The 108,338-nt window shown below is 65.0% G+C and carries 120 protein-coding genes, 3 tRNA genes and 1 pseudogene (1 of these 124 running past the window's edge); 74 read left to right on the top strand and 50 right to left on the bottom strand.

The features are described 5' to 3' along the window. Positions 1-330: enolase C-terminal domain-like protein (locus J2X67_RS11385; RefSeq protein WP_309953092.1), on the top strand; the 330-nt coding region annotated here is incomplete at its 5' end. An 84-nt stretch (positions 331-414) separates the two neighbouring features. Next, on the top strand, positions 415-1,851 hold the full coding sequence (locus J2X67_RS11390; RefSeq protein WP_309953094.1) for an aldehyde dehydrogenase family protein: 1,437 nt from the start codon (positions 415-417) through the stop codon (positions 1,849-1,851). A 21-nt stretch (positions 1,852-1,872) separates the two neighbouring features. Here the strand turns inward: J2X67_RS11390 and J2X67_RS11395 are convergent, their stop codons facing one another. Next, positions 1,873-3,123, bottom strand: coding sequence for an MFS transporter (locus tag J2X67_RS11395; protein WP_309953095.1), 1,251 nt, complete (start codon positions 3,121-3,123; stop codon positions 1,873-1,875). Between the two features lie 73 nt (positions 3,124-3,196). Here J2X67_RS11395 and J2X67_RS11400 point away from each other — a divergent pair. After that, positions 3,197-4,105, top strand: a pseudogene (locus J2X67_RS11400) (LysR family transcriptional regulator); the annotation flags it as partial. Here J2X67_RS11400 and J2X67_RS11405 read toward each other — a convergent pair. Continuing rightward, on the bottom strand, positions 4,086-5,639 hold the full coding sequence (locus J2X67_RS11405) for a glycine betaine ABC transporter substrate-binding protein (protein ID WP_309953098.1): 1,554 nt from the start codon (positions 5,637-5,639) through the stop codon (positions 4,086-4,088). The pseudogene J2X67_RS11400 and the gene J2X67_RS11405 sit on opposite strands and share 20 nt — an antisense overlap. Positions 5,640-5,753: 114 nt before the next feature. On the opposite strand from J2X67_RS11405, the gene J2X67_RS11410 reads away from it, so the two are divergent. Then, complete coding sequence (locus J2X67_RS11410) at positions 5,754-6,806, top strand: ROK family protein (protein WP_309953099.1); 1,053 nt, start codon at positions 5,754-5,756, stop codon at positions 6,804-6,806. Here J2X67_RS11410 and J2X67_RS11415 read toward each other — a convergent pair. Genes J2X67_RS11415 through J2X67_RS11435 form a run of 5 tightly spaced genes read right to left on the bottom strand, consistent with a single transcriptional unit; the run spans position 6,803 to position 13,493 of the window. Next, positions 6,803-8,344 (bottom strand): efflux transporter outer membrane subunit, encoded by a 1,542-nt coding sequence (locus J2X67_RS11415; protein WP_309953101.1) that lies wholly within the window; start codon positions 8,342-8,344, stop codon positions 6,803-6,805. The genes J2X67_RS11410 and J2X67_RS11415 overlap by 4 nt on opposite strands. A 16-nt stretch (positions 8,345-8,360) precedes the next feature. Then, a complete protein-coding gene (locus J2X67_RS11420) occupies positions 8,361-9,479 on the bottom strand; it encodes an ABC transporter permease (RefSeq protein ID WP_309953102.1) in 1,119 nt (372 codons plus the stop codon). 13 nt (positions 9,480-9,492) lie between these two features. Continuing rightward, positions 9,493-10,638, bottom strand: coding sequence for an ABC transporter permease (locus J2X67_RS11425; protein WP_309953104.1), 1,146 nt, complete (start codon positions 10,636-10,638; stop codon positions 9,493-9,495). Continuing rightward, positions 10,635-12,446, bottom strand: a complete 1,812-nt coding sequence (locus J2X67_RS11430; protein WP_309953105.1) for an ATP-binding cassette domain-containing protein — start codon at positions 12,444-12,446, stop codon at positions 10,635-10,637. The genes J2X67_RS11425 and J2X67_RS11430 overlap by 4 nt, the downstream gene beginning before the upstream one ends. Positions 12,447-12,482: 36 nt before the next feature. Further along, positions 12,483-13,493: an HlyD family efflux transporter periplasmic adaptor subunit gene (locus J2X67_RS11435; protein WP_309953106.1), complete on the bottom strand. Its 1,011-nt coding sequence runs from the start codon at positions 13,491-13,493 to the stop codon at positions 12,483-12,485. Positions 13,494-13,589: 96 nt separating this feature from the next. Here J2X67_RS11435 and J2X67_RS11440 point away from each other — a divergent pair, with 96 nt between their 5' ends. Then, complete coding sequence (locus J2X67_RS11440; protein WP_309953108.1) at positions 13,590-14,312, top strand: CerR family C-terminal domain-containing protein; 723 nt, start codon at positions 13,590-13,592, stop codon at positions 14,310-14,312. Here J2X67_RS11440 and J2X67_RS11445 read toward each other — a convergent pair. The 3 genes from J2X67_RS11445 to J2X67_RS11455 are packed head-to-tail and all read right to left on the bottom strand — an operon-like array spanning position 14,290 to position 17,545. Beyond that, positions 14,290-15,669 (bottom strand): phospholipase D-like domain-containing protein, encoded by a 1,380-nt coding sequence (locus J2X67_RS11445; protein ID WP_309953110.1) that lies wholly within the window; start codon positions 15,667-15,669, stop codon positions 14,290-14,292. The genes J2X67_RS11440 and J2X67_RS11445 overlap by 23 nt on opposite strands. Before the next feature lie 40 nt (positions 15,670-15,709). Further along, entirely contained in the window at positions 15,710-16,387 is a 678-nt protein-coding gene (locus J2X67_RS11450; RefSeq protein ID WP_309953663.1) for a glutathione S-transferase family protein, read from the bottom strand. A gap of 36 nt (positions 16,388-16,423) precedes the next feature. Continuing rightward, positions 16,424-17,545, bottom strand: coding sequence for a 5-methyltetrahydropteroyltriglutamate--homocysteine S-methyltransferase (locus J2X67_RS11455; protein ID WP_309953112.1), 1,122 nt, complete (start codon positions 17,543-17,545; stop codon positions 16,424-16,426). A gap of 145 nt (positions 17,546-17,690) precedes the next feature. Here J2X67_RS11455 and J2X67_RS11460 point away from each other — a divergent pair, with 145 nt between their 5' ends. From J2X67_RS11460 to J2X67_RS11500, 9 genes are all read left to right on the top strand, one after another. Continuing rightward, positions 17,691-18,797, top strand: coding sequence for an aromatic ring-hydroxylating dioxygenase subunit alpha (locus J2X67_RS11460; RefSeq protein WP_309953114.1), 1,107 nt, complete (start codon positions 17,691-17,693; stop codon positions 18,795-18,797). Then, positions 18,794-19,576 carry a GntR family transcriptional regulator gene (locus J2X67_RS11465; RefSeq protein ID WP_309953115.1) on the top strand — a complete coding sequence of 261 codons (783 nt, stop codon included), beginning with the start codon at positions 18,794-18,796 and terminating at the stop codon, positions 19,574-19,576. The genes J2X67_RS11460 and J2X67_RS11465 overlap by 4 nt, the downstream gene beginning before the upstream one ends. A gap of 45 nt (positions 19,577-19,621) precedes the next feature. Next, positions 19,622-20,608: a PDR/VanB family oxidoreductase gene (locus J2X67_RS11470; protein WP_309953117.1), complete on the top strand. Its 987-nt coding sequence runs from the start codon at positions 19,622-19,624 to the stop codon at positions 20,606-20,608. 152 nt (positions 20,609-20,760) lie between these two features. Next, positions 20,761-21,936 (top strand): ABC transporter substrate-binding protein, encoded by a 1,176-nt coding sequence (locus tag J2X67_RS11475; RefSeq protein ID WP_309953120.1) that lies wholly within the window; start codon positions 20,761-20,763, stop codon positions 21,934-21,936. Positions 21,937-22,105: 169 nt separating this feature from the next. Next, positions 22,106-22,978, top strand: coding sequence for a branched-chain amino acid ABC transporter permease (locus tag J2X67_RS11480; RefSeq protein ID WP_309953122.1), 873 nt, complete (start codon positions 22,106-22,108; stop codon positions 22,976-22,978). Then, on the top strand, positions 22,979-23,962 hold the full coding sequence (locus J2X67_RS11485) for a branched-chain amino acid ABC transporter permease (RefSeq protein WP_309953123.1): 984 nt from the start codon (positions 22,979-22,981) through the stop codon (positions 23,960-23,962). Further along, entirely contained in the window at positions 23,959-24,720 is a 762-nt protein-coding gene (locus J2X67_RS11490; RefSeq protein ID WP_309953125.1) for an ABC transporter ATP-binding protein, read from the top strand. Before J2X67_RS11485 ends, J2X67_RS11490 begins: the two co-directional genes overlap by 4 nt. Beyond that, positions 24,713-25,417: an ABC transporter ATP-binding protein gene (locus J2X67_RS11495; RefSeq protein WP_309953126.1), complete on the top strand. Its 705-nt coding sequence runs from the start codon at positions 24,713-24,715 to the stop codon at positions 25,415-25,417. Before J2X67_RS11490 ends, J2X67_RS11495 begins: the two co-directional genes overlap by 8 nt. A gap of 32 nt (positions 25,418-25,449) precedes the next feature. Beyond that, positions 25,450-27,150, top strand: a complete 1,701-nt coding sequence (locus J2X67_RS11500; protein ID WP_309953128.1) for a tannase/feruloyl esterase family alpha/beta hydrolase — start codon at positions 25,450-25,452, stop codon at positions 27,148-27,150. A 21-nt stretch (positions 27,151-27,171) separates the two neighbouring features. Here J2X67_RS11500 and J2X67_RS11505 read toward each other — a convergent pair whose 3' ends face one another. The 3 genes from J2X67_RS11505 to J2X67_RS11515 all read right to left on the bottom strand — a co-directional run bounded on the left by J2X67_RS11505 (position 27,172) and on the right by J2X67_RS11515 (position 29,827). Then, complete coding sequence (locus J2X67_RS11505; protein WP_309953130.1) at positions 27,172-27,903, bottom strand: DsbA family protein; 732 nt, start codon at positions 27,901-27,903, stop codon at positions 27,172-27,174. Continuing rightward, entirely contained in the window at positions 27,891-28,790 is a 900-nt protein-coding gene (locus tag J2X67_RS11510) for an MBL fold metallo-hydrolase (protein ID WP_309953132.1), read from the bottom strand. Before J2X67_RS11510 ends, J2X67_RS11505 begins: the two co-directional genes overlap by 13 nt. A gap of 134 nt (positions 28,791-28,924) precedes the next feature. After that, entirely contained in the window at positions 28,925-29,827 is a 903-nt protein-coding gene (locus tag J2X67_RS11515) for a LysR family transcriptional regulator (protein WP_309953665.1), read from the bottom strand. Between the two features lie 118 nt (positions 29,828-29,945). Here J2X67_RS11515 and J2X67_RS11520 point away from each other — a divergent pair, with 118 nt between their 5' ends. From J2X67_RS11520 to J2X67_RS11530, 3 genes are read left to right on the top strand one after another with little or no spacing between them, the layout of a single operon-like run. Continuing rightward, positions 29,946-30,917, top strand: a complete 972-nt coding sequence (locus J2X67_RS11520) for a hydroxymethylglutaryl-CoA lyase (protein ID WP_309953134.1) — start codon at positions 29,946-29,948, stop codon at positions 30,915-30,917. Next, the gene (locus tag J2X67_RS11525) at positions 30,914-32,128 is read left to right on the top strand and encodes a CoA transferase (protein ID WP_309953136.1); all 1,215 of its coding nucleotides are present in this window, start codon (positions 30,914-30,916) and stop codon (positions 32,126-32,128) included. The genes J2X67_RS11520 and J2X67_RS11525 overlap by 4 nt, the downstream gene beginning before the upstream one ends. Before the next feature lie 41 nt (positions 32,129-32,169). Then, complete coding sequence (locus J2X67_RS11530; protein WP_309953138.1) at positions 32,170-33,156, top strand: tripartite tricarboxylate transporter substrate binding protein; 987 nt, start codon at positions 32,170-32,172, stop codon at positions 33,154-33,156. A 44-nt stretch (positions 33,157-33,200) separates the two neighbouring features. Here J2X67_RS11530 and sugE read toward each other — a convergent pair whose 3' ends face one another. From sugE to rpoD, 4 genes are all read right to left on the bottom strand, one after another. Continuing rightward, entirely contained in the window at positions 33,201-33,521 is a 321-nt protein-coding gene (gene sugE, locus J2X67_RS11535; protein WP_309953140.1) for a quaternary ammonium compound efflux SMR transporter SugE, read from the bottom strand. A 19-nt stretch (positions 33,522-33,540) separates the two neighbouring features. Continuing rightward, positions 33,541-34,674, bottom strand: a complete 1,134-nt coding sequence (locus J2X67_RS11540) for an HPP family protein (RefSeq protein ID WP_309953142.1) — start codon at positions 34,672-34,674, stop codon at positions 33,541-33,543. Between the two features lie 4 nt (positions 34,675-34,678). Next, entirely contained in the window at positions 34,679-35,914 is a 1,236-nt protein-coding gene (locus J2X67_RS11545; protein ID WP_281149988.1) for a multidrug effflux MFS transporter, read from the bottom strand. Between the two features lie 89 nt (positions 35,915-36,003). Next, entirely contained in the window at positions 36,004-38,271 is a 2,268-nt protein-coding gene (gene rpoD / locus J2X67_RS11550) for an RNA polymerase sigma factor RpoD (RefSeq protein ID WP_309953144.1), read from the bottom strand. Here rpoD and J2X67_RS11555 point away from each other — a divergent pair. Continuing rightward, the gene (locus J2X67_RS11555; protein WP_309953688.1) at positions 38,186-38,440 is read left to right on the top strand and encodes a hypothetical protein; all 255 of its coding nucleotides are present in this window, start codon (positions 38,186-38,188) and stop codon (positions 38,438-38,440) included. The two genes, rpoD and J2X67_RS11555, sit on opposite strands and share 86 nt — an antisense overlap. 254 nt (positions 38,441-38,694) lie before the next feature. On the opposite strand, the gene dnaG is transcribed toward J2X67_RS11555, so the two are convergent. After that, positions 38,695-40,674 (bottom strand): DNA primase, encoded by a 1,980-nt coding sequence (dnaG, locus tag J2X67_RS11560; RefSeq protein ID WP_309953146.1) that lies wholly within the window; start codon positions 40,672-40,674, stop codon positions 38,695-38,697. Positions 40,675-40,769: 95 nt separating this feature from the next. On the opposite strand from dnaG, the gene J2X67_RS11565 reads away from it, so the two are divergent. After that, entirely contained in the window at positions 40,770-41,711 is a 942-nt protein-coding gene (locus J2X67_RS11565; protein WP_281149991.1) for a YihY/virulence factor BrkB family protein, read from the top strand. Here J2X67_RS11565 and J2X67_RS11570 read toward each other — a convergent pair. Beyond that, complete coding sequence (locus J2X67_RS11570) at positions 41,659-42,417, bottom strand: 3-hydroxyacyl-CoA dehydrogenase (RefSeq protein ID WP_309953148.1); 759 nt, start codon at positions 42,415-42,417, stop codon at positions 41,659-41,661. The genes J2X67_RS11565 and J2X67_RS11570 overlap by 53 nt on opposite strands. A 228-nt stretch (positions 42,418-42,645) precedes the next feature. Next, entirely contained in the window at positions 42,646-43,197 is a 552-nt protein-coding gene (locus J2X67_RS11575; RefSeq protein ID WP_126747372.1) for a phasin family protein, read from the bottom strand. Positions 43,198-43,378: 181 nt separating this feature from the next. Here J2X67_RS11575 and J2X67_RS11580 point away from each other — a divergent pair, with 181 nt between their 5' ends. Next, complete coding sequence (locus J2X67_RS11580) at positions 43,379-44,305, top strand: histone deacetylase (protein ID WP_309953150.1); 927 nt, start codon at positions 43,379-43,381, stop codon at positions 44,303-44,305. After that, complete coding sequence (locus J2X67_RS11585) at positions 44,302-44,745, top strand: thioesterase family protein (protein ID WP_309953152.1); 444 nt, start codon at positions 44,302-44,304, stop codon at positions 44,743-44,745. The genes J2X67_RS11580 and J2X67_RS11585 overlap by 4 nt, the downstream gene beginning before the upstream one ends. A 71-nt stretch (positions 44,746-44,816) precedes the next feature. Here J2X67_RS11585 and J2X67_RS11590 read toward each other — a convergent pair whose 3' ends face one another. Together J2X67_RS11590 and J2X67_RS11595 are read right to left on the bottom strand one after the other, a co-directional pair. Then, positions 44,817-45,224: a hypothetical protein gene (locus J2X67_RS11590; protein ID WP_281149994.1), complete on the bottom strand. Its 408-nt coding sequence runs from the start codon at positions 45,222-45,224 to the stop codon at positions 44,817-44,819. Positions 45,225-45,308: 84 nt separating this feature from the next. Continuing rightward, the gene (locus J2X67_RS11595) at positions 45,309-45,542 is read right to left on the bottom strand and encodes a CsbD family protein (protein WP_157613120.1); all 234 of its coding nucleotides are present in this window, start codon (positions 45,540-45,542) and stop codon (positions 45,309-45,311) included. Between the two features lie 175 nt (positions 45,543-45,717). On the opposite strand from J2X67_RS11595, the gene pncB reads away from it, so the two are divergent. Genes pncB through J2X67_RS11620 form a run of 5 tightly spaced genes read left to right on the top strand, consistent with a single transcriptional unit; the run spans position 45,718 to position 51,951 of the window. Further along, a complete protein-coding gene (gene pncB, locus J2X67_RS11600) occupies positions 45,718-46,938 on the top strand; it encodes a nicotinate phosphoribosyltransferase (RefSeq protein ID WP_309953155.1) in 1,221 nt (406 codons plus the stop codon). Positions 46,939-46,963: 25 nt separating this feature from the next. Continuing rightward, positions 46,964-48,376 carry a sodium:proton antiporter gene (locus J2X67_RS11605; RefSeq protein ID WP_309953156.1) on the top strand — a complete coding sequence of 471 codons (1,413 nt, stop codon included), beginning with the start codon at positions 46,964-46,966 and terminating at the stop codon, positions 48,374-48,376. A gap of 14 nt (positions 48,377-48,390) precedes the next feature. After that, a complete protein-coding gene (locus tag J2X67_RS11610; protein WP_309953157.1) occupies positions 48,391-49,377 on the top strand; it encodes a D-glycerate dehydrogenase in 987 nt (328 codons plus the stop codon). Positions 49,378-49,435: 58 nt separating this feature from the next. Continuing rightward, positions 49,436-50,791 (top strand): DNA recombination protein RmuC, encoded by a 1,356-nt coding sequence (locus tag J2X67_RS11615; protein WP_309953158.1) that lies wholly within the window; start codon positions 49,436-49,438, stop codon positions 50,789-50,791. Further along, positions 50,788-51,951 carry an MFS transporter gene (locus tag J2X67_RS11620; RefSeq protein WP_309953159.1) on the top strand — a complete coding sequence of 388 codons (1,164 nt, stop codon included), beginning with the start codon at positions 50,788-50,790 and terminating at the stop codon, positions 51,949-51,951. Before J2X67_RS11615 ends, J2X67_RS11620 begins: the two co-directional genes overlap by 4 nt. Positions 51,952-51,975: 24 nt before the next feature. Here J2X67_RS11620 and J2X67_RS11625 read toward each other — a convergent pair whose 3' ends face one another. From J2X67_RS11625 to earP, 4 genes are all read right to left on the bottom strand, one after another. After that, on the bottom strand, positions 51,976-52,839 hold the full coding sequence (locus J2X67_RS11625) for a TIGR00730 family Rossman fold protein (RefSeq protein ID WP_309953160.1): 864 nt from the start codon (positions 52,837-52,839) through the stop codon (positions 51,976-51,978). Positions 52,840-52,900: 61 nt separating this feature from the next. Then, a complete protein-coding gene (locus tag J2X67_RS11630) occupies positions 52,901-53,680 on the bottom strand; it encodes a crotonase/enoyl-CoA hydratase family protein (protein WP_309953161.1) in 780 nt (259 codons plus the stop codon). An 84-nt stretch (positions 53,681-53,764) separates the two neighbouring features. Next, complete coding sequence (efp, locus tag J2X67_RS11635; protein WP_012746921.1) at positions 53,765-54,319, bottom strand: elongation factor P; 555 nt, start codon at positions 54,317-54,319, stop codon at positions 53,765-53,767. A gap of 177 nt (positions 54,320-54,496) precedes the next feature. Continuing rightward, on the bottom strand, positions 54,497-55,594 hold the full coding sequence (gene earP, locus J2X67_RS11640; protein ID WP_309953163.1) for an elongation factor P maturation arginine rhamnosyltransferase EarP: 1,098 nt from the start codon (positions 55,592-55,594) through the stop codon (positions 54,497-54,499). Between the two features lie 89 nt (positions 55,595-55,683). Here earP and J2X67_RS11645 point away from each other — a divergent pair, with 89 nt between their 5' ends. The 4 genes from J2X67_RS11645 (at position 55,684) to J2X67_RS11660 (ending at position 60,677) form a co-directional block, all read left to right on the top strand. Then, positions 55,684-57,129, top strand: a complete 1,446-nt coding sequence (locus J2X67_RS11645) for a M20/M25/M40 family metallo-hydrolase (protein WP_309953164.1) — start codon at positions 55,684-55,686, stop codon at positions 57,127-57,129. Between the two features lie 76 nt (positions 57,130-57,205). Further along, the gene (gene uvrC / locus J2X67_RS11650) at positions 57,206-59,167 is read left to right on the top strand and encodes an excinuclease ABC subunit UvrC (RefSeq protein WP_309953166.1); all 1,962 of its coding nucleotides are present in this window, start codon (positions 57,206-57,208) and stop codon (positions 59,165-59,167) included. A gap of 56 nt (positions 59,168-59,223) precedes the next feature. Next, complete coding sequence (pgsA, locus tag J2X67_RS11655; protein WP_309953167.1) at positions 59,224-59,790, top strand: CDP-diacylglycerol--glycerol-3-phosphate 3-phosphatidyltransferase; 567 nt, start codon at positions 59,224-59,226, stop codon at positions 59,788-59,790. Further along, complete coding sequence (locus tag J2X67_RS11660; protein ID WP_309953168.1) at positions 59,787-60,677, top strand: DMT family transporter; 891 nt, start codon at positions 59,787-59,789, stop codon at positions 60,675-60,677. The genes pgsA and J2X67_RS11660 overlap by 4 nt, the downstream gene beginning before the upstream one ends. A 21-nt stretch (positions 60,678-60,698) precedes the next feature. On the opposite strand, the gene J2X67_RS11665 is transcribed toward J2X67_RS11660, so the two are convergent. Further along, the gene (locus J2X67_RS11665) at positions 60,699-61,661 is read right to left on the bottom strand and encodes a LysR family transcriptional regulator (protein ID WP_309953170.1); all 963 of its coding nucleotides are present in this window, start codon (positions 61,659-61,661) and stop codon (positions 60,699-60,701) included. A 70-nt stretch (positions 61,662-61,731) separates the two neighbouring features. On the opposite strand from J2X67_RS11665, the gene J2X67_RS11670 reads away from it, so the two are divergent. The 6 genes from J2X67_RS11670 (at position 61,732) to J2X67_RS11695 (ending at position 67,084) form a co-directional block, all read left to right on the top strand. Continuing rightward, positions 61,732-62,646 carry an alpha/beta hydrolase gene (locus J2X67_RS11670; RefSeq protein WP_309953171.1) on the top strand — a complete coding sequence of 305 codons (915 nt, stop codon included), beginning with the start codon at positions 61,732-61,734 and terminating at the stop codon, positions 62,644-62,646. Next, the gene (locus tag J2X67_RS11675) at positions 62,643-63,728 is read left to right on the top strand and encodes a tartrate dehydrogenase (protein WP_309953173.1); all 1,086 of its coding nucleotides are present in this window, start codon (positions 62,643-62,645) and stop codon (positions 63,726-63,728) included. The genes J2X67_RS11670 and J2X67_RS11675 overlap by 4 nt, the downstream gene beginning before the upstream one ends. Before the next feature lie 213 nt (positions 63,729-63,941). Beyond that, a complete protein-coding gene (locus tag J2X67_RS11680) occupies positions 63,942-64,214 on the top strand; it encodes an HU family DNA-binding protein (protein WP_007830705.1) in 273 nt (90 codons plus the stop codon). A gap of 27 nt (positions 64,215-64,241) precedes the next feature. Beyond that, positions 64,242-64,317, top strand: a tRNA-Val gene (locus J2X67_RS11685). Positions 64,318-64,392: 75 nt separating this feature from the next. Continuing rightward, positions 64,393-66,303 carry a SurA N-terminal domain-containing protein gene (locus J2X67_RS11690; protein ID WP_309953175.1) on the top strand — a complete coding sequence of 637 codons (1,911 nt, stop codon included), beginning with the start codon at positions 64,393-64,395 and terminating at the stop codon, positions 66,301-66,303. Between the two features lie 106 nt (positions 66,304-66,409). Then, positions 66,410-67,084 (top strand): histidine phosphatase family protein, encoded by a 675-nt coding sequence (locus J2X67_RS11695; RefSeq protein ID WP_309953176.1) that lies wholly within the window; start codon positions 66,410-66,412, stop codon positions 67,082-67,084. A gap of 25 nt (positions 67,085-67,109) precedes the next feature. On the opposite strand, the gene J2X67_RS11700 is transcribed toward J2X67_RS11695, so the two are convergent. Further along, positions 67,110-67,442 carry a hypothetical protein gene (locus J2X67_RS11700; protein ID WP_309953178.1) on the bottom strand — a complete coding sequence of 111 codons (333 nt, stop codon included), beginning with the start codon at positions 67,440-67,442 and terminating at the stop codon, positions 67,110-67,112. 19 nt (positions 67,443-67,461) lie between these two features. After that, entirely contained in the window at positions 67,462-67,710 is a 249-nt protein-coding gene (locus J2X67_RS11705; protein WP_281150088.1) for a GlsB/YeaQ/YmgE family stress response membrane protein, read from the bottom strand. 211 nt (positions 67,711-67,921) lie between these two features. Between J2X67_RS11705 and J2X67_RS11710 the strand changes: the two genes are divergently transcribed. Both J2X67_RS11710 and J2X67_RS11715 read left to right on the top strand, forming a co-directional pair. Beyond that, positions 67,922-68,554 (top strand): YbhB/YbcL family Raf kinase inhibitor-like protein, encoded by a 633-nt coding sequence (locus tag J2X67_RS11710; protein ID WP_309953180.1) that lies wholly within the window; start codon positions 67,922-67,924, stop codon positions 68,552-68,554. Positions 68,555-68,627: 73 nt separating this feature from the next. Further along, a tRNA-His gene (locus J2X67_RS11715) sits at positions 68,628-68,703 on the top strand. Between the two features lie 53 nt (positions 68,704-68,756). Here the strand turns inward: J2X67_RS11715 and J2X67_RS11720 are convergent. The 9 genes from J2X67_RS11720 to J2X67_RS11760 are packed head-to-tail and all read right to left on the bottom strand — an operon-like array spanning position 68,757 to position 73,819. Then, on the bottom strand, positions 68,757-69,266 hold the full coding sequence (locus J2X67_RS11720; RefSeq protein ID WP_309953182.1) for an HNH endonuclease: 510 nt from the start codon (positions 69,264-69,266) through the stop codon (positions 68,757-68,759). Further along, positions 69,263-70,324: a tyrosine-type recombinase/integrase gene (gene xerC / locus J2X67_RS11725; protein ID WP_309953183.1), complete on the bottom strand. Its 1,062-nt coding sequence runs from the start codon at positions 70,322-70,324 to the stop codon at positions 69,263-69,265. The genes J2X67_RS11720 and xerC overlap by 4 nt, the downstream gene beginning before the upstream one ends. Beyond that, on the bottom strand, positions 70,324-70,545 hold the full coding sequence (locus J2X67_RS11730) for a DUF4224 domain-containing protein (protein WP_309953185.1): 222 nt from the start codon (positions 70,543-70,545) through the stop codon (positions 70,324-70,326). Before J2X67_RS11730 ends, xerC begins: the two co-directional genes overlap by 1 nt. A gap of 51 nt (positions 70,546-70,596) precedes the next feature. Then, on the bottom strand, positions 70,597-70,800 hold the full coding sequence (locus J2X67_RS11735) for a hypothetical protein (protein ID WP_309953187.1): 204 nt from the start codon (positions 70,798-70,800) through the stop codon (positions 70,597-70,599). Then, on the bottom strand, positions 70,797-71,096 hold the full coding sequence (locus J2X67_RS11740; RefSeq protein WP_309953189.1) for a hypothetical protein: 300 nt from the start codon (positions 71,094-71,096) through the stop codon (positions 70,797-70,799). The genes J2X67_RS11735 and J2X67_RS11740 overlap by 4 nt, the downstream gene beginning before the upstream one ends. After that, complete coding sequence (locus J2X67_RS11745; RefSeq protein WP_309953191.1) at positions 71,093-71,386, bottom strand: hypothetical protein; 294 nt, start codon at positions 71,384-71,386, stop codon at positions 71,093-71,095. The genes J2X67_RS11740 and J2X67_RS11745 overlap by 4 nt, the downstream gene beginning before the upstream one ends. Next, positions 71,383-72,456 (bottom strand): hypothetical protein, encoded by a 1,074-nt coding sequence (locus tag J2X67_RS11750; protein ID WP_309953193.1) that lies wholly within the window; start codon positions 72,454-72,456, stop codon positions 71,383-71,385. Before J2X67_RS11750 ends, J2X67_RS11745 begins: the two co-directional genes overlap by 4 nt. Then, positions 72,453-73,139: a zinc-finger-containing protein gene (locus J2X67_RS11755; protein ID WP_309953195.1), complete on the bottom strand. Its 687-nt coding sequence runs from the start codon at positions 73,137-73,139 to the stop codon at positions 72,453-72,455. Before J2X67_RS11755 ends, J2X67_RS11750 begins: the two co-directional genes overlap by 4 nt. Continuing rightward, on the bottom strand, positions 73,136-73,819 hold the full coding sequence (locus J2X67_RS11760; protein ID WP_409050492.1) for a hypothetical protein: 684 nt from the start codon (positions 73,817-73,819) through the stop codon (positions 73,136-73,138). The genes J2X67_RS11755 and J2X67_RS11760 overlap by 4 nt, the downstream gene beginning before the upstream one ends. A gap of 86 nt (positions 73,820-73,905) precedes the next feature. Here J2X67_RS11760 and J2X67_RS11765 point away from each other — a divergent pair, with 86 nt between their 5' ends. From J2X67_RS11765 to J2X67_RS11775, 3 genes are read left to right on the top strand one after another with little or no spacing between them, the layout of a single operon-like run. Next, positions 73,906-74,553 carry a hypothetical protein gene (locus J2X67_RS11765; protein WP_309953199.1) on the top strand — a complete coding sequence of 216 codons (648 nt, stop codon included), beginning with the start codon at positions 73,906-73,908 and terminating at the stop codon, positions 74,551-74,553. Next, the gene (locus J2X67_RS11770; protein WP_309953201.1) at positions 74,554-74,793 is read left to right on the top strand and encodes a hypothetical protein; all 240 of its coding nucleotides are present in this window, start codon (positions 74,554-74,556) and stop codon (positions 74,791-74,793) included. Between the two features lie 51 nt (positions 74,794-74,844). Then, complete coding sequence (locus J2X67_RS11775) at positions 74,845-75,456, top strand: hypothetical protein (protein ID WP_309953203.1); 612 nt, start codon at positions 74,845-74,847, stop codon at positions 75,454-75,456. Positions 75,457-75,515: 59 nt separating this feature from the next. Here the strand turns inward: J2X67_RS11775 and J2X67_RS11780 are convergent, their stop codons facing one another. From J2X67_RS11780 to J2X67_RS11820, 9 genes are read right to left on the bottom strand one after another with little or no spacing between them, the layout of a single operon-like run. Continuing rightward, on the bottom strand, positions 75,516-75,707 hold the full coding sequence (locus J2X67_RS11780; RefSeq protein ID WP_309953205.1) for a hypothetical protein: 192 nt from the start codon (positions 75,705-75,707) through the stop codon (positions 75,516-75,518). Positions 75,708-75,709: 2 nt separating this feature from the next. After that, positions 75,710-75,997: a KTSC domain-containing protein gene (locus J2X67_RS11785; RefSeq protein ID WP_309953207.1), complete on the bottom strand. Its 288-nt coding sequence runs from the start codon at positions 75,995-75,997 to the stop codon at positions 75,710-75,712. A 22-nt stretch (positions 75,998-76,019) separates the two neighbouring features. Beyond that, a complete protein-coding gene (locus tag J2X67_RS11790) occupies positions 76,020-77,117 on the bottom strand; it encodes a hypothetical protein (RefSeq protein ID WP_309953208.1) in 1,098 nt (365 codons plus the stop codon). An 8-nt stretch (positions 77,118-77,125) separates the two neighbouring features. Beyond that, positions 77,126-78,049: a YqaJ viral recombinase family protein gene (locus J2X67_RS11795; protein ID WP_309953210.1), complete on the bottom strand. Its 924-nt coding sequence runs from the start codon at positions 78,047-78,049 to the stop codon at positions 77,126-77,128. Continuing rightward, positions 78,046-78,861: an ERF family protein gene (locus tag J2X67_RS11800; RefSeq protein ID WP_309953211.1), complete on the bottom strand. Its 816-nt coding sequence runs from the start codon at positions 78,859-78,861 to the stop codon at positions 78,046-78,048. Before J2X67_RS11800 ends, J2X67_RS11795 begins: the two co-directional genes overlap by 4 nt. Further along, positions 78,858-79,097 (bottom strand): hypothetical protein, encoded by a 240-nt coding sequence (locus J2X67_RS11805; protein ID WP_309953213.1) that lies wholly within the window; start codon positions 79,095-79,097, stop codon positions 78,858-78,860. Before J2X67_RS11805 ends, J2X67_RS11800 begins: the two co-directional genes overlap by 4 nt. After that, the gene (locus J2X67_RS11810) at positions 79,094-79,552 is read right to left on the bottom strand and encodes a hypothetical protein (protein WP_309953215.1); all 459 of its coding nucleotides are present in this window, start codon (positions 79,550-79,552) and stop codon (positions 79,094-79,096) included. The genes J2X67_RS11805 and J2X67_RS11810 overlap by 4 nt, the downstream gene beginning before the upstream one ends. Continuing rightward, complete coding sequence (locus J2X67_RS11815; protein ID WP_309953216.1) at positions 79,549-79,671, bottom strand: hypothetical protein; 123 nt, start codon at positions 79,669-79,671, stop codon at positions 79,549-79,551. Before J2X67_RS11815 ends, J2X67_RS11810 begins: the two co-directional genes overlap by 4 nt. Continuing rightward, complete coding sequence (locus J2X67_RS11820) at positions 79,668-79,868, bottom strand: hypothetical protein (protein WP_309953218.1); 201 nt, start codon at positions 79,866-79,868, stop codon at positions 79,668-79,670. The genes J2X67_RS11815 and J2X67_RS11820 overlap by 4 nt, the downstream gene beginning before the upstream one ends. A gap of 156 nt (positions 79,869-80,024) precedes the next feature. Here J2X67_RS11820 and J2X67_RS11825 point away from each other — a divergent pair, with 156 nt between their 5' ends. Then, positions 80,025-80,393, top strand: coding sequence for a hypothetical protein (locus J2X67_RS11825; protein WP_309953219.1), 369 nt, complete (start codon positions 80,025-80,027; stop codon positions 80,391-80,393). Between the two features lie 265 nt (positions 80,394-80,658). Here J2X67_RS11825 and J2X67_RS11830 read toward each other — a convergent pair whose 3' ends face one another. Next, entirely contained in the window at positions 80,659-81,396 is a 738-nt protein-coding gene (locus tag J2X67_RS11830) for a S24 family peptidase (RefSeq protein ID WP_309953222.1), read from the bottom strand. An 86-nt stretch (positions 81,397-81,482) separates the two neighbouring features. On the opposite strand from J2X67_RS11830, the gene J2X67_RS11835 reads away from it, so the two are divergent. From J2X67_RS11835 to J2X67_RS11910, 16 genes are all read left to right on the top strand, one after another. Beyond that, positions 81,483-81,770, top strand: a complete 288-nt coding sequence (locus tag J2X67_RS11835) for a YdaS family helix-turn-helix protein (RefSeq protein ID WP_309953223.1) — start codon at positions 81,483-81,485, stop codon at positions 81,768-81,770. Next, complete coding sequence (locus J2X67_RS11840; RefSeq protein ID WP_309953224.1) at positions 81,770-81,949, top strand: hypothetical protein; 180 nt, start codon at positions 81,770-81,772, stop codon at positions 81,947-81,949. Before J2X67_RS11835 ends, J2X67_RS11840 begins: the two co-directional genes overlap by 1 nt. A gap of 27 nt (positions 81,950-81,976) precedes the next feature. Beyond that, positions 81,977-82,291, top strand: a complete 315-nt coding sequence (locus J2X67_RS11845; RefSeq protein WP_205367246.1) for a hypothetical protein — start codon at positions 81,977-81,979, stop codon at positions 82,289-82,291. Then, positions 82,291-83,385 carry a site-specific DNA-methyltransferase gene (locus J2X67_RS11850; RefSeq protein WP_309953227.1) on the top strand — a complete coding sequence of 365 codons (1,095 nt, stop codon included), beginning with the start codon at positions 82,291-82,293 and terminating at the stop codon, positions 83,383-83,385. Before J2X67_RS11845 ends, J2X67_RS11850 begins: the two co-directional genes overlap by 1 nt. Continuing rightward, positions 83,382-83,699 (top strand): hypothetical protein, encoded by a 318-nt coding sequence (locus J2X67_RS11855; RefSeq protein ID WP_309953228.1) that lies wholly within the window; start codon positions 83,382-83,384, stop codon positions 83,697-83,699. Before J2X67_RS11850 ends, J2X67_RS11855 begins: the two co-directional genes overlap by 4 nt. Beyond that, positions 83,696-84,634, top strand: coding sequence for a Nin-like protein (locus J2X67_RS11860; protein ID WP_309953229.1), 939 nt, complete (start codon positions 83,696-83,698; stop codon positions 84,632-84,634). Before J2X67_RS11855 ends, J2X67_RS11860 begins: the two co-directional genes overlap by 4 nt. Positions 84,635-84,638: 4 nt before the next feature. Further along, positions 84,639-85,589, top strand: coding sequence for a hypothetical protein (locus J2X67_RS11865; protein ID WP_309953231.1), 951 nt, complete (start codon positions 84,639-84,641; stop codon positions 85,587-85,589). Further along, positions 85,586-85,828 (top strand): hypothetical protein, encoded by a 243-nt coding sequence (locus J2X67_RS11870; RefSeq protein ID WP_309953233.1) that lies wholly within the window; start codon positions 85,586-85,588, stop codon positions 85,826-85,828. Before J2X67_RS11865 ends, J2X67_RS11870 begins: the two co-directional genes overlap by 4 nt. Beyond that, positions 85,825-86,553, top strand: a complete 729-nt coding sequence (locus J2X67_RS11875; protein ID WP_309953235.1) for a hypothetical protein — start codon at positions 85,825-85,827, stop codon at positions 86,551-86,553. Before J2X67_RS11870 ends, J2X67_RS11875 begins: the two co-directional genes overlap by 4 nt. Continuing rightward, positions 86,550-86,813, top strand: coding sequence for a hypothetical protein (locus tag J2X67_RS11880; RefSeq protein WP_309953236.1), 264 nt, complete (start codon positions 86,550-86,552; stop codon positions 86,811-86,813). Before J2X67_RS11875 ends, J2X67_RS11880 begins: the two co-directional genes overlap by 4 nt. Then, positions 86,810-87,244 (top strand): hypothetical protein, encoded by a 435-nt coding sequence (locus J2X67_RS11885; protein WP_309953238.1) that lies wholly within the window; start codon positions 86,810-86,812, stop codon positions 87,242-87,244. The genes J2X67_RS11880 and J2X67_RS11885 overlap by 4 nt, the downstream gene beginning before the upstream one ends. After that, positions 87,241-87,741: a hypothetical protein gene (locus J2X67_RS11890; protein WP_309953240.1), complete on the top strand. Its 501-nt coding sequence runs from the start codon at positions 87,241-87,243 to the stop codon at positions 87,739-87,741. The genes J2X67_RS11885 and J2X67_RS11890 overlap by 4 nt, the downstream gene beginning before the upstream one ends. Next, positions 87,738-87,959, top strand: coding sequence for a hypothetical protein (locus J2X67_RS11895; protein WP_309953241.1), 222 nt, complete (start codon positions 87,738-87,740; stop codon positions 87,957-87,959). The genes J2X67_RS11890 and J2X67_RS11895 overlap by 4 nt, the downstream gene beginning before the upstream one ends. Further along, positions 87,956-88,510, top strand: a complete 555-nt coding sequence (locus J2X67_RS11900; protein WP_309953243.1) for a nuclease domain-containing protein — start codon at positions 87,956-87,958, stop codon at positions 88,508-88,510. Before J2X67_RS11895 ends, J2X67_RS11900 begins: the two co-directional genes overlap by 4 nt. Continuing rightward, a complete protein-coding gene (locus J2X67_RS11905; RefSeq protein WP_309953244.1) occupies positions 88,500-89,126 on the top strand; it encodes a hypothetical protein in 627 nt (208 codons plus the stop codon). The genes J2X67_RS11900 and J2X67_RS11905 overlap by 11 nt, the downstream gene beginning before the upstream one ends. Positions 89,127-89,683: 557 nt before the next feature. Further along, positions 89,684-89,757, top strand: a tRNA-Met gene (locus tag J2X67_RS11910). 239 nt (positions 89,758-89,996) lie between these two features. Here J2X67_RS11910 and J2X67_RS11915 read toward each other — a convergent pair. Beyond that, on the bottom strand, positions 89,997-90,323 hold the full coding sequence (locus tag J2X67_RS11915; RefSeq protein WP_309953246.1) for a hypothetical protein: 327 nt from the start codon (positions 90,321-90,323) through the stop codon (positions 89,997-89,999). A gap of 114 nt (positions 90,324-90,437) precedes the next feature. On the opposite strand from J2X67_RS11915, the gene J2X67_RS11920 reads away from it, so the two are divergent. Genes J2X67_RS11920 through J2X67_RS11930 form a run of 3 tightly spaced genes read left to right on the top strand, consistent with a single transcriptional unit; the run spans position 90,438 to position 95,493 of the window. After that, positions 90,438-91,403, top strand: coding sequence for a terminase small subunit (locus tag J2X67_RS11920; protein ID WP_309953248.1), 966 nt, complete (start codon positions 90,438-90,440; stop codon positions 91,401-91,403). Further along, entirely contained in the window at positions 91,387-93,138 is a 1,752-nt protein-coding gene (locus J2X67_RS11925; RefSeq protein WP_309953249.1) for a terminase, read from the top strand. Before J2X67_RS11920 ends, J2X67_RS11925 begins: the two co-directional genes overlap by 17 nt. Before the next feature lie 9 nt (positions 93,139-93,147). Then, positions 93,148-95,493 (top strand): hypothetical protein, encoded by a 2,346-nt coding sequence (locus J2X67_RS11930; RefSeq protein ID WP_309953250.1) that lies wholly within the window; start codon positions 93,148-93,150, stop codon positions 95,491-95,493. 6 nt (positions 95,494-95,499) lie between these two features. Here the strand turns inward: J2X67_RS11930 and J2X67_RS11935 are convergent, their stop codons facing one another. Next, positions 95,500-96,198 carry a hypothetical protein gene (locus J2X67_RS11935; protein ID WP_309953251.1) on the bottom strand — a complete coding sequence of 233 codons (699 nt, stop codon included), beginning with the start codon at positions 96,196-96,198 and terminating at the stop codon, positions 95,500-95,502. Positions 96,199-96,587: 389 nt separating this feature from the next. Between J2X67_RS11935 and J2X67_RS11940 the strand changes: the two genes are divergently transcribed. The 13 genes from J2X67_RS11940 to J2X67_RS12000 form a co-directional block, all read left to right on the top strand. After that, a complete protein-coding gene (locus J2X67_RS11940) occupies positions 96,588-97,640 on the top strand; it encodes a DUF262 domain-containing protein (protein ID WP_309953252.1) in 1,053 nt (350 codons plus the stop codon). A 5-nt stretch (positions 97,641-97,645) separates the two neighbouring features. Beyond that, entirely contained in the window at positions 97,646-98,311 is a 666-nt protein-coding gene (locus tag J2X67_RS11945; RefSeq protein WP_309953254.1) for a hypothetical protein, read from the top strand. Positions 98,312-98,436: 125 nt separating this feature from the next. Beyond that, entirely contained in the window at positions 98,437-99,126 is a 690-nt protein-coding gene (locus J2X67_RS11950; RefSeq protein WP_309953256.1) for a hypothetical protein, read from the top strand. Between the two features lie 258 nt (positions 99,127-99,384). Next, complete coding sequence (locus J2X67_RS11955; protein ID WP_309953258.1) at positions 99,385-100,467, top strand: hypothetical protein; 1,083 nt, start codon at positions 99,385-99,387, stop codon at positions 100,465-100,467. 40 nt (positions 100,468-100,507) lie between these two features. Next, complete coding sequence (locus J2X67_RS11960; RefSeq protein ID WP_309953260.1) at positions 100,508-101,797, top strand: DUF4043 family protein; 1,290 nt, start codon at positions 100,508-100,510, stop codon at positions 101,795-101,797. Between the two features lie 57 nt (positions 101,798-101,854). Next, positions 101,855-102,334 (top strand): hypothetical protein, encoded by a 480-nt coding sequence (locus tag J2X67_RS11965; protein WP_309953262.1) that lies wholly within the window; start codon positions 101,855-101,857, stop codon positions 102,332-102,334. A 56-nt stretch (positions 102,335-102,390) separates the two neighbouring features. Beyond that, the gene (locus J2X67_RS11970; protein ID WP_309953264.1) at positions 102,391-102,957 is read left to right on the top strand and encodes a hypothetical protein; all 567 of its coding nucleotides are present in this window, start codon (positions 102,391-102,393) and stop codon (positions 102,955-102,957) included. A 3-nt stretch (positions 102,958-102,960) separates the two neighbouring features. Beyond that, positions 102,961-103,635, top strand: coding sequence for a DUF6682 family protein (locus J2X67_RS11975; protein ID WP_309953266.1), 675 nt, complete (start codon positions 102,961-102,963; stop codon positions 103,633-103,635). Continuing rightward, the gene (locus tag J2X67_RS11980; RefSeq protein ID WP_309953268.1) at positions 103,635-103,856 is read left to right on the top strand and encodes a hypothetical protein; all 222 of its coding nucleotides are present in this window, start codon (positions 103,635-103,637) and stop codon (positions 103,854-103,856) included. Before J2X67_RS11975 ends, J2X67_RS11980 begins: the two co-directional genes overlap by 1 nt. Continuing rightward, positions 103,837-104,244 (top strand): hypothetical protein, encoded by a 408-nt coding sequence (locus J2X67_RS11985; protein WP_309953270.1) that lies wholly within the window; start codon positions 103,837-103,839, stop codon positions 104,242-104,244. Before J2X67_RS11980 ends, J2X67_RS11985 begins: the two co-directional genes overlap by 20 nt. Before the next feature lie 5 nt (positions 104,245-104,249). Further along, positions 104,250-104,603, top strand: coding sequence for a hypothetical protein (locus J2X67_RS11990; protein WP_309953272.1), 354 nt, complete (start codon positions 104,250-104,252; stop codon positions 104,601-104,603). A gap of 44 nt (positions 104,604-104,647) precedes the next feature. After that, a complete protein-coding gene (locus J2X67_RS11995) occupies positions 104,648-105,907 on the top strand; it encodes a hypothetical protein (RefSeq protein WP_309953274.1) in 1,260 nt (419 codons plus the stop codon). A 2-nt stretch (positions 105,908-105,909) separates the two neighbouring features. Further along, on the top strand, positions 105,910-108,338 hold the 5' portion of the coding sequence (locus J2X67_RS12000) for a hypothetical protein (protein WP_309953275.1). The gene runs 901 nt beyond the window's last position; 2,429 of the gene's 3,330 nt are visible here — the first part of the coding sequence; its start codon is at positions 105,910-105,912; its stop codon lies off the right edge, out of view.

Raw genomic sequence — 108,338 nt, forward strand, 5'->3', positions numbered from 1 at the left:
GGCTCGCATTCGAACAACCACTTCGACGTGTCGCTCGCCATGTTCACGCATGTGGCGGCGGCAGCACCGGGCAAGGTCACGGCCATCGACACGCATTGGATCTGGCAGGACGGCCAGCACCTGACCAAGGCGCCGCTGCAGATCGAAGGCGGCTTCGTGAAGGTGCCGACCCGCGGCGGGCTGGGCATCGAGCTCGACATGGACGAAGTCGAGAAGGCGCACCAGCTCTACCTGAAGCACGGGCTGGGTGCTCGCAACGATGCGCAGGCCATGCAATACCTGATCCCGGGATGGACTTTCGACAATAAAAAACCATGCCTGGTTCGTTGAACGTTTAGTCTCGCGTTTCCATTTCCGCAGCCGGACACCCAGTGATCCGGCTTCTTTCTTTCCATCGAGCAGCAAGGAACACTCATGCAAAACTTCGACAACCTGATTGGCGGCGAATGGCGTGCCGGCGCAAGCTACAGCCCCAACCTCAACCCGAGCAACCTGGCCGACGTGCTGGGCCAGTACACGCAGGGTGATGCCTCGCACGTCGACGATGCCGTGGCTGCTGCCACCGCTGCCTTCCCCGCCTGGGCGACCGGCGGCATCCAGGCACGCTCCGATGCGCTCGACAAGATCGGCACCGAAATCCTTGCCCGCAAGGAAGAACTCGGCACCCTGCTTGCGCGCGAAGAAGGCAAGACCCGCGCCGAAGGCATCGGCGAAGCCACCCGCGCCGGCCATATCTTCAAGTTCTTCGCCGGCGAATGCCTGCGCCTCTCGGGCGAGATCGTGCCCTCGGTGCGCCCCAACATCGGTGTCGAAATCACGCGCGAGCCGGTCGGCGTGGTCGGCCTCATCACGCCCTGGAACTTCCCCATTGCCATTCCGGCCTGGAAGATCGCACCCGCGCTGGCCTTTGGCAACTGCGTGGTCCTGAAGCCCGCCGACCTGGTGCCCGGCTGCGCCTGGGCGCTGGCCGAAATCATCAGCCGCTCGGGCATTCCGGCCGGGGTGTTCAACCTGGTGATGGGCCGCGGCAGCGTGATCGGGAATGCGCTGGTCAACCACCCCGGCATCCATGCCATCAGCTTCACCGGCTCGGTGGGCGTGGGCCGCAACATCGCCGTCCAGTGCGTGACCAACCACAAGAAGGTGCAGTTGGAGATGGGCGGCAAGAACCCGCAGGTCATCCTGGATGACGCCGACCTTGCCCAGGCCGTGGAACTGAGCGTGCAAAGCGCGTTCTATTCCACCGGCCAGCGCTGCACGGCCTCCAGCCGCCTGATCGTCACCGAAGGCATCTACCCCAAGTTCATCGATGCGATGAAGGCCCGCATGGCCAAGATCAAGGTGGGCGATGCGCTGGCGCAGGGCACCGACATCGGCCCCGTCTCGTCCAAGTCGCAACTCGACCAGGACATGGAATACGTGGCCATCGGCAAGGGCGAAGGCGCAACGCTGGCTGCGGGCGGCGAGCTGCTCAAGCTGGAGACCGACGGCTACTACATGTCGCCGGCGCTCTTCAGCGAAACGGCTGCCGCCATGCGCATCAACAAGGAAGAAATCTTTGGCCCGGTGGCGAGCGTGATTCGTGTGAAGAACTACGAAGAAGCGCTGGCCACGGCCAACGACACGGAGTTTGGCCTCTCTGCAGGCATTGCAACCACGAGCCTGAAGTACGCCACGCACTTCAAGCGCCACAGCCAGGCCGGCATGGTGATGGTGAACCTGCCGACGGCAGGGGTTGATTACCACGTGCCGTTCGGCGGCCGCAAGGGCTCGAGCTACGGCCCGCGCGAGCAGGGCAAGTACGCGCAAGAGTTCTTCACCACCGTGAAGACGGCCTACACGCTGGCTTGATGTTCTCCAGGCCACCCGCCTTCAAAGCGGGTGGCCGCGGCGTGCCATCGAGCGCCGCAGGCCCAGTGCAAGCAGCACCCCCATTGCTCCCGCCACGGCAACGATAACGGCTGCCGCAGGCCAGCCCAGCAAATCCACCGCACCGCCCACGATCAACGGGCCGATCATCTGGCCGAGATTGCTGCCCAGCATGAGAAGGCCCATCGATATCGGCACCAGCCGCGCGCTGGGTGCCACGATGGGCGAGGTGCCGATCAGCGTTGCCGGAAGCAGGCCGCCAGCGCCTGAAAAAACCAGGCACAGCAAGAAGGCCGGCACAGCGCCGAGCACCGGCAGGAATATGCCGATGGCCGATAGGCCCATCGATGCACTGGCAACAGCCGCCAGCAGCCAGCGCGCAACGCCGCGCTTCAACAGCACGCCAGCCACAAGATTGCCCGCCACGTTGACGCAGCAGGCCACCGCGCTCAGCGACCCGGCTGCGGCCATGTCCACGCCCATGCGCTCGATCAACAGCACCGGCAGAAAGCTGAAGAGCGCGAAGAACTGCAGGCTGTAGATGACGAACGAGGCCGCGATCAACGCAGGAGCACCCGCCTTTGCGGTGTCGGCTGCATCACGCGCCATGCTGTGCCATGACACCGGCGCGGCACTGCCGCCGACGCTACGCGGAACGCCAAGCAGCAGCAACAACGCGAGCAGGGCTGCAAGCGCGGCATTGCCCAGCCAGAAGCCGCGCCATCCATCGAGAAGCGACCCGCTGAACAGCGCTATTGCAATGCCCGTCGGCATGAAGCAACTCCAGATTGCAAAGGCCAGGTCTTTGCCGCCGGGCGAAACCATGCGTTGCAGCACCGACGGACCGGCAATGGTGATCAGCACAAAACCCAGGCCCTCGACGATGCGACCGGCCAGCAGCACTGCAACGCCGCCTGCCAGCGCACCCGCCGTGCTCCCCGCGGCAATGGCCAGCAGCCCCGCAACCACCAGGCGCCGGTCGCCGGCACGTGCGACCCACGCGCCAACCGGCACCGCGCCGGCCACGCCCAGCAGCGAGAACATTGCCATCAGCCAACCGACCATCGAGAGGTCGAGCCCGAAATCGGCGCGCAGCTCCGGCACCGCAATGGCGACCTTGCCGACCTGAAGGGAAGCCACCACGCCGGCGGCCACCACCAGCGCCACGCCGCGCCAGTGCGTTGAAGACGAAGTCGGAGAAGGGTGGAGAGGGGCGGCGGGTGGTGCGCCGGCCATTTCGAATTGCTTCTGCATGCCGCTACTTTGCGGCGATTGCATGATCAATGAAAGCGAATAATATCGGCCAAGTCAATCGATTGAGAAGATCATGCTGGACATCCTCACGCTCAGCCAGATGCAGATGTTCGTCGCCGTGGCGGACGCCGGAAGTTTTCGTGCGGGCGCCGCTCGGCTGCACCGTGTGCAGTCTGCGGTGAGCCATGCCATTGCCAATCTCGAAGAGCAGTTGCAGGTGCGGCTCTTCGACCGCTCCGGCCACAAGCCGGTGCTCACGCCCACGGGCAAGGCGCTGCTGGGCGACGTGAGGGTCATCCTGTCGAAGGTCGAGGCTCTGCGCTCGCGTGCGCAGGGGCTCGAGCAAGGCGTAGAGCTCGGGCTGGCCGTGGCAGTCGACACGCTTTTTCCGCCCGACCTTCTGGCAAGTGCCCTGCGCGGCATGCACGCGGTCTACCCGAGCATTGCGGTCCGCGTGGAGTACAGCTCCATGGGCGGCACGATCGACGCACTGAGTTCGGATCGGTGCGACCTGGCCATTGCAGCCTTCGGCCATGCCGACGAAAAAATCAGCCGCGAATTCTTGATGCCGCTGCATACGCTGGCCGTTGCAGCGCCCTCGCACGCGCTGGCAGTCCACGCGGCGCGCCGCGGCGCCAAAGACCTGGACGCCGCCGCGGCGGAGCACGTGCAAATCGTGGTGGAAGACCCGAGCACACTCACTCAGGGCTACGACATCGACGTGCTCTCGCCTTCGACCTGGCGCGTGACCGACATGTACATCAAGCTCGCGCTGCTGCGCGCCGGCCTGGGATGGGGAAAGATGCCTTCATGGCTGGTGGCGGGCGACCTGGCCGCGGGAACCCTGGTGCAACTGCCGGTGAGCCGCATCGGCCCTGAAGGCGCGACAAGCCAGCAGTGCCACTTTTGCCACCGTGCCGACAAAACACTCGGTGCAGGTGCCGAACTGCTGCGCGAATGCCTCAAGGCAGAGGCGAAAGCGGCGGAGCCCGGCGCCGCCGGCGCATCATCATTTCCACGAGTTCGAAGATCCCCTCGCTCAGCAGCGCCAGCGCCGCAGCCGGCAGCGCGCCCGCCAAAAGCAGTTCGCGGTCGTTGAGCGCAAGGCCGGTCACGATGCGTTCGCCAAAACCGCCCGCGCCGATGAACGCCGCGATGGTTGCGGTGCCAATCGCAATGGCCGTTGCCGTTCGAATGCCCGCCAGCAGCGTGGGCAAGGCAAGCGGCAGCAGCACCAGCCGCAGGCTCTGCGGCGGTGTCATGCCAAGGGCGGTGCCTGCCATGCGCAGGCCGTTCGGCACTTCGGCAAGGCCCGTTACCGTGTTGCGCATGATCGGCAGCAGCGAATAGAGCGTGAGCGCAATCAATGCCGGCAGCGCACCAATGGCGCCCAGCAGCGAGATGAGCACGGCCAGCAAGGCCAGGGATGGCACGGTCTGCAAAATGCTGGCAACACCGAGCACCGCTGCCCGCAGCCGTACATGCGAGAACACAAGGATCGCGAGCGGCACGCCAATCAGAATCGCAACACCCACCGACACCGCCACCAGCACCAGATGCTGCCGCGTGAGCTGCCACAGATCGGGGCCGAACAGCTTGGCGGTGAAACCACGCCTGACCTCTTTCGGCTGGGCCTTGCCGCTGTTGCCGGTGCCGGACAGAAAGTCGCGTGCAATCGCATCGAAGGGCACGCTTTGCAGCTCGGCGCGGGCGTTCATTGCAATCATCGCGCGCTCGTCGATGCGGCCTTCGAGCGCTTGCAGCGCAGCCCAGGCTTTCGGTAGCCGGGCTGGCAGGTCCAGCCGGTACAGCAGCACCGCGTCGTAGCGCGGAAAGTACTTCTTGTCGTCTTCGAGCACCCGCAGGCCGAGGTGGTCGATCTTGGCGTCGGTGGTGTAGATGTCGATCGCGTCGATCTGCTTCGCGGCCACCGCTTCGTAGGCCAGGCCATGGTCGAGGCCGGTCGGTGTCTGCGTAAAGCCGTAGCGCGCGGCAAGGCCCTTCCACCCGTCGGCGCGGCCGATGAACTCGTTCGACAGCCCAAGCTTGAGTTCGGGGTGGCCCGCCAGGTCGCTCAGCGTGCGCAGGCCCAGCCGCTCTGCGTCGTCTGCGCGCACCGCCAGCGCATAGCCGTCGTTGAACCCCAGCGGAACGGCCACGCCAAGGCCCAGCGGCGCCAGTGCCGCATTCATGGCCTCGCGCGTTTCGGTTGGCGAGCCCTTGAGTATTTCGAGCGCGATGGTGCCGGTGTACTCGGCATACACGTCGATGGCACCCGAGCGCAGTGCCTCGTAGACGATTGCGGTGTTGCCCAAGCCCTGCCGCACGACGGGCGGCGATGCGGTGTGCGGTGCCGCCGTCTGCGCCAGCAGCTCGGCCAGGATGTACGACTCGGTGAAGCGCTTGGAGCCGACGCGCAGCGTGCCTTCGCCGGGCTGCGCCGATGCGGCGGCGCAGAGCCAGGCAAGGGTGAGCAACAACAGGGCGGTGCGCAAGATGCGGTGGGGCAGGTGCATCGGGGGCCAGTGTATAGACATCGAAAAGGCGCCGGGTGCACCCGCCAATCTCCTACAAACCTTGGTGCGGGCTACCGATGCGTTGCCGAGGCGAACTCATCCATAGTGGTTTCCATGAACAAGAAAACCCATCTCTTGCCCGGCCCTGACGTTCACGGCCTGCGCGAACTCCCGGGGCTGCGGGTGGAGGGCTACAGCCTGCAACTGCGCGACAAGGACGGCTTTGTGGGCGACCAGGCCAGCCAGACAGCCTTCAGGGAACTGCTCGAGCGCTGGCGCAAGCGCCGCCGCAAGACCGGCATCGACCCGCTGGGCAAGGAACACTCCCGCGACCTCAGCAAGAAGCAGCTCGACCGCGTGCTGCAAAACACGTCGGCCGCCGGCGACCTGATGCACGGCGCCATCGAGGAGTTTGCCGAAGAGCTGGCCTTCGTGATCCAGCGGTTCACACGGCAGCCCTCATGGAAGAAGGTGGAGCGCATCGTGGTGGGCGGCGGCTTCATTGAAAGCGACGTGGGCGAGCGCGCCATTCTGCAAACTGCTGCAATCATCCAGGACATGGGCCTGCACGTTCAACTCGGCCGTCTGTCGCACGACGTCGACGACGGCGGCCTGATCGGCTGGGTGCACCTGACGCCGCCGGCCATGCTGAAGAAGCATGACGCCATTCTGGCGGTGGACATTGGCGGCACCAATGTGCGCTGCGGCATTGTGAAAACGCGCCGGAGCAAGGCGCGCGACCTGTCGATGGCCAGGGTGGTGCGAAGGGAGAAGTGGCGGCACGCGGACGACGGCCCCAACCGTACCGACATGGTGGAGCGCATTGCGCTCATGCTCGAGGACATGGTTCGCTACTGCGAGCGCAAGGACATCAGCCTGGCGCCTTTCATCGGCATTGCCTGCCCGGGCCTGATCCGCAAGGACGGATCGATCGAACGCGGAACGCAGAACCTGCCAGGCGACTGGGAAAGCCGCGCGTTTCACCTGCCCAGCGCGCTGTGGCGCCGCATGCCGATGATCGGCTCAGGGCCCACGCTCATCCTGATGCACAACGACGCGGTGGTGCAGGGGCTGAGCGAACTGCCTTTCATGCGCGATGTTTGCCACTGGGGCGTGCTGACCATCGGCACCGGCCTGGGCAACGCGAGCTTCACCAATACCTTCTAGCCCGGCGCGCTCATCGGCGTTGGCGCACTGCCGCCAAGTGCCTTGTAGACCGCCACGAGGCTGACCGCCAGGCGGCTCATGCTTTGCGCCTGGTCTCGCCGCGCCTGCAGCAGCGTGCGCCGGGCGTCCAGCTCGACACCGAAATCCGTCAGCCCGTTGGCATAGCGCGCGTGCGCCAGCGTGAGCGCATCGCGGCTGTGGCGCTCGCGCTCTGCAAGCTCGGCTTGGCGCTGGCGTTCCGCGGCATAGGCGCTCAGCGCGGAATCGATTTCGTGCCACGCCTTGAGCACGGTCTGCTGGAAGGCCACGGCTGCTTCCTGCTGCTGCAGTTCGCGCAAGGTGACCGCGCTCCGGCGCCGGCCGTTGTCGAAGATAGGCAGGCTGATCGAAGGGCCCACATGCCACTGGCGGCTGCCCCAGTCGCCAAAACGTTCGCTACCTACCGATTCGAAGCCGAAGCCCGCGCCCAGCGTCACGCGCGGATAGAGATCTGCCACGGCAACCCCGATGCGCGCGGTGGCGGCATGCAATTGCGCCTCCGCTGCGGCAATGTCGGGCCGGCGCCTGGCCAGCTCGGAGGGCAGGCCCAGCGCAAGTTCGGGGAGCTGAGGCGCCTGCAGTGCCTCTAGCTCCTTTGTTTCCCCGGTTGTGCGGCCGGCCTCAGGCACTGCGAGTTCGGCATTCAGGCTACCGGGCGGCGCACCCGTCAAGAGGGTGATCTGGTTCATGGCTTGTGCCTCTTGCTGCAGCAGCATCGGAAGGCGGGCCTTCAGTTCGGCCAGCTGCGTGCGTTGCCGCGTCGGGTCGAGGTCGGTGACCAGGCCGCCATTGGCGCGCGCCTGCACCAGTTCGAGCGATTCGGCCGCGGCTGCAATGTCGGCGCGCGCCAGGCGCAGTTCGCGCTGCACACCGCGCAACTCGAAGTAGTTGCGCGCCACCTCGGCTTGCACGCTGAGCTGTACCTGGCGCAGCAGCGCCGCCGATGCGCCAGTGTCTGCATCCGCGGCCTCGATGCTGCGCCGCACGCGGCCCCACAGGTCGATCTCCCAGGACGCGTCGAAGCCCGCCTGGTAAAGGTTGTAGGGCTCGCTCAAGGTGCGGATCAGATGGTCGCGGTTGGCCATCGACGAGCCCAGCGCATCGATCATTCGCGTGGCTGCGCCGCTTTCGCTTTGCCGCTGCCGGCTGACACCGCCACTGGCGTTGACCTGCGGGCCTTGTTGCGCCGCTGCAGCGGTGCGCTGGACACGGCTTTGCGCAAAGCGCAGGGAAGAGGTCTGCAGGTCGTGGTTGGCCGCGAGCGCACGTGCCTGCAACCGGTCGAGCAACGCGTCGTTGAAGGCGTTCCAGTCGGTGGAGGCCACGGCGGTTGTTGCGGCGTTCCGCTCGGCGCCGAGGAGTGCCGGAGAACCGCCGTGCCATGCGGACCAATCGCCGGGCACCTGCGGCTCGGCAGGCCGGTGGTCGGGCCCCACGGCGCAACCAGCAAGAACAAGTGCGAGCGAGAAACAAGGCAAGAGGGTGCGTGATGCAGGCATGCGAAGCTCCCGGGGTTCAGGCCAGGCGATGGCGAAAAAGCCAGGCCGCCAATGGCAGCGTGACAAGGGCGATGACCGAAAGCGGAATCAGGTTGTGCCACACCGTGGCGAGGCCCACGCCTTCGAGGTACACACGCTGCACCAGGTCGATTGCAAAGCGCAGCGGGTTGGCCATGGTGATGATCTGCAGCGCGTGCGGCATGTTGCGCACCGGCGTGGTCAGGCCGGACAGCAGCATCATCGGCATCAGCAGCACGAAGGTGTAGAGCATGGCCTGCTGCATGTTGGCCGACACGGCCGAGATCGAAAGGCCGATGCCCACGCTGGCCACGGTGAAGAAGACCAGACCGATGTAGAGCGTGGCCAGCGAGCCCGCCATCGGAATGCCGAACCAGAACCGCGCCACCAGCAAGATCAGCGTCGACTGCGCGAGGCCGACCAGCACCGGCGGCATCGCCTTGCCAATCATGATTTCGATCGGCGACATCGGCGTGACCAGCAACTGGTCGAAGGTGCCTTGCTCGCGCTCGCGTGCCACCGAAAGCGCGGTGAGCAGCAGCGTCTGCAGCATGCTGAGCGCGGCAATCAGGCCGGGCAGCAGGTTCCATCGCGTCTCGAGGTTCGGGTTGAACCATGCGCGCGACTCGATGGTGAGCGCCGCCCCGGGTGCGCCGGCCCGTGCGCGCAGCTCGGCGTTGTAGCGTTCGACCACCGAGCTCACATAGCCGGCCGCCGAGCCCGCCGTGTTGGAGTTGCGCGCATCCAGAATCAGCTGAATGGCCGCGGGCCGGCCGGCGCTGAGCTGCTGCTCGAAGTTGGGCGCAATCTGGATCACCAGCAGCGCTTTCTCGGTGTCGATCACCTCGCGGATGTCGGTCTGCGTACGCAGCGTGGCCACGCGATGAAAAACGCCGGTGCTGTCGAGGTGCGCGATCAGCTCGGCCGACGCACCCGTGCGGCTCTGGTCGAGCAGGGCATAGGGCACGTTCGAAAGATCGTACGTGGCGCCGTACCCGAAGATGAGGCTTTGCATGATTGCCGGAACGAACAGGATCACGCGGCTTGCCGGGTCCTTGAGGATGGCGAGAAGCTCTTTTCGGCAGAGATTGGCAATGCGCATCAGAAAGTCGGTCATGGTGGGCCGTTCTTCAGTCGAGGCTCTTGCGCGTCACGGCGCGGGCAAGCAGCAGCAACCCCACCGCGTAGGCGGCAAGGATTGCGCAGTTGCGCCAGATCAGCGGCCAGACGTCGCCCGCGAGGAAGAGCGTCTTGATGAGGTCCATGAAGTAGGTTGCCGGCAGTACATGGCCGATGGCGCGCACTGCGGCGGGCACGTTGCGCAGGTCGAACAGAAAGCCCGACAGCATCATCGAGGGCATGAAGGTCGCGATCAGCGCCACCTGGCTCGCGAGAAACTGGTTGCGCGTAACGGACGAGATCACCAGGCCCAGGCTTACCGCCACGATCAGGTAGAGCATGGAACTGAGCACCACCACGAAGAGCGAGCCGACCATCGGCACCGCGAACAGGAAGCGCGCGGCCAGCAGGCACAGCGCCAGGCCGAGCATGCCGACCGCAAAGTACGGAATGATCTTGGCCAGCAGTATTTCGATCGGCCGCACCGGCGTGACGAACAGCGCCTCGAGCGTGCCGCGCTCCCATTCGCGTGCCATGACCAGGGCGGTGAGAAACGCGCCGACGAGCGTCATGATGAGCACGATGAGCCCGGGTACCAGGTACCACGTGCTGGTGTTTGCGGTGTTGAACCACATGCGCTGCTCGACCGTGACGCGGCCTGCGGCGGCTGGAGCAGCACCCGCCGTGCCGCCGCCGCGGTCGCGCTGGCGCACGGCCGACTGGCCGAGTGCGCCGTTCACGTACGCGAGGATGATGCTCGCGCGCCCCGCGTCGGCACCGTGCACGATGACTTGTACTCGCGCATTGCCCGCAGCCAGCGAGCGCGAAAAATCGGCTGGCACGCGCACGATGCCGTCGATCTTGCGCTCGCGCATCAACGCCTCGGCGTCGTGCATGGAGCCGAGCAGAACGGGCGCGATGGTGGGTGAAAGCTGCAGCCCGGCAATGGCTTCATGCGCCGTGGGCGAGGCGTCCTCGAGCACCACGCCCACAGGTGCGTTCTTCACATCGAGCGACATGCCGTAGCCGAAGATCAGGATGAGCACCATCGGCAGCAGGATGCCGATGGCCAGGTTGCTGCGGTCGCGCAGCAACTGGCGAAACTCCTTGCGCGTGAGCGAGATCAGGCGCGTGCGAAAGCCGCTGAAACCGCTCATGCCGCCACCTTTTCGCTGTTCTTCTGCTTCCGGCCCTGGTGCTCTTCCCGCCGGGCCTGCTCGACGATGCCGATAAAGGCCTGTTCCATATCGATGCGCTTGCCGCGTTCGCCACTGCCCAGCGCCTGCGCCCGAACTTCGAGCGGCGTGCCAATGGCGAGCACCTTGCCCGCGTCCTGGATCACGATGCGGTCGCAATACTCCGCCTCTTCCATGAAATGGGTGGTGATGACGATGGTGGTGCCACCCTCGGCCAGCGCGGTAATGCGGCGCCAGAACTCGCGGCGCGCCAACGGGTCGGCGCCACTGGTGGGTTCATCGAGAAAAAGTATCTCGGGCTCATGAAGCAGGCCGGTCGCCATGGCCAGGCGCTGCTTGTAGCCGCCAGGCAGCTGCCCGCTGGGCGCATCGATTTCGCCTTCGAGGTTGAACTGCCGCAGCACGGTGGTCATGCGCTCCTGCAGTTTCTGCCCGCGCAGGCCGTAGGCACCGCCAAAGAATGAAAGGTTTTCGCGCACCGTGAGGTTGCCGTAGAGCGCAAATTTTTGCGACACATAGCCGATGCGCTGCCGGGCCTGTGCGCGCGCATGGCGCAGGTCGACGCCGGCCACGCGCAGCTGGCCGCCGCTTGCGGGCAGCAGGCCGCACAGCATGCGAAAGGTGGTGGTCTTGCCCGCGCCGTTGGGGCCAAGTAGGCCGAAGATTTCGCCGCGCCGCACAGAGAAGCTGGTGCTTGCCACGGCCACGAAGTCACCGAAGCGGCGCACCAGGTCTTTCACTTCGATGACCACTTCGCCGGGCTCGCCCGCGGGCGGTGCAAGGACGCCGGTTGCCGCCGATTGCCCGATGTCGGGGGCAGGAGCCTGCTGCGTGCGCAGCAGCATCATGAAGCCGTCTTCGAGCCGGGCCGGCACGGGCTCGGCGTGGGCGCCTGCCAGGAGCGCCACAAGCGCCGCGTCGCCGGTGCCGGGCCGGTGGATGAAGCGCACCTCGCCGCCATGCGGAACGGCATCGACGATGTCTTGCTGCGCATCGAGCAGGCGGGCCTGCATCAGGCGCGGCGCCTCGCCCTGCGGAGGTTCGGCAACAAAGCACAGGCCCTCTGCGCGGCTGCGGATCTCGGCCGGCGTACCCTGTGCAATCAGCTTGCCTTCGCGCAGCACGAACACATGGCTGCAGCGCTCGGCCTCGTCGAGGTAGGCGGTGCTCACGATCACCGAGAGTCGCTCTTCATCGACCAGCTGCTGCACGATCTGCCAGAGCTCGCGCCGCGAGAGCGGGTCGACGCCCACGGTGGGCTCGTCGAGCAGCAGCAGGTCGGGCGAGCGCACCAGCGTGCAGGCCAGGCCGAGCTTCTGCTTCATGCCGCCCGAGAGCTTGCCCGCGGGCCGGTCGGTAAAGCGGCCGAGGTCGGTCATTTCCATCAGCCGCGCGTAGCGTTCGCGCCGCTTGGCCGCCGGCACGCCGTGCAGGTCGGCGTAAAGGTCGAGGTTCTCCTGCACGCTCAGGTCTTCGTAAAGGCCGAAGCGCTGCGGCATGTAGCTGATGCGGTCCTGCACCGCTTGCGGGTTGGCGGATACATCGATGCCCAGCACGCGCAATTCGCCTTCGTCGGCACGCATCAGGCCCGCCATGAGCCGCAGCAGCGTTGTCTTGCCCGCGCCGTCGGGCCCGACGAGGGCGGTGAGCGTGCCGGCGGGAATTTCGAGCGACACGTCGTTGAGTGCGTGCACGGCTGTCTTCGACGCCTTGACCACAAAGCGCTTGTGCAGCGAGCGTCCGCTGACGGCCGGCTCAGCGCGCAGCATTCAACGTCCCTCCGAGCATGCGGTCTTGCTCCGTCATCACGGCCTGGCGTCCGAGGTCAGCTGCAGCCGCACCGTGGCCGGCATGCCGAGGCGCAGCCGGTCTTCCTTGTCGTCGACCATCACGCGAATCTCATACACAAGGCTGCTGCGCAGTTCTTCGGTCTGCACCGTCTTGGGCGTGAATTCGGCCACCGAGGAGATGTAGCCCACTTTGCCTGCAACCGGCTCGTCGGGATGGCTGTCGGTGGTCACGCTCGCCTGCTGCCCGGCGCGCACGCGGCCGAGGTCGGGCTCGGCCACATAGGCGCGCACCCACTTGGGATCGGTAATTGCCAGCGTGAAGGCCGGGCGTTGTGGCGAGGCCATGTCGCCGGGCTCCAGCAGGCGGGCGCGCACTACCGCGTCGATGGGCGATTTGAGCTCGGCCTCGGCCAGCTGGTGGTTCATGAGCGCGAGGTCGGCGCGCGCCGATTCGAGCTGCGCCTGCGCCTGCGCGATGTCTTCCTTGCGCGGGCCCGCCACCGCCAGCTGCTGCGCCTTGCGCGCGTTGTCCAGCTGCGCCAGCGCCACCTTGCGGCGGGCCTGTGCGCTGTCGAGGTCTTGCTGGCTCACGGCGCGGCCGGCCGTGGTCTGGCCGATGGCCTGCAGGCGCGCGAGCTGCTGCAGGGCAAGGTCGGCATCGGCCTGCGCGGCCGCTACCTGCGCGCCGGCCTGTGCCAGTTCTTCGGGGCGGCTTCCCGTCTTCAGGCGAAGCAGCGCCTGCTCCTGCACGCCGATGCGCGCTTGCGATTGCGCCACGCGCAGCACGAGCGAGCGGGTGTCCAGCCTGCCGAGCACCTGGCCGGCGCGCACATGGTCGCCTTCGCGCACGGCGAGTTCCGCCACGCGCTCATTCGCGTTGAAGGCCAGCGAGACCTGGCGCACATCGACATTGCCGTACAGCACGAGCGTGTCCGATGGCGCTGTCGAGCGATGGGCGTACCACCAGCCACCCGCCGCGGCAGCAAGCGCCACGAGACCAAGGGCAATGAGAGGTTTCTTGTTCATGAGCGGTCCCGGCAGTTTTCAAAACTGGACTCGCTGCATATTATCAAATTGAAATTTGAATTTGAAGTAATTTTTCAATTCGATTAACCTAGGGCCATGGCTTCCCGCTCTTCCAGCACCCGTTCTCCCGCTCCGCGCCAGATTGCGGCGCGCACTTCGCGCACCGACGGCAACACCACGCGCCTGCACATCCTCGAGACAGCCGGCCAGTTGTTTGCGGAGCGCGGCTTTGCCGAAAGCACCAGCAAAGAGATCTGCACGCGCGCCGGCACCAACATGGCAGCCGTCAATTACCACTTCGGCAGCAGGGACGGGCTGTACGAAGCCGTGCTCATCGAAGCCCACCGCCAGCTCGTGAGCATGGACGAGCTGGTCAGCCTGGCGAGCGTGCCGACAGACCCGCGTCTCAAGCTGCGCACTTTTCTCACGCACCTGGTCGAGATGGGCAGCCAGCCCAAGGCGCCCTGGGGTTTCCGGGTGGTGCTGCGCGAGGCGCTGTCGCCTTCACCGGCCTTGCCAGTCATGGTGCGACAGGCGGTGCTTCCCAAGGCCAAGCTGCTTCGCGGCTTGATCGGCGGCATCATGGGCCTGCCCGACGATCACCCCTCGGTGCAGCGGGCGATGCTTTTCGTGGTGCTGCCCTGCATAGTGATGACGGTCGCCCCGAAGGACTTGCGCAACGAAGTGCTGCCGGCGCTGAAGAACGCCGAAGGCCTGGCGGACGACCTGATGCGCTATGTTTTCGCCGGCCTCGATGCCGTCGCGAAAGAAGCGAAGGCCGCAACGCCCGCCGCCGCTACAACTGGAAAGCGACGGTAAGCAGCAGCCCCTCGGCCACGTCGCGCAAGAGGCCCGGGCGCCGCGCGCGGTAAGGCTCGCCGGCCGAGGCCGTGGTTTCAATCCACTCTGCCAGCCAGTCGATTTCATCCGGGCCGTAGAACACCACGGCTGCCTCGTGGTTGAGCAGCAGGCTGCGCAGGTCGAGGTTGATCGATCCGCACATGGCCAGTTCGTTGTCGACCACCACGGCCTTGGCATGCGCCATGAAGGGCAGCATGCGAAAGCTCACGCCCGCACGGGCCAGGTCCCGCATGGCGCGTGCGCGCACGAAATCCGCCAAGCGGTGATTCGACTGCGCCGGCATTGCGATGGTGACTTGCACGCCGCGCCGCGCGGCCAGCCGCAGCGCATCGCGCAGCCCGTCGCCGGGCACGAAGTAGGGCGTGATGGCAAGCACGCGGTGCTCGGCCCGAAAGCACGCATCGATCAGCAGCGCGTGGGCGGTGTCTTCGGTCTGGTCGGGGCCGCTCGGCAGGAACTGCGCCATGGCGCAGCCCGGGCCTTCTTCCACGTCTTCAGCCGTGATGGCGCGTGCCTTGCGGCCGCGCACCGAGCTCCAGTCGTGGTCGAACTGCCGCGCCGCCGCCGCGGCCACGCTGCCGCGCAGGTCGAACGAAAGATCGTGCCAGGCCTGGGGGTGCCTCTCGTTGCCGGTGAAGTATTCGCCGGCCAGGTTGCGCCCGCCCGACCACAGCCAGCCGTCGTCGGCAATGGTGAACTTGCGGTGGTTGCGCAGGTTGCGCGGGCCGATGCGGCGCAGGCTGAAGAAGGGGCGGAACACCGCAACCTCGCCGCCTGCCGAGCGCAGCACTTCGAAGTGGCGGCGGGGCAGGGTCAGCGCGCCAAAGCCGTCGAGCAGCACGCGCACCTTGATGCCTTCGCGTGCGCGCTGTGCCAGCCGCTCGATCACGGCGCGGCCCAGCGCGTCGTCGCCGATGATGAAGGTGCACACGTCGATGCGCTCGCGCGCGCCGTCGATCACCTGCCACAGCGCCTCGCGCGCGGCTTCGCCGTCGGCATGCAGGCGGATTGCGCAGCGGCCGGGCGGGGCGAGGCCGAAACTCTCGATCAGGTCCGCCGCCCAGTGCCCCGGCGGCACAGAGCGCGGTGGCCGCGGCGAACCCGCCGGCCGCAGCTTGCGCTGGCCGAACAGCAGGTAGATCGGCAGGATGGCGTAGGGCATGAGCACCAGCCCCATGACCCAGGCAATGGCGGTGGTGGGCGCGCGCTGTTCGCGGCGCGCGCGGGTGGTCAGTATGTAGACCAGCAGCGCGAAGGTGACGACAAGAAAATGCTGCGACGGTGAAGGCAGCCAGTCGAAGCTCGTGTTCGGCATGCGGCAATGATGCCTGAGGACCGGGTGCTGCCGCCGGCAATCAGCGTGGCATCAGGAACGAGGCCACGTCGCGCCCCTCGGATGCGAGAAAGCGCATCATCGGCTCGACCACTGTTCGCACCGCGGGCCGCTCGCCAATGCGGCTGCGCCAGGCCAGGAGCCGCGGCGTTGCGCCGGTCATGCGGGCCCCCTTGCGATCGGCAAAGATGCAGGCCATGTAGAAGGCGATGTCGGCAAAGGAATAGGGCCCGGCAAGGTGCTCGCGCGTGGCCAGCAGCCCTTCCATCTCGTCGTAGTAGCGCGCGCAGGCGGCGCAGGCTGCGACGGCCGGCGCGCTTTGCATGTCGTGCTGCAGGCCGAAGAGCCGGATCACGTGGGGAAAGAACACCTCGTCCGACTTCTGCTCGAGCTGCCGCGCGCGGGCCCGGTCGGCAATGCCCTGGGGCCACAGCGCGAGGTGCGCCGGGCCCGGATAGCGGTCTTCGAGGTATTCGAAGATTTGCGTCGAGTCGAACAGCCCGACCTGGTCGTCGACGAGCACCGGCACCTGCTGCTTGACGGGGTTGACGCACAGCACCTCGGGGTGCTTGGGCTCGTAGGCATCGTCCTTGGTGAACGGCACCATCACCAGTTCGAAGTCGATGCCTTTTTCGAGCGCGGCGATCTGCACCTTCGCGCCGAACATGCTGAGGGGGCCTGAGTAGATTTTTGTGGCGATCTTTGTCATGCCCCCGACTTCACCAGAAATGCCGGTTCAGGTCGAGCCCCACACCTCTTGTGCCGTTTCGACCACCAGGCGCAGCTTGCTGCGCTGCGCTTCCACCGCAATGTTGTTGCCGTGCACGGTGCTCGAGAAGCCGCACTGCGGCGACAGCGCGAGCTGCTCCAGCGGCGCGTACTTGGCGGCGTCCTCGATGCGGCGCTTGAGTTCGTCCTTGTCTTCCATCTCGCCGAACTTGGTGGTTACGAGGCCCAGCACCACGGTCTTGCCCTTGGGCAGGTAGCGCAGCGGCTTGAAGTCGCCCGAGCGGGCGTCGTCGTATTCCATGAAGTAGGCGTCCAGGTCCATCTCCTTCAGGAGTGCCTCGGCCACGGGCTCGTAGTTGCCGGCCGCGGCATGCGTGCTCTTGAAGTTGCCGCGGCACAGGTGCATGGCCAGCAGCATGCCCGGCGGCTTTTGTGCCACCACCTTGTTGATGAAGGCGGCGTAGCGGTGCGGCAGTTCGTTCGGATCGTCGCCGCGCTTGCGGGCCGCTTCGCGCATGTGCTCGTCGCACAGGTACGCCAGGTTGGTGTCGTCCATCTGCACGTAGGTGCAGCCGGCCGCGGCCAGCGAGCGCAGCTCGTCGCCATAGGCCTTGGCCACGTCGTCGTAGAACACCGGGTCCAGCTCTGGATACGCGTCCTTGCTGATGCCCGCGCGCCCACCCCGGAAGTGCAGCATGGTCGGCGAGGGAATCGTCACCTTCGGCGTGCGGCCAGCGGACACCTGGCTCTTCAGGTACTGGAAGTCGGCCAGCTGGATGTCCTTGACGTGGCGTACCTTGTCGATCACCCGCATGGCGGGCGGCGCGAGTTCTTCGGTGCCGTCGGGCTTGCGGATGGTGACCGGAATGTCGGTCTTCACGCCGCCGAGCTGGTCGAGAAAGTCGATATGGAAATACGTGCGGCGGAACTCGCCGTCGGTGATGCTCTTCAGGCCGATGTCTTCCTGGAACTTGACGATCTCGGTGATGGCCTTGTCTTCGACCTTGCGCAATTGCTCGGGCGTGATCTCGCCCTTGGCGTTTTGCTCGCGTGCTTCGAGCAGGTATTTGGGACGCAGAAAACTGCCGACGTGGTCGTAGCGGGCAGGCAGGGCGGCGTGCTGGGACATTGAATATCTCCGTCGTGGCTGTAAACGAATCAAGCATCGTATCGCCTTGGAAACTTATGCGTCTGTATACATCGAACTTGGTGTTTACCCTGAATTTAGTCACATTCAGTGGAAATTTTCTGATTTCTGTATACATTGGGTATTCATGAAAACGCCCACGACCACTTTCCCACTGAACGCCTGGTATGCCGCCGCATACGACGTCGAAGTGCGCCATGCGCTGCTGCCGCGCACCATCTGCAATGAAAAGCTGGTGCTGTTCCGCCGCACCGACGGGCAGGTTGCCGCGCTCGAAGACGCCTGCTGGCACCGGCTGATGCCGCTGTCGCTTGGCAAGCTCGAAGGCGACGAGGTGGTGTGCGGTTACCACGGCCTGGTCTACAACAGCCAGGGCCGCTGCACCCACATGCCAAGCCAGGAAACGCTGAATCCCTCGGCCTGCGTGCGCAGCTTTCCGGTGGTGGAGAAGCACCGCTTCGTCTGGATCTGGCCCGGCGATCCGGCCAAGGCCGACCCGGCGCTCGTGCCCGACATGCACTGGAACGACGACCGTGCCTGGGCCGGTGACGGCAAGATGATTCGCGTGGCCTGCGACTACCGCCTCGTGGTCGACAACCTGATGGACCTGACGCACGAGACCTTCGTGCACGGCTCTTCCATCGGCAACCGCGAAGTGGCCGAGGCCCCCTTCGTTGCCACGCATGGCGACCGCTCGGCCACCGTGACGCGCTGGATGGAAAACATCGACCCGCCGCCGTTCTGGGGCAGCCAGATTCGCCACGCGCGCGGCTACATCGGCAAGGTCGACCGCTGGCAGATCATTCGCTTCGAAGGGCCTTGCACCGTGAACATCGACGTGGGTGTGGCTGAGGCGGGCAGCGGCGCGGTGCCCACGGAGGGCAACCCAGGCGACCGCAGCAGGGGCGTGAACGGCTATGTGCTGAACACCATCACACCCGAGACGGACAAGACCTGTCTCTACTTCTGGGCCTTTGCGCGCAACTACTGCCTGGGCGAACAGCGCCTGACGCACGAACTGCGCGAGGGCGTTGCCAGCATCTTCCGCGAGGACGAAATCGTGCTGGAGGCGCAGCAAAAAGCCATGGACGAGCGGCCGGATCACCAGTTCTACAACCTGAACATCGACGCCGGCTCGATGTGGGCGCGCCGCCTGATCGACCGGATGATCGAGAAGGAAAAGCCCGCGCGCGCCGCCATTCCGATCCGCCCCGTCGACAAGCAGGCCGCATGAAGCCGGCTGCCATCTCCCCCATTTCCTCCATCGAAGCTGGCGACGGCGGTAGCTCGCAGGCCGTGAAGGCGCAGCTGCGCCTGCGCGAAATGATCCTGGCCGGTGAACTGCCCGGCGGTGCGCGCATTGCAGAAGTGGCCATCTCCGAGCAGCTCGGCGTTTCGCGCACGCCGGTGCGCAGCGCGCTCATGCGGCTGGAGCAGGAGGGCCTGCTGGAAGCGCTACCCAACGGCGGCTATGCGGTGCGTACTTTTTCCGAGCGCGACGTGGCCGACGCCATCGAGCTGCGCGGCACGCTTGAAGGCCTGGTGGCACGGCTCGCAGCCGAGCGTGGCGCGGCGCCGGTGGTACTTGGAGAGGCGCGCGCATGCCTGGCACGCATCGACGAACTGCTGCGCGAACCCGCGCTCGACGACGCGGCTTTTTCGCGCTACGTCACGCACAACGAGAAGTTCCATGCACTGCTGTGCGAAATGGCGGCGAGCCCGGTCATTGCGCAGCAGCTCGACCGCGTGATCAACCTGCCGTTCGCATCGCCTTCGGGCTTTGTCGTGGTGCAGGCCAATTCGCCCGCCGCGCGCGACATGCTCGTCATTGCGCAAGACCAGCACGTGCAGGTGCTCGATGCCATCGAAGCCGGCGAGGGCTCGCGCGCCGAGGCGCTGATGCGCGAGCACAGCCGCATTGCGCGCCGCAACCTGCGCGAGGCGCTGCACGGCACGCCCGGCGCCGAGCGGCGCTCGCTGCCCGGCGTGCAGTTGATCCGCCGGCGTGGCTGAGCAGCCGTCTCTTTCTTCCTTCCTCATCTTGTTGTTGGTGTTCCGATGAAAAGCGATCTTCAATGGATGCAGGCGCAGGTTGTTGCGCTGCGCGACGTCACGCCCACCGTGCGCGAATTCGAACTTCGCCCGGAGCCAGGCTTTGCGGCCGCCTACGATCCCGGTTCGCACCTGCAGGTGCAGGTAATGACGGCGCAGGGCAAGCTGCAGACGCGCTCGTACTCGCTGGTCGGCGAAGGCGACGGCCAGTGCTGGCGCATTTCCGTCAAGCGGCTTGACGATGGCCGTGGCGGCTCGCTCGCAATGTGGCGCCTGGCCGTGGGCGACCGGCTGCAGGTGAGCGCTCCGCAAAATCACTTTCCCCTGGACACCCGCGCGCCGGGCTACCTGCTCGTGGCTGGCGGCATCGGCATTACGCCGCTGGTGCTGATGGCCGAGCGCCTGGGCGAGCACGCAAGGCGCAGCAACGTGCCCGTAAAGATGCTCTATGGCGCGCGCAACGCGGGCGAATTGGCCTATCTCGAGCGGCTGCGCGCGGCACTGGGCGACGACGTTGCTGCACACGAAGGTGCGGCTCCCATCGACTTTGCGGCAGCCATTGCCGCGTTGCCGCAGGGCGGCCAGCTCTACGCCTGCGGCCCGGTGCCCATGCTCGAAGCCGTCAAGCGCGCCTGGCAAGCTGCGGGCCGTGCCCCGGCGGACCTGCGCTTCGAAACCTTCGGCAGCAGCGGGCGGCTCGCAACGCAGGCCTTCAGGGTGCGCATTCCGCGGCACGACCTGGCGATTACCGTGCCGGCCGACTGCACCCTGCTCGAGGCGCTGGATGCCGCCGGCGTGGAAACGCTGTGGGACTGCAAGCGCGGCGAGTGCGGCCTGTGCGCCATGGACGTGCTTGCCGTCGACGGCGAGGTCGACCACCGCGACGTGTTCCTGAGCGAGCATGAGAAGCAGGCCGCCACTCGCATCTGCGCCTGCGTTTCGCGTGCCGTGGGCACGATCACACTCGATTCCGCGTACCGGCCCGAAGGCTGAAAAGCTCCTGCGCGATGATCGCGCAGTTCATTTGTTCATCGCGCAACAAAGCCCCGCGTCTTAGGCGGAGTAGGTGATTGCCTGCTCCGCCGCATGTTGCAAAGTGTTGAAAAATAGTCCGGTATCCGCATCCGTCCTTCAAGGAAAACTTCATGCAAAGACGCCAACTCATCCAGTCCGCAGGCCTCACGGCGCTTGCGCTTTCCATGTCGCTTGCCAGCGCACAAGACAACAACAAGTTCAAGATCGGCCTCATCCTGCCCATGACCGGGCAGCAGGCCTCCACAGGCCGGCAGATCGAAGCGGCCGCCCGGCTGTACATGGCGCAGAACGGCGACACCGTTGCGGGCAAGAAGATCGAGTTGATCGTCAAGGACGACGTCGCCACGCCGGACGTGACCAAGCGCCTGGCGCAGGAACTGATCGTCAACGACAAGGTGAACGTGATCGCGGGCTTCGGCGTCACGCCTGCCGCGCTGGCCGCAGCGCCGCTGGCCACCCAGTCGAAAACGCCGCAGGTCGTGATGGCCGCTGCCACCTCGAGCATTACCGAAGCGTCTCCCTACATCGTGCGCAGCAGCTTCACGCTGCCGCAGGTGTCGGTTGCCATGGGCGACTGGGCACCCAAGAACGGCGTGAAGTCGGTCGTTACGCTGGTGGCCGACTACGGCCCGGGCAACGACGCCGAGAAGTTCTTTACCGAGCGCTTCCAGCTCAACGGCGGCAAGGTGGTCGAGAAGCTGCGCGTGCCGCTGCGCAACCCCGACTTCGCGCCGTTCCTGCAGAAGGTGCGCGACCTCAAGCCCGACGCGCTGTTCGTGTTTGTGCCTTCGGGCGCCGGTGCGGCGGTAATGAAGCAATTTCTCGAGCGCGGCATGGACAAGGCCGGCATCCGCATGATTGCCACCGGCGACGTGACCGATGACGACCAACTCAACGACATGGGCGACGGCGCGCTGGGCGTGGTCACTTCGCACCACTACTCGGCGGCGCATCCTTCGCCTGCCAACAAGAAGTTTGTCGAGGCTTTCCAGAAGGCCAACCCGAAACTGCGCCCCAACTTCATGGCCGTGGGCGGCTATGACGGCATGCGCGTGATCTATGAAGCCCTGAAGGCCACCAAGGGGCAGGGCGGCGGCGACGCGCTGCTCGCCGCCATGAAGGGCCAGATCTTCGAGAGCCCGCGCGGCCCGGTGTACATCGATGCGCAGACGCGCGACATCGTGCAGGACGTGTACTTGCGCAAGGTCGAGAAGAAGGACGGGCAGCTCTATAACGTCGAGTTCGATGTGATCAAGGGTGTGAAGGATCCGGGCAAGGCGAAGTAATTGCCTTCGGGGCGCGCACCCGCCGACGGGGTGCCTTGCGCAGCGAAATAAAGGAGGAGGCCGAAGGCGGGGGACATTCGCGGAGGGGAGTACCCGGTGGCCTTTGCACACGCCCTGAACAACAGCGCCCAGAAAGCCAGCCGCGCGAAAACGTGGCGGAAAAAATGACATGTTGACCATTCTTTTCGACGGTATCGCCTACGGCATGCTGCTCTTCGTGCTCGCAGTAGGCTTGGCCGTGACGCTCGGGTTGATGAACTTCATCAACCTGGCCCACGGTGCCTTCGCCATGGCCGGCGGGTACCTCACCGTGTTTGCGATGCAGAAACTCGGCGTGCCGTTCCTGGCCTGCCTGCCGCTTGCGTTCATCGTGGTGGCCCTCGCCGGCGCGCTGCTCGAACGAACGCTCTATCGGCCCATGTACGGCAAGCCGCACCTCGACCAGGTGCTGTTTTCCATTGGCCTTGCCTTCATGGCCGTGGCGGCCATCGATTACTTCGTCGGCTCATCGCAGCAGAACATCCAGCTGCCCGAATGGCTGCGCGGCCGCACCGAAGTGGGCGACGGCGCGCTGCTGCTTGGCATGGGGCACTACCGGCTCTTCATCATTGGCGTGTGCGCCGTGCTCACCGTGGTGCTGCAGCTCATTCTTTCGAAGACCCGCTTCGGCAGCCGCCTGCGCGCCGCCGTGGATGACCCGCGCGTGGCTTCGGGGTTGGGCATCAATGTCAATGTCGTGTTCCTGCTGACCTTTGCGGTCGGCTCCGGCCTTGCCGGGCTCGGCGGTGCGTTGGGTGCGGAAATCCTCGGCCTCGATCCGACCTTTCCGCTCAAGTACATGATTTATTTTCTGATCGTGGTATCGGTCGGCGGCACCTCGTCGATTACCGGGCCGCTGGCGGCTGCGCTGCTGCTTGGCATTGCCGACGTTGCGGGCAAGTATTTCATTCCGAAGATGGGCGCGTTCACCGTCTACCTGCTCATGATTTTGATCTTGATGTGGCGGCCCCAGGGCTTGTTCACGCGCAAGGGAGGCCGCTGAATGAGCGCGCCTTCAACGTACCAGTCGGCCCTGCTGCACAAGGCGCGCTGGCGACCGCTCGAGTTTGTGGTGTGGGCTGCGGCGTTTGTGTTGCCGTTCGTCATGCCTTCGCATTCGCTGCTGGTCAACGAGATCGCCATCGTCGCGCTGTTCGCGATGTCGCTCGACCTTATCCTGGGCTACACCGGCATCGTGTCGCTCGGCCATGCCGCCTTCTTCGGCTTTGGTGCCTACGCCGCCGCGCTGTTTGCCAAGCTCGTGATGCCGGATCCGACCGTGGGACTGGTGGTGGCCACGGTGCTGTCGGCCATGCTCGGGCTCGTGGCCAGCGTCACCATCCTGCGCGGCAGCGATCTCACCAGGCTGATGGTCACGCTTGGCACCGCGCTGCTGCTGCTCGAGCTTGCCAACAAGCTCGACTGGCTCACCGGCGGTGCCGACGGGCTGCAGGGCGTGGTGATGGGCCCGGTGCTCGGCCTGTTCGAATTCGACCTGTACGGCCGCACGGCGGCCTGGTATTCGCTTGCCGTGATGCTGCTGCTTTTTCTTGTGATGCGCCGCATCGTGCACTCGCCCTTTGGCGCTACGCTGAAGGCCATTCGCGACAACAGGCTGCGGGCCATGGCCATCGGCATTCCGGTGGTGTCGCGGCTCGTGGTCATCTACACCGTCGCTGCCGGCATTGCCGGTGCCGCGGGCGCGCTGCTGGCGCAGACCACCGGCTTTGCATCGCTCGACGTGCTGGCCTTCGACCGTTCGGCCGACGTGCTGCTGATGCTGGTAATCGGCGGCGTGGGCTGGCTCTATGGCGGCGTGGCGGGCGCCATCGTCTTCAAGCTGCTGCAGAACTGGCTTTCGGCCGTAACGCCGCAGTACTGGATGTTCTGGATCGGGTTGCTGCTGGTGCTGCTTGTGCTGGTGGGGCGCGACCGCGTACTCAAGCCGTGGACATGGCTGGGCAAGCGAAAGGGGAGCGGCGCATGACCGACACCGTGCTTTCGGCCCAGGGGCTGGTGATGCGCTTCGGCGGCATCACGGCCACCAACAACGTCACCATGGAGCTCAAGCGCGGTGCGCGCCACGCGCTGATCGGCCCCAACGGTGCCGGCAAGACCACGCTCATCAACCTGCTGACCGGCGTGCTCGTGCCGACCGAAGGCCGCATCTCGCTGCTCGGCGAAGACATCACCACGCTTGCTCCACACAAGCGCGTCGCGCGCGGCCTGGTGCGCACTTTCCAGATCAACCAGCTGTTCGATTCGATGACGCCGCTCGAGACGCTGGCGCTGGTCGTGTCGCAGCACCAGGGTGTCGGTGCGCAATGGTGGCGCCCGCTGGGTGCAACCAGTGCGGTCGCGGAACGGGCCGCCCAACTGCTGGAGCAGTTTCATCTTGGCGACGTTGCGCAGCAGCAGACGAAGTTCATGGCCTACGGCAAGCGCCGCCTGCTCGAGATTGCGATTGCCCTGGCGTGCGAGCCGCGCGTGCTTCTGCTCGACGAGCCCGTGGCGGGCGTGCCTGCCGGCGAGCGCGAAGAGCTGCTTGAAACCGTTGCCGCATTGCCGGCCGATGTGTCGGTGCTGCTGATCGAGCACGACATGGACCTGGTGTTCAGCTTTGCCGACCGCATGACCGTGCTGGTCAACGGCGCGCTGCTGACCGAAGGCGATCCGGAGACCATCGCCAACGATCCGAAGGTGAAAGAGGTCTACCTCGGCCATGGAGAGTCCGCCCATGTCTGAACTGCTCCGCATCGAGAACCTGAGTGCCGGCTACGGCGAAGCCGTGGTGCTGCACGACGTGGCTTTTTCGCTCGGCGAAGGCCAGACGCTTGCGCTACTCGGCCGTAACGGCACGGGCAAGACCACGCTCATCAACACGCTGGCCGGCGCCACGCGGCAGCATGGCGGCAGCATTTCGCTTGTTGGGCAGGCACTGCACAAGCTGGCGCCGCATCAGCGTGCGGCAGCTGGCATCGGCTGGGTGCCGCAAGAGCGCAACATCTTCAAGTCGCTCACCGTGCATGAAAACCTCACCGCGGTGGAGCGCCCCGGAAAGTGGAACCCGCAGCGCGTCTACGAGATGTTTCCGCGCCTGGCCGAGCGCAAGACGAACCTCGGCACGCAGCTTTCGGGCGGCGAGCAGCAGATGCTGGCGGTCGGCCGCGCACTGGTGCTCAACCCCAGGTTGCTGCTGCTCGACGAACCGCTCGAGGGCCTCGCGCCGATCATCGTGGAAGAGTTGCTGCGCGCCATCCGCCGCATCACGCAGGACGAGGGGCTGGCGGCCATCATCGTGGAACAGCACCCGCAGGCGATCCTAGCCATTTCCGACCACGCGGTGGTGCTGGACCACGGCACCATCGTGCACGCCGACAGCGCGGCGGCATTGCGCAGCCAGCCTCAGGTGCTCGAAAGATTGCTGGGCGTGGCCCGGTAACCGTCCCGGCAAACAAGAAGGAGACACACAGCATGGCGATCCCCAGGACAGTGTTTTACGGGGGCGCCGTGCTGGCGTCCGCCGTGTTGCTGGCTGCTTGCAGCACCACCACCGCGCTGCAAAACCTCACGCTTGGCGCCAATCCTGCGGCGTCTTGTGCGGCGCTGGTTGCGCCGGTCGCGCCCGCGGCCATCGGCCTGCCGAGCGGTGCGGCAACAATCGACTCGGCCACACTGGTTCCCGCTTCGCCGCTTGCGGTGGCCGAGCGCGCGGGTACGCCCGCTTCGCGCATCACCCCACCGACGCCTTCGCACTGCAAGGTACTCGGCCGCATTGCGCCGCTCGATGCAGCGGCGCCGCCCATCATGTTCCAGGTCAACTTGCCGCTGGCGTGGAACGGGCGCAGCGTGCAGTACGGCGGCGGAGGTTTCAACGGCGTGCTGATCACCGGCCTTGCGCTGGTGCCGGGCGCGCGCTTCGACCAGCCCACGCCACTGGCGCAGGGCTATGTGACCTACGGCACGGACTCGGGCCACCAGAATGTGCAGGGCCAACCGCCGCAGGCCTTTGCGCTCAACGACGAGGCACTGGTCAATTTTGCGCACGCCTCGTACAAGAAGGTGCGCGACGTGGCAGTCGCGCTGATGCAGCGCGCCTACGGGCAGGCGCCGCAGAAGCTGTACTTCGTGGGCAGCTCCGAAGGTGGGCGCGAAGGGCTCACCATGGCGCAGCGCTACCCGCAAGATTTCGATGGCATCTTCAGCCGCGTGCCGGTCATCAACTGGACGGGACTGCAACACGCCGGCACGCGCAATGGCATTGCCACCATGGGCGAAGGATGGCTGCGGCCCGCGCAGGTGCAACTGGTGCACAGCGCCGTGCTCGCCTCGTGCGACGCCACCGACGGTGCTGCGGACGGCATTGTGTCGAACCCTGTGGCGTGCCTGCAGCGCTTCGATCCCGCCAGCCTTCGCTGCGCCGCTGGCACCAGCGGCGACAACTGCCTGAACGATGCACAGGTGCAGGCGGTGCGCACGCTGCGTTCGCCGTGGCGTTCACCCGTGCCGCTTGCGCATGGTGTAACGGAGTACCCCGGCTGGGGCATTGGCGGCGAAGGCACGCCGGCCTTTGCGGCCACGGGCGGCTGGAACGCATGGTGGACGGGTACCGCCGCGCCCACGGTGCCGCCGCAACAGAGCAATGGCATTGCATGGTTCTACGGCAGCGGGGCGCTGCAGTATTTTTATGCGCGCAATCCGTCGCTCGATGTGCGCAACTACCGCGCGGAAGATTTCGCCGCGCGCATTGCCAGCGTGTCGCAGCTGATGGATTCGACCAATCCCGATCTCGGTGCCTTCCAGGCGCGCGGCGGCAAGTTGCTGATGCTCGAACACATGGCCGACTACGCGCAGAGCCCGTTCGCCGGCATTCGCTACTACGAGTCGGTGGTGGCGCGCATGGGGCGCGACAACGTGGACCGCTTCATGCGCCTGTACACCGCGCCGGGCGTAGACCACGTAGGCGCCGGTGCGCCGGCCAACGTCGACATGCTCGGTGCGCTGGCCGACTGGGTCGAGCGCGGCCGCGCGCCGGCCGGCCTGCAATTGGCCGAGCAGGACGTGCAGCCGCCGTTCAGGGTCGTTCGTTCGCGACCGCTGTGCGAATGGCCGCTGTGGCCGCGTTACGCGAGCGGAGACGCATCGCAGGCGGGCAGCTTTCAGTGCAGCAGATAGCGGCGCGTACGCTGTGACGGCCTAGATTGCGCAGCCGTCCGGGCCGCATGACGCCTGGCCCGCTCCAACGTCTGCCGCAACGCCCGACGGCGCCGCAAGCGTGGCCAGCTGCGCCTTCCATTCGTCGGCGCGGCCGAGCCACGGACCGATGTCGATGCGGCTCGCAGTGCCATCTGCATGCGCCAGCACAAAGGTCGGAAAGCCCTGGCCACCTGCGCGTTGCAGCAGCTGCCGGCTGGCGGCAATGTGCTGCGCAGTCGCCTCGCCGGACAGGCGGGCGAAGGCCGATGCAAAGGCCTCGGCGTCAAAGCCAAGTTCTGCGGCGACGGCGGTGAGCACGTCCATGTCGGCGATGCGCCGGCCTTCGACATAGTGCGCGCGCTGCAGCCGATGGATCATGTCGAGGCCGCCACCCGTTCGCAGCGCCTCGGCCGCGAGCACCGCGGTGGTCGGCGGCTCGGAATCCATCACCGCGCCGGTGTCGCGCAGCAACCCTTCGAAGTAGCCTTGGCCGAAGGGCTGGCCCGTGAGCTCGGCAATGCGGCGGTCGTGCGGCATCACGTAGTCGCGCCACTGCGCGGTGATGGGGCGCCGGTTGGCACCGGTCATCATGCCGCCGCCGTGGAACTCGACACTGAGCCCCGGCACGCTGCGCGCCGCATCGACCAGCGGTGCGGCCGCGTAGCACCAGCCGCACATCGGATCGAAGATGTAGTGCAGCGTCGTATTGTTGTTGTCGTTCACTGCGGCCATTTCATTTCTCCCTTGATCACCTTGGCGCTCAGTTCGAGCGAAGCGGCGTGCTGCAGCTTGGGGTAGCGCTTGTTCATTGCGGCGATGAGCGCGGCCGAATCCTTGGCCTTGGCGGCTTCGGTTTCGAAGGTTTGCAGGTAGCTGCGGGTGAACTTCACCGAGGCAACCGAATAGGGCATCGATCCATCGGCATTGGGTTCGAAGTGGCCGGGCACCACGGTCTTGGGACGCAGCGCTTCGATGCGGCCGAGCGTCTTGAGCCAGTCGCGGCGCGACTCGGGCGTTTGCGTGTCGGCCACCCACAGGTGGATGTTGGCCGACACCGGCACGCCGCCAACCACCGCCTTGATCGACGGAATCCACGCAAAGGTGCGCGCCGGGGTGGGGCCGTCGAGGCCAACCACCTGGATCTTGCGGCCTTCGAGCTCGATGCTGTCGCCCGCGAGCGGCTCGGGCACGACCAGCGCCTTGGGTGCGTTCTCTTTGAGGATGGGGCCCCAGTGCGCGAGCTTGCCGTCCTTCGATGCCTGGATGGCGGCCACGGTTTGCGGCGTGGCGACGATCTTCGCGTCCGGGAAGGCGGCCTGGATGACGTCGAGGCCAAAGTAGTAGTCGGGATCGCTGTGGCTGATGTAGACCGTGCTCAGCTTCTTGCCGCTGGCCTTGATTTTCTGCACCAGCGCCTCGGCGTCGTTGCGCTGGAACTGCGCATCGATCAGCACGGCCTCGGCCTGCCCGATGACCAGTTCGGAAGACACGGGAAACATCGACTTGGCGCCGGGGTTGTACACCTCGAGCTTCAGGGGTTCGGCGGCCACGGCTGCGAGCGAGCCGAGGGACAGGGCGGCGGAAATGGCTGCGGCGGAAAGAAGGGTTCTGCGGAACATTTCGGGTCTTTCGGTTGAATGGACTTGATGGGTGACAACGTGACAGGCCCGATGGTAGGTTTCTATAAAAGAAACAAAAATCCCGATTCGGCCAACGGATAGTTTCTGTTTTCGGTCGAATTGCGTCGGCGCATTCAGTCCGTCGCGCACTTTTCGAGATGCGCCACCAGCAATTGCGCCGCCAGCGAGAGCGTCTCTTCGCCGCGAAAGCAGATGGCGAAGCGGCGGCGCGCCCAGGCGTCGGTGAGCGGCATCAGCCGAAGGCCGTAGGCGTCGGCAAAGGGCTGCGCCACTTCCGCCGGAACCACGCTGATTGCAAGCCCCGCGCGCACCACGCGCAGCGCGGCGTCGAAGTTGGTGACCAGCACGCGGTACACCAATGGCCTGCCGGCCAGTGCGGCTTCGCGGGCGAGCATGAGCTGCACGGCGCTGAGTGCAGGCATGCCGACAAACTCATGCTCGAGCACATCTTCGAAGCGCACCTTGCCGCGGCGCGCCACCGGGTGCGAGGGGTGCGCGACCACGGCCAGGTGATCGGTGCGGTAGCTGCGCCGCTGCAGTCCTTCCAGGTCGGCCGCGTCCCAGCACAGGCCGATGGATGCGCTGCCCTCGCGAATGCCGCGCACGATCTCGGGGCTCACGCGCTCTTCCATGTCGACGCGGATGTCGCGGTGCGCGGGGTTCTGCAGAAAGTTGGCCACGTCTTCGGCCAGCGATTCGGCCATGACCGACGCCGAGGCAAGGATGCGCACATGCCCCCGTGCACCACCTGCATATGCCGCCATGTCGCGCTCGATGCGCTGCGCGCTGCCGAGCATTGCGCGGGCATGCTCCAGCAGTGTTTCGCCGGCCGGCGTTGGCACCACGCCGCGCCGCTTGCGCAGCAGCAGGGGCGTGCCGACGGCATCTTCGAGCTGCGCGAGGCGCTTGCTGATGGCCGAGCCAACGATGCTGGCCTGCTCTCCGGCGCGCGCAATGCTGCGGGTTTCGCATACGGAAACGAAGAGGCGGAGGGTGGTGAGGTCGAGGTCTCGCATGTGGTTGCCGGCGCGAAAGGTGAGGTATTCCATTTTGGAACGGATTGGCTTCCGAAATCTATTTTCTGATTCGAATCGGAACTTCTAACATCGGCCCCAGACCGCGAAGGAGACACCCTTGAACGACGCACCGGTAGCACCTGCCGCTCACGTCTTTTTGCCGCCCAGCGCGGTTGTCCGCGAAGTGGGGCTGCGCGATGGCCTGCAGAGCATCGCCAGAACGCTGCCCACCGCAGAGAAGCTCCAGTGGATTCGCGACGCGCATGCCGCGGGGCAGTGCGAGATCGAAGTCGGCTCCTTCGTGCCCGCCCGCCTGCTGCCGCAACTGGCGGACACGGCCGAACTGCTGGCCTACGCGAAGACGCTGCCGGGGCTCTTCACTTCGGTGCTGGTGCCCAACCTGCGGGGCGCGGAACTCGCCATTGCGGGCGAGGCCGACCTGATGATGGTGCCGCTGTCGGCCAGCCATGCGCATAGCCTGGCAAACCTGCGCAAGACGCCCGACGAGGTGGTGGCCGAGGTCGCCCGTATCCGCGCCGCACGCGATGCCGCAGGCTCCAGGACGATGATCGAGGGCGGCGTGGGCACCGCCTTCGGCTGCACCATCCAGGGCCACGTAGATACGGAAGAGGTGCTGCGCCTGATGCAGGCGCTGCTCGATGCGGGCGCCGACCGGGTAAGCCTGGCGGACACCGTCGGCTATGCCGATCCGGCCATGGTCCGCAGCCTGTTCGAGCGCGCGCGGCGCATTGCGGGCGACCGCTTGTGGTGCGGCCATTTCCACGACACGCGCGGCCTGGGGCTTGCCAACGTGTATGCCGCGCTGGAAGTCGGCATTTCACGCTTCGACGCTTGCCTGGCCGGCATCGGCGGTTGCCCGCATGCGCCCGGTGCCAGCGGCAACGTCGACACAGAAGACCTCGTCTTCATGCTCGAGAGCATGGGCGTGCGCACCGGCGTCGATCTGCCCAAGCTGCTCGAATTGCGCGAACGCGTGGCCGGCTGGCTCGACGGCGAAACGCTGCAGGGCACCGTGTGGCGCGCCGGCTTTCCGAAGACCTTTGCAGCAAGCGCCGGAGTCGCGGCATGAGCGACACAACGACGACGCCCGACGAAAAGCGCCTGCCGCTCACCGGCATTCGCGTGGTCGAGTTCACGCACATGGTCATGGGCCCGACCTGCGGCATGGTGCTGGCCGACCTGGGCGCGGAGGTCATCAAGGTCGAACCCATCGAGGGCGACCGCACGCGGCAGCTGCTGGGCGCGGGTGCGGGCTTTTTTCCGATGTTCAACCGCAACAAGAAGAGCATTGCGCTGGACCTTCGCCATCCGCAGGGTCTCGAGGCGGCGCTGCGCCTGTGCGCCACCGCCGATGTGGTGGCGCAGAACTTCAGGCCCGGCACCATGGACAAATACGGGCTCGGCTACGCCGCGCTGGGCAAGCTCAACCCGCGCCTGGTGTACGTGAACCACACCGGTTTCTTGCCTGGGCCCTACGAGCACCGCACCGCGCTCGACGAGGTGGTGCAGATGATGGGCGGCCTGGCCTACATGACCGGCCGGCCCGGCGACCCGCTGCGCGCGGGCACCAGCGTGAACGACATCATGGGCGGCATGTTCGGCGCCATCGGCGCCATGGCCGCGCTCATGCAGCGCATACAGACCGGCAAGGGCCAGGAGGTGCAGTCCGCGCTGTTCGAGAACAACGTGTTCCTGGTCGGCCAGCACATGCTGCAGTACGCCATCACGGGGCAGGCCGCCGCGCCGATGCCCGAACGTATCTCGGCCTGGGCGCTGTACGACGTGTTCACCGTGAAGGACGGCGAGCAGATTTTCCTGGCCGCGGTGAGCGACGCGCAATGGCGGGTGTTCTGCGATGCGCTCGGCTTCGACGACCTGAAGGCCGACCCTGCCTTGCGCACCAACAACGACCGGGTTCGCGTGCGACCGAAGCTGCTCGCGGACTTGCGCGGCCGGCTGGCCGACCGGTCGGCTGCCGAGCTGTCGGCGATCTTCGAGGCGCGTGGCTTGCCTTTCGCGCCCATCGTGCGGCCTGAAGACCTTTATGACGATCCGCACCTGAAGGCCACTGGCGGCCTCGCCGACATCCGCCTGCCCGACGGCGAACGCGCAGGAGAAACCGCGCAGACGACGTTGTTCCCGATCACGCTGGGCGGCGAGCGACTCGGCGTGCGGCTCGATCCGCCGACGCTCGGCGAACACACGCGCGAGCTGCTGGCCGAACTCGGCTATGCCGACGCGCAGGTGGCGGCCATGCAGGCCGAATCGGCCATCGCCTGAGCGCGATTTTTTCTTCGAAAAACATAAAGAGAGACAAGACCATGCACACGATCCTTCCCCCGATGACCCGCCGCGCCGTACTGGGTTTTGGCGCTTCCGCAGCCGCACTGGCTGCTTGCCCAGCGCTCGCGCAGGGCTCCGACAAGCCCATTCGCTTCATCCTGCCGATCAGTGCAGGGTCGGGTGTGGACGCCATCGCGCGCGCGGCATCGGTTGCGCTGGGCAAGGCCTTCGGCCAGCCGGTGGTAATAGAAAACCTGCCTGGCGCGGGCGGCATCACCGGCACATCGGTGGTGACCAAGGCTGCGCCCGACGGGCTCACGCTGGGCATGGTGTCGAACAACCACGTCATCAATCCGGCCGTGTACAAGAAGATGCCCTTCGACGCCATCGCCGATGTCACGCCCATCAGCGTGGTGGGCGCAACGCCGCTGGTCCTTGCGGTCAACCCCAAGCTGCCGGCCAAGAACGTGAAGGAACTGGTGGCGCTGCTGCGCGCCAAGCCCGACACCTACAACTACGCTTCGTCAGGCAACGGCACCATCATTCACCTGGCAGGTGAAATGTTCATGGACGAGGCCGGCGTGAAGGCGCGGCACATTCCCTACAAGGGCACCGGCCCCATGGTTACCGACATGATTGCGGGCCAGGTCGAGATGGGTGTGGTGGCGCTGCCTGCGGTGCAGCCCCACCTCAAGAGCGGTGCGCTGCGGGCCATCGGCGTGTGCAGCCCACAGCGCTCCCCGGCCGCGCCCGACATGCCGACCATTGCGGAGCAGGGGCTACCCAACTATGCGGTCGAAGGCTGGTTCGCGGTGATCGGGCCGCCCAAGATGCAGCCCGCCGACATTCAGCGCGTGCACGACGCAGTGGCCGCGGCCTTTACGAGCGCAGAGGTGCGAGAGGCCATGGACAAGCAGGGCAATGTCATCAAGCCCACCTCGCCCGAGCAGGCCGCGAGCTACTTTCGCAGCGAAGCCGCGCGCTATGCAGCGCTGGTCAAAAAGGCGAACGTGGTGCTCGAATAGCCCAGGGTCGCAATCAGCACCGCAACCGGCGCCGGCCCTTCCGTTCAGGCCGGGCTGGTTAACTTGAGCCCGAGAATGCCCGCGACGATCAGGCCCACGCAGACGAGCCGCGCCGCGTTGGCAGGCTCATGGAACAGCACGATGCCCAGGATGACCGTGCCCACCGCCCCGATGCCGGTCCATACCGCGTAGGCCGTGCCCACGGGCAGCGAGCGCATGGCCCAGCCCAGCAGCACCACGCTGAGCACCATCGAAAGGGCGGTGCCGATGGAGGGCCACAGCCTGGTAAATCCTTCGGTGTACTTGAGACCGATGGCCCAGCCCATTTCGAGCAGGCCCGCCACCAACAACACAACCCACGCCATGCACGCTCCTTGAGAAGGTTCAGTTCTCGGGCCGTACGGCGCTGTAGAGAGCGCGCACGAAGTCCGACTGCGTGATCATGCCGGTGAGTCGCCTTTCATGGTCGATGATGGGGATATGGTGGTGGCCGCCTTCGGAGAACAGCGGCACCAGGTCGACCACCGGGCGGTCGGCGCTGGCCACGCGCACCTGGCGCGTCATGATCTGGCCGACCACTTCAGGCTTGTTCGACACCACGGTGCGCGTGGCGCGGATCAGGTCGCGCAGCCGCCCCGCAATGCCTTCGTGATGTTCCAGGTCGAGCATGCGAAAGAAGTCGGCCTGCGTCACGATGCCCACCACGCGGCGCGTGCGGTCGATGACGGGCAGGGCCTTGATGCGGCGCTGGTTCATGAGCATCCACGCCTCTTGCAGCGGCGTGCCGAACTCCACCGACACCGGCTCGCGCGACATGATGTCGGCGCAGTGCAGGGTGCCGAGGCGCCGCTTGTAAGACTCGAGTTCGGTCTGCTGGATGAGCGATTCGAGGTCGTCCCGGCTGATGTCCAGCACCTGGTTGTAGCGGGCCAGCACCGCGTCGATGTCGGCCTGGCTGAAGCGCGCATCCGCCGCGGGCGGCCGCACCACCTGCACGTGCGGATAGCGCCTGCCGGTGAGCGTGTTGTAGGCCACACCGGCCAGCACCAGCAAGAGCGAGTTCACAAACGTGGGAAACAGGGCCGCAGAGAAGTCGGTGGTGTGCGTCAGCACGGCGAGCAGCGCGGCGGCGCCGCCGGGCGGGTGCAGGCTGCGCGTGGCAAACATCAGCCCGATGGCAGCGCCCACGGCCAGCGCAGCGGCCCAGGCCGCGTCGGGTATCCAGTGGACGCAGGCAATGCCCACCAGTGTCGACAGCGTGTTGCCGACCATGACCGACCAAGGCTGTGCGAGCGGGCTCGCGGGTACGGCAAAGACCAGCACCGCGCTAGCGCCCATCGGCGCAATGAGCCAGATGCTGATACCCGCTGCTTCGGCCATCCAGCGGCACAGCAGCGCGGTAATGACCAGGCCGATTGCCGCACCGGCCACGGCGCGCATGCGCTCGCGAATGTCGACGGTGTTGCGCCCCGGCAGCCAGGCGCGCGCATGTGTGAGCAAGGCGGAAAACTGCGGCATGGCGTCAGACCTCCGCCGCCACGCGGCGGCCGATTTCGGGCCACTGCCCGTGCAACCAGACCCAGGCGACGAGGCCGATTCCGAGCATCAGCATCGACGTGACCGCCAGTGCCAGTGTGGAATGCATGACCAGCGGCGCCACCACGCCGGCAACGATGCCGTTGGCGGTGGAGCCGATCACGGCCTGCAGCGACGACGCCATGCCGCGCCGCTCGGGATGAAGGTCGAGCACCAGCAGCGTGACCACCGGCACCATCAGCGCCCAGCCGAAGGCGAACACCGCGAGCGGCCACAGGGCCCACGCAGCGTGCGCCGTGAAAAGCCAATTGGCGGCAACGTTGACGAGCGAAGTCACCAGCATGATGAGGAAGCCGTCGCGGATCTGCCGCTTGGGCGCCACCTTGCCCGCCATGCGGCCGCTGGCCCATGCGCCCGACATGATGCCGCCGATGGTCAGCAGGAAGAACCAGAAGAACTGCGTCGGCGCCAGCGCGAGGTGGTCGCCGAGAAAGGCGGGCGCTGCCAGCACGTACAGGAACATGCCATTGAACGGAACACCGCTCGCGAAAGCGAGCAGCAGAAAGCGCGGGTCGGAGCACAGGTCCCAGTAGCCGCGCATCAGGTGGCGCACCTGGAAAGGCTGGCGCTGGCTCTGGTGCAGGGTTTCGGGCAGCAGCTTGTAGTTGGCCACGAACAGAATCACGCCGACCGCCACCAGGAACCAGAAGATCGCGTGCCAGCCGGCATGCACAAAGAGAAAGCCGCCCACGATAGGTGCAATGGCCGGAGCCACGCCGAAGTAGATGGTCACCTGGCTCATGACCCGCTGCGCATCGGCCGGCGGGAACATGTCGCGGATGACCGCGCGCGAAACCACGATGCCCGCACCGGTCGACAAACCCTGGAGCCCGCGGAACAGCACCAGTTGCGCAATGTTCTGCGACAGCGCGCAGCCCAGCGACGCAATGGTGAACACCGCAAGGCCCCACAGCACCACGGGCCGGCGGCCGAAGCTGTCCGACAGTGCGCCGTGGAACAGGTTCATGAACGCAAAGCCGAACAGGTAGGCCGAAAGCGTCTGCTGCATTTCGGCCGGGGTGGCGCCAATGGAGCGCGCAATGCCCGAGAAGGCCGGAATGTAGGTGTCGATGGAAAAGGGACCGAGCATGCCCAGCACGGCGAGCAGCACTGCAAGCGCCCAGCGCGGCGCCAGCCAGAGCTTTTCTGCATCGGGATTCATGAGGTTTGCTCCATTTTTCTTATCCGAAGGCCAAAAAAGAAAGCGCCCTTGCGGGCGCCTCCTCGTCAGGTAAATACCGGGAGACCGGCTTAGAGCGTATCAATAAAGCTGCGCAGCTTGTCCGAACGCGAAGGATGCTTGAGCTTGCGCAGGGCCTTGGCTTCGATCTGGCGGATGCGCTCGCGGGTCACGTCGAACTGCTTGCCGACTTCTTCCAGCGTGTGGTCCGTGCTCATTTCAATGCCGAAGCGCATGCGCAGCACCTTGGCTTCGCGCGGCGTGAGGCTGTCCAGGATGTCCTTGACCACGTCGCGCAGGCCCGCCTGCATTGCGGCCTCGATGGGGGCCGTGTTGCTGCTGTCTTCGATGAAGTCGCCCAGGTGCGAATCGTCGTCGTCGCCGATGGGGGTTTCCATCGAGATCGGCTCCTTCGCAATCTTCATGATCTTGCGAATCTTGTCTTCCGGGATCTCCATCTTCGCCGCCAGGATGCTGGCGTCCGGCTCGAAGCCGAACTCCTGCAGATGCTGGCGCGAAATGCGGTTCATCTTGTTGATCGTCTCGATCATGTGCACCGGAATGCGGATGGTGCGCGCCTGGTCCGCAATGGAGCGGGTAATGGCCTGGCGGATCCACCACGTGGCGTAGGTCGAGAACTTGTAGCCGCGGCGGTATTCGAACTTGTCGACCGCCTTCATCAGGCCGATGTTGCCTTCCTGGATCAGGTCGAGGAACTGCAGGCCGCGGTTGGTGTACTTCTTGGCGATGGAGATCACGAGGCGCAGGTTGGCCTCGATCATTTCCTTCTTGGCGTCGCGCGAGGACGATTCGCCCTCGTTCATGCGCTTGTTGATTTCCTTCAGCTGCGTGAGCGGCACCACCACGCGCGACTGGATGTCGGTGAGCTTTTGCTGCAGTTCTTGCACCGGCGGAATGTTGCGTGCGAGCACGGCGCTCCAGGGCTTGCCCGAGGCGGCCTGCTTTTCGACCCACTTCAGGTTGAGCAGGTTGGACGGCACGCGGTTGCCGTTCTTGTCGTAGCCGGAGAAGTCGCGAATGAACTCGTCCTGCGGAAAACCGCACTTGTCCACGATGATGCGGCGCAGCTCGCGTTCCTTCTTGCGCACGTCGTCGACCTGCGTGCGAACCAGGTCGCACAGCTTCTCGATGGTCTTGGCCGTGAAGCGGATGGTCATGAGCTCGTCCGACAGGGCCTGCTGCGCCTTCTGGTAGGCCGGCGTGCCATAGCCTTCCTTGTCGTAGATCTTGTGGACCTTCTCGAACATGACGGCAATGCGGTCGAAACGCTCGAGCGCGTCGCGCTTGAGTTCTTCGAGCTTCTTCGTGAGGGCCTTGGAGCCGCCCTTGCCGTCGTCGTCGTCTTCTTCGTCGAATTCGTCGAAGTCTTCCTCGGCCACGTAGTCGTCGGCCTCGTTGGGGTTCGAGAAGCCGTCCACCACGGTGGAGATGACGACCTTGCCTTCACGGATGTCGGCTGCCAGGCGCAGGATTTCTGCAATGGTGGCAGGGGAGGCCGAAATGGCTTCCATCATGGCCATCAGGCCGCCTTCGATGCGCTTGGCGATTTCGATTTCGCCTTCGCGCGTCAAGAGCTCGACCGTGCCCATTTCGCGCATGTACATGCGCACGGGGTCGGTCGTGCGGCCGAATTCGCTGTCCACCGTGGAGAGAGCGGCTTCGGCTTCTTCCTCGGCTTCTTCCACCGTGGTGGCGGTGGGCGCGGTGTTGTTCAGCAGCAGGGTTTCGGCGTCGGGCGTTTGCTCGTACACCGCCACGCCCATGTCGTTGAGCATGGTGACCACGACTTCCATGGTCTCGGCGTCGACCAGCTTGTCGGGCAGGTGGTCGGAGATTTCGCCGTGCGTGAGGTAGCCGCGGGTCTTGCCCAGCGTAATGAGGGTCTTCAGGCGCGAGCGGCGCTTGGCCAGGTCTTCCTCGGAGAGCACGGTCTCGTCGAGGCCGAACTCCTTCATCAAGGCGCGTTCCTTCGCCTTGCTGATCTTCATGCGCAGCGGCTTGACCTTTTCTTCGGTCGTCGTCGCGCTTGCCGGCTCGTCGCCGACCAGATCCTCTTCGATGTCCGACAGGTCGATGTCGCTCTCGGGCGCGTCATTGCCGGCCTTGGGCTTGCGGCCGCGCTTGGCGCCGGTGGCGGGCGCGGCGGCACCGGCGGCCTTGGGCGGGCGGCCGACTTTCTTGGCGGCGGGGGCTGCGGCAACCGTCTTGGCGGCGGTTTTTTTCGGATCGTCGATGGAGGTCGATTTCGTGGGCACGGTTTTCACTTTCGTTGCGGCTGCCGATTTGGACGCGGCGGCACCCGACTTAGTTGCCGGCATAACGCCAGCTTTCAACGGTTTTTCTGCGACAGACTTTGGGGCGACGCCTTTGGCGAGTGAAGGAGCAGGCTTCTTTGAACTGGGCATACGACCTCGTTACAGCAAGATGGACCAAGCGAAATCACTGGCGCACCGCCTCATGGGCAGCGCCGCCACAGCCCGTGCATAAGCACGGACGAGACACAAAGCCCGCGCACAGGCACGGACAAGACAAATGGGAAAGAGGAAGAAATTCCTCGTCAGGCAAGATGTCGGGCGAACATTTGGTGTGCAGTCCTTGCGGTTATTGACCCTTTCCGACGGATGTTTTCCGTTGGAGTGCGTTGCGCTAGGGGTCGGCCCGGAGGTGCTGCTGTCGCTCTTGCCTAATTTCGCCAGTTGCGAAGCCTTACATTATAGCCTATTGCGCAAATTTCAAGCACTTTATGCACCGGAGGGCTTCAGCCGGGTGCGCAATTCGAGCCTCCGCGCTTCCAGCGCCTTGTAGCGCTCCAGGGCCTTCGGGTCTTTGCCCACGGCGGCAATAGCCTCGCTTTGTTGAGCCTTCAGGCGGTCGTCGAGCATGAAATCGAGCACGCTCGAAAGCTCCTTCACGGCATCGGCCAGGTGCTGGTCTTCTTCGCCTTCGGGCACAGGCGCCGCTTCGGACACGCTCATGAGCCGTTCCGCCAGGGGCTCGAAGTCGAGCCCGCGCATGCCTTCCCGGAGCGCCGCCCAGGGCTGCACGCCGTGCTCATGCAGCTGGCTGTCGAGCCAGGTAAAAAGCGCGCCGTGCTGGCCAGGCAGGTCGCAGAGCATCACGTGGAGTTCATGCGACAGCGCTTCCCACTGCGCCATGTTCGATAGCAGCAGCCGCACGGCCACGTCCGGCCGGCTTGGCGGCTTGCCGCGGCCGCGCAGGGGCTCGATGGGAGCCTCGTATTTGCCGCCCCAGCGCTTGCCTTTGGTGAATTTGCCGCGGGGCTTGCTGCTATCGCTTTCGTAGCGGGGCGGCTCGTACTCGGCCGGGGGCGGCATGTCCGAATAGTCGAAGGGGTCGCCCGGCTCGCCGGAATGCCGCGGTGCGGGTGCCGCAGCCGCCTTGCGCGGGCCGGGGGTGGCGGCCCAAAGCTCCGACAGCGCGTTGGCGTCCAGCTGCACCAGCGTGGCAATCTCGCTCAGCATCTGCCGTTTGAGCGCGCCGTCGGGCATGGCGCTCCAGAGCGGCCGTGCGTTGCTGCTCATGTGGGCACGGCCCTCTGCGGTGGTGAGATCGCACCCCTCTCGCGCGGCCTCGACCATGAAGCGCGATAGCGGCGTGGCTTCCTGCACGAAGCGCGCGAATGCGTCCGCGCCGAATTCGCGGATGAAGCTGTCGGGGTCATGCTCGGCCGGCAAAAACAGGAACTTGATGCTGCGCACGTCTGTGGCGTAGGGCAGGGCCCCGTCGAGCGCCTTGCGCGCGGCGCGCCGGCCGGCTGCGTCGCCGTCGAAGCTGAACACCACCGATTCGGTGAACCGGAAGAGCTTTTGCACGTGCTCGGTGGTGCAGGCGGTGCCCAGCGTGGCCACCGCATTCGGAAAGCCGAGCTGCGCCAGGGCGACCACGTCCATGTAGCCCTCGGTCACCAGCGCATAGCCGCGCTCGCGGAAGGCGGCGCGCGCCTCGTACAGGCCGTAGAGCTCGCGGCCCTTGCTGAAGACAGGCGTTTCGGGAGAGTTGAGGTACTTGGGCTTTTCGTCGCCCAGCACCCGCCCGCCAAAGCCGATGCATTCGCCCTTGACGTTGCGGATGGGGAACATCACGCGGTCGCGAAAGCGATCGTAGCGCTTGGCGTCTTCGGCGCCGTCTTCGGTGTTGACGATAACCAGCCCGCTCTCTGCGAGCAGCGGATCGTCGTAGTCCGGGAACACGCTGGCCAGCGCGCGCCAGCCGGCCGGCGCGTAGCCGATGCCGAACTGCTTGGCCACTTCGCCCGAAACGCCGCGGCCCTTCAGGTATTCGATGGCGCCGGGCGCCTGCCGCAGCGCCTTTCGGTAGGCCTCGCCGGCTTTTTCGAGCACGTCGGTCAAGGTGGCCTGTTTCTGGCGCTGGTTCGCGGCGCGGGCGCGCTCGGCCGGCGAGGCGTCGTCCTCGGGCACTTGCAGGCCGTATTGGCCGGCCAGGTCGTGCACCGCCTCGACGAAGCCCATGCCCGCGTGCTCCATGAGAAACCCGATGGCGTTGCCGTGCACACCGCACCCGAAGCAGTGATAGAACTGCTTGGTGGGGCTGACCGAGAACGAGGGCGATTTTTCGCCGTGGAACGGGCACAGGCCCATGAAGTTGGCGCCTGCCTTCTTCAGCTGCACATAGCGCCCGACGATCTCCACCACGTCGGCGCGCGCGATGAGTTCCTGGATGAAAGAAGCGGGGATGGTCATGTAGGCGAAGAGCGGCAAATCATACGCAAGCGGCAGAACGCCCGCGCCCGGGCGGCATACTGCCCGCACCGGATGAACGCCCCGGATTTCCACGCATGAAGACGCCCAAGCCATTGCACCACGTCGCGCCGCTGCTGCGCCACCCCCTCCGATTCGTGTGGGACGCGCTCAAGGCGTTTCGCGCGAACCAGGGCCTGCTGCTCGCGGGTGCGGTGGCGTATTACGCGCTGCTTTCCATCGTGCCGCTGCTGATCGTCAGCGTGATCGCAATGTCGCATGTCATCGAGCAGGCCGAGTTGCTGCGCACCATCGGCCGGTACCTCGAGTGGCTGCTGCCCGGGCAGTCCAAGGCCATTGTCGGGGAGCTGTCGAACTTTCTGGACCACCGGGACGTGATGGGGCCGGTGCTGCTGGTCACGATGATTTTCTTCAGCTCGCTGGCCTTCAGCATCCTTGAAAGCGCCATGGCGGTGATCTTTCATCACCGCAAGGCGGACCACAAGCGCCACTTCCTGGTGTCGGCCGTCATGCCCTACATCTACATCCTTTGCCTGTGCGTGGGGCTGCTGCTGGTCACGCTGGTTTCGGGCGCGCTTCAGCTGGTGGGGCAGGAGAGCGTCGACCTGTTCGGGCGCAACTGGTCGCTTTCGGGCGTATCGGGGCTGCTGCTCTACCTGCTTGGGCTGGGCGGCGAAATCTTCATGCTGACCTCGCTCTACCTGGTGATGCCCGCCGGCCGCATGTCGCTGCGCCACGCGCTGCTGGGCGGCGTGACGGCCGCGCTGCTGTGGGAGGCCACGCGCCACGTGCTGATCTGGTACTTTTCGACGCTTTCGCAGGTGAACGTGGTCTACGGTTCGCTCACCACGGCCATCGTCGTGCTGCTTAGCCTGGAAATTGCCGCGACGCTCGTGCTGCTGGGCGCCCAGGTCATCGCCCAATACGAGCGCCTGGACCGCACCGGCAGCACGGCGGTGCCGCCGCTTACCGGGGCGGAAGTCGAATCGCTCCGTCGAGACGAATCACCTCGCCGTTGAGCATGTCGTTCTCGATGATGTGCTTGGCAAGCTTGGCGTAGTCTTCCGGCGTGCCCAGGCGGGAGGGGAAGGGCACGCTGGCGGCCAGAGCGTCCTGCACTTCTTGCGGCATGCCGAAGAGCATGGGCGTGCCGAAGATGCCGGGGGCAATGGTCATGTTGCGGATGCCGTTGCGGGCCAGGTCGCGCGCAATCGGCAGCGTCATGCCGACCACGCCGCCCTTCGAGGCGCTGTAGGCCGCCTGGCCCATCTGCCCGTCGTAGGCCGCAACCGATGCGGTCGAGATCAGCACGCCCCGCTCGCCAGTGGCTTCGGGCTCGTTCTTGCTCATGGCCTCGGCCGCGAGGCGGATCATGTTGAAGCTGCCGATCAGATTGACCGTAACGGTCTTGCTGAACACCGCCAGCGCGTGCGCGCCGTTTTTGCCCACCGTCTTTTCGGCCGGCGCTATGCCCGCGCAATTGACCAGCCCCACGAGCTTGCCGAGCTTTTGCGCCGCGGCAACCGCCGCCTGGCCGTCGGCCTCCTGGCTCACGTCGCATTTGACGAACGCCCCGCCGATCTCGCGCGCGACGGCTTCGCCCTTTTCAGCCTGCATGTCGGCGATGACCACCTTGCCGCCATTGGCGGCCAGCATGCGCGCCGTGCCTTCGCCAAGGCCAGAAGCGCCACCGGTCACGATAAAAACCTTGCCGTCGATCTGCATTGAGAGTCTCCTGAAATAAGACCTCCATTATCCAAGCCAGAAACACCGAGGAACCGGCTCTGCCGGGCCTCTGTGTTGCCCCCGGTAGGGGGAGGGAGAAGCGACACGAAGTGCGCGCAGCCTGGGGGCGAGCAAAAGTGCTCAAAAAAAAGGCCTCATCCGAAGATGAGGCCCTGAATTGGATCCGTGAGGACCCAAGGAGACAACTGGTGGCGGTCGGCCGGCGGCTTAGCGCTTGCGAGCGGTGGTCGCGGTCTTGGCGGCGGCGACGGCTTGCGACGACACGGCGTTGAAGTTGGCTTCGGCAACGTCCGACGCTTGCTTGACGGCCTTCTGGACCGATTCGAAAGCGTTGTTGGCGGCAGCCACGGCGCTCTTCAGCACGGCAACGGCAGTTTCCGAGCCGGCGGGTGCATTCTTGGAAGCGCTGTCGACCAGGCCGACGAAGGTTTGCTGGGCTTCAGCGGCCTTGGCTTCGAAAGCCTTGGTGAACTCGGCGCCGGTGCCTTGGGCGATGTCATACAGGTGACGGCTGTAGGCGGCGGTCTTTTCGGCCAGGGGCTGGAACAGGCTGGCTTGCAGCGTCAGCAGTTCTTGCGCGTCCTTGACGTTCAGGGCGGCTTGGGCGGTGCCGGCGGCTTCGGCCAGGGCAGCCTTCGAAGCGGTCACGTTCAGTTCGACGAGCTTTTCGACGCCTTCGAAAGCCTTGGTGGTCAGGCCGAACAGGGTTTCGAGGTTTGCTTTTTGGGCGGCGAGGATTTGGTCAGCGGTCAGGGCCATGAAGAATCTCCAGAAAGGATGGTGGTCGGTGTTCACGTTGCGCTGCCCCTCGTCGTCTATGTTGCGGTGCAGCATGGACTCAAGTATAGGCAGCACAGCTTTGCAATCAAGAGGGTTTTGCTGCTTTGCAGCAATTTAGAACACACTTTCTAAATTCGGCCCGCACCCCAGAATGCAGCCCATGCGCGCCTTCTATTCCGGCCAGTTCGTTCTGCCCCTGCCGCCCGGCCACCGCTTTCCGATGTCCCGCTACGCGCTACTGCGCGACCGGCTGCTGGAGCACTTGCCGGGGGTCGAAATGGACCAGGCGCCGCGTGCCACCGACGGCGAACTGGCGCTCGCCCACACCCCCCAGTGGATTGCGGCCATCAGCGACGGAACCGTGAGCCCGCAGGCCATGCGGGAAATCGGCTTTCCCTGGAGCGAGGCGATGGTCGAGCGCTCGCGCCGATCCACCGGGGCGACCATCGCGGCCTGCCGCGCGGCATTCGCGGGTGGGGTGGCCGCCAATATGGCGGGCGGCACGCACCACGCCTATGCCGACAAAGGCGGCGGATTCTGTGTCTTCAACGACGCCGCGGTGGCCGCGCGCCTCATGCAGGCGGAGCATGGCCGCAGCGGCCGGCAGCTGAAGGTTGCCGTTATCGATCTCGACGTGCACCAGGGCAACGGCACGGCAAGCATCTTTCGCAATGATCCAAGCGTTTTCACGCTCTCCATGCACGGGCAGAAGAACTTTCCCTTCCGCAAGGAGGCGAGCGACCTGGACGTTGAACTGCCCGACGGTTGCGGCGATGCCGATTACCTGACCGCACTGGAGCATGCACTGGACGAACTCGACCGGCGCTTTTCGCCCGGGCTGGTGATCTACCTGGCGGGCGCCGATCCCTTCGAGCGCGACCGGCTCGGCCGGCTCAAGCTGAGCTTCGACGGCCTGGAGGCGCGAGACCGGCGGGTGTTCGATTGGGTTTGGCAGCGCCGCATTCCGCTGGCTTTTGCAATGGCCGGCGGCTACGCGACCGACATTGCCGAGACGGTGCAGGTGCAACTCGGCACGTTCAGGGTAGCTTTCGACTACTGGCGCCGCTGGCAAAATGCCGCGCGATGAGCTCCGCCACCAAACCCACGCCGAATTCCCGTAGCGGCTACCGCGCGTTTCGCAGCATTCCCACGCGCTGGGCCGACAACGACATGTACGGCCATGTCAACAACGTCGTCTACTACAGCTGGTTCGACACGGCGGTGAACGCGCTGCTGATCGAGCGCGGCGCGCTCGACATTCACCAGGGCCAGACCGTCGGCTTCGTGGTGGAGACGCAATGCAACTATTTCGCGCCCATCGCCTTTCCGCAAACGGTGGAAGCCGGTATTCGAGTGGCCCAGGTGGGACGCTCGAGCGTCAGGTACGAAATCGCGCTTTTTGCGGAGGGCGCGGAAACCGCGGCCGCGCAGGGCCACTTCGTGCATGTGTATGTCGACCGCGCAACGCAGCGGCCGGTGGCGCTCCCCGATGCGCTGCAGCGCGTAGTCGATTCCTTGAAAGCCTGACGCCATGAAAAACGGCGCCCGAGGGCGCCGTTTTCTCAAAAGCCATGCGGCCCGTCAGGACCGCAATGGTCTTACATCGTCTTCTTCATGGCCTTGATATCGGCCTTGCCCTGAGCTTCGTCGGCCTTTGCCTGCTTCTCGCACGCAGACTTGGCATCGCCCGTCTGGTCGTCGCACTTTTCCTTGGCGACTTCGTACTTGGCCTTCACCTTTTCTTCAGCAACCTTGCGTGCATGCGCGTCGCTTGGCTTGTATTGCTGCTCGAGTTCGGCCTTGGCCACGTTTTCCGTGCCCTTGGCTTCCTTCTGGCAAACGTCCTTCGCGTTGTCCTTCATCGCGTCGCACTGGGCCTTGGCGGACTTGTAGTCGGCTTCGATCTTGTCCTTGGCGGCCTTGTATTCGTCCTTGGTCATTGCACTGGCGTGCGTGGCCATGAAACAGGTCGAGGCGAGTGCGAGCATGAGCAGATGTTTTTTCATTTTGGTGTTCTTTCTTGTTGAAGTTGAAAAGTGAATTGGAAAGGGATCAGGGCGCAGGGCGGCGTTCAGGCCACCCGGCAGGCGTCAGTACTTTTCGTACCAGAGGGTGTCCGGCGTGCGGCCGTCGCGCGACTCCCATTCCTTGACCTGTTTTTCGGCCTCATCGCGGCTGATGCCGTGGCGCTCCTGGATGCGGCCAAGCAACTGATCGCGCTTGCCGGCAATGACGTCGAAGTCGTCGTCGGTCAACTTGCCCCATTGCTCCTTGACCTTGCCCTTGAGCTGTTTCCAGTTGCCTTCGATGGTGTCCTTGTTCATGCGAATCTCCTTCTACAGTTGATTCGGCGGGCTCGTTAGCCGCCGTGAACACAATGTCGCGGGACCGATTCACCCTTGCGGTAGGACGTGCAGTGCAGGCCCCGTAGGCACAAGCCGACGACGCCCGTGATAATCGAACGCACGCCGAAAAGCTTGGGACAACGCGCGCCGCACCATGATCATTCACAGCCTGCTCGACACCGACCTCTACAAGTTCACCATGATGCAGGTCGTCCTGCATCACTTTCCCGGCGCTCAGGTCGAGTACCGGTTCAAGTGCCGCAACCCCGGTGTCGACCTGGCGCAGTTCGCCGGGCAAATCCGCGAAGAAGTGCGAAGCCTCTGCTCGCTGCAGTTCCGGGACGCCGAGCTGGCCTACCTGCGGTCGATGCGTTTCATCAAGAGCGACTTCGTCGACTTCCTGGGCCTGTTCCGGCTCAACGAGAAATACATCAGCATTACGCCGCAGCCTTCGGGCGAGCTCGAAATCCGCATCAAGGGACCGTGGCTGCACACCATCCTGTTCGAGATTCCGGTGCTGGCAATCGTGAACGAGGTCTACTTTCGCAACACGCAGAAGAAGCCCGACCTCGACGAAGGCCGAAGGCGCCTGGAAACCAAGATCGGGCAGCTGCAGGACGCCGGCCTTGCCGACCTCAAGATTGCCGACTACGGCACCCGCCGCCGCTTCTCGAAGGACTGGCATGAAGAGGTGCTGCGCACCCTCACTGCAAGGCTCGGCGCCGTGACCTCGCCGCCGGCGCAGGCCAGGCCCGCCGCCCGGCTGCCACAGCTTGCGGGTACCAGCAACGTGCTCTACGCCATGAAGCTCGGCCTGATTCCGCTCGGCACCATGGCCCACGAATACCTGCAGGCCTGCCAGGGGCTCGGCCCGCGCCTGCGCGACAGCCAGATCTTCGGCTTTGAAAACTGGGCGCGCGAGTACCGCGGCGACCTCGGCATTGCGCTGTCGGACGTCTACGGCATGAGCGCCTTCCTGCGCGACTTCGACCTGTACTTCTGCAAGCTCTTCGACGGCGCACGCCACGACAGCGGAGACCCCTTCCAGTGGGGGGAGCGCATGCTGGCGCACTATGCCGCCAACCGTGTCGACCCGCTCACCAAGACGCTGATCTTCAGCGACAGCCTCACCGTGCCGCGCACCATCGAGCTGTACCAGCAGTTCCGCGGCCGTTGCCAGCTGGCCTTCGGTATTGGAACCAACCTCACCAACGACCTCGGCTACGAGCCGCTGCAGATCGTCATCAAGATGATCAATTGCAACGGCCAGCCGGTGGCCAAGCTGTCGGATACGCCGTCCAAGAACATGTGCGAGGACGAAAAATACCTGGCCTACCTGCGCCAGGTGTTCGAGATCGAGCAGCCGCCGGCCTGACTCTCGTCTGGTACGGTACGGCCCCATGAAAAAAACAGTTCGCCTGGCGGCAGCCGCAGTGCTGCCGATGATGTTTCCCGCGCTTGCCATGGCTGCCGAGCTCGACGGCAGCAAGCTGTCTGCACTTTGGGGCGTTCCGTTTGCGGGCATTCTCCTGTCGATTGCGCTGATGCCGCTGCTCGCGCCCGGGTTCTGGCATCACCACTACGGCAAGGTATCCGCCGCCTGGGCGCTGGCCTTCCTGTTGCCCTTTGCAGCCGTTCATGGCGCACCGCTCGCCGGGGGGCAGCTGGTGCATGCCCTGGTGGAGGAATACATCCCATTCATCATCCTGCTCACTGCGTTGTTCACGGTGGCGGGCGGCATTCATATTCGCGGCAATCTGCATGGGGCGCCGGGGCTCAATACGGCCATTCTTGCCATTGGCGCGGTGCTTGCGAGCTTCATGGGAACCACGGGCGCCTCGATGCTGCTCATACGGCCCTTGATTCGCGCCAACGACAACCGCGTGAGCAAGGCGCACGTGGTGGTGTTCTTCATTTTCATCGTGTCGAATGCGGGCGGCTCGCTCACGCCGCTGGGCGATCCGCCGCTGTTCCTCGGCTTCCTGAAGGGCGTCGACTTTTTCTGGACGGCGAAAAACATCTTTCCCGAAACACTGTTTCTCGTCGGCACGTTGCTCGCGCTCTTCTACGTGATCGACCGCCATCACTACCGAAAGGAGGGCGTGCTTCCGGTCGACCCCACACCGGACACCCGGCGTATCGGTTTCGACGGTGCGGCCAATTTCTGGCTGCTGGGCGGCATCATCTTCTTCGTGCTGCTCTCGGGCGTCTGGAAATCGTCCGTGAGCTTCGATGTGTTCGGCACGCAGGTCGGCCTGCCGGGGCTCGTGCGCGACATCGGCCTCATCGCCATCACGCTGCTCTCGTTCAAGACGACCCCGGCCAAGGTGCACGCCGACAACCAGTTCGAATGGGGCCCGATGGCCGAGGTTGCCAAGCTGTTCGCGGGTATTTTCCTGACCATCATTCCGGTGATTGCCATGCTCAAGGCTGGCGCGCACGGCCCCTTTGCGGCGGTAATAGCGGCTGTGACAAGGCCCGACGGGCAGCCCGATCCGGCCATGTATTTCTGGGCATCGGGCATCCTGAGCTCTTTCCTCGATAACGCGCCGACCTACCTGGTGTTCTTCAACACCGCAGGCGGCGACCCGGCCGCGCTCATGACCACCTACGCCACCACGCTGGCCGCCATTTCGGCCGGCTCCGTGTTCATGGGCGCCAACAGCTACATCGGCAACGCGCCCAACCTCATGGTCAAGGCCATCGCCGAGAGCCGTGGTGTGCCCATGCCCAGCTTCTTCGGCTACATGGCATGGTCGGTGGCCGTGCTGATTCCGCTGTTCGTTCTCTCCACCTTCATCTTCTTCCGCTAGGCGCAGACATCATCATGAGCAAGCCCAAGATCCTGGTCGCACGCGCGATCTTTCCCGAAACCATCGAACGCCTTTCCCAGCACTTCGAAGTCGAGTCGAACCAGTCCGACGAGAGCTGGAGCAAAGAGCAGCTGATCGACAGGCTCAAGGGTAAAGAGGGCGCCTTCACCACCGGCAGCGAGCGCATCGACACCGCCGTGCTCGACGCCTGCCCCGACCTGAAAATTTGCGCCAACATGGCCGTGGGCTACAACAACTTCGACGTCGACGCGATGGCAGCGCACGGCGTGCTGGGCACCAACGCACCCGACGTGCTCACCGAAACCACCGCCGACTTCGGCTTTGCGCTCTTGATGGCCACGGCCCGCCGCATTACCGAAAGCGAGCACTTTCTGCGCGCGGGCAAGTGGCAGAAGTGGAGCTTCGACATGTTCGCCGGCTCCGACATCCATGGCTCCACGCTCGGCATCATCGGCATGGGCCGTATCGGGCAGGGCATTGCCAAGCGCGGTGCGCACGGCTTTGGCATGAAGGTGGTCTATCACAACCGCTCGCGGCTGGAGGCGTCCCTCGAGGCCGAGTGCAAGGCCAGCTATGTCAGCAAGGAAGAGCTTCTCAAGACGGCCGATCATGTGGTGCTGGTGGTGCCTTATTCGCCGGCTTCGCACCACACCATCGGCGCTGCCGAAATTGCGCTCATGAAGCCGACCGCCACGCTGGTGAACATTGCGCGGGGCGGCATCGTCGACGACGCGGCGCTGGCGGTGGCGCTGCGCGAAAAGCGCATTGCGGCAGCGGGGCTCGATGTGTTCGAAGGCGAGCCCAAGGTCCACCCCGATCTGCTGACGGTGCCTAACGTGGTGCTCACGCCGCACATTGCGAGCGCCACCGTGCCCACGCGCCGCGCCATGGCCGAGCTTGCAGCCGACAACCTCATCGCATGGTTCAGCGGCAAGGGGCCCCTGACGCCCGTCACGCCCGTTCCTGCCGCCCGCACGTAACCACTACGGCAAGCATTACAGCAAGGCAACGCAGCGTTCGATTTTGCAATCCACCGACTTGATTCTTCTTCTGTTGGCTGCATTCGCCCTGGTGCAGCTCGTGCTGGTGATCTGGCTGCTTGCACGCCGCCAGCCAAAGCCCGACCACAGCGAGATGCTCGCCGTGCTGGCCACCATGGGCGCGGCCAACGAGCGCACCGAGCGTGAGCTGCGCCACGAAATCGGCGAGAGCTCGCGCGGCGCGCGGCAGGAAACCGCGCAAGCCTTTGCCACCTTTCAGCAGGCACTGGTGCAGCAGGGCGCCGAGGCCACGCGCACGCAAAACGCGCAGCTCGATGCGTTTTCGCTGCAGCTGGCGTCCTTGCAGAAGAGCCTGGCCGACACGCTCAACACCCAGCTGCACGAGTTGAGCGAATCGAACGCGCGCCGCCTTGCAGAGGTGCGCGAAACCATGGAAGCGCAGCTGGCCCAGCTGCAGCAAACCAACACCGCCAAGCTCGACGAGATGCGCAAGACCGTCGACGAAAAGCTGCAGAGCACGCTCGAGGCGCGTTTGGGCGAGAGCTTCAAGCAGGTGGCCGACCGGCTGGAGCAGGTGCACAAGGGCCTTGGCGAAATGCAGACGCTGGCCGTCGGCGTGGGCAGCCTGCAGCGCGTGTTGACCAACGTGAAGACGCGCGGCGTTTTCGGTGAAGTGCAGCTCGAGGCGCTGCTCGAACAGGTGCTTACCGCAGACCAGTACGCCAAGCAGATCGAGACCAAGCCGCGCAGCGGCCAGCGGGTCGACTTTGCCATTCGCTTTCCGGGTCGGGGCGACGACGGTGCCGCGGTGTGGCTGCCGATCGACGCCAAGTTTCCGCGCGACGACTACGAGCGCCTCATCGATGCGCATGAGCGCGCCGACGCGGCCGGTGCCGAGCTTGCGGCCAAGGCGCTCGAGGCGCGCATCCGCAGCGAGGCGCGCTCGATTGCGGAGAACTACCTTGCCGCGCCGCACACCACCGATTTCGCCATCCTGTTCCTGCCGGTCGAAAGCCTTTACGCCGAGGTGCTTCGCCGTCCGGGCCTGATGGATGCCATCCAGCGGCAGCATCGCGTGACGCTGGCCGGCCCGACCACATTGCTGGCCATGCTCAACAGCTTGCATATGGGCTTTCGCACGCTGGCACTGGAGCAGCAGGCTTCTGAAGTGTGGAAGGTGCTGGGCGCGGTCAAGACCGAGTTCGAGCGCTATGGAGAGTGGGTGTCGCGCATCAAGGAGCAAGTGGCCAAGGCCTCCGACACGCTCGACAAGGCCGACACGCGCGCCAAGCAGATGCGCCTCGCACTGCGCAAGGTAGAGGCGCTGCCCGAGGCCCAGTCGCAGGTACTGCTGCCCCCCACGGCCGACACCGAGGGCGACGACATCCCGTGAAAGGTTCTGAACTGCTGCGCGTGATCGGGGCCCAGGTGTGCCTGCACGCCACCATGGCCGGCATGCGGCTCGCAACGCCGCTCCTGGCGCTCCAGCAGGGGTACAGCGCCGCAGCTGTCGGCGTGCTGATTGCGCTGTTCGCTCTTACGCAGGTCTTCCTAGCGCTGCCGGCGGGGCGCTTCGCCGACCGGCACGGCTTCAAGCGGCCGCTGTGGCTGTCGGTGCTGGCGGCGTCTGCCGGTGCGGGGCTCGCAGTGGTCTTTCCGACCTTCCCGGTGATGTGCCTCGCCGCCCTGTTGACGGGCGGCGCCACCGGTGCAACGGTCATCGCGCTGCAGCGCCATGTGGGCCGCTCGGCCACCAACGCTACACAACTCAAGCGCGTGTTCAGCTGGCTCGCAATTGCGCCCGCGGTCGCCAATTTTGTCGGTCCGTTCCTCGCCGGCCTGCTGATCGACCATGCCGGCCGGGCACCCGCGGACATGCTGGCGTTTCGGGTCTGCTTTGCCGCAATGGCTGTGCTGCCCATCATCTGCTGGCTGCTTGCACGCGGTGCGTATGAGCCGCCGCGCACTGCGCCTGCGGCAGGGGCAACGCCAACGCGAGCCTGGGATCTGCTGCGCGAGCCGATGTTCCGGCGCCTGCTGTTCGTGAACTGGCTGCAGTCGTCGAGCTGGGACGTGCATGCCTTCGTGCTGCCCGTGCTGGGGCACGACCGTGGCATCAGCGCATCGGTCATCGGCTCCATTCTTGGCGCCTTTGCCATTGCGGCCGCCGCCATCCGGGTCGTGCTGCCCCTCATCGCCTCGCGCGCTTCAGAACGCAGCGTGATCCTCAGTTCGACCCTCGTCACGGCGGCGGTGTTCGCGGTCTACCCGCTGCTCGACTCGGCATTGACCATGGGCTTGTGCTCCGTGGTGCTGGGGTTTGCGCTGGGGGCGGTGCAGCCAATGGTGATGAGCATGCTTCACCAGATCACGCCGCATGAGCGGCACGGTGAGGCGCTGGGCCTGCGGCTCATGACCATCAATGCCTCGAGCGTGGCCATGCCAATGCTGTTCGGATCGATAGGTGCGCTGATTGGCATTGCCGGCGTCTTCTGGGTGGTCGGCGGCGTTGTCGTGCTGGGCGCCCGCGCGACCTGGGGCTTGAAAGTCTGACAGTGCCCGGCGTGCCTGCAGCGACTAAAGCTTGTAGAAGCGCTTGATTGCGTCCCACGCGTCTTCGGGCGCGTCGACGTATTCGAAGAGCTTCACGTCCGTTGGCGAGATCACGCCTTCGTCGACCAGAAAGTCGAAGTCGATCAGCTTCTTCCAGTAGGCCGAGCCGAACAGCACGATCGGCACCGGCTTCGACTTCTTGGTCTGCACCAGCGTAATCACTTCGAACAGCTCGTCGAGCGTGCCAAAGCCGCCCGGAAAGGCCACCAGCGCCTTTGCACGCATCATGAAGTGCATCTTGCGGATGGCGAAGTAATGAAACTTGAAGCTCAGCGCCGGCGTGACGTACGGGTTGGCTTCTTCTTCCATTGGCAGCGCAATGGCAAGGCCGACGGAAATGCCGCCGCCTTCGTGCGCGCCGCGGTTGGCCGCCTGCATGATGCCGGGGCCGCCGCCGGTGCAGACGAACAGCTTGTCTTCGGGCTCCTTGCCCTCGCTGTATTGCGCAACCAGCTTGCCGAAGGCGCGGGCCTTCTCGTAGTAGTGCGAACTGCGCGCGAGGCGACGCCAGCGCTCGGCCGCGACGGCATCGCCACTGGCTTCGGCCTGCGCGACCAGCGCCGCGGCTTCTTCTTCGCTGCGAAAGCGGGCACTGCCAAAGACCACCACGGTGTTTTCGATGCCGTGGGCGCGCTGTTCCAGGTCGGGCTTCATCAGTTCGAGCTGCATGCGAATGCCGCGGGTTTCGCGGCGCAGCAGGAACTCGGGGTCGGCGAAAGCGATGCGCGAAGGGTCGGGATCGAGCGGAAGGCCTTTTTCCGAGTGCGTCTTGAGCGTGGCCCAGGCATCGGCAAGGCGTTTGTCGTGAAGGTCGTGCGTGTTGTTCATGAAGGAATCAGACAGGAAGACTTGTGGATTGTGCAGCCTTGCAACCGGCGTGCCCGCCGGTTCAGAAAGTGCCGTGCCGCCCCGCGCCCTGAACAAAGCGCTCGGCGCCGGCGGCGCCTTCGGCCGCGACGATCGGAACGCCCAGGCGCCCTTCCTGTTGCAGTGCCTCGGGCAGCGGCAGATTCCACTGTGCATAGGCGGAATGGCGGTCCGCCAGCATGCACTGCTGCGGAAAGGCGGCAATCTCGCGTGCGAGGGCTTGGGCGGTTTCGCGGGCCTTGCCGCTGGGCACCAGCCGGTTCACCAATCCCATTGCAAAGGCCTCCTGGGCGCTCACCGGCCGTCCGGTCAGGATGAGATCGAGCGCGCGGCCCATGCCGACGATGCGCGGCAGGCGCACGGTACCACCGTCGATCAGCGGCACGCCCCAGCGGCGGCAGAAAACGCCCAGCACCGCGTCTTCCTCGGCCACCCGAAGATCGGCCAGTAGCGCGAGCTCCAGGCCGCCGGCCACCGCATGGCCGCTGATGGCAGCGATGAGCGGCTTGCGCAGAGCCATGCGGGTCGGGCCCATGGGGGCGGCGGCGCCGCCGTCGGGGTCGAGCTCGTTGCGCCGGGCAGGGTCGTTGACAGCGCCAAGGTCGGCGCCCGCGCAGAAGGTGCCGTGCTCGCCCCACAGCACGGCCACGCGTTGGCTTTCGTCGGCTTCGAAGTGCTCGAAGGCGGCGTGCAGCGCGTCGGCCATGGGCCGGTCCACGGCGTTGCGCTGCTTCGGGCGGTTCATGACGATGGTGCTGACCGGTCCATCGATTTCGGTGCGGACGCTGGCGGACATGTTCATGAGGGCCAAGGGTACGCCCATCAACGAAAAAAGGCTCCTTTCGGAGCCTTTGTCGGGTTGGCGGTTCAGCCAGCCAGCAAGCGGTTAGACGCGCTTGCGGTATTCGCCGGTGCGGGTGTCGATTTCGATCTTGTCGCCTTGCGAAACGAAGAGCGGAACCGGCACTTCGAAGCCGGTTGCGATCTTGGCGGGCTTGAGCACCTTGCCCGAGGTGTCGCCCTTGACGGCCGGCTCGGTCCAGGTGATTTCGCGCTCGACGCTGGTCGGCAGTTCGACTGAAATGGCCTTGCCGTCGTAGAACACCACTTCGACCGGCATGCCGTCTTCGAGGTAGTTGAGGGCGTCGCCCATGTTCTCGGCTTCGACTTCGTACTGGTTGTACTCGGTGTCCATGCAGACGTACATCGGGTCGGCAAAGTAGGAGTAGGTGCACTCCTTCTTGTCGAGCACGATCTGGTCGATCTTGTCGTCGGCCTTGAAGACCACTTCGGTGTTGAAGTTGGCAATCAGGCTCTTGAGCTTCATGCGAACGGTGGCGGAGTTGCGGCCGCCGCGGCTGTATTCGGTCTTGAGGACGACCATCGGGTCCTTGCCGTGCATGATGACGTTGCCGGCGCGGATTTCTTGAGCGATTTTCATATCAGGTTCTCTGGATGTTGGCCGCTCGGTGCACGGGGCCATGGGCGACGTTTGCAATGTTGCGATGCAACGTCTTGCCGGCGTTCTTGGCCCCGCGGTACATGTCCCGCGGCAGGTTTGGCGGACAGCATCTCGGATCTGTGTAAATCCGGGCCGAAATCCGCAAAGCCCACTATTTTAGCTTTTTCCGGCGACCAGATGCCGCAGTTGCGTCACCAAGTCCTCTTGTGCGCATAGCTTTTGGCGGGCGCCCAGCACCGTTTCATGCCATGGGCCCAGGGTTTCGAGAGGGGGCAGGGGGCCGTCGCCAAAGCCGTTCCAGGCGTGGTGAAACTGCCGAAGCGAAGGCGGAGCGCCAAGCCAGTCCAGCCACGCGCCGAGCTTTACATGGTGTGCGTCGTCGTCCTGCGGGTAAATCTGCCAGACCAGCGGCGCGCCGGCCCAAAGGGCGCGCACCAGCGAATCTTCGCCGCGCACAAAGTTGAGGTCGCAGGCCCATAAAAGATGGTCGAAATCGGGCTGCGTAAGGTAAGGCAGATATGAAATTGATAGCGCTCCGCAGCCCGAAAGCCCGCGGTCGAGCCGTTGCCGGGCTGAAAAGAACGCCTTGACCGCATGTGCCGCCCGGCCCGCGGTGACCAGGAGCCGGGTGGGTTGCGAATCCGCCGCCAGTTGTTCGAGCAGGCTCGCCAGTGCCGGAGGCTCGTAGCAGAAGAGCGAAACGAGGCGCTCGCCCCCGGACCAGGGGATTTCCTTTGCTGCCAGCCATTGCGCACGATCGAAATGCGCCCGCCGTTCCAGCAGGCCGGGCTCCCGCAACAGCCCTCCGGTGGCGGGCGTGAAGCCTGGGTAGAAAAAGCGTTTGGTCAGCCCTGCGCCCGGCCCCTTGAATACCGGCGAAGGCAGCCCGTGCAGCCGTTCCACATAGGGCTCCGCCGACAGGTATTCGAGATTGATCCATGCTCCTCCCGGCCCGCCTGCCGTTTGCGGCTCGGCGAAGCGGGCGATCAATTCAGGTGCCGGTTCGCAGCCGAAGGCTTCGATCAGCACGTCGGGCGGCGGGGCTGCGGCCGCCTGCTGGATCGCGGCCGGATCGAGCCAGTCGACCACGCTCACACCCTCGCATCCGGTGGGGGCCATCCAATGCAGGGCAGTCGCATCGTCGATCCATAGCCGCACGCGCTCACCGAGCCCGGCCAATTGGCTGGCCAGCCGCCAGCACACGCCAAGGTCGCCGTGGTTGTCGATGACCTTGCAGAAGATGTCCCATTGCATGGCGCCAGTGTGCCTGTCTTCGGCGCGCCAGGGCGGCGGTGTCTGCTTGGTATGCTGGCCGGCACCACAACACCCTGGAGCGAGAAACCATGCGCATGAAGACCCGTTGTTCGCCGCTTTTTCCTGGTGCCTTTCGTGCAGCGAGAAGCGTGCTTGCGCTTTCGCTGGCCCTGGGCGGGCTGGCCGGCGCTTCGGCGCAAACGAGCCCGTCGCTCGCGCCGCAGCAGCAACGCTTTCATGACATCTACAAGGAGTTGATCGAGATCAACACCAGCCATTCGGTGGGCGACAACACGCTGGCGGCGCGCGCGATGGAAAAGCGGCTGGTCGAGTCCGGATTTGCGGCGGGCGATATCCAGATATTCGAGCCGTTCCCGAAGAAGGGCAACCTGGTGCTGCGTTTCAAGGGCAACGGCAGCAAGAAGCCGTTGCTGCTGCTGGCCCATATCGACGTGGTCGAGGCCAGGCGCGAGGACTGGAAGACCGACCCGTTCAAGCTGCAGGAAACGGGCGGCTACTTCACGGCACGAGGTTCCATCGACGACAAGGCCATGGCGTCTGCGCTGGTGTCGGTGCTGGGGCAGCTCAAGCAGGAAGGCTTCAAGCCGAGCCGGGACATCATCCTGGCGCTGACAGCCGACGAAGAACGCGGCGACGCGCTCAGCAACGGCGCCTTCTGGCTCATCAACAACAAGCCCGAACTGCTGCAGGCGGAATTCGGCATCAACGAAGGCGGTGGCGGTGAGCTGCGCGGCGGCAAGCCCAACCTGCACCGCATGCAGGTGGCCGAGAAGATGTACACCACCTACATGGTCGAGGCGCGCGACGTGGGCGGCCATAGTTCGGTGCCGACAAAGAGCAATCCGATCTACGCGCTTTCCGCAGGACTCGAGCGGCTCGGAAACTACGCGTTCCCGGTCAAGCTGGCCGACGTCACCAAAACCTACTTCGCACGCAGCGCACCGTTTGCCACAGGCCAGCTGGCCGACGACATGCGCGCCATTGGCGGCGGCAACCCCGATGCCGCTGTGATCGAGCGGCTTTCCGCCAACCCGGCCTACAACGCGCAGTTGCGCACCACCTGCGTGGCAACGATGGTGCAGGCGGGACATGCCGAAAACGCACTGCCGCAATCGGCCAAGGCCACGGTCAACTGCCGCATCCTGCCGCACGACGATCCCGAGGAAATCGAGCGGCTGCTGACCCAGGCCATCGGCAACGACAAGATCGTGGTGCGCAACCTCGGCAAGCCATTGCGCAGCCCCGCATCGCCGCTGAACGGCGACCTTGTGAAGACGGTTGAATCGGTGACGCAGGCCATGTGGCCCGGCGTTCCCGTGGTGCCTGCAATGAGCACGGGCGCCACCGACAGCCGCTTCATGCGCAATGCCGGCATTCCGATGTACGGCGTGACGGGCATGTTTCTCGACCCGGCCGACGCGCGCGCCCACGGCTTGGACGAGCGCATCGAGATCCAGCGGCTGTACGACGGCCGCGAGTTCCTGTACCGGCTGGTGAGCGAACTCGCGAAATAATCCGGAGTCCTGCAAGGGCGGTGGCCGTGCCGGCCGCCGGCCCTTTCGCTTTCTTCAGCGCGCCACAATAGCCGCCATGTCAGACGTGCATTCCGATCAATTGCTCAGCGAAGTTGCGGCGTTGCCGCAGCTGCCGGGCGTCTACCGCTATTTCGACGCAGCCGGCGCGGTGCTCTACGTGGGCAAGGCGCGCAACCTGAAGAAGCGGGTTGCCAACTACTTCCAGAAGAGCCATGGCGGCACGCGCATCGGCCACATGATCTCGAAGATCGCGCGCATGGAGACCACCGTGGTGCGCTCCGAGGCCGAGGCGCTGCTGCTCGAGAACAATCTCATCAAGACGCTCAAGCCGCGCTACAACATCCTGTTTCGCGACGACAAGAGCTATCCGTACCTGAAGATCGCTTCGCACGAGTTTCCGCGGCTGGCCTACTACCGCGGTGCGGTCGACAAGAAGCATCGCTACTTCGGGCCGTACCCGAGCGCCTGGGCGGTGAAGGAATCGATCCAGCTGCTGCAGAAGGTGTTCAAGCTGCGCACCTGCGAAGACACGGTGTACGCCAACCGCACACGGCCCTGCCTGCTGTACCAGATCAAGCGGTGCACCGGACCCTGCGTGGGCTACATCACGCCTGAAGCGTATGCGCAGGACGTGGCCAGCGCCGAAGCCTTTTTGATGGGCGACACCCAACTCGTGCTGTCCAAGCTCGAGGCGCGCATGACCGACCACGCCGAGAAGCTCGAGTTCGAGCAGGCCGCCGAGTTGCGCAACCAGATGTCGGCAATATCGCGCGTGCTGCACCAGCAGTCGATTGAAATTGCCTCCGACAAGGACGTGGACATCCTCGCCGTCAAGGTGCAGGGCGGCAAGGCCTGCGTCAATCTGGCGATGGTGCGCGGCGGCCGGCACCTGGGCGACCGCGCCTACTTTCCCGTGCATGTGGAAGACGCCGCGCAAATACACCATGGCGAGCTCGATGCGGAGGAGGGCGTGGTGCCAGCGCCGGCCGATTCGATCGAGGTGCAGGTGCTGGAAGCCTTTATTGCCCAGCACTACATCGACGTGCCGGTGCCCGCCACCCTGGTGCTGAGCCATCTGGTCGGCCGCGAGTTGATCGAGGCCATTTCGCAGCAGGCCGGCTCCCGCGTGACCGCCGTGTTCCAGCCGCGCGAGCAGCGCCGGCATTGGCTCGAAATGGCCGAGACGAACGCGGGCCTGCAGCTCGCACGTCTCCTGGCCGAAGAAGGATCGCAGCAGGCGCGCACCCGCGCGCTGGCCGACGCGCTCGAACTCGCGCCCGACGACCTCGACAACTTCCGCATCGAGTGCTTCGACATCTCGCACACGGCGGGCGAGGCCACGCAAGCATCCTGCGTGGTGTTCGAACACCACACCATGCAGAACCGCGAATACCGCCGCTACAACATCGAGGGCATCACCCCCGGCGACGACTACGCCGCGATGCGCCAGGTGCTGCACCGCCGCTACGGCAAGCTTGCCGAGGCCATGGCGGCAGAGACCGACGCGCCGCCCATGGGCGATGCCGCGGGCGCGGGCAGCGACGCGCCGGCAAGGACCAAGGCCGCGCGCATGCCCGACCTGGTGCTGGTCGATGGCGGCAAGGGCCAGGTGTCGATGGCGCGCGAAGTGTTCAGCGAACTGGGCCTGGCGCTCTCGCTCATCGTGGGGGTCGAGAAGGGCGAGGGCCGCAAGGTCGGGTTGGAGGAACTGGTGTTTGCCGACGGCCGCGAGAAGGTCTACCTGGGCAAGGACTCCGCCGCGCTGATGCTGATTGCGCAGATCCGCGACGAGGCGCACCGTTTCGCCATCACCGGCATGCGGGCCAAGCGCGCCAAGGTTCGCGTGGGCGGCAGCCAGCTCGAGGACATTCCCGGCATCGGCCCGAAGCGCCGGGCGCGCCTGCTGCAGCGTTTCGGCGGCATTCGCGGCGTGGCGGCCGCGAGCGTCGAAGACATCGCATCGGTCGAAGGCATTGCCACCGATCTTGCCGAGGAAATCTATCGCGCACTGCACTGACGCCGATTTGCCCCCTGGCTTTCGGCCCGTCACGCGTGCATGACACAATCGCCCGCATGTTCTGGACCCTCCCGACCATCATGACCTGGACGCGCATCGTCGCGATTCCATTGATTGTTGGCGTGTTCTACCTGCCGATGGCCGAGCCGACGCGCAACCTGATTGCCACGGTGATGTTCATCGTCTTTGCCGCCACCGACTGGCTCGACGGCTACCTGGCGCGCAAGCTCAACCAGACCTCGGCCTTTGGCGCCTTCCTCGATCCTGTGGCGGACAAGTTCCTGGTGTGCGCCGCGTTGCTGGTTCTGGTGCACCTGCAGCGTGCCGACGTGTTCGTGGCGCTGATCATCATCGGCCGTGAGATCGCCATCTCGGCGCTGCGCGAATGGATGGCGCGGATCGGCGCCGGCAAGAGCGTGGCGGTCCATATGATCGGCAAGGTGAAGACCACTGTGCAGATGGTCGCGATCCCTTTCCTGCTTTATGACGGGAGTCTGTTCAAGGTCATCGACACGGGCCTCTGGGGCCAGTGGCTGATCTGGATCTCGGCGGTGCTCACCGTGTGGTCGATGGTCTATTACCTGCAGAAGGCCATTCCCGAGATTCGGGCGCACAGCAAATGACGGCGGCGGCCGCCGGACCGGGTGGCTCGGGCTGGCTGCGTGCCATGCCTGCAGTCTTCGTGCTCATATGGAGCACGGGTTTCATCGTTGCGCGCTACGGCATGCCCTATGCGCCGCCGCTCAAGTTCCTGGCCGTGCGCTATGCGCTTTCTTTCGCGTGCTTCTGCATCTGGGTCGCGATGGCGCGGGTTGCTTGGCCCAAGGCGCGGGCGCAGTGGGGGCACCTTGCGGCCACCGGCGTGTTGATGCAGGCGGGGTATCTGGGCGGCGTGTGGGCGGCCGTGCATGCGGGCATGGGCGCGGGGCTTGTGGCGCTGATGGTCGGCGTTCAGCCGGTGCTGACAGCCATCTGGCTTTCATTCACCGGCGGTCGCATCTCGCAGCGCCAATGGGGCGGGCTCGTCCTGGGTTTTGCGGGCCTGGTGCTCGTGGTTTCGCGCAAGTTCGGGCAGGGCACCGAGGTCAGCGCGCTGACGATGGGGCTCGCGGTGATGGCGCTCCTTTCGATAACCGCCGGCACGCTGTATCAGAAGCGCTTCGTCGCGCCCTGCGACGTTCGAAGCGCAAGCGCCGTGCAGATGGCGGCGGCGTTGCTCGTGACGCTGCCCTTTGCCGCGATGGAATCGCAAGGCATCGAATGGAACGTGTACTCGACCGGCGCAATGGCCTGGTCGGTGCTGGCGCTCTCACTCGGCGGGAGTTCGCTGCTCTATATGCTGATTCAGCGCGGCACGGCCACCGCGGTCACGAGCCTGCTCTACCTGGTGCCCCCGTGCACGGCGGTGATGGCCTGGCTGCTGTTCCGGGAGCCGATTACGTTGGTGACCCTGCTCGGCATCGGGCTGACTGCGGCGGGCGTGAGCCTGGTGGTGCGCAGCGAACGCTGACCTCTTCCTGGCGCGCCTCTTTCAGCGCGCCGAGCCGGCCTTGCCCGGTTTCCAGGGCTCGCCGCGAAACTGTTCCGCCAAATGGTCGAGCAGCAGGCGCACGCGGCGCGGCGTCTTGGGCCGCCATGGGGCAATCCAATGGATGTCGGCGTCGGGCATGGCGTAGTGGGGCAATACGCGCACCAGCTCGCCAGAAGCCAGCTGCGGCGCAATGTCCCACAGGCTGCGCAGCATGATCCCGTGTCCGGCCAGGCACCAGTCGCGCACCATTTCGCCGGAATTGCTCGTCAAAGGCCCCTGGACGCGCACGCGTGCCGTGCTGCCGTCGCGCACGTGGCGCAGCGTCCATAGCGCGAACTGGTGCTGGTTGACCTCGCCGTTCTCTCGCGCCACCAGGCAGTCGTGCGTGCCCAGCGCGTCGACCGAGGCGGGCATGCCGTGCCGCTCTATATATGCGGGCGACGCAGCAAGCACGCGCTGGTTGCGAGCAATGCGGCGCGTCACCCAGTCGGCCGCTCGGCGTTGCTGCACAGCCCAGAGCCAGAGCGCGCCGTCATAGCCTTCGGCGCCAAGGTCGGGAAGCCGCTCGGTCAGGAGCAGTTCGATCTGCAGCCCGGAGTGCCGTGCCTGGAAGCTTGCCAGCGCGGGGCCGAGCCAGCGCCGGCCGAAGCCGAACGTGGCTGCCAGCCGTATCGTGCCGACGAGTTCGTTCTGCCGCTCGCCGAGTTCGCTTTCGAGCGCTGCAAAACCTTCAAGCAGCGTTTTTGCATGCAGGCAAATCGCCTCGCCCTCAGCCGTGACGCTGAGCCGGCGCGTGGTGCGTTCGAACAGCCGCTGGCCCAGGCGTGCTTCGAGCGCACCAAGCCGCTTGGTCACCACGGAGGGCACCACGTTAAGCGTGGCGGACGCGCCTGCGAGGCTGCCCTGGTCGCGGATGGCCATCACCAGCTCCAGGTCGCCCCGGTCCATCGACAATGGATTCATGCAGGATTGGAAAGTATGAATTGGCTTATTGTTGCTTGATGGCTGCGGCAGCGCAACGCACAATCGGCGCGTGACAGCTTCTTTCTTCGACTTTCCTGAATTCGACATCGAGCGCAACGGTGTTCGCGTCCATGGCCGCATCGGCGGTCGCGGCGCGCCCTTGTTGCTTTTGCACGGACATCCGCAGACTCACCTGATCTGGCATCGCGTGGCGCCGGCGCTGGCCGAGCGGTTCACGGTGGTGGCGGTAGACCTGCGCGGCTATGGCGAATCGGGGCGGCCCGCAGACGACGCCGAACATGCGGCCTATAGCAAGCGCGAGATGGCGCTCGATGCGCTTGCCGCCATGCGGCACCACGGCTTCGAGCGTTTCGGCGTGCTCGCACACGATCGCGGCGCGCGCGTGGCGCACCGCCTGGCGGCAGACCATGCCGCTGCGGTCGACCGCATGATGCTGCTGGACATCGCGCCCACGCTCTCGATGTACGAGAACACCACCGAGGCGTTTGCCCGCGCTTACTGGCACTGGTTCTTCCTGATTCAGCCGCCACCACTGCCCGAGGCGCTGATTGCCTCCGACCCAGTGCGCTACCTGCGCAGCGTGATGGGTGGGCGCCATGCGGGGCTCGCGCCTTTTGCGCCCGAGGTGCTGGCCGAGTACGAGCGCTGCGCCGCAATTGCGGGCACGGCCGAGTCCATTTGCGGCGACTACCGTGCTTCCGCCACCATCGACCTGGTGCACGACCGTGCCGACATCGCCGCCGGCCGCCGGCTCGAGCAACCCTTGCGCGTGCTCTGGGGGGAGCATGGCGCAGTGGGCAAGTGCTTCGACGTGCTGGCGCTCTGGGGCGAATGCGCCCGGCAGATTTCGGGCCGCGCATTGCCTTGCGGCCACTACGTTCCAGAGGAGGCCCCCGGCGAACTGCTTGCCGAGGCTCTCCAGTTTTTTTCTCCCCCTCTTCAGCAAGAAGGAACCAGATCATGACCACCCACAGAATCGCAGTCATCGCCGGTGACGGCATCGGCAAGGAAACCATGCCCGAAGGCCTGCGCGTGGTCGATGCCGCGGCGCGCAAGTTCGGTATCGACCTGAAGTTCGACCACTTCGATTTCTCCAGCTGGGACTACTGCGAGAAGCACGGCAAGATGCTGCCCGACAACTGGAAGGACCAGATCGGCGGCCACGATGCGATCTACTTCGGCGCAGTGGGCTGGCCCGAAAAGATTGCCGACCATGTGTCGCTCTGGGGTTCGCTGCTGTTGTTCCGCCGCGAGTTCGACCAGTACATCAACCTGCGGCCCGCGCGGCTGATGCCCGGCATCATCGCTCCTGTGGTGCGCCGTGACGGCACCCCGCGAGAGCCGGGCGAGATCGACATGTACATCGTGCGCGAGAACACCGAGGGCGAATACTCCAGCATCGGCGGTCGCATGTACGAAGGCACGCCCAGGGAGATCGTGGTGCAAGAAACGGTGATGTCGCGCGTGGGCGTCGACCGGGTGCTCAAGTTCGCTTTCGAGCTGGCGCAGTCGCGCCCCAAGAAGCACCTGACCAGCGCCACCAAGTCGAACGGCATCTCGATCACCATGCCTTACTGGGACGAGCGCGTGGCAGAAATGGCCAGGAACTACCCGGGTGTGAAGCTCGACAAGTTTCACATCGACATTCTCACGGCCCACTTCGTGCAGCGGCCCGACTTCTTCGATGTGGTGGTGGCCAGCAACCTGTTCGGAGACATCCTGTCCGACCTTGGCCCTGCGTGCACCGGCACCATCGGCATTGCGCCCAGCGCCAATCTGAACCCCGAGCGCACCACGCCTTCGCTGTTCGAGCCGGTGCACGGTTCGGCGCCAGACATCGCTGGCAAGGGCATCGCCAACCCCATCGGGCAGATCTGGTGCGGCGCAATGATGCTCGAGTTCCTTGGGCACAAGGAGGCTCACGACGCGATTCTTGCCACCATCGAAAAGGTGCTCGCGCCCCAAAGCGGAGCACCGCGCACGCCCGACATCGGCGGAAACGCGAGCACCAGCGACCTTGGCAAGGCAATTGCCGAAGCGCTTTAAATAGAGTTCACGAAACGCCCCTAAAATCGCGCGCTCCGCTGTTCTGCATGGCCTCGTGTCGTATTGACACCCTGCAGACCAGTGGTTGTAATCCTCGCTGGCAGCGCGCTGCCGAGGCGTCAGTCCTGCCAAATTTCTTGCGCCGCGTCATTTCGTGGCCGGGGTCGCACTGACGAAAGCCGACCAACTTTATTTCTTCGACAAGGGGCCCTTGTGAACAAGACCGAACTGATTGAGCACATCGCAAAAAACGCCGATATTTCCAAGGCAGCCGCCACGCGCGCGCTTGAATCCACCATCGGCGCCATTCGTACCACGCTCAAAAAAGGCGGCTCCGTGTCGCTGGTCGGTTTCGGCACTTTCGCTGTTGGCAAACGGGCCGCTCGCACCGGCCGCAATCCCCGGACCGGCGACGCGATTAAAATCAAGGCAGCCAAGATTCCGAAGTTCCGTCCGGGCAAGGCGCTGAAAGACGCGCTCAACTAAGACGTAGACTAGGAGAGTTTCCCGGTGGGGTGCTTAGCTCAGTTGGTAGAGCGGCGCCCTTACAAGGCGTAGGTCGGGGGTTCGAGCCCCTCAGCACCCACCACCACCGATCCAAAGGCGAACACAGGTTCGCCTTTTTTATTGCCGTTCGACATCCGTCGCTAGAGAGTGTTCAAGCATGTTTGATTTCTTCCGCAAGTACAACAAGATCGTCATGATTTTCTTGTTCTTGCTGATCATTCCCTCGTTCGTCCTCTTTGGCGTGGACCGCTACCAGGGCTCCGGCAACGAGGAAAAGGTTGCGCGTGTCGATGGCCACAACATCACCCGTTCCGAATGGGATATGCAGCACCGCAACGAGGTCGACCGCATTCGGCAGCAGTCGCCCAACGTCGATCCGACGCTGCTCGATTCCGACGTGATGCGTTATGCCACGCTGGAGCGGCTGGTGCGCGACCGCGTGCTCGCGGCGGCTGCAGCCAAGTCGAACATGACCATTTCCGAAGAGCGTCTGTCCCGCATCTTTGCGCAGGACTCCGGCCTTGCAGCATTCCGCACGCCCGACGGAAAGTTTGACCGAGAGACCTTTCAGCGCGTGACCGGCCGCACGCCGGAGCAGTACGAAGCCTCGATGCGTGCCGACCTTGCAACGCAGCAGGTGCTGCTGGGCATTTCGGGTACGGCATTCACGCCGCCTGCACTGGCAGCCGCCACCATCAACGCTTTTTACGACAGCCGCGAAATCCAGGTGGCGCGCTTCGCCCCGGAGAGCTTTGCGTCGAAGGTAACGATCAGCGATGCCGACATCGAGACTTACTACAAGGACCACACGGCACAGTTCCAGGCGCCCGAGCAGGCCAGCATCGAATACCTTGTGCTCGACCTCGAGGCAGCCAAGAAGAACGTGTCGGTGAACGAGGCCGACCTCAAGTCTTACTATGAACAGAACAAGGCGCGCTTCGGCACCAAGGAAGAGCGCCGCGCCAGCCACATTCTCATTACCGCGCCGGCCAGCGCATCGGCGGCCGATCGCGAGAAGGCCAAGGCAAAGGCCGAGCAGCTGCTGGCTGAAGTGAAGAAGGCGCCGGCTACTTTTGCCGATGTTGCGCGCAAGAACTCTCAAGACCCGGGCTCTGCCGAAAAAGGCGGAGATCTCGATTTCGTGACCCGCGGCGCCATGGTCAAGCCATTCGACGATGCGATGTTCGCGCTCAAGAAGGGCGACATCAGCGACCTGATCGAAACCGAGTTCGGCTACCACATCATTCGCCTGACCGACATCAAGCCGGCTGTGGTGCCTCCGTTCGAGCAGGTGCGCGCCACCATCGAGAACGACGTTCGTGCACAGCAGGCAACGCAGGAGTTCGCAAAGGCTGCAGAAGCCTTCACCGATGCGGTGTACCAGCAGCCGGACAGCCTCAAGCCGGCGGCCGAGAAGCTGAAGCTCACCATCCAGACGGCCGCCAATGTGGCCCGCACGCCGGCACCGGGTGCCACCGGCCCGCTGGCGAGCCGTAATTTCCTGAGCGCGTTGTTTGCTCCCGATTCGCTGGAGCGCAAGCAAAACACCGAAGCCATCGAGGTCGGCTCGAACCAGCTGGCGTCCGGCCGTGTGACGCAGTATTCGCCCGCACATCCTGTTCCCCTGGCCGAAGTGAAAGACAAGATCCGTGCACAGCTCGTTACCGAGCGCGCAGCGGTGCTGGCCAAGGCCGAAGGCGAAGCCAAGCTCGCCGCCTGGACCACGAAAGCCGACGATGCGAGCTTCGGCACGCCGCTTACCGTTTCGCGCCGCGAATCGAAGAACCAGCCCCTCACGGTCATCGATGCCGCACTGCGCGCCGACGCATCGAAGCTGCCCGCGTTGGTGGGCGTCGATCTGGGTACCCAAGGCTATGCGGTGGTTCGCGTGACCAAGGTTGTTCCGCGCACGGCGTCGGCACCTGAGCAGGCGCAGCAAGAGAACGCGCAAATCGGCCAGTCGGTGGCAGCCGCGGAGGACGTTGCGTACTACAACCTGCTGAAGGAACGCTTCAAGGCCGAGATCCTCGTGCCGAAGCCGGCCGACACGCTGCCGGTAGCACGCTGACCCACAAGCGCGCCGTGTCGCGTCCGGGTCAGCGGCGCGACGCCGGCACGGCGTTTCGTCGCACGAGGGACAAGCGCGCAATGCGCTTGTCGCCAGAATCGTGTGCATGGGAACCCTCTACCTCGTGCGCCATGGGCAGGCCAGTTTTGGCGCTGCCGACTACGACAACCTGAGCGAACTTGGGCACAAGCAGTCGGTGCGCCTGGGTGAATACTGGCGCGAACGCGGCATGCATTTCGATGCCGTGATCACCGGCACCTTGAAGCGCCATCGGCAAACCTGGGAGGGCATTGCCAAGGGGCTCGGCCTGCAGCGCGACGACGTGCTCCCGTGGCCAGGGCTCAATGAGTACGACAGCGAAGCCGTCATTGCCACCATTCATGAAGGCAAGCTCGAGAAACCGGATTCGCCCGAGATGTACCGGCACCACTTTCGCCTTTTGCGCGACGGCCTCGGGGCCTGGATGCAAGGCAAGACCCAACCCGCCGGCATGCCGAGCTATGTCGATTTTCTGGCGGGCGTGACGACGGCGCTCGACCATGTGCGCGACCGTCATCATGGCGCCAAGGTGCTTGTGGTGTCGAGCGGCGGGCCGATCAGCACAGCGGTGGGCCACGTGCTTGGCACGAGCCCGGAAACCACCATCGAACTCAATCTTCGTATCCGCAATACCGCGGTGACGGAGTTTGCATTTACGCCCAAGCGCCACATGCTGGTGACGTACAACACGCTGCCGCATCTGGACGCTCCGGCTTACGAAGGCTGGGTCACCTACACTTGACCCCCCGAGGGCGCGGGGCGTCAGATCAGGCCTGCCAGACGCCATAGCCGTTCGCGCGCAGCCTGATGCCGAGCTCTACCTCCATCGAACGCGCGTCTTCGTAGCTCATGGGGTTGTAGCGTTCGTAGAGCGCCGGCAACAGCCGAAGGCCGAATTCCTGCACGAAGCTGTTCGCCTGTATGCCGGCTTTGTGCTTGTCGAAGCGAATGTCGGGATCGAGCCCGGTCATTCCGACATAGACGAAAGGCTTGCCGAGTTGATAGTCGGGATTGGCCCGCCGGAAGCGGCCATGGTTCCAAACGCGATCGTCAAGCTCGACCACGTAGACATGATGCTTGGCTCTTGTCTTGCGCGGCATCAGTGCGCACTGCGCAAAATCAGCTCTTGCGCTTGATGAGGCCGTAAAGAATGAGCAGCACGATCGCGCCGAGCACCGATGCGATGAAGCCGGCTCCCTGGCCTGCGGTGTACCAGCCCATGGCTTGGCCGACATAGGTCACGATCAATGAACCTGCAACGCCGATCAACGTGGTCACGATGAAGCCCGCGGAATCATCGCCCGGCTTGACTGCCCGCGCGACGAGACCCACGATGAACCCGATCAGAATAGTCCAGACGATGCTCATGAAGAAGTTCCTTTGGCGGTGAATTGAAGTCAAGCGGTAAAAGCGTGCCTGGTCGATTCAGGCGGAGACCATGATAGCGGAGCAAAACCGCCGCCAAGAGCAGGAAAGCACATCGAATCGGCGATCGAGAAATTTGACGCGGACTACAGCCATCTCTCGCTTGCAGCCGCGTCCTACAGGGTGAGCTGGCGCGCGGGGCTATACCGAAAGCATGCTCGAAAAGTTGCCTGAAGTCATCGGCCATGCATTGCACGGAATGCGTGCGGGTCTGGACAAGATTATTTTCAATACGCTCGGCATGCGGCAGGGGACGGCCTCGATTGCGCTGACCAGCGTGGCCTTTGCGGACCATGGACCGCTGCCTTCGCGTTACACGGCCGACGGCGAGGGCTTGTCGCCGCCGCTTCAATGGGCCGGCCTGCCGGCGGAAACAACCTCGTTGGTGCTGGTGGTCGAGGATGCCGATTCCCCGACGCCCAATCCGCTGGTGCATGCGATCGTCGTAGGGTTGCGGCCGAGCGATGGAAAGCTCGACGAGGCTGCCATTCCCGGTGGCGACAACGAAGGAGCCACCGGCCTGCATGTCGGGCGCAACTCCGGGCTGCAGGCTGCATGGCTCCCGCCCGATCCTCCGCCGGGGCACGGCGCGCACCGCTATGCTTTTCAATTGTTTGCGCTGGACAGCGCGCCGCCGTTCTCCTCGACGCCAGGGCGTGACGAGATAGTTGAGGCGCTGCGTGAGCACGCGCTCGCCAGCGGCCTGCTGATCGGCACCTGCGAAAGGCCGGATGGTTCCATCAAGATCGAGCAAGGCGCTCCGGCGGGCCCTTTGGCGGCGGGTTGAAAGGATTTCAGGGGTTCCCGATGGCTTGGTGGGCAAAACGGACTTTTTTGCCGCTACAATTGCGGGCTCTTCGGTGGCTGTAGCTCAGCTGGTAGAGTCCCAGATTGTGATTCTGGTCGTCGTGGGTTCGAGTCCCATCAGCCACCCCAAAATTTCGCGCATGTAGCCTCGCTACTCTGCTATCGCAAAGATAGCGGCGCCGCTACCGACCCGGCTCCTTATTCCCACCGTGGGAATTCGCCGCTGTCAGCCAGGCCCAGTTCCTGCCGGTCTTAATGTCACGGACGCTCCACTTGCTGACATTGAATCTCTTTCCAATTGCGGCGTAAGACCCAATTGAATTGAATATCTCCAATACTTCGGCTTCGGTCAAAACCGCGCGTCCGTTTTCCTCGCCTTTTGCTCCGCGATCTTTTGCAGCACGGTCCGCATTGTTGTCGCGCTGACGGGCCGCAATCACGTGGTCGGGGTGGCAGCATGGCGGGTTGTCGCACGAGTGCATGACCACCTCACCCGGTTTTAAGGACTCGCGGTTGAAGCGCTCCCAGGCCGTGCGGTGCACACGCTCTCGGCCCTCGTAACCGTAGCCGTCCGAATCCACCGGGCCCTTCCATGGCCAGCAGGCCTCGGGCCCGCCCGACATGTCGACCTGGGACCAGAAAGGCGATTCGGCGGCGCCGGCCATGATGCTTTCGACGGTGTGCGGGGTCATAGCGATGTGCGGCGTACCTCTCTGTTGCGGTCGTACACCTTAGCCGTGGTCGCGGGATTGGTGTGCAGGTCGGGCAGTTCACCGTGCACCTGCTTGTGAAGCGTCGCGTAATAGGCGCGCAGGTCGTGGAAAGTGAATCTGTCGCTTTCGGCCAACACCTTTTTCTCTATTGCGAGAACCACGCAGCGCTGCCAAAGCGTCTTGAATCCGCGGGCCGAGTAGGCGTTATTGTCGCGGGTAGGAAACACATACAGGCAGTCCACGCCGCGCTGCAGGTGCAGCTCATGTAGGCGGTCCAGGAGCGCGCCGAGCGCCGGCGTGATCGCGATGATTTCCACGATCCGCTCCCGCTTCTTGCCGCGCTGCTTCGCACGGAAAACGCGGATTTCGCCTGCCTTCCGGTCGACCTGGGGCCATGTGAGGGGCAGGAATTCGACTTTCCGATTCCCGGCCAGGCTGGCGTATTCCGCGGCCATGCCGATGATTTGGCGCTGCGGCGTCTGCTCGCCCAGCCACTTCAGGAATCGCGCAAGCACGGCGGGATCTGGCGCCTCGGTGCGTGCCTCGCTGCCGTGCGGCTCGACTCCGATGGTGCTGTTGATCGTGCACACGCCGAGCTTGATGGCGTGGCCGAAAAGCCGCGAAAGCAGGCTTTTTTCGATGTCGGCGCGCCGGGGCGACCCCGCGCGCTCGATGTGCACATAGTGCGCCACCACGGTGGTGGTGATTTCGGTCATGTGCATGTGGCCGAGCCGATCGTCGATCTGCTTCCACGCCAGCGCGTAGTCATCCCGGGTGCCTTGTGTAAGTTTTTTCCAACGTGGCGACTCTTGGAACCTGGTCCACACCCATCGGAGGGTGCCCATGCCGTCCCCAGGCGCTCCGCCGTTCATGTCCAACACCTTGCGCAGCGCGGCCGCGAGGTCCGTCCCGAGGTTGATCGGCTTGCCACCGACCGGATGGAACCGGTAGGTGACCGTTTTGCCGTTGGACCACGGCCGGGCCTCCATGCGCGGCAGCAGCCCGGCCGCCGACGCGCGATCTCGAACCCTGCCCATCAGCGTGCTCCCACCGGTGTTTTCCAGCGCGGACCGTTGCTCGCAGCTGGCGGCGTCGATGTAGCGGCAGGACCATACAGGCGCGCCCACTCGATGCGCGCTACTAGAGGCCTGCCGTTGGGCCTCCGGTCGACGCGGAGCCCGAGCCGGCGCAGATGGCGCACCTTGGCCGCGTTCTGGGTCAGACCGTGGCAGATCAGGTCGATTTCTTCGTCGCTCATGTCGGGGCGATTCGGGTCTGTAGTCATGTAAAAAAATGCAAAAGTGCCGGATCAGACTTCTTGAGTGTTGCCCTCGGAAGGCGCCGTGGTGGGTTCCGGGTCGCCGCAGATCCAGACCAGGTCGGCGCGCGGCAGCGTGCGCTCTGCGGGGAACGGCCAGCCGGGTGTATGAGTGCGAAGCAGCACCAGGTCGCCGGTGCGCTCCAGTTCAACGCCGAACGCGTCTTCGCCTTTCACCTTGAAAGTGCGCGTCACGCGGTGGCTCCCCGGTGCGGCTGCTCGTAGGGGCTGCGGACCCGGCTCCGCTTCGCATAGAGCGCCGCGCGCGTGAGCGGCGGTCGCGGCATGTTCGCGCCGGGGCCCGCGAAGTAGATGGCGATCGGCTTTCCTCCGCGCGGCTGCTGCAGCCAGTCGCCTATGTGGGCTTCGCGCCCGGCCAGCACCAGGGTGCCGAGCTCGATGCTCACGGTCTTGATGCTGCGCTGCACACGCTGGGCGATCTGCGCTTGCGTGCCTGGCATCGCGCTGATGATGGTGGCGCGGCAGCTCATGTGCCGGCCCCGGCAAGGTACGCATCAATGGCGCGGCAGACCACGATGCGGTCGTCGCTGTGAATCGCGTCGCGGCCGATGCCCTCGACCGTGCGCCAGATGCCGACCTGAGAGCCAGGCTTTCTGCGGTTGTCGAAGATCACGGGTACACCACGATAGAGCCAGCGGTTCACGTCGCCTGTCGGCTGCATGGTGAAGTCTTCGCCCCCGGCGCGCGCGGGGCAGACGGGCGGCGCCGAGGGTTTCGGCGCAGCGGCCGGCTCAATGTCTGCAAAGAGGTCGAAGGTCATGGGCCGGCTCTCTCTGCCCGCGGCTGCACGGCCGGCGAGAGGGCGGTGGGCAATGGCGAATGCTTTGGCTTGGCGGCCTGCTTCGCGCGAATCTTCGCGGTGATGTCTGGCGCATTGATCCGCGCCAGTTCAGTTTCGCCCGCGGCGTGCATGTCGAGGCCTTGCGCCAGACACAGCGCGGCGAGCGTGACCATGACGCCGCCGACCTCCTGCGCCTTCTCGCCCACCGGCCGCGCGAAGACATAGTCGACAAGCTGGTGCGCTTCGCTGGCAGTGCAGCCGCAGGCCTGCACCAGCTCGAGCGCCTCTTCGATGAACCGGTGATTTCGCTCCTCGCGGTCGCCGGCAATCATTTCGCCGAAGCATGCCAGCAGCCAAGGCTGCACGCGCTTCTGAAACGGCTGCTCGCCCTTGAGCGCTGCGACGATGCGGCGCTGCTCGCTGCCGGCATGGATGACTGCGAGCAGCCTGTCGTCGGTGACAGCGCGCACCTCGGTGTCAGCATAGAGAGCGTTGAACTTCCACGCCGCGTTCATCGCCGCCGCCTGCTGCACGGGCGCATCGACGCTATCGCCTGCGGGAGGGGCTTCTTCCTCATCGCGCAAAGGGGTTCCGCGCAGGGCCATGGCCGCTACGGTGCCGTCTTCAACGGTGGCGGTGCCGGCCTCGTCGCACCAGAAGTTCGACGGCTCGCCGCTCACGGTGTCCCACGCGTCTTCTTCGGCGATGTTGAAGTGGCTGCGGTCGGCGTAGAACTGGAGCGCTTCGCGCCAGCCTTCCGGCTCTGCCCGCTGCACGGTGGTGGGCTGGGTGAGGGCGGCGCGGTGGCCTTCCACGTAGGCGTCCGCGCTCTCACCTGGATACTCGTGACCATGGGTACGCGCCCATGCCCGGCCGACTTCACGAAGCGCTTCGCTCGAGACGTCCGGTGTTGCGGCGATTAGCGCGAGGCCCTTCATGTCGAGCTGACCGTGATAGATCGCGTGGTCGTAGCCTGCTGCGCGCAGCAACTGCGCGATTTCTGCGTGCGCGGCCGGGCTGATTTCCAAGAGGGCGGAGGTATGCGTCATGCTGCTTTTTCCTTCTGGTGATGGGCGATCCACTGCTGCACAGCGCGAGCGGCGGCGACATAGGCTTCGCTGGGGGTTTTCGTGATCTCTTGGCCGGGCCGGTAGGTCCGCCAGATGTCGTCGCGCAGCGCCTTCGGCAGCGTGAACCAGTGCGGGCTGCAGCCCCACATGGCGGGCGGAACCGCTCGTGAGCAGCCGGGCCAGTGGCAGGTGTGGCGGTGTGCCGGCGCGGCGCCGCGGGCTTTGATGGCCGCAAGGACGGCGCGGCACTGGTCGACGCCGAACCACCCGATATGGCATTCCGCGACGTTCTCGATGCCCAGCGCGGCCGCGAGCCAGCCGTAGGCGGCCGTGCGGGTCATCTGCGCACCGTCGCCTTCCCACAGCGGGTTGAAGGCTGCTTTCGCCTCCTTCCGGGCCGCGCGGATCTCGGGCGTGGCCAAGGTGCCGAGCGGAATGCCGGTGAACGGGTGCAGGCCGACGTAGGAGTCGCAGCCTGTGCACATCAGGGCCCAGGGCCACTCGCCATACTCGCGGCCGCCGTAGATGGTGGCGTTCGAGCCGATCCAGACTTTGGAGCCGCAAGTCGGGCAGCAGTCCGGTACCGGCAGCGGGTTTTTCACGCGCGCGGTGGCGCGGCGCGATGGATTCCAAGGGGTGATGGGCTCGTGTGGCGCAGTCACGGCAACCTCCGGAACTCGATCACCCATACCCAGGGATTCGCGGCCCAGGTGCCGTCGCCGTTGATCGATTCCCACAGGAGCGCGTATCCGTTTGCCCAAGGGCGGTTAACGGTCTTCAGGGGCCAATCGAACAGATCGGCCGGGCCAGGCTCCCCGTCCCACGTCAGGCAGTCGCAGCCTTCGGCCTTTGCGTCCGCTTCGCTGATGTCCTGCAGGCGCTCGACGCGCACGCCGGTGATTTCGAGCGTGATGCGGCTGGCCCAGCGGAACATGTGAATGCCCGGCTTCCAGCCCTGCCGCGGCCGATCGTCGGCGTCTAGGTACTCGGGCCGCGGTCCGCCGTCGGCAGCGTAGCGGCAGTACTCCGGCTTCTGGAACGCCAACATGCTGCCTCCGCTCCGTTCAAAGGTGTCGCCGTCGACGAGCGGGCCTTGCCATGACTCGCGCACCCATAGCCTGTCCCCGATGCCGCCGTAGGGCATCACCTCCGGCACCAGCGCACCGATACCGATCTCGCCGAGCCGCTTGTGCTGGATGAAGGCGCCGCCGGCGAAAGCGGGGTGCTCTACCGGCTGCGGCTTCACCACACGCCGCGTCTGCGTCTTGCTGCCGTCGAGCAGCGCGCGCACCATGTGTGCGGAGAACAAGATCGGCCGCTCTACCGCAGTGGTTGCCGGCATCTGAATCGGCTGATACTCGTTGGCTTGGATGCGCCGGGGGGAGGTGTCGAGAAGTTGCATACTCAGATCCTCTGGAGGACGAAGAGATGAAGAGGGAACTGGGAACGACCGGCGCGTCGATCGGCGCGACCGTGCTCGCATGCCTGTTCGGTGGGTTGGCGCTGGCGATCTATCCAGGCTGGGCGGCAATTGGCCACTGGAGCGAAAGGGCAGACGCTCCAGCTTGGGTACAAGCGGTGGGGTCTGTTGCAGCAATATTGGCTGCCGTCGGAATCGCTGCATGGCAGCGGCATGCCGACAAGAAAGAAGCGCAAAGGACCGCTCGCGCTACCGTAATGGTGGTCGGAGCATCCACCGATTCGAAGGTGCATACGCTGATTGCCACGGCTACAGCAATGCTCGCCGAACACACGCTTCCGGGTCACCCAACGGCAGTTGAGCGAGCGCGCCACTTTCAAATTCTCTTCGCCAAGGCTGAGTTGCCTACGGAACAGCAAATGCTGCTTTTGGCGGGCGCGGTCCCGAATGCAGCCGCGACCATGGCCAACGGAGTGGCGGCGTTGAAGAAGGTGATCCTCCTCCTCGACTACGTCGTTTCTGCACCCACACTCACCACGCTCAACGAAAAAAACCTCTTGGGTCACTATCTCAGCACAAGACAAAACTTGGTCTTGGGCTTGAGATACCTCGAGTCGGCGCGTGCCGAGTTGCTCGCCTTTGCCAACGAGCAATAAATGGCCAAGCCGACCCGTACCGCCGCGCAGCTGAAGCAGATGTTGGTCATGCGCATCGAGGCGCTGCCAGGCCTTCGAGGTCAGCAGACCGACGTGCACCGTGGCGGGGTGATCGGAATCCCAGCGGAGGAAGGCGGGCCCAACTGGACCGTTCGCGTTGTCAGCGACCGAGGCACGCACCGCGCAGACATCGCGCAGATCATCCGCACGCTGCAGATGCAGTTCGACCTGGAGGATTGAGGCAGCAGCTGCGGCGCGCGATAGGATGCGCGCCAAACGAGGAGAACCGAAATGTCTGCGCCCGAGTACTGCTTTCTCTGGATCGATTGGTGGCCGCTGTGCATGACCAAAGCGGAGTGGTCGGGCTGGGTGCAGGCGATTGGAGCCGTGATCGCCATCCTCGCTGGAGCCTACGCCGTTTGGTACCAGGTCCGAAAGGCTCGGGTTGCCACATTGGAGTTCCAGCGTGCAGATGACGTCCGAAAGCTGAAGCTGATCGCGGTCGCCAACCTCGGGTGCATCCAGGCGCTGAAAGTAGCCAGGCTCCAAGTAGCTGACATTCAATTGTTCACAAGAACGTTTGAGGGTTTCCAAGCCCAGTGCGACGTCCTCGCCGAGGTACCGCTTCTTGAAATCCCTGATGTCTGGGTGGCGATGATTAAAAGCCGCGCAGTACAAGAGCGAGAGCGCTTGTCCGAGAAGATCGCGGCTGCACATAGTGCCAATGCGAGGATCGACGCGATTGAGTTGTCGCTCCGCGAGTTCGTTGAATGCGAGCGGGTTGTCGGTGCTGCTTTGGCTCAGCATGGAGCTGAACTTCCATACAGCACGCTCGTCGGTGCAGGAGGTATGGTCCTGCACCAAAGGCCCGACAGCTTTGAGCTCAAGGTGAGCCCCGGCTGACCTCTCCCGGCCATTCACGCGTCGCGCCTGCGCCAGGAACACTCGAGCTATGTGCCGGTTCACGCGGCACCGCCGATCGCTTGAGGCTGCGGATCGAGCTCGGCCAGCGCCCAGCGGAGCGCCGTGAGTTCGGCCTCGTCGTAGCTCAGCCGCTTCTCCACAGCTGCCTCGATCCGGCGCTGCAGGTGCGCTGCGCGGCGGCGCAGCATGCCGAGCCGCCGAGCGCGCTTCTTTTCGGAAATCGCGTGCATGGTCAGGCCGCCTGCGTCGCCGCGAACTTTTTAAACGGCAGCGACTTGATGCGCTGGCCGAAGAAAGTGCCGATGGACTCGGCGGCGAGGAAGTCGGCGTGCAGCTGCGGCTCGACGTTCTGGTACTGGTAGACGGTGCCGGGCCCGCGCGTGAAGGTCGCGGCGAGGGTCTTGCTCGCAGCGTCGTAGCCGATGGAGGCCAACTGGTTCGACTTCACCGGCTGCATCGCGATAACGATGAGCTCGGCCTCGCCGATGGGAGCCGGGGAGACGGAAGAGGGCTTGGACATGGGTGCTCCTGTCGGTAATGGATCAGGCCGCCAGCGGCTGCATATGCGCGGCCTTCGCCTCGGCGGCGCGGCGCGCGATGGCGTCGCAGATTTGCGGGAACTGGTGCTCGTGATAGAGCGTGGCGCCGCGCTCGCGGGCTGCGGGCTCGATGCCGAGAATGCGCAGCTGCTCGGCGGTCATGGTCCAGCCGAGGCGCGCGGCGATGTCGCCGATGCGGAGCGTGGGAGTGGTCACGGCGGCGGATTCGTTTGCCGCAGGCGCGACGGGAAGCGGCTGCTGGACTGGGGCTGGCGCGGCAACAGGATCGCGCATCGCGCGACCGGCCGAGTAGCTGGCCAGCGTCGGCCGCGGGCGCACCGGCTCGGCCTCTTGGCGCTGCTCTTCGACCTGATCGGCTGGCGCGTCGGTCGGCTCTGCTGCCGGCGCCGCGGCGGGCTGCTGGCGCTTCAGTTCGTCGAGTTGGGCCTGCAGCCGTTCGTTCTCCAGGCGCAGCGCCTCTGCTGCGGCGCGCTCGCGCGCTTCGGCGATCATCTTTTCCAGCGCGCGGATGGTCGCGTCCTTCTGTGCCGAGGCGCGCACTGCGAAGTCCGCGAAGACTTCCGCGCTCACGTCGATTTCCCGCACGTAGGCCAACCCGGCTTCGATGCGTTCGATGGGCAGCCCCTCGGCCATGACGACGTAGCCCTCGATCTTGGCGATGGCGTCCAGGTGCTTCTGCTTGCGCTCGGCTTCGATGCGCTCGCGCTCGGCCTTCTCCTCGGCCAGCTTCTTCTCGTGCGCCTTGATCTGGCCGTCGATGAAGGTTTCGACGGGCTCCACGATTTCGATCAAGCGCGTGGCCTCGTCTTCGATGACCTTCTTGCAGTCGTTGAGCTGGTCCTTCGTCTTGTCGCGCAGGCGCTGAACCGCGAACCGACCGGACTCGCGCAGCTCCAGGCGCGCGTCCTTGGCGGCCTTGAAGCCCTTGGGCGTGCTCATGTCGAAGACGACGTTGCGGTGGCGATCTGCCAGCGTGGTGACATCGGTCTCCAGTGGGGAGAAGAGAGCCAGGGCCGCCTGGGCGATGGAGTGCGGCTTGACGGCTACTTCGTTGGGGGTGGGGGTGGATACCTCGGACATAGGGCCTCTCAAAAGGGGTTGTCGACAACTGCATGGCCGCGTGCGGGCGCGGTGGGCTCGGGGAAGAGGGAGAACGTGGGTGCGGGCGCCGGAGCTGGCGCAGCGCTCGCTGCGGGTGCCGCGGGTGCATCTGCCGGCGCGACCTTGGGAGCTCCGGACATCTTTGCGGGCGTGCGCAGCACCTCGAGGTGGCTGTCCACCAGCCGCATGAAGCCGATCAGGTCGGCTTCAAGGGCGGCGATGGCCTCCTCATTGCGGTAGATGCGCTTAACGAACAGGTCTTTGCCGACCGGTTCGAGCCATGGGCAATAGACCACCAGGTCGCACCACTGGCGCCCCGTGATCCAGAGCCCGCCGTTGATCTGGTCGATGTATTCGAGGTGCGCCGTTTCGGGGCTGGCCCAGACCTGCCCCAGCTTGTCGCACGAGAACGGGCATTTGATTTCGACCATGCCTTCGTCGTCGATCAGGCCGTCGGACGAGTACCCGAACCGCTCGTCATCGGTCAGGATCAGGCTGACCTCCTCAACCAGCGCGCCCGTACGCTTCTCGTAGACCATGCGCGCCCTGGGTTCGAGATCCCGCCCGCGGCGCATTGCGTACGTGACGAATGTGTCGTCGAGCGGTTCGCGGCTGATCGTTTCGAAGGCCACGAGCCAGGCGTACTTGATCGCCGCGGCGCCGGGCTCTTCCGTCGGCTCGCCGTTCAGCGCCTTGGCGATGGCGCCCGCCACCGGCTTGGTCTTGTAACCGGCCTTGGCGCGCGCATCAGGCTCATCCATGCCCAGCTGCAGCGCTTCGACATAGAGGCGCTGCTGGTCGGTCAGGCCGCCCACCTTCTCGCGCGCCTCGCTGAAACGGGAGGCCGTGGCCACGCCACAGCGTGCCCGCAGCCAGTCTTCGCTGCCCTGGGTGTAGTTCAGCAGGATCACGAGGGGCGACCTCCTGCCTTCAGCTTCCGGCGGTGGGCGATGACTGCGTCCTTGAACTCGGTGTAGAGGTCGCGGCGCTTCGTATCCGCCAACGCGATGCAACCTTCTGCCCACAGCGACGCGGCTTCGCCATCGGTCTTGGTGCCCTGGAGGCGATGGAACAGCGAATCGGCGAGGCGATCCGCATCACTGACCTGCCGCGGGTCGTTGGGGCCGGGGCCGGCCCCGTTGCCGTCGTCGTCGTTCTCCCCGATGGCCACGTTGAAGATCAGCTTCAGCAGGTAGCGCTGGCCATAAGTCATGGCCGAGCCGAAGGCGTGGGTTTTGGTCATCACGTCGCCGCCCTTGGCGCCCTTGCCGTCGGCGGGCATGTCGCACTTGTAGGTGCGCATGTGGCCGGCCGCGTGCGAGACGTAGCAGAGGATTCGGACGTGGCCCGCCTGGTCGCTGGTGGCGGTGTCGAAGCTGAGCGCGAAGCCGTTCTTCGTGTAGATCGGGCGCAGGGCGCGGTTGAGCTGCGCGTAGCTGGCGTAAGTGCTGCGGGTCTGCGGATTGACCGCGTCAGCCGAAATTGGACCCATGGCGGCCTGGGCCTTTGTCATCGCCGCGTTGAACTTCTGCTCGTTGGCGCGGGCGTGCATGCGTTCGTGCATGCTCAACAGCCGCTCCATCTTGTCGATGTCGACGTTCGGGTCGTTGGCCGCCGCCGTGATGGCGTGCATGACCGTCGCAATCTCGTTGCGCGGCGGGAGGACCACATGCGCTTGCGGCGCGAGAACCTCCGGCTCTGGGCGGGCGAGTGCGGCTGTCACTTTGCGGTGCCCCAGAGAGCGAACCAGGATTCGCGCGGGCCCTCGCCGTACATGGCGAGCAACGCGGCGGGCAGGATGAGCAGCAATACCAGGGCGAGGACGATAAGGTTGTCGCGGCCGGTCGACGGGAACCATAGACCGCCGATGGATTCGTCGTTGGCTGCTGGCGGGAAGCCGGTCGGCGCGGCGGTTGTACCGGCCTGCGGGCGCGGAGGGTGGACGAGGCGAACGCTCACGATGCGATCCTTTCGTAGATGAGGAGGGTGATGACGAAGAGGCCGGCCAGGGCGGATGCGGCGATCACCGCCGCTTCTTCAACCTGTTGGCGGCGCGGCACTTCGACGAAGAGGCGGGCGGTGCTGGAGCGCTGCCCGGGCCCGAAGGCGTCCTCGAGCGAGCGAGGGAGGCGGCCGGGACTGTGGTCGTCTGCGTGCACGGTGCCCACCAACGTGGGCTGGCCAGCCGGCGCGGGGACAAGAGGGAAGGAGTAGCCGGGCGGCTTCTGGGCGTCTCCCTTGGCGATGGCGGTGCGCTGCTGTTCCCGATAGAGGGCGATGCAAAGCACGTCAGCCATGCAGCTAGCGCCGTCGACCAGCATGGCGTCAACGTGCGTGCCATCGGGCGTATCGTGGGAGTCCGTCAACGAGTTGTAGGACACCCATGGCCGCGGCGTGTGCTGCACGGTGCTCATGCCGCGCACCATTCAAGGGGAGCCATGGCGCGCTCGCGGCGCACCTCGGCGTAACGGCGCCGCATGGCGGCGATCTGGCGCTGGATTTCCAGCAGTTGAGCTTGCAAGACTGCCTTCATGCCAGCCTCGCCGAGCGGTTGTGGGAGAGCTCGAGGCTCAGGGCAGACGCGACCTGCAGCTGGTCCAGTGCGCCGGTGCCCTTGGCGAGCGCATAGGCGCGGTCGAAAGCGATCAGTTGCTCTTCAGTGAAGTCGGCGGCAGGCGGCGATACCGCGGCCGGCAGGGCGTGGGCAGTTCGTCCTGGGTTGTTGTGCATTTGCGCTCCTCGTAGGCCGATTGGTGGCCGTGAGAAGTAATTTAGCGAAACGCAAAATGGGTGTCAATAGCGAAACGCGAAAGAATTTGCGATACTTCGGCCGCGCCATGTCGGCGAACGCAAAAAAGCCCGCGCACGGCGGGCCTAGGAGTGCTTATGGATCTGTCAGAACGCGCGCAGGAGTTCCTGTGCTCCCTCGATCCCGAGGGTTTGGAGGTCGGCGATGGAAGCGATCACCTGCCGGTGTGGATCGGCGTCGACGCAGAGGCGGGCAAGGTCTTCAAGGTCTATGCCAGTGGCTTGGCCACGGGCTTTGGGAATGGGCGTCTGTCCATAGCGAACGGTCTGCAGCTTGCGCAGTGGCGGGTGCGGCAGGGTTCTCAGATTACTGCGGGCCGCCAGATTGTTCTCAGCGGAGAAAGTGGGCTTCGCATCGTCGAAGCTGATGCAGTACCGCTCAAGTCACCGGGGGATCCACTCTCCCACAATGGTGGTGCGGGCGACGCCATGCCCGTCGCCTCCTAGCTCATCCGATTTCGGGCCACGAAGCACCCAGAGCCGGTTCGGCCCGGACTCTTTTGCATGCCTGCTGGCTTTTGCCTTGAATTCGCTGCGGCTGATTTCGACCATTTCCATGATCGCTGTGTCGGCTACTTCATCGATGGCGAACTGAGTGCATTCAACGCAATCGAAGCGCTTCCCTTTGGCGGGGTGCCGCATTTCGGTGTAGCTCGCGGGCCGGTTGCAGAGAGGGCATGGTTCAACGCCTGGCATGGTTTCCTTCGAGTGGTCAGTATTGCTCGCTCTTCCAGACCGTCAGGATCTTCCCGATGATGTGCAAATGCGGGTTTTTGGGCGAGATGTCGTAGGGCGGGAAGTCGTCCTTGTTCTTCGAGATCACGCGCAGGACGAAGCCAGGGCCGTTGAACTCGGGCACGCGCTGAAGGCTCTTGATGTAGCCCTCATCACCAACTCGGAAGAAGTAGACGCCTTCGTGATCGACGCGGTTCACTCCGCGGTCCATCAGCAGCGGGTCGCCTGGATTGAACATTCCCTTCATCGAGGGGCCGAACCCGGTGACGATGCACAGGTTTGCGAGGCTGGTATACGACCTGACGTTGAGCTGCAACCATTCGCGATCTACGCGCCAACTCTTGATGATGCCCGGCGGCTCTGCTTCCAGAAGCAGCTTGCCACGCGTGTCCATGCCGCCGCCCACTGCGTACTGGGCGATGACGACCTCGTCGCCGCTCGCGCTCGGCGCGAGTGAAGGTGGCGGTGGGGCCGTCGAGGGATGGTGTTCCTGATCCAGCCAGCCTTCGGGCTTTTCAGCCGCCTCTTCGATGCGACGCGCGGTTTCTTTTCGCATTCCGCGCGGCTTGCCTGTCTTTGAGTCCTTCGCTCCATCCCGCAAGTTTGCGAACTGAGCGGCTGACATGTTGACGGCGCGGGCCGCTTCTGCTGGCCCGCCCCGTTCCTGCTCGATCAATCGCAGGTTCTCTCGCCTGATCTCGTCAATGTCTTTCATGGGCGGGATTCGATAGCAAAACGCAAAAAGCGTATATGCGCGTTTCGCTATTGACGAGTGTTTTGCGTAACGCTAAATTCGAGGCTATGGACCTGAAAACATACCTCTCCGGCGCCGGCCGGGGCGCCGCTTCCCGGCTCAGCCGCGAAATCGGTGTCTCGCCTGTTTTGATCTCCCAGTGGGCATCGGACGCGCGGCCAGTCCCCGCCGAGAGGTGCCCGCCCATCGAGCGGGCTACTAGCGGCGTGGTGACCTGCGAGACGCTGAACCCGAACGAACCCTGGCGCCGCATACCTGATTCGACCTGGCCCAACCCTGAGGGGCGCCCCGTCCTCGATTTCGCCGCGAAAGCCAATGCTGAGGAGGCCGTCTGATGCACGTCAAACCTCTCTCCTCATTGAGCCACGAAGAGGTCGCCGACCTCGCTGGGCAGGCCGCCGAGCGGGGGGAAGAGCTCCCCCTGGCGAATCCTTTCCCCGAGGGCACATGGCGCCACACCGTCTTCCGCGACGTGTTCGTTGCCCGCCTTGCCGACCAGCAGCCGATCGGCTGACCACTTCACCCCCACCACGAGTTCGAGATGTCCACCATCGACCAAGACCAAGAGCCGGCCTTCGCCCGCGGCATCGCCGGGCCACTCGGAAAGCTGACCGAGGACCTGAAGACCAAGGTTGACCAGACGACTGACGAGGTATTCCGTCGTCACTGCGCTTTGAGCAACACCGACACGGCCACGCTGCTGCGCGACTTCATTTACCTGACCTGCTACGGCAAGACGTGGCGACAAATGGTTGCGGAGAAGTTGATTCATGACGGCGAGCGTACCGACGCGATGCGCAAACTGACAGGGCCTTTTGAGGGCCCCGAATTCGCGCAGCGGGGAGGGCACCACTGATGGACTGGCTCAACCGCTGCCACTTCGGTGACGTGCGCGCTGTGCTGCGCCGCATGATTGCGGACGGCGTGCAGGTGCACACCATCGTGACCTCGCCGCCCTACTGGGGCCTGCGCTCCTACCTGCCGGCCGAGCATCCCGACAAGGCGTTTGAAATCGGCGCCGAGCCGACCATCGGCGAGTTCATTGTGGGCATGGTTGAGGTGTTCGACCTCGCGCGCCAGGTGCTGCGCGACGACGGGACCATGTGGGTGAACATGGGTGACAGCTACGCTGCATCCAGCCTTTCCAACCACGGCCGAGGAAAGGCTACACCGGCAACCAACAGCCGCGGCGAGCCACAGCCCGGCGCTGGATGGGAGAACCCGCCGCGTCGAATGCCTGGTGACGGTCTCAAGTCCAAAGACCTGATCGGGCAGCCGTGGCGTCTCGCCTTTGCGCTGCAGGACGCTGGCTGGTGGCTGCGCCAGGACATCATTTGGCACAAGCCCAATCCCATGCCAGAGTCGATCAAGGATCGATGCACGAAGGCTCACGAGTACGTCTTTCTGCTCTCGAAGTCGGAGCGGTATCACTTCGATCACGAGGCCATCAAGGAACAGGGCACGGGCCAGGTGCCGGGCAACGTCAATCCCGTCAAGGGAGCGATTGCCTACGGCGACGGCGATGAACGTCTGCGCACGAGATCCGGCCTCAATGCCTATGCCGACCGAGCGCGATCCAAGCGCAACAGCTTCGCCCGCGAGACCAAGTACAGCGACGGGGAGCATGGTCAGAAGCCGCAAGCCCGCCCAGGACGCGAAGACATTGACTACTTCGGCGAACGACACAAGCGTAGCGTCTGGACCGTAGCCACGGCGCCGTACAAGGGCGCCCATTTCGCGACATTCCCGCCCGCTCTGATCGAGCCCTGCATCCTGGCCGGCGCGCCCGGTGGCGGCATCGTGCTGGATCCGTTCTTCGGCAGCGGGACCACCGGACAGGTTGCTCAGCAGCTCGGGCGCAACTTCATCGGCATCGAGCTCAACGCGGCGAACGACTCCCTGCAGGCCGAGCGCCTGCGGCAGGCGTCGCTTCGTTTGGAGGCTGCATGAGCGTTTCCGAAACCTCTGCCGAAGCCTACCGCTCCTTGTCGCCGGCGCTCTACCTCTCGCCAAAGGAGCAGCAGGTCATGCGCCTGTTCCGTCCCGGCGTGTCGCTGAGCCGCCAGCAGATCAGCCAGAAGGCCCGCATGCCGATAAACGGCGTGTGCGGCCGCGTCGATTCCCTGCTGGCGGCGGGCCGGCTTGAAGAGCGCGGATTCCGTATCGACCCCAAGACCAACAAGCGCCAGAAGTTGCTGCGCGTTCCGCAGCCCGATCAGGCCCCACTTTTCCCGGAGACACGCCCGTGCGTGGAGGCTCATTGACCCGCGACCCGTTCAAATTGACTGGCCCCACCTGCCTGAGTTTCTCCGGCGGGAGCACGAGCGGCTACATGCTCTGGCGCACGCTGCAGGCCAACACACCCGAAGACATCGGCCGTTGGTTGATCGTGTGCTTTGCCAACACCGGGCGCGAAGCCGAACAAACGTTGGTCTTCGTGCGCGAGTGCGCCCAGCGCTGGGCCATAGCTATCGTTTGGCTGGAGTGGCGCGACAGCGAGGAGGGCTTTGCACGCGTCGATTTCGACACAGCGAGCCGAGATGGAGAGCCCTTTGAAGCGCTGATCCGAAAGCGCAACTACCTGCCGAACCCCGTAACGCGTTTCTGCACCTCCGAACTGAAGATTCGCACGATGCACCGCTACCTGCGGACGCTCGGCTGGCATGACATGGAGGATGGATGGGACCAGTTCATCGGCATTCGCGCTGACGAGCCGGTGCGCGTCTCGAAGATCCGCGCACGTGGTCGAAGCACCGAGTCGTCGAAGGAGACGATGTGCATGCCGCTGGCCGAGGAGGGGGTGTCTTATCAGAAGGTCGATGCGTTTTGGGCGCAGCAACCTTTCAAATTGGAGTTGGTTCGCTACAACGGCCGCACCCTGGAGGGCAACTGCGACTACTGCTTCCTCAAGCCGCCGGCGCAGCGGCTGAGCCTGGCGCGCGCAGAACCGGCGCCGCGGCCGCGCCTGACGTGGTGGGCCCGCATCGAACGCGATGCGGTCAAGACCATCGCTCCGCGAATGGTGGAGTCTGGCTTCCTCGATGAACGGGGCGAGCCGTTGCTGGTGGAAGCTCGGGGAGACGGCGCCATCTTCTGCAAGGACGGGCCGACCTATTCGCAAATCGCCGTCTACGCTGACCGCCAGGACGAAATGTTCGACCACGACCAGGAAGCCCTGGCGTGCTACTGCGGGGACTGACGTGATGAGACCAGTTCCATACCCCGCGGACACCCGTGCGAAGGGCTGGCGCTTCGAGCTGGACCACGAGCGCATCGAACAGTCAGACACGTGGGCGCTCGCGCCATCCGACGTGAAGCCGTGGCTGCTCATGCTGTGGCTTTCGTCCTGGCGCCAAGAGCCGTGCGGCTCCCTTCCCAACGAAGACGAACTCATCGCCGTGCGCATCGGCATGCCCATGAAGACCTTCGCCAAGGTGCGCTCCAAGCTCATGCGTGGCTGGTGGGAGGCCGAGGACGGCCGCCTGTATCACGACACGGTGACGAAGCGCGTCCTGGAGATGCTGGCCGCCCGCGAGGCGGAGCGCCGCCGGAAGGCTGAGTACCGCCAACGGAAGGAGGCGGAAAGGACAGGTCTGTCCCGTGGGACAGACGATGGACACCAGCAGGACGACACCCGGAAGGACGCCGGGAGAGACGACACCGGAACCGGAACCGGAACCAGTACTGGTAAAGAAGGAAACCACCACCATGCCCGAACTACGGGCGGATCGGTGGGGGGTGATGGGCAAAGCCCAACGAAAGCGGGAGAGGTCTGCCGCGCGATCAAGGCTCGCAAGGTGGCCGACGTGAACCCGTCGAACCCGGAGCTCAACGCGCTCATCGCGAAGGGCGTGCCGGTCGAAACGTTCGAAGCCGCCGCCGACATCTGCGCCAAGTCCACCCCGCCCAAGGGCTTCGCCTACCTGCTGGGCATCGTGAAGCGCCAGCTTGGCGAGGCGGCTGCCATCGCATCGGGCGTGGGCATGCCGGAGAAGCCATGGGACGAGAACCGTTCGACCATCGAAGCGAAGGGCGAAGAGCTTGGCCTGGGCCGATGGAACGAGCACGACCTGAGCGTCGATCGCGAGACCTTCCCGCAATACACCGCCCGCATCCGCCGCGCGGTGGAACAACGACAAGGAGTCCCCGCATGACCAAAGCACTTGCCATTGCTGGCGTTGCCGTGTCCGCGCAGCGGCAACTGCACGCGATTGCCTGCATGGAGCGTTCGCTGCATCAACGCGGCCTGCTTTCCGGTGCGGCAGTCGATGCCTTCAACCGATATAGCGCCGTGCAGCAGAGCCGCCTTGCGGTGTGCGCCGAGCACTTCGCAGCACTGGTGCCGGCGAACGACGGCGCCTTTATTCCAACCCAGGAGCCTGAACCGGCATGAACACGCGCCGCCCCATCACCAAATTCGACCTGGACGAGGTTTTCGCCTGCATCCGGGAAGCGCCGGTTCGCTGGAGCGACCTGGCAAGAACCAAGACCGCACGCCGCTTGCTGCACCCGATCATCGACCAACTGCTGGCCAGTGGTGCCGTGATGTTCGTGCGCTTTGGTGGCAGCCGACACATTGCGGCGGCGGGATGGCGCCCGTCGAAGCAGGAGCAGCTGGACGAGATCTACGGCCGCTGCCGTGCGGTCGACGGCTGCATGTTGTGGATTGGACGCATCGACCCCGAACGGGGCCCCGCCATGTACGCCGCCTGGGCAGGCACCGAGCGCTCCGTGCGCCGGCGCATCTGGGGAGTCAGGCAACGGAAGCTCGACCGCTCCACCACGATCACGATGACCTGTGCAAATCCGGACGACTGCGTGCTGTTCGAGCACATGCAGCGCGCCAACCGCGGCGTGAAGCTGAAGGGCAAGCCCAAGACGCTGCTGCATCGGAACGCCATTGCGGCAGCGAAGCGCAAGGCCACGGGGAAGCTCACCGACGAGAGAGTCGCCCTGATCCTCACGAGCGAGAAGAGCACCCGGTGTCTCGCGCGGGAGATGGACGTGAGCCAGGCCACGGTACAGGCAGTGCGGTCTGGCGATCGCTGGCGCAACTACCGCGCCACGCCTTTTACAGGCCTTGAAGCCGCCAACGATGCGGAAAGGCGCCGCGCATGACGTGCTCGAACTGTGCCCGCGCGGCCGTGCGCGCTGACTGGCCGGGCTACACCGCCAACTGCCGCGAATGCCTCGCCCGCGGCATCGCCAACGGGCCAGAGTACTGGCGCTCCCGCAAGGATGGCACGCTGCGCGACGAGTACAAGACGGCGCTGCGAACCATCTGGGGCGAGGAGTGGAAGGACGGGCACGACGCGGTCAAGACCGCGGCCGCGCGCATGGAAGCTTTGCGCAGCTCGCCGCAAGGAGCGTTGCTGTGACGGTCCACATCCTCGGCATCGACCCCGGCGCGAGCACCGGGCTGGCCGCCTTCGACGGTGGCGCCATCACGTTCCTAAAGACCATCACGCCTCATTCCATCGAGCACAACCTGCGCCACTACATGCCGGCGCGCGTGGTGTTCGAGGACAGCCGGCTCGAGCGACGTGCCTGGAACGCGCGCACGAAGAAGGACTACGGCGCGGCGCTGGCCACCGCCCGCTCGCTGGGCCAGGTGGATGCCTGGTGCAGCCTCATCACTGCCATCTGCGCTGACCTCGGCATTCCCGCACACGGCATCAGCCCAACCACCAAGGGCGCCAAGCTGGATGCGAAGGCCTTTGCGCTCGTGACCCGCTGGTCCGCGCGCAGCAACCAACACGAACGCGACGCTGCAATGGTGGCGTGGCCATACCGGAGAACCTCTCGATGACCGACCTCGCCCTCAATGTCGTTTGGCCCGACCAGGAGCGGGCCCGCACCAGTTTCCTCGAACGTGTCGCGCCGTGGTGCAAGGAGCAGTGGGCCGCGGGCCGGCGCCTGGAGATTGAGATCCGCCTGCACGAGGACGCGAAGACCGACCGGCAGCGGAAGTACTACCACGGCGTGGTGCTGAAGAGCATCGCGGCCCAGGCGCGGCCGCAGGGCGCACAGTTCTCGCTGGCGGTCTGGAAGGAACACTTTCGCGCCGAGTACCTGGGCCACAAGACAGTCACGTCCAAGAATCCCCTCACGGGCAAGAAGGTGCGCCGCCGCGAGCGCGTGAGCAGCGAGGACCTGGGCGTGAAGGGCTACAGCCAGCTCATCGACCGGGTGAGCGCGTTCGCCGCGACCGAGCTGGGCGTTACGTTCCCCGCCAGCTTCGAGCAGTGGGAGCGTATGCAGGTCGACCCGGACACGGGCGAAATCGTCGGAGCGGTTTGCCCGTGACGGTTGTTCTGTTCCCGAGCCCGGCCGCGGCGCAGCTGGAAGGCGGCATCACCCACGAGCAGGCGGCCGAGGTGTTTCGCCGCTTCTGGGAGCAAGGTCAGGCCGCGCCAACTATCGCGCACGAAATGCGCGCGCCGTACGACGCGGTGTGCAAGGTACTTGGCGGCACCATCTTCCGCGACCTCTGGCGACATTGGTGCGATCGGGTCATGCCATGAAGCGCAGCGCGCCGCTCGAACGCACTGCCTTCAAGCGCCGGCAGCCGAGGCTGATCGGGGTGGACCTTGCCACAAAGCCGAGCGTCACTGTGCTGGTCCGAATGGAGCCTGTGCCCGGCCGCATCGTGAGCATGGTCGCGATCAACGATGCCGACTTCCGCGGGGCAATGCCAAAGACCGTGAAGCAGGAGAACCGCACGCTGTTGAACATGGCCAAGGGCCAGCGCTGCCTGCTGCAGGTGCCCGGTACGTGCTCGGGCGACACCGCCACCACGGTCGCGTGTCACAGCAACTGGTCGGTGCACGGCAAGGCCGGCGCGCGCAAGGCGGACGACCAGTACACCGTCTACGGGTGCTTCGCATGCCATACCTGGCTCGACCAGGGCCCGGCCCCGGCCGCCGAGAAGATCGAGCGGTTCGCCGCCGCTCACCGCTGGATGGTGGCCATCTGGCAAGACATCGTGGCTGGCATGCAGCCGGCCACGCCACGCGAACGCCGCGCCGCACAATGGGCGCTCGACCATTTGAAGGAGAGCAGGGATGACGCCTGAGGAGATCAAGTTTCTGGTGGGCCTGTTGCCCGGTTTCGGCGTGGGAGTGCTGGTGGCTGCCGCCGTCGCCTACCTGCTGGTCAAGCACTTTGCGTCCGGCTACCTCGGTCAAAAGGGAAAGAACCTCGCTGACAAGGAAGACATCGCGGACCTGACCAGCCAGGTCGAAGAGATCAAGCGGCAACAGGCCGAAATGATCGAGGCCGTGAAGGCCCGAAACCAGTTGCGCATGGCGGCGGTTGATCGTCGTCTACAGGCGCACCAGGAGGCATTTGCGTTGCTTCGCGTGTTGATGCAACAGGCTCACGGGCCGGAGCTCGGCAAGCAGGTCATGGCGTGCCAGGAATGGTGGGAAAAGAACTGCCTCTACCTCGAACCGCAGGCTCGCGAGGCCTTCAGCAATGCCTACTTTGCGGCAAACGTGCACCAAACTCTTTTGCAGGCCTCCCAGTTCCAGATGAATGCATCGCCAGAGCAGGCCAAGCAGGGCATCGAGAACATCACGACCAACTGGGCACGTGTCACAGGAGCGCTCAACGTCGTGCTCGAGTCGGTGGCGTTGCCCCCTTTGACGTTGAAAGAGGCTGATCCGATCAAGCCATCGGCCGCAACCTGACGAGCGCACGATTTTTGAACGAGGAGAACAATCAAATGGCAGATGCCCGCAAATCCACAACCGCCCTGGTGCTCGAGGCCGTGCAAGACCTCTACAACCAGGAGCAGATCGTCACCCGCGAGACGCTCGCCGAACTCACGGGCCTGAAATTGAGCGTGATCGACGACCGCCTGGGCACCTTGGCCGACGACGGCGCCATCCTGCGCGTGCAGCGCGGGGTGTACGTGCCGGCGCCGCAGCATCCGCCGGCCCGGCCGATGTCGAAGACCGTGATGCCTGACGGCATGGTCAAGATCGAGATCGGCGACGAGGTGCTCACACTGACGCCGCGCGAGGACCGCGCGCTCGCCAACCTCATGGCCGGTGCCGCCGCGCAGGCCGCTGCCATCGAGACGGGACGCAACACCGCCCTCATGGCGGCCGAGCTCGGCGAGGAGGTGAAGCGCCTGCGCCGCCAGGTCGCCGCCCTTGAGGTTCGCATCGACCCGAACCAAGCCCAGCTGTTCGAGACCCCCTGTAGGGCGGGCGCCAAGGCGGCCAACGGGGCAAAGTTCGGTCGCGGTGTAGCTCAGCCTGGTAGAGCACAGGGCTCATAACCCAGAGGTCGGCGGTTCGATTCCGTCCCCCGCAACCGGAACCAACCCCGGTACATGGCGTCAGCCCTGGCGTCGGAGTGGGGGGCAAGCCGCTCCACGATTACCCCTTGCGCATCCCAGGGGCTTCAGGGTGGGATGAAAACCGCACGATCCAGCGCTTCACCGCGCAGCCGGATGGATCGAACCCGGCGCCTTCGCCGGACAGTTGTCTCCTCGCCTGCTATCTTGCGGGTGATTCGCCCACCGGGTTCGCCCGGTGGGTTTTTCTTTGGGCTTAGGCCTTCGCGGATGGTGCCTTCGCAAGGTGGATGAGAGCTTCGGCCTGAACCTTGGCCAGCAGGCGAAGGGCTTCTTCCGGGTTCGACTTCGCAAACTGTGCGAGCCAACCTTCGAGGTCTGCCTGTTCAAACTGAAAGTGCACGAGGAACGCGCCGCCGAGCGTTAGATTGTTGACCTTGCCGTAGGCCGAGGTTGCATCGTCCCAGATCAATGCCTTGTTCGACTCTGTCCTGATTCCCCCTCCAGCGGCCTTTCGCACTGGTGTAACCGGATGGCTATGCAGAGTGGTGGCCCGCTGCCAGCCTCGAAAAGTGAGTTTCATGCTGTCTCCATTGTTGTTACAGCATCGTAACGAATAGATCGCGATTAGGGCGAAGGCTCTGCAGTCCCCCTATAGGGTTCGACCCACCAGCCGTCGCCCGGAACACTCGCGCGCATGGCAACTCGCAAGCCGGCCAAGAAGCAGGCACCCGCACCGAAGAAGACCACCACCAAGCCCGCAGCCCCCAAGAAGGCCGCGAGCGCACCTGCGCGCAAGAAGGCACCGCCCGCTAAGGTGACGAAGAAGAAGCCAGCACGACCCGCCCGAGTAGTTCCAGTACCAGCATCCCAACCTGCGCAGCTCGTAGTCACTGACCTGCAGCAGCGCTTCGTCGACGAGTACTTGGTGGACCTGAATGGGACTCAGGCTGCCATCCGAGCCGGCTACAGCCCTGACAGCGCCCGGCAGATGGCGTCCGAGAACCTGTCAAAACCGTACATCCAGGCTGCGATTGCTGCCGCCCGGAAGCTGCAACAGGAGCGCACTCAGGTCGATGCCGATCGCGTGGTGACGGAAGCGTGGAACATCATGCTGGCCGACCCGCGCGAACTGGTGCAGGTGAAGGTCGGTTGCTGCCGGCATTGCTGGGGCGAGGGCTTCAAGTTCCAACGCACCATCGGCGAGTTCAATCACGACCAGGAGCACCACGCCCTGAAGGCTGGCAGCCTGGCCGACTTCGACGAGAAGGGCGGCATCGGCTTCGATCCGCTCAAGCCACCGCATCCATCCTGCCCAGACTGCGGCGGTGATGGGCACGCGCGCACCGTGCTGGCCGACACGCGGCGCCTCTCGCCCCGGGCGATCGCGCTCTACGCCGGCGCCAAGATGACCAAGTTCGGCATCGAGATCGCCATGCACGACAAGGGCGCGGCGATGGAGAAGCTGTTCAAGCACCTGGGCCTGTACGAGAAGGACAACCAGCAGAAGACCGATCCGCTGGCCGCGCTGCTGCACAGCATTGCGAACGGGAACGGCAACGGGTTCCGGCCTGTCGCCAACGATCCGGAGACGCCAGAAGCCCCAACGGGCCCTAACAGTCTGATGCCGCGGGAGGATGTCGACGATGGCCGCCCAGGCTAAGCAGGCCGCGCGCCTGGCCGACGCCGGCACGCTCGATGAAGACGACACCGCGCTGGACGTAGAGGCCGGCCGCGCGGTCGACTTGCAGCTCGGGCATCGCTGGGACAACCGGCGTCGCCCCAAGCGTGGGCCGCACATCGCAAAGCACGCCGAGCTCCTCCCTACCAATGCGGCGGAGCTCGAACGCTGCTTGCGCGACCCCGAATGGCGCCTGTTCAGCGGTTGCCTGTATCAGATCATCGTCAAGGGCGAGCCGGTCAAGAACGATGACGGCGAGGTCATCGACGAGGGCGATTCCTTCGTCATGCCGTTCAAGCCCAATCGGGCCCAGCGGCGCTTCATCACGCGGCTCTGGCACCGCAACGCCATCCTCAAGGCCCGGCAGCTCGGTTTTACGACGCTGATTGCCATCCTCTGGCTCGACCACGCCCTGTTCAACGGGAACCAGCGCTGCGGCATGATCGCCCAGGACCGCGAGACGGCCGAAGCCATCTTCCGCGACAAGGTCGTGTTCGCGTACGACCACTTGCCCGAGGAGATCCGCCAGCGCTTCCCGCTCGCCCGCGCCAGCACGAAGGAGCTGCTGTTCGGCCACAACAACAGCAGCATCCGCGTGGCTACCAGCGTGCGTGGCGGCACCATCCACCGCCTGCACGTCTCCGAGTTCGGGAAGATCTGCGCCAAGTTCCCCGCGAAGGCTAACGAAGTCGTCACCGGTTCCTTCCAGGCCGTGCCGCTGTCCGGCATCCTGGTCATCGAGAGCACCGCCGAAGGCACCGAGGGCGAGTTCTACGAGATATGCCAGCGTGCGCAGGCACTCGTGGCAGGAGCGCGCAAGCTCACGCCCAGCCAATACCGCTTCCACTTCTACGCCTGGTGGCAGGACCCGAACTACTCGATCGACCCGGTCGGCGTGCCGATCAGCCCCGAGCAGCACGACTACTTCGACGAGCTCGAGACGAAGGTCGACGTCAAGATCGACCTGGGCCAGCGCGCCTGGTACGTTGAAAAGCTGCGCAACGACTTCTCCGGCAAAGAGGAGCGGATGTGGCAGGAGTACCCTTCGACGCCCGAGGAGGCCTTCCAGCAGTCCACAGCCGGCCACTACTACGCGAAAGACATGGTGCTGCTGCGCAAGCGCGGCGCCATTTGCCAGGTGCCACTGCTGGACCTGCCCGTGTTCACCTTCTGGGACATCGGGAACAGCGACGGCACGGCGATCTGGTTCATGCAGATGCTGCGCAACGAAGACCGCTTCATCGGCTACTACGAGGAGCACGAGGAGGACCTGCGCCACTATGCGCGGCACCTCCAAGAGCGCGGCTACCTCTACGGTGGCCACTTCCTGCCCCATGACGCCGACCACAAGCGGCTCGGCGACTACAACCGCAGCACCCGAGAGCAGCTGCAGCTCCTGATGCCCGGCCAGGCCTTCTTCATCGTGCCGCGCGTCACCGAGCTGATGACCGGCATCTACTCTGTGCGCAAGCACATCAAGGGCGCCTTCTTCGACCTCGATGGCACGAAGCAGGGCATCGAGCGCATCCAGGGCTACAAGAAGAAGTACAGCACCTCCGAGAACCGCTTCATCGACCAGCCCGACAAGAGCAACGGTTGCACTGAAGGCGCGGACGCGCTGCGCCAGTGGGCCCAGGCCAAGGAGCTGGGCATGTTGGCCAACCTCACCCAGAACACCGCCTACGTCGAAGCGCCGGTCTCCGACTGGCGCGCGTAGGAGCACCCAATGAACATGAACAACAGCACCACCACCCCGAGCATCGAGGAAGAGATGGACGCCGATGGCGCACTCACCCTGGAGGAATACCGCCAGTTCATCTACGAGATCGAGCAGCAGCCGCCGTGGCGCGCGGTGGCGGACAAGGAGCTCGACTATGCCGACGGCAACCAGCTCGACACCGAGCTGCTGCGCGCGCAGAAGGACCTCGGCATCCCGCCGGCGAAGGAAGACCTGATCGGGCCCGCGCTGCTGGCCATTCAGGGCTACGAGGCCTCGGTGCGCACTGACTGGCGTGTCTCCCCCAACGGGCAGCCGGACGGGCAGGACGTCGCCGACGCTCTGAACTTCCGACTGAACGAGGCAGAGCGTCACTCGAAGGCTGACCAGGCGTGCTCGAAGGCCTTCCGCCCCCAGGCGGCCGTGGGTCTCGGCTGGGTGGAGGTTTCGCGCGAATCGGACCCCTTCAAGTATCCGTACCGGTGCTCCTCTGTGCACCGCAACGAGATCCATTGGGACTTCTACGCCAAGGAGGACGACCTGAGCGATGCGCGCTACGTCCGGCGCGAACGCTGGTTGCCTCCGAGCCGCATCGCCAAGGTGTTCCCGCAGCATCGCCAGCTCATTCTCGAATGCGGTCGACATGGTCAATCCTGGTGGGTGAACCTGTCGCCCGAGGCGCTGGACGGTGGCAGCTCGACCGGCCTGACGGGTGGAGCCTGGGACGCGGCGCGCGGTTGGACCGTGGCCGAGCACAACTGGTACGACCCGGTCAGCAAGGACATGTGCGTGGCAGAGGTCTGGTACCGCCGCTGGGCGGAGGTGACGGTGCTGCGATCGCCCGACGGCCGCGTGGTGGAGTACGACGCCGAGAACCCGGTGCACAACTACTCGCTGGCCCGTGGTCTGGTGCGGCCGCAGCACGCTGTCATCCCTCGCGTGCGCCGCAGCTTCTGGCTCGGGCCGCATCGCCTGCACGACGGCCCCAGCCCGTACACCCATCGGCACTTCCCCTACGTGCCGTTCTGGGGATACCGCGAGGACGGCACGCGCGTGCCATACGGCTTGGTGCGCGGCATGATCTTCCAGCAGGACCGGCTCAACAGCGGCACGGCCGCGATGACATGGGGCATGACCGCCTATCGCGTGGAGCGCACCAAGGGCGCGGTGGCCATGACCGACGAGCAGCTGCGCCGCCAGGTGGGTCGTCGCAACGCCGACATCGTGCTGGACCCGGCCCAGATGGCGCAGCCGGGCGCCCGGTTCGAGGTGAAGCGGGACGTGCAGCTCACCGACCAGCAACTGCAAATGCTCAATGACGCGCGCATGGCGCTGGAGCGCGTGTCGCCGGCGGCTGCCTCTGCCTTCTCCGGCCGGCGCGGCACCGCCACGAGCGGCGTGCAGGAAGAGACGCAGGTGGAGCAGGCGAACCAAGGCCTCGCTCACCTGATGGACAACTTCAAGGCCGCGCGCACCCAGGTCGGCGAATTGCTGCTGGCCATGGTCGTCGAGGACATGGGCCGCGAGCCGCACACCATCGTCATCGAGGGCGATGCCATCACGCCCGACCGCACGATCCTCATCAACAAGCCCGAGACCGATCCAAAGACGGGCGTGGCTTACCTGTCCAACGACCTGCAACGCACGCGCCTGAAGGTCGCGCTTGAGGATGTGCCGAGCAGCTCGAGCTACCGCGGCCAACAGCTCAACGCCATGAGCGAGGCAGTCAAGAGCCTGCCACCGCAGTACCAGGCCGCGGCGATGCCGTTCCTGGCCAGCCTCATGGACGTGCCGTTCAAGCGCGACTTGGTGGAGGCGCTGCGCGCCGCTGGGCAACAGGCCTCGCCGGAGGACATCGAGAAGCAGGTGCAGGAACGTGTGGCGCAGGAGGTCAAGCTGGCCGGCCACGACCTCAAGGCTCGCGAACTCGACATGAAAGAGCGGCTGACCGACGCGCAGATCAAGCAGCTGATGGCGCAGGCGGTGCAGACCGGCGTGCAGGCGGCCTTCGCGGCGATGCAGGGTGGCGCGCAGGTGGCGCAGATGCCGATGATCGCGCCGATCGCTGACGCCATCATGCAAGGCGCGGGCTACACGCGGCCCAGCCCGGGTGGCGACGATCCGAACTTCCCGACGCCGGCACAGACGGCGGCGATGAACATCAAGGACCCCTACATCCAGGGGCAGGGTGCCGCGCTGGTGGCGCCCGAGGCGCAGGAGGAGGCGGGCGCCGCACCGCCTGTGCGCGAGAACACCAGCCCGACGTTCCCCGCTCGGGCAGGCGCGGGCGGCAGCGGCATGGACGGAATCGAGACGGCGCGCACCGGGGACAATTTGGAGGCGGTGTCGTCCTAGCCGGTCTCAGGCCGATGCCGCTGGGCGCATGTACTCACCTCTCACGCTTTCGTACATGGGCGGCATGCCCAACTTGGCGAAGAATTCATCTGTAAAGGCCACTGCGGATCTGACTGCCCATGCCGCGCAGCCGGCGCCCAGCATCTTGTCCGGGTAGTAGGGGTTGCCGGGACCAGTCAGGGGATTGTTGGGAAACTTGCTCTGAAGTCCATCGAATGCGTGCGCCTGCGGCTTTTTGCCGTCGACCGCGGAGGTGATGGTTTCGGGCTCGAAGTGGACGAGGGCATTGCGCAGGTTGACGAGTTGCTTTGCGTCCTGATAGGGGCTGCGGCTGGTGTCGAAAGACGGCTTGCCGTTCAGTTGCAGCGCGATCTCGTATTTTTGAAGGATGGGATACCCGGCCCTGCGCGGTATTCCCTGTTTCCACATCGCCTCCATCAATGCTCGCGCTGGCAAGCAGGCGAGGCGCTCAAACTTCGGATCATCAACGCAATCCGAAAAGAGCTCATTGATTGTGGCCTCCAGGAAGGCGGCTGCCATCACGACAGCGGACGCCGAGGCCGCCGAGTGTTTCCGCCACTCTGGACCTTCGATTACTGGAGGCAAAGGCCTGTTTTCTACCTCCCTGCACTGATCCACGAAAAGCGCTGCTGCGGAAAGGTGGCGGATGGAAAAGTAGTGCCGAAAGGAAATGGTAACGCTCATCTAGGCTCGCTCATGGCGCCTTCAAAGTAGGTCGCTGCATTGTGCTCGGCCTGCCGGTCGGCCCCCCGTCGGGTTCGCACGAACTTCGTACGTTCCCGAGCATTGGCCGGTCAACGGTAGCGGCCACGACAACCAACCCAGAGCCCTGTGTTCTGGCATCCCACCTCCGCGACGAGGCGGCCGCAGCGCCGGCCGTACGCGAGAACAACAGCCGGACTTTCCCGCCGTGGCCATCAAGCGGTGCAGGGCGGCTGTAGGGTGCTGAGACGCGAGTGAAGCCGACAATTTCGCGACCGAAGGTGCTGCCAACTGACTGCTTCGCGCTTGCACTCGCTTGGATGGAATACATTCCCCCGAGCACGTGGACGTTCATCGGAACTGGATCAAGAATGAAAATTGAAGAAGGCAACTACTCGGTGGCCGAGTTGGTCGATTGGTACAAGGGAAGGACGCTCGTCGTTAACCCTGAATATCAACGCGGGGGGGGCCTGTGGCCGGTAGCAGCGAAGAGCTACTTCGTCGACACGATCTTGCGCGATTTTCCATTCCCAAAGGTCTACTTTCACGAGCTCGTCGATAGGGGAACAAAAAAGCCACGCAAAGAGATTGTCGATGGGCAGCAGCGGTTAACCACCATCGTCGAATTCACCGATGGCCAATTTGCATTGGGTAAGAATGCGCGAGAGTATGCCGGGAAGAGGTTCGCGGAACTGCCCGAAGAATTACAGGACCATTTTTGGGGATACACCGTCTCTGCGGATGTAATCAGGAATGCGACTCGTGCTGAAATACTTCAGATGTTTAGGCGCATGAATGCATTTACGCTGCCATTAAACGATGCGGAGAAGAGACACAGCGAGTTTTTTGGAGAGTTCAAGGACTGGGTCAACTTGGCATTGGATCGCTTTGGCGACGTGCTGATTAACTGGAAGATTCTGAGTAGCCGGCAGATTGTTCGAATGGTTGATGCCGAATTCATTGCCGATCTGGGCTTGGCGGTCGAAGAAGGGGCCGTGAGTTCTAGTCCGGCCAAGTTGAAGGCACTTTACAAAAAATACGACGAAGAATTTGATGCGCAAGAGGAGTTTGAGGCAAAGATTTTTGGGGCGTTTGAAACGGTTATCGACAACTTCTCGGATTTGCAGGGCACTCACGCCACCAAGCAACACGTCTTTCATTCACTGCTGTGCGCATTGATTTTGAACCGCTTTGGTCTACCGGAGGACCAGGCTGCGATAGGATTGACCTCAATTGATGCATATTTTGTTGATCGTGATCGCGCACTTGCGTCTATTAGGAGGCTCGCGGCCGCCCACGAAGAGAACGATGTCGGCGTCTTTGGCGAGTATGTAAAGGCAGCCTCGGAAGGCGGTAATCGTGGGCCGCAGCGGATTATTCGCATTCGTTGGTTGGCCAAAGCGCTTAGGGGTGAATTTGCATAAATGCCATGACGCTTTACGCAAGTTGGATCGAATTTGCTGACAGGACTTCAGATCTAATTATTCATCTGCGAGCTTTTGCAACCACTAAAGGGGCTGCTGCGCTGAGCGCCCCGTACGCGCTTGAGGAAGAGAGTCTTCTTGAGGGTCTGGTTTCAAAGGCGTGGCAAAGCTGGGGCCTATTTGCCCGTGAATATGTTGTGAAGTCCTGTATGGGGACCACGGATGGAAACGGTGCGGCAGTGGCCGCTCATCCCTCCGCCCTTACGGAGGAGCACGTTTCACAGGCGTCGGTGCTGGCTAAAGGGAAAAATAGTGCAGGCCCGTACTGGGCCGGTCAAAACTTTGTATTGCGGTACGAACCAACGTGGGGTGATGCCGATGTCTTGGTAAGAATGGCTCCCAGGCTCGCGCACGCGAATCAGGCGCTCTTCGTTGCTGCTGTATCAAGTTACGCGCAGCGTGCCAAGGTTCTACAGGCCATCCGAAATGCCAGCGCACACGTGAATATTGAAACGATGGGACTTGTGCTCACTTTTCGATCTCAATATGTTTCGTTTCCAATTGCCCATCCTGTCCAGGCCCTTTATTGGCATGACCCCAATGTACAGGACTTCTTATTCGCAGCCGTGCTTGATGAATTAGTAGAACTCGCATTAACCGCGATCTCTTAAACGCGAAAGGACAGGGCGTTTCGAAGCAATCGTCGGCCACAAGGAAACCATGCCACGCACAAGGTCAATGGTCTTCGCATGAAAACGTTATATCATGCGCAGACTATCAACTTTAGGTGCGAACTATGGCATTCCGAGCAGACGAAGCGGCGCAAGCCGGCTACCAGGAAGTGGAGGATTACTTGGTGGGTCGCCTTCATGGCGTCGACGCCGATGAGCGTGAGCTCAGCAAAAGCGTCCTACGTGAAATCGTGGACGAAATCGGGCCTGCCGTTGACTCTTACCCTTCGTGGCACCCACTCGTAAGCAACTACATCAACGATCACAGCCCAAGTACGACGCCAGGCGCGGACTGCGGGTATGCGGGACTGGACCACACAAGGTACTTCCGGAACGGCTTCATAAGCTGCCCCTACGGCGACGGCGCGGACGAGATCATCGCTTCTGTGAGCGAGCTCCCTGAGGGCCACGCCGCCCGTATCACAGCCCGCAAGCTCGACGCCAAGTTCTACAGCACCAACGCGACCCCCGTTCTGGTCAAGTGCGAGTGGGAACGTCGTCATCCATCTGATGGCCTGATTCCGTTGTCGATCGCGCTTCCTTTGATGCTGGAAAAGGAGGTTCCATGCTGGCGCTGGTCGCAGGTCGCCGAGACGTGGGAATCTATGCGCCACTACTTTCTGGGCGCTCCTCGCGGCAGCCGGTCGTCTCTGTTCGTGAGCCAAGAGACCGGGCAAGCCCTCAAGAAGGTCTGGGAACTGCTGATTAATACCGGGATGTTCGGAAACATCAAAGTGGACCGCCTGCCGCGCTGATCGAAGGATCGGTCATCCATCCGTACTGGTTGCCGAGCGCAACCCGAAGCCGCCCGTGAGGCGGCTTTTTTGTTCCCCCCTGTAGGGTTTCGCCTTTGTCTCCCGCTTCTTGAAACTGCCCCTCAAGCACCGCGCGCGAGCGTTGGGGCGACGTCACGGTGGCAACGCCGTGGATTCAAGGCAGATGGCGCGGGCCCATGTGGCTCGCACCGGATTGCTGGCCCCTTTGCGGCCACGGCGATATGTGGCGGGACAGGCATGACGACATCCAACGACTTTTTCCAGAACAACGAAATCACCGGCGCACTGACGCCGCAGCAGGCCGCGCAGCTCCTCGAGATCGCGGCATCGGGCGATACCAGCTTCGGGCTGGATGACGGTGGCGCGCCCGCGTCCACCACTGCTGCAGACGCCGCCGCTTCTACCGAAGCGGGTGCCGCCAACACGAACAGCAGCGCAGCCGCTCCGGCAGCTTCGCCTGCACCTTCCCCCGCTCCAGCGCCCGCTGCGGCGCCGGCAGCAGCTCCCGCAGCCGAGCCCGACGCGTCCAACGCCGTCTTGCTCGCGAAAGATGGCAAACACACCATCCCCTACGAGAAGCTGGTGCAGGCCCGGGAGGGCGAGCAGCACTGGAAGGCGCAAGCGGAGACGGCCCAGCGCCAACTCGCTGACCTGCAGACCCAAGCGCAGCAGCGCGCTGATGCGGGGCAAGCGCCGACGAAGACGGACAACCAGGTGGCGGCTGCGCAAGCGGCGATCGCCAGCGGGGTGGACCCGGCTCTCTTCGGCGACTTCTCCGAGGAGGCGCTGGCGAACGGCATTGCGACGCTGGTGGACCAGCGCGTGGAGGAGCGGATCAACAAGGCGATCGCTCCGCTACAGCAGCAACAGCAGCACACCGCTCGCAACGCGCACTACGAAGCCATCTACAAGGCACACCCTGACGCGGACTCGGTGGCGGAGAGCGCCGAGTTGCAACAGTGGATCGGCGCTCAACCCAGCTACCTGCAGCCCACGCTGCGTGGCGTGCTGGAGAAGGGCACCACGTCGCAGGTGGTCGAGCTGTTCAACGATTTCAAGAAGGCCACTGCCGCGCCCGCCGCGGCGCCGGCCTTTGGAAAAGGCCAAGCCGCCGTGACCGATCCCAAGGTCGCGGCGCAAGCCGCCATCGCTGCCGCGGCACCAGCCGTGCCGGCCTCCCTCTCGGACATTCCGGGCGGGCGGGCCGACGCGCTGTCGCCGCACGAGCGACTGGCGGCCATGGACCCCGTATCGATGGCCGACGCCATGCAAGGCATGTCGCCCGCGCAGATCGATGCGTTCCTGAACCGATCCCTGTGAGCCATCAGGCCCACGCAGCACCACACACAAGGAGGTCTAGATGACCGCAACGAAGACGCAAACCGCGTATGGCGACCCGAAAGCGATGGTCCAGCAAGCAGCTGGCGTATTCGCCGTCAGCCAGCAACGCAACACCACCATGAACCGGCTGGTCGGCAAGATGCCCAAGCTGGAAGGTGCGATCAGCACGATCAAGAAGCAGTCCAGCAACCACATGCCCATCGTGCAGGCGCAGGACTTGGGCCAGGGCAAGGGCGACGAGGTGAAGTTCAACCTCATCAACCCGAGCGGTGGCTACCCGATCATGGGCAGCGCGTACGCCAAGGGCCGCGGCGTGGGCATCAAGCTGTCCGAAGACCGCCTGCGCGTCAACCAGGCGCGCTTCCCGATCGACATGGGCGATGTGATGTCGCAGATCCGCAGCCCCGTGGACCTGCGCCGTGTCGGGCGCCCGCTGGCGCAGCAGAAGATGGACGACTACCTAGACCAGTCCACCCTGGTCCACGCGGCCGGCGCGCGCGGCTTCCACGACAACATCGAGTGGCGCGTGCCGGTCGAGACGCACCCCGCGTTCTCCGAGATCCTGGTTAACCGCGTCAAGGCGCCGACCAAGAACCGCCACTTCATGGCCAAGGCCGGCGCGATCGACCAGTTCACCGTCAATGCCGGCGAGGTCGACATCGCTTCGACCGACCTGCTGAAGATGGGAACTGTCGATGCCGTGCGCACCTACATCGACCAGATTCCGCTGCCCCCGCCCCCGGTCAAGTTCGACGACGACCAGGCCGCGACCGACAGCCCGATCCGGGTGATGCTGCTTTCCCCTGCGCAGTACAGCGGCTTCGCCACCGACCCGGCATTCCGCAATTTCCAGGCGAATGCGGTGGCCCGTGCGCGTCTGGCCAAGGACCATCCGCTGTTCCTGATGGAAGCTGGCCTGTGGGGCGGCATCCTCATGGTGAAGATGCCCAAGCCGATCCGCTTCTACGCCGGCGACACCATCCGCTACTGCGCCGCGTACGACTCCGAGAACGAGACGGCCGCTGTCGTGCCGGCGAGCTTCACCACGAAGTTCGCCATCGACCGCGCCATCCTGATGGGCGGCCAAGGTCTCGCGCAGGCGTTCGGCGCCTCGGAGCACAGCGGCATGCCGTTCTTCTGGAGCGAAGAGAAGGACGACCACGGCGACAAGCTGGAAATCCTGATCGGCGCGATCTTGGGCATGTCCAAGGTCCGCTTCGCTATCGACCATGGCGACGAGACCCAGTTCACCGACCACGGTGTGACGGTCCTCGACACGGTGGTGCCGATCATCAAGCCGCGCGGCTGATGACCCAGGGCCGGGGCAACCCGGCCTCTCTCCCCTCACCCCATCAAGGAGCCACACATGGCCAACATCAAACTCAAGGGACTGGGCATCAACCAGTTCGGCGGCATGGCCGCCTACGGCAACGTCACCACGCTGCGGGCCACGCTCGAAACCGACGCCACCGGCGCAGCTGTACGTGCGAATGCGACCACGCCTCTCGGCGTCGGCGACAAGGTGTACCTGCAGAGCCTGCCGGCGGGCTTCCGTCTCGAAGACCTGCAATCGATCGTTTCGATCGCCATGACGGCGGCCGTGACCGGCTCTGTCGGTTTCGAGTATGCCGACGGCGAAGACAGTGCCGAGGTGCCTCAGGACCTCGCTTACTTCGGTGCCGGCATCGTGCTCAATGCCGCCGCCCGCCTGCGCACGAGCTCGTCGAAGGCACCGGTGACGCTGGCGAAGGAAGCCTTTCTGGTGCTGACGCTGGCGGGCGCGGTTAACGCCAAGGTCAGCCGCATCGACTTCATCGTCCACGGCGAGCGCCTGGGCGCGAAGTGATGTCGACGGGGAGGGCGGTATCGCCTTCCCTTGTTCCCTCTACTCAAGGACCTCTCATGCCCACCAACACGAATGGCGTGCCCGTGAAGTACATCGGGCGCGAAGACCCGTTCTATGACCGGCTCTACGGCTCGAACCTTCCGTTCGTGCCTGGCCAGGTGCGCCTCATCACCGATCTGGATCTCGTCGCGAAGTTTCTGCGGCACGGCGACTGCTTCGAGAAGGCCGTGCTCGAACCGGTAGCTCCGCCGCCTGCTCCGGTCCCGGCTCCCGCGCAACCGCCTGTCGCAGCGACGGGCGACGGCGACTCTGGCGAGAGTGGTGCCGCCGCCCAGACCTCCGATGCGCCGACAGGCGACGGGGCGCAGGGCAAGACCGAGTCCACGCAGCAACCTGAGGATGACACGCAGGAACGCCTCGCCGCGGCCAAGAAGCTCGAAGACGATCAGAAGCTCGCAGAGCAGAACCGACTCGACCTTGTGCAGACCCTCGACTCGATGGACAAGGACGGGCTGCAAGAGTTCGGCGTCACCAAGTTCAGCCAGAAGGTGCCGAAGAACCTCTCTGTCGAGAACATGCGCGCGCGCATCGTCGAAATGATCGACCAGTACGGCGTGCCCTGATCCATGACGCTGCAGGACCTGATCCGTCGCTTTCGCACGCTCGCGTTCGATCGTGAAATCCCGCCGTTCTGGCCGGACGCCGACGTGCGCGACTGGCTCAATGACGCGCAGGCGCAGGCGGCCGTGCGCGGTCGGCTTCTGCTTGAGGACGCCAAGCCGGAAATCTGCGAGGTCGCGATCGAAGCCGGCCGGCATACCTACCCGCTGCACGCAGCCCTCTATGAGCTGGTGCACCTGCAGGTGGAGGGTGCCCAGTTCGAGACGACGACGCCGAAACTGGTGACGCGGGAATGGCTCGATCGCAAAAGCCCGGGCTGGCGCGCCGGCGAGCACCTGCAAGCCGGCGAGATCCTGTTCGCCATCCAGGGGGAAACGACCATCAGGCTCGTGAGCACGCCTGTGCGCGCTGGCGTCCTTCGCATCGAGGGGTACCGCTTGCCGCTCGCGCCAATGGTGGAGAACACCGACGCTCCGGAAATTCACGCGGCCCACCACGAGCACCTGGTGCAGTGGGCGCTGCATCGCGGTTTCTCGATCCCCGATACCGAGACGTTCGACCCAGCCCGCTCGGCAGCTGCCGAGGCCGAGTTCTCGGCCTACTTCGGTCCGCTGCCTGATTCGGACCTGCGGCGCAGCACGCGCGACGACACCGACCACGTCACGGTGGTGCACTCGTAATGGCCAGCACCCTTCACCACATCGAACTGCGCGCGGGCGAGACCGTGCGCATCGGCGACGTGATGGTCACGCTCACCCAGAAGTCGGGCCAGCGCGCGCGCCTCGCGATTTGCGCTGACCCCAAGACCCCGATCGTGCGCCCAGGCGGGCGCATCCACACCGGCGCGCAGGAGTGCGCCTCTTCTACTGAAGAGGCCGCAAATGGCAAACACCCTGTATGACGCTGCTCGGCAGCGCTTTTTGGAAGGCCAGTTCAACTGGCTGACCGACACCATCAAGATCATCTTGGTGGACACCGGCGCTTACACGCCGCAGACGGCAATCCACCAGTACCTGTCCGACATCCCGACCTCGGCGCGCATTGCCGGGCCGGTGACGTTGACCGCGAAGACGACCTCGGGTGGCGCGGCCGACGGCGCCGACGTGACCTTCACCGCGGTGTCGGGCGCGAGCATCGAGGCCATCGTGATCTACCGTGACACCGGCACCGAGTCCACCTCGCCCCTGATCGCCTACATCGACACGGCCACGGGCCTGCCCATCACCCCCAACGGCGGCGACATCATCGTCACCTGGGACAACGGCACCAACAAGATCTTCAAGGTCTGACGACCATGAGCGCAGGAGTGCAAGACACGCAACCCGCCGCGGCCGAGCCGCAGAAGCCAGCGCCGCAGCGCGTCGGCGTTGAAGGCATCGCGCCGAAGCCCATCGAGCTCACGCCGGCCGCGCCTGTTGCCATCGACTGGCGCAAGGTCGGCGCGCTGCCGCCATTCCAGATGTTCGTGCACGAGCTGGCGCCGTGCCCGCCCGAGCGCGACTCGCAGCAGTGGGCCATCGACTATGCGCTGCGCTATGCCGCTCAGCGCGGCGATGACGCGCTGCTGGGGGAGTACGGCTCCTGGCACGATGCCAAGGGCTATTGGCCCAACGAGACGCCATTTGGCGTGTTGAAGGACGGCGCGTGAGCCCCGCGAGTCACCTTTCCGGCGGACGCTGAAGGAGGACGAACATGGGCCATCGTATGTCGGGCATCTTCTACGGCGAAAACATCATGGGGCGGATCCTTGAGATGCGGCAAGGGCTCGATCCGCTGCTGGTGTCTTCGGATTCGATCACCTACCCCAGTGTTGGTAGTAACGGTGCATTTGCAGCGCTCGCGCCGGATCTGAAAGCCGGCGTGGTGACGTTCAACTCCAGCACCTCCGGCGCCAATTTCCGGTACTACCCAGACATGAACACACTGGCAAATCCGGTCACCCCTGCGGCTGGCTTTGCATCGACTGCGAACGTTTGCGCGATCTCCAACGACTTCTACGCAATTGGAGGATCTGGTTCGCCGTTCCTATATGTGTTCAGACGCAGCGACCACTCTCTTGTGAGCGTGTCTGCGACCGGACTTGGCAGCATTTACGGGATCGACTTTTCGCCCGACGGCACCAAGATGGTGGTGACGCACGGCAACACGCCCTATATCCGCATGTACAACACGTCAACGTGGGCCTACACCGACGCGGTGACGGTGCCTGGCGGCGGAAGCAATTACGGTCTCGCCTTCACCTCGGACAGCACACGCTTCCTGGTCATGTGTTCGTCGTCCCCGTACTTGGCGATTTACAACGCATCGACAATGGTGCGGAGCTTCGGATACACGGCGAGCACCAAGTACACCCCTGCTACCTCGTACATCAAGCCAATCGTGCGGCATCCGACGACCGCCAACTCGTTCTTGCTTGCATTCAGCTCGTCGCCCTACATCGCCGAGTTCAACGCGGATACGCAGACTTTCAACGACTTCACGGCGCTGACTGCGGGAGGCGTGATCGGCGCGGGCTATAGCCTGACCGTTGATCCTGACCCGACGGAAGATGCGGTCTATCTGCGGCACAGCAATGGTTCCACGTTACCGTCGCGCACCATGTCGAAGTTCAAGATTTCGACGCGGGCGCCGTACCCCATTCAGTCGCCTGTTTACCGAAACGCCGTGTGGGGCGCCGTTTCGGGGCTGACGCCATTCGTCATCACCTACGACACCCCCTACAAGATCACCGGCACGGTGCGCGACATCAGCAACAACCCGGTGGCGCGCGTGGTGCGCGCGCATCGGCGCGATACCGGTGAGCTTGCCGCTCAGACGACCTCGAACGCAGCCACCGGAAACTATGATTTGCGTGTGCCGGACATCGGGCCGTTCGACGTGCAATTCATGACGGCCGCGGGCGAGCTACTGAACGACCTGTTCTTCGCGCAGACGGAGCCGCAGCCGGTCTAGCGATGCCGTACACGCCCCCGACCAGCCCGCTGAACACTTCGTGGGTCGGGGCACCGACCTATCGCGGTCCCGCGCGCGCCATCCTTGGCACCTGGGTCACGCCAACTCAGTGGATCTACCAGCCGGCGAGCGCCGAAGGCGCCGTGGGCACGCCGGGCGTAATCGGGCAGCAGCGCGCGGCTGGCGCCGGCGCTGGCGAGCAAACCCGGTGGGGCACGACGTTTGCGCTCACGAAGGTCTTCAATTACCGGCCGCCGCAGTACGACCTCGTGGCGTCCTGGGTCGGGAAGCCTGTCTACATCCGAACCATCGGCGCGTCGCTTTCGGTGACGTGGGATCAGCAGCGTGCTTATGCCAACCCGCCGGGCTTCCACTCGGAGGCAATGGGCGAGCCGGTCATCACGCAGCAGCAGTTCGTGCGGCCGGCAGGATTTTCCCAACTGGTGTTCGGCGACACCTACGCCATCTTCCCCTACCAGTACGCGCCGCCGCGATGGACGATCAATGCGAGCTGGGTTGGCAAAGCGGCCTACACGCCTGCGGTCGGCGTGCGCGATGGCCTGTGGACGCTGCCTTCCGAGGACAAGTATGTCCCGCTGACTGGCTGGGACTCCAACAGCTTCGGTGCGGCCGCGCTCCAGAGCTACCTGACCTTCGCGGCGCCCAACGGCTTCGACAGCCTCAACATGGGCACGCACCAGGTGCGCAACGCAGCTGGTGCGTTGCGACCCTCGGGCATTGCGAGCCAGCTCGCGTTCGGCACCGCGCTGGTGGCATTCGGTCAACGCAGGATCACGCCGCCTGGCAGCGATCACAGCGCCATCGGCGCCAGCGCGGTGGTGCTGAAGAATCGCCGCCTGTTCCCGGGCGGCTTCGTCGCATCGTACGCTGGCGATCCGACCATCATCAACCGGAACCGCTACGTCGCCGCTGGCAACATCGCGGCGCCAACGTGGGGTGCGAACCCGACCATCTGGCTGTACACGCGCTACCTGTTGCCGACCGGGCTGGTGGCCACCGGCATCTCCAACACGAACCGGGTTAGTCACGACAGGCAGTACGCCCAGCTGAACGCGGGCATCCCGACACCGGGCTTCGGCACGGCCTGGATCAGCCAGGGCACGCGCCTGGTCGCGCCCGCGGGAGCGTTCCTCGATGCGGTGGCGCGGCCGAATGTGGGCGGCACGCGCTTCCTCGCGCCGCTCGGGTGGGACTCGTCAGCTTTCGGCACGCGCATCATCCCGATCTCGCAGACTGTGGCGCCGCAGGGCTTCCGCGAGGTTTGGGGCGCGACTGCGATCAAGAACTACCTGACCTACGTACGGCCGCCCGGCTTCGAGACCAACGTGCAGGAGCAGTACCGTTGGGGGCGCGCCCAGGCCTATAACCTGCGGCAGTTCGTGCTGCAGGCCTACGACCCGAATGACGGGCTGAATCCGCCTCCATGGTCGCAGTGGACAGCCATCGAGAACCGGAACAAGACGGTCGCCACATTCAGCACCGCGCCACCGCGGCCGGGCGAGCCGCTGGTCTACAACAACGCACGGGTGATCGCGCCATCGGGTATGACGCCTCCCGGCTTCCCGGGCACCGCGCCCGCCGGCCTCGTGGCATATGGCGTGCGGCGCCTTCCGATGGACGGCATCGAGCCGCCGCCGGTGCTCAGTTGGACCGCGGTCTACAACGCCGCGCGCGTACTAGCGCCCGCCGGTGCTGGCGTTCAGCTGTTCGGCACGGCCGCGCTGGAGAACACGCGGCGCTATTACCAGCGCGTCGGGGACTTTGACTCGGCGGCGTTCGGCGTCGCCTTCATCGACTTTGCCATTCGGACCGTGGCGCTGGAGCCGCGGTATGCCATCCAGCCGCCCGACGTGCCGCTGCCTGAGGTCAAGTTGTACACGCGCTACGTCGATCCGAAGGGCGATGACATGGTGCGCGTCGGCCTGGCCGCGCTGACCATCCACTTCAACATCGTGGCGCCGAAGTGGGCGCACCAGGACATCTTCGGCGAACCACGCGTGCACAACGTCACCCCGGAGATGCGCGGCTACGGCTGGAATGCCGAGGAGTTCGGCGACGCCTTCGTGCGCCTGCAGTTCCGCCCCGTGGCGCCTGATGGCAACAGCATGCAGCTGTTCGGCCAGGCCAAGATCGCGGACCGCAAGCAGAGCCTTGCGGTGCCGGGCAACAACTTCATGCGCATCGGCGACAAGCTGGTGGTGACTCGGACCGGCGCACCGCCGTACTCGCCGCAGTGGATCATTCAGGATGGCGAGCCGGTGGACTCGTTGAGCGCATTCGGCAAGCCGGGGCTGAACCAGTACGTCCTCTATCCCTTCGGCATTGACGCGCTGAAGGTGGGCGACGCAACGGTGCGCAGCAACGGAATCATGGTCGATGCCGGTATCAAGGTGGACGGCTATGGCGTGCC

Origin of the sequence: Variovorax sp. 3319 (genome assembly GCF_031456585.1) — a bacterium.
In the GTDB taxonomy this organism is placed as follows: domain Bacteria; phylum Pseudomonadota; class Gammaproteobacteria; order Burkholderiales; family Burkholderiaceae_C; genus Variovorax; species Variovorax paradoxus_P.

What these genes read in the sequence shown, in the direction of transcription:
- pgsA (WP_309953167.1), top strand. Translation starts at nt 59,224, where the DNA reads ATGTTCTGGACCCTCCCGACCATCATGACCTGGACGCGCATCGTCGCG.
- J2X67_RS11525 (WP_309953136.1), top strand. Translation starts at nt 30,914, where the DNA reads ATGAGCGACACAACGACGACGCCCGACGAAAAGCGCCTGCCGCTCACC.
- J2X67_RS11555 (WP_309953688.1), top strand. Translation starts at nt 38,186, where the DNA reads ATGGAGGTCGATTTCGTGGGCACGGTTTTCACTTTCGTTGCGGCTGCC.
- J2X67_RS11990 (WP_309953272.1), top strand. Translation starts at nt 104,250, where the DNA reads ATGAGCGCAGGAGTGCAAGACACGCAACCCGCCGCGGCCGAGCCGCAG.
- J2X67_RS11700 (WP_309953178.1), bottom strand. Translation starts at nt 67,442, where the DNA reads ATGCCGCGCAAGACAAGAGCCAAGCATCATGTCTACGTGGTCGAGCTT.
- J2X67_RS11995 (WP_309953274.1), top strand. Translation starts at nt 104,648, where the DNA reads ATGGGCCATCGTATGTCGGGCATCTTCTACGGCGAAAACATCATGGGG.
- J2X67_RS11580 (WP_309953150.1), top strand. Translation starts at nt 43,379, where the DNA reads ATGCGCGCCTTCTATTCCGGCCAGTTCGTTCTGCCCCTGCCGCCCGGC.
- J2X67_RS11970 (WP_309953264.1), top strand. Translation starts at nt 102,391, where the DNA reads ATGCCCACCAACACGAATGGCGTGCCCGTGAAGTACATCGGGCGCGAA.
- J2X67_RS11750 (WP_309953193.1), bottom strand. Translation starts at nt 72,456, where the DNA reads ATGACGCATACCTCCGCCCTCTTGGAAATCAGCCCGGCCGCGCACGCA.
- J2X67_RS11410 (WP_309953099.1), top strand. Translation starts at nt 5,754, where the DNA reads ATGAACAAGAAAACCCATCTCTTGCCCGGCCCTGACGTTCACGGCCTG.
- J2X67_RS11880 (WP_309953236.1), top strand. Translation starts at nt 86,550, where the DNA reads ATGACGTGCTCGAACTGTGCCCGCGCGGCCGTGCGCGCTGACTGGCCG.
- J2X67_RS11830 (WP_309953222.1), bottom strand. Translation starts at nt 81,396, where the DNA reads ATGAAAGACATTGACGAGATCAGGCGAGAGAACCTGCGATTGATCGAG.
- J2X67_RS11985 (WP_309953270.1), top strand. Translation starts at nt 103,837, where the DNA reads ATGGCAAACACCCTGTATGACGCTGCTCGGCAGCGCTTTTTGGAAGGC.
- uvrC (WP_309953166.1), top strand. Translation starts at nt 57,206, where the DNA reads ATGTCAGACGTGCATTCCGATCAATTGCTCAGCGAAGTTGCGGCGTTG.
- J2X67_RS11515 (WP_309953665.1), bottom strand. Translation starts at nt 29,827, where the DNA reads ATGCGAGACCTCGACCTCACCACCCTCCGCCTCTTCGTTTCCGTATGC.
- J2X67_RS11710 (WP_309953180.1), top strand. Translation starts at nt 67,922, where the DNA reads ATGCTCGAAAAGTTGCCTGAAGTCATCGGCCATGCATTGCACGGAATG.
- J2X67_RS11935 (WP_309953251.1), bottom strand. Translation starts at nt 96,198, where the DNA reads ATGAGCGTTACCATTTCCTTTCGGCACTACTTTTCCATCCGCCACCTT.
- J2X67_RS11425 (WP_309953104.1), bottom strand. Translation starts at nt 10,638, where the DNA reads ATGAGCGGTTTCAGCGGCTTTCGCACGCGCCTGATCTCGCTCACGCGC.
- J2X67_RS11780 (WP_309953205.1), bottom strand. Translation starts at nt 75,707, where the DNA reads ATGCACGCGATTTCCGAAAAGAAGCGCGCTCGGCGGCTCGGCATGCTG.
- J2X67_RS11480 (WP_309953122.1), top strand. Translation starts at nt 22,106, where the DNA reads ATGTTGACCATTCTTTTCGACGGTATCGCCTACGGCATGCTGCTCTTC.
- J2X67_RS11920 (WP_309953248.1), top strand. Translation starts at nt 90,438, where the DNA reads ATGGCAACTCGCAAGCCGGCCAAGAAGCAGGCACCCGCACCGAAGAAG.
- J2X67_RS11775 (WP_309953203.1), top strand. Translation starts at nt 74,845, where the DNA reads ATGTCTGCGCCCGAGTACTGCTTTCTCTGGATCGATTGGTGGCCGCTG.
- efp (WP_012746921.1), bottom strand. Translation starts at nt 54,319, where the DNA reads ATGAAAATCGCTCAAGAAATCCGCGCCGGCAACGTCATCATGCACGGC.
- J2X67_RS11740 (WP_309953189.1), bottom strand. Translation starts at nt 71,096, where the DNA reads ATGAGCTGCCGCGCCACCATCATCAGCGCGATGCCAGGCACGCAAGCG.
- J2X67_RS11660 (WP_309953168.1), top strand. Translation starts at nt 59,787, where the DNA reads ATGACGGCGGCGGCCGCCGGACCGGGTGGCTCGGGCTGGCTGCGTGCC.
- J2X67_RS11965 (WP_309953262.1), top strand. Translation starts at nt 101,855, where the DNA reads ATGGCCAACATCAAACTCAAGGGACTGGGCATCAACCAGTTCGGCGGC.
- J2X67_RS11940 (WP_309953252.1), top strand. Translation starts at nt 96,588, where the DNA reads ATGAAAATTGAAGAAGGCAACTACTCGGTGGCCGAGTTGGTCGATTGG.
- J2X67_RS11510 (WP_309953132.1), bottom strand. Translation starts at nt 28,790, where the DNA reads ATGTTCCGCAGAACCCTTCTTTCCGCCGCAGCCATTTCCGCCGCCCTG.
- J2X67_RS11455 (WP_309953112.1), bottom strand. Translation starts at nt 17,545, where the DNA reads ATGTCCCAGCACGCCGCCCTGCCTGCCCGCTACGACCACGTCGGCAGT.
- J2X67_RS11540 (WP_309953142.1), bottom strand. Translation starts at nt 34,674, where the DNA reads ATGCCGCAGTTTTCCGCCTTGCTCACACATGCGCGCGCCTGGCTGCCG.
- J2X67_RS11690 (WP_309953175.1), top strand. Translation starts at nt 64,393, where the DNA reads ATGTTTGATTTCTTCCGCAAGTACAACAAGATCGTCATGATTTTCTTG.
- J2X67_RS11675 (WP_309953173.1), top strand. Translation starts at nt 62,643, where the DNA reads ATGACCACCCACAGAATCGCAGTCATCGCCGGTGACGGCATCGGCAAG.
- J2X67_RS11730 (WP_309953185.1), bottom strand. Translation starts at nt 70,545, where the DNA reads ATGAGCGACGAAGAAATCGACCTGATCTGCCACGGTCTGACCCAGAAC.
- J2X67_RS11915 (WP_309953246.1), bottom strand. Translation starts at nt 90,323, where the DNA reads ATGAAACTCACTTTTCGAGGCTGGCAGCGGGCCACCACTCTGCATAGC.
- J2X67_RS11900 (WP_309953243.1), top strand. Translation starts at nt 87,956, where the DNA reads ATGAAGCGCAGCGCGCCGCTCGAACGCACTGCCTTCAAGCGCCGGCAG.
- J2X67_RS11865 (WP_309953231.1), top strand. Translation starts at nt 84,639, where the DNA reads ATGAGACCAGTTCCATACCCCGCGGACACCCGTGCGAAGGGCTGGCGC.
- J2X67_RS11745 (WP_309953191.1), bottom strand. Translation starts at nt 71,386, where the DNA reads ATGACCTTCGACCTCTTTGCAGACATTGAGCCGGCCGCTGCGCCGAAA.
- J2X67_RS11925 (WP_309953249.1), top strand. Translation starts at nt 91,387, where the DNA reads ATGGCCGCCCAGGCTAAGCAGGCCGCGCGCCTGGCCGACGCCGGCACG.
- J2X67_RS11825 (WP_309953219.1), top strand. Translation starts at nt 80,025, where the DNA reads ATGGATCTGTCAGAACGCGCGCAGGAGTTCCTGTGCTCCCTCGATCCC.
- J2X67_RS11405 (WP_309953098.1), bottom strand. Translation starts at nt 5,639, where the DNA reads ATGCACCTGCCCCACCGCATCTTGCGCACCGCCCTGTTGTTGCTCACC.
- J2X67_RS11505 (WP_309953130.1), bottom strand. Translation starts at nt 27,903, where the DNA reads ATGGCCGCAGTGAACGACAACAACAATACGACGCTGCACTACATCTTC.
- J2X67_RS11765 (WP_309953199.1), top strand. Translation starts at nt 73,906, where the DNA reads ATGAAGAGGGAACTGGGAACGACCGGCGCGTCGATCGGCGCGACCGTG.
- J2X67_RS11855 (WP_309953228.1), top strand. Translation starts at nt 83,382, where the DNA reads ATGAGCGTTTCCGAAACCTCTGCCGAAGCCTACCGCTCCTTGTCGCCG.
- J2X67_RS11785 (WP_309953207.1), bottom strand. Translation starts at nt 75,997, where the DNA reads ATGTCCAAGCCCTCTTCCGTCTCCCCGGCTCCCATCGGCGAGGCCGAG.
- J2X67_RS11705 (WP_281150088.1), bottom strand. Translation starts at nt 67,710, where the DNA reads ATGAGCATCGTCTGGACTATTCTGATCGGGTTCATCGTGGGTCTCGTC.
- J2X67_RS11695 (WP_309953176.1), top strand. Translation starts at nt 66,410, where the DNA reads ATGGGAACCCTCTACCTCGTGCGCCATGGGCAGGCCAGTTTTGGCGCT.
- pncB (WP_309953155.1), top strand. Translation starts at nt 45,718, where the DNA reads ATGATCATTCACAGCCTGCTCGACACCGACCTCTACAAGTTCACCATG.
- sugE (WP_309953140.1), bottom strand. Translation starts at nt 33,521, where the DNA reads ATGGCGTGGGTTGTGTTGTTGGTGGCGGGCCTGCTCGAAATGGGCTGG.
- dnaG (WP_309953146.1), bottom strand. Translation starts at nt 40,674, where the DNA reads ATGACCATCCCCGCTTCTTTCATCCAGGAACTCATCGCGCGCGCCGAC.
- J2X67_RS11645 (WP_309953164.1), top strand. Translation starts at nt 55,684, where the DNA reads ATGCGCATGAAGACCCGTTGTTCGCCGCTTTTTCCTGGTGCCTTTCGT.
- J2X67_RS11820 (WP_309953218.1), bottom strand. Translation starts at nt 79,868, where the DNA reads ATGCACAACAACCCAGGACGAACTGCCCACGCCCTGCCGGCCGCGGTA.
- J2X67_RS11530 (WP_309953138.1), top strand. Translation starts at nt 32,170, where the DNA reads ATGCACACGATCCTTCCCCCGATGACCCGCCGCGCCGTACTGGGTTTT.
- J2X67_RS11430 (WP_309953105.1), bottom strand. Translation starts at nt 12,446, where the DNA reads ATGCTGCGCGCTGAGCCGGCCGTCAGCGGACGCTCGCTGCACAAGCGC.
- J2X67_RS11475 (WP_309953120.1), top strand. Translation starts at nt 20,761, where the DNA reads ATGCAAAGACGCCAACTCATCCAGTCCGCAGGCCTCACGGCGCTTGCG.
- J2X67_RS11980 (WP_309953268.1), top strand. Translation starts at nt 103,635, where the DNA reads ATGGCCAGCACCCTTCACCACATCGAACTGCGCGCGGGCGAGACCGTG.
- J2X67_RS11770 (WP_309953201.1), top strand. Translation starts at nt 74,554, where the DNA reads ATGGCCAAGCCGACCCGTACCGCCGCGCAGCTGAAGCAGATGTTGGTC.
- J2X67_RS11790 (WP_309953208.1), bottom strand. Translation starts at nt 77,117, where the DNA reads ATGTCCGAGGTATCCACCCCCACCCCCAACGAAGTAGCCGTCAAGCCG.
- J2X67_RS11465 (WP_309953115.1), top strand. Translation starts at nt 18,794, where the DNA reads ATGAAGCCGGCTGCCATCTCCCCCATTTCCTCCATCGAAGCTGGCGAC.
- J2X67_RS11585 (WP_309953152.1), top strand. Translation starts at nt 44,302, where the DNA reads ATGAGCTCCGCCACCAAACCCACGCCGAATTCCCGTAGCGGCTACCGC.
- J2X67_RS11960 (WP_309953260.1), top strand. Translation starts at nt 100,508, where the DNA reads ATGACCGCAACGAAGACGCAAACCGCGTATGGCGACCCGAAAGCGATG.
- J2X67_RS11490 (WP_309953125.1), top strand. Translation starts at nt 23,959, where the DNA reads ATGACCGACACCGTGCTTTCGGCCCAGGGGCTGGTGATGCGCTTCGGC.
- J2X67_RS11595 (WP_157613120.1), bottom strand. Translation starts at nt 45,542, where the DNA reads ATGAACAAGGACACCATCGAAGGCAACTGGAAACAGCTCAAGGGCAAG.
- J2X67_RS11945 (WP_309953254.1), top strand. Translation starts at nt 97,646, where the DNA reads ATGACGCTTTACGCAAGTTGGATCGAATTTGCTGACAGGACTTCAGAT.
- J2X67_RS11815 (WP_309953216.1), bottom strand. Translation starts at nt 79,671, where the DNA reads ATGAAGGCAGTCTTGCAAGCTCAACTGCTGGAAATCCAGCGCCAGATC.
- earP (WP_309953163.1), bottom strand. Translation starts at nt 55,594, where the DNA reads ATGCAATGGGACATCTTCTGCAAGGTCATCGACAACCACGGCGACCTT.
- J2X67_RS11625 (WP_309953160.1), bottom strand. Translation starts at nt 52,839, where the DNA reads ATGAACAACACGCACGACCTTCACGACAAACGCCTTGCCGATGCCTGG.
- J2X67_RS11850 (WP_309953227.1), top strand. Translation starts at nt 82,291, where the DNA reads ATGGACTGGCTCAACCGCTGCCACTTCGGTGACGTGCGCGCTGTGCTG.
- J2X67_RS11810 (WP_309953215.1), bottom strand. Translation starts at nt 79,552, where the DNA reads ATGAGCACCGTGCAGCACACGCCGCGGCCATGGGTGTCCTACAACTCG.
- J2X67_RS11905 (WP_309953244.1), top strand. Translation starts at nt 88,500, where the DNA reads ATGACGCCTGAGGAGATCAAGTTTCTGGTGGGCCTGTTGCCCGGTTTC.
- J2X67_RS11930 (WP_309953250.1), top strand. Translation starts at nt 93,148, where the DNA reads ATGAACATGAACAACAGCACCACCACCCCGAGCATCGAGGAAGAGATG.
- J2X67_RS11440 (WP_309953108.1), top strand. Translation starts at nt 13,590, where the DNA reads ATGGCTTCCCGCTCTTCCAGCACCCGTTCTCCCGCTCCGCGCCAGATT.
- J2X67_RS11845 (WP_205367246.1), top strand. Translation starts at nt 81,977, where the DNA reads ATGTCCACCATCGACCAAGACCAAGAGCCGGCCTTCGCCCGCGGCATC.
- J2X67_RS11840 (WP_309953224.1), top strand. Translation starts at nt 81,770, where the DNA reads ATGCACGTCAAACCTCTCTCCTCATTGAGCCACGAAGAGGTCGCCGAC.
- J2X67_RS11390 (WP_309953094.1), top strand. Translation starts at nt 415, where the DNA reads ATGCAAAACTTCGACAACCTGATTGGCGGCGAATGGCGTGCCGGCGCA.
- rpoD (WP_309953144.1), bottom strand. Translation starts at nt 38,271, where the DNA reads ATGCCGGCAACTAAGTCGGGTGCCGCCGCGTCCAAATCGGCAGCCGCA.
- xerC (WP_309953183.1), bottom strand. Translation starts at nt 70,324, where the DNA reads ATGGGCAGGGTTCGAGATCGCGCGTCGGCGGCCGGGCTGCTGCCGCGC.
- J2X67_RS11955 (WP_309953258.1), top strand. Translation starts at nt 99,385, where the DNA reads ATGACGACATCCAACGACTTTTTCCAGAACAACGAAATCACCGGCGCA.
- J2X67_RS11575 (WP_126747372.1), bottom strand. Translation starts at nt 43,197, where the DNA reads ATGGCCCTGACCGCTGACCAAATCCTCGCCGCCCAAAAAGCAAACCTC.
- J2X67_RS11460 (WP_309953114.1), top strand. Translation starts at nt 17,691, where the DNA reads ATGAAAACGCCCACGACCACTTTCCCACTGAACGCCTGGTATGCCGCC.
- J2X67_RS11395 (WP_309953095.1), bottom strand. Translation starts at nt 3,123, where the DNA reads ATGCAGAAGCAATTCGAAATGGCCGGCGCACCACCCGCCGCCCCTCTC.
- J2X67_RS11630 (WP_309953161.1), bottom strand. Translation starts at nt 53,680, where the DNA reads ATGAACATGTCCGCCAGCGTCCGCACCGAAATCGATGGACCGGTCAGC.
- J2X67_RS11760 (WP_409050492.1), bottom strand. Translation starts at nt 73,819, where the DNA reads ATGCCGGCAACCACTGCGGTAGAGCGGCCGATCTTGTTCTCCGCACAC.
- J2X67_RS11590 (WP_281149994.1), bottom strand. Translation starts at nt 45,224, where the DNA reads ATGAAAAAACATCTGCTCATGCTCGCACTCGCCTCGACCTGTTTCATG.
- J2X67_RS11500 (WP_309953128.1), top strand. Translation starts at nt 25,450, where the DNA reads ATGGCGATCCCCAGGACAGTGTTTTACGGGGGCGCCGTGCTGGCGTCC.
- J2X67_RS11720 (WP_309953182.1), bottom strand. Translation starts at nt 69,266, where the DNA reads ATGACCCCGCACACCGTCGAAAGCATCATGGCCGGCGCCGCCGAATCG.
- J2X67_RS11445 (WP_309953110.1), bottom strand. Translation starts at nt 15,669, where the DNA reads ATGCCGAACACGAGCTTCGACTGGCTGCCTTCACCGTCGCAGCATTTT.
- J2X67_RS11470 (WP_309953117.1), top strand. Translation starts at nt 19,622, where the DNA reads ATGAAAAGCGATCTTCAATGGATGCAGGCGCAGGTTGTTGCGCTGCGC.
- J2X67_RS11545 (WP_281149988.1), bottom strand. Translation starts at nt 35,914, where the DNA reads ATGAATCCCGATGCAGAAAAGCTCTGGCTGGCGCCGCGCTGGGCGCTT.
- J2X67_RS11415 (WP_309953101.1), bottom strand. Translation starts at nt 8,344, where the DNA reads ATGCCTGCATCACGCACCCTCTTGCCTTGTTTCTCGCTCGCACTTGTT.
- J2X67_RS11570 (WP_309953148.1), bottom strand. Translation starts at nt 42,417, where the DNA reads ATGCAGATCGACGGCAAGGTTTTTATCGTGACCGGTGGCGCTTCTGGC.
- J2X67_RS11950 (WP_309953256.1), top strand. Translation starts at nt 98,437, where the DNA reads ATGGCATTCCGAGCAGACGAAGCGGCGCAAGCCGGCTACCAGGAAGTG.
- J2X67_RS11975 (WP_309953266.1), top strand. Translation starts at nt 102,961, where the DNA reads ATGACGCTGCAGGACCTGATCCGTCGCTTTCGCACGCTCGCGTTCGAT.
- J2X67_RS11665 (WP_309953170.1), bottom strand. Translation starts at nt 61,661, where the DNA reads ATGAATCCATTGTCGATGGACCGGGGCGACCTGGAGCTGGTGATGGCC.
- J2X67_RS11485 (WP_309953123.1), top strand. Translation starts at nt 22,979, where the DNA reads ATGAGCGCGCCTTCAACGTACCAGTCGGCCCTGCTGCACAAGGCGCGC.
- J2X67_RS11835 (WP_309953223.1), top strand. Translation starts at nt 81,483, where the DNA reads ATGGACCTGAAAACATACCTCTCCGGCGCCGGCCGGGGCGCCGCTTCC.
- J2X67_RS11870 (WP_309953233.1), top strand. Translation starts at nt 85,586, where the DNA reads ATGACCAAAGCACTTGCCATTGCTGGCGTTGCCGTGTCCGCGCAGCGG.
- J2X67_RS11435 (WP_309953106.1), bottom strand. Translation starts at nt 13,493, where the DNA reads ATGAACAAGAAACCTCTCATTGCCCTTGGTCTCGTGGCGCTTGCTGCC.
- J2X67_RS11420 (WP_309953102.1), bottom strand. Translation starts at nt 9,479, where the DNA reads ATGACCGACTTTCTGATGCGCATTGCCAATCTCTGCCGAAAAGAGCTT.
- J2X67_RS11495 (WP_309953126.1), top strand. Translation starts at nt 24,713, where the DNA reads ATGTCTGAACTGCTCCGCATCGAGAACCTGAGTGCCGGCTACGGCGAA.
- J2X67_RS11875 (WP_309953235.1), top strand. Translation starts at nt 85,825, where the DNA reads ATGAACACGCGCCGCCCCATCACCAAATTCGACCTGGACGAGGTTTTC.
- J2X67_RS11605 (WP_309953156.1), top strand. Translation starts at nt 46,964, where the DNA reads ATGAAAAAAACAGTTCGCCTGGCGGCAGCCGCAGTGCTGCCGATGATG.
- J2X67_RS11890 (WP_309953240.1), top strand. Translation starts at nt 87,241, where the DNA reads ATGACCGACCTCGCCCTCAATGTCGTTTGGCCCGACCAGGAGCGGGCC.
- J2X67_RS11565 (WP_281149991.1), top strand. Translation starts at nt 40,770, where the DNA reads ATGAAGACGCCCAAGCCATTGCACCACGTCGCGCCGCTGCTGCGCCAC.
- J2X67_RS11610 (WP_309953157.1), top strand. Translation starts at nt 48,391, where the DNA reads ATGAGCAAGCCCAAGATCCTGGTCGCACGCGCGATCTTTCCCGAAACC.